Source organism: Pseudomonas fluvialis, assembly GCF_014207935.1.
GTDB classification, from domain to species: Bacteria; Pseudomonadota; Gammaproteobacteria; order Pseudomonadales; family Pseudomonadaceae; genus Aquipseudomonas; species Aquipseudomonas fluvialis_A.
Window position 1 is genome coordinate 305,865 of the sequence record NZ_JACHLL010000002.1, and the last position, 114,909, is coordinate 420,773.

Genomic DNA, 114,909 nt, shown 5'->3' on the forward strand with positions numbered 1-114,909 from the left:
GGCGCCCTGCGCCCCGCCCACACCCAGTGCGTACAGGCCGCTGGCGACGTTGGCGCCGGTCAGCGACAGGCTGTAGCTGGTCGAGCCCGGGCCATCGCTGCCGTAGTCGGTCACGGCGGCGAAGTTGTCGGCAAAGTTCGCCGACACCGAGGCCACACCGACCGGGTCGCTGTCGCCATCGGTTTCCGTGCCCAGCGGACGGGTTTCGTCCAGCACCAGGGCATCGGCCTGCGCATTGCTCACCGACGCAACCGGACCGTCGTCGTCAAAACTGAACACGCTGCTTTCGCTGACGTCCTCTTCTCCGGTCGTACTGCGATTGATCAAGTCCACCGTCGCCGAGCGGGTGATGCTGTCACCATCGGCATCTTCGACCGTGACGCTGTATTGCAACTGCACGGCGCCATCCTCGGCCAGGAGCAACTGCAATGCTTCGTCGTGCAGGCTGTCGTCGCCATGCTGCAACGGCTCATACAGGGTCGTCTGCAGCTGATAGTTAGGCGCGGCCAGCGTTCCCAGGTTGACGATCTCGATAGTGAAGACATCTTGACCGTCCTCATCCACGCCCCGCAGCAGTGTTTCGCCGTCTTTGACGAGGGTGATCGAGCCACCGTCAATGGCTTCAAGCGTTGTCGCCAGCTCGCCACTCTCCGGGAAGCCTACAAAGCTCAGGCTGCCGGTAGTCTGCCCGGCACCATCGGAACCGTAACTGGCCATGGCACTGAACAGGCTCAACAGACCGCCTTGCGTTGTATTCAGACTGGTGGTCACCTGCCCCAGGCCAGGCGCATCGCCATCCGTATTGCCGTCCGAATCAACCTCGCCGTCGGCCAGCCGCTCGTCGCCTTCGGTTTCGTCCACGTTGACCTGCAGGGCGGCCAGTTCTTCTGTCGAAGCCTCGGCCCTGACAGTCAGAGCCGGACCGTCGTCGTCGAAGCTGAAGACCGAGGTTTCGCTGTCAGCCAGGGTGATCTGAGCCGAATCGCTGACGCTGTCACCATCGGCATCCACACGAGTTACCGTGTACTGCAGTTGCAACACACCACCCTGGGTCAGCAGCAGATCGAGCGCTTCGTCGAAAGCCGCCTGATTACCATGTTCCAGGGCTTCAAACAGGGTGGTCTGCAGTTGCAGCACACCGTCGACCTCGACAATCTTGATGCTGAACACCACATCATTGTCGGCATCCACGCCCTGCAACTCGGTACCACTCACGGCCTTCAGGGTAATAGCACCGCCATCGGTGGCAGTCAGACTGGTGAGCACACCACTGCCGGACACACCGACAAAACTCATCACACCGCTAGTATTGCCAGGGCCGTCCGAGCCATAGCTACCACTGGCAGCAAACAGGGCCACCAAGCCGCCACTGATGCTGGTCGTCGTCTGAGCCAGAGCACTCGGCGGGCCGGCGATATCGTCGTTGCTATAGCTGTCCGGGCTTTCACCGTTCGCATAACGGTCAGCGTCACCGGTGGTTTCATCCAGGCTACTGGTCAGGCCACGCAGATCAGCCTCACCGGCCACGCTGACATCCAGGGTCGGCGCGTCGTCGCGCAGCACCAGCAGGCCTCCCAGATTCAGCGAGGCACTGGCCGTATCACCGTCACCATCCTGAACACTGGCCACCAGCTCAATCAGGCCTCCGCCAATAGCGATGGGCTCATCGCTATCCAGGGCATCGGGATGGCGCACAGAACGCAGCTGATCCCAGGCCACATCGCCGCTTTCATTGACAGTGAGACGGAATGCCACCAGCGCGGGATCACCACCCACCCAGCCCTCAAGCATGCCGCCATTGAGGTGCAACTCGATGCCAGAGCCGGTCGCGGAATCCACCAAACCGCTATCGAGGTTGTTGATCTTCAGCGCATAGCTCAGGGACCCGCCATCGGCGCCCAGAACGGAGGAAAATGCCGATGCGAAATTGGCAACATCGTCAAACGCGAAGTTGCTTTCATCAACGACCAACGCGCGCAGCTCGCGATCGGCCAGTTCGATGCTCGGCGCATCATCATTGATCAGCGCATCCAGCGAGACGGTTGGCGATACATCGCCATCGAGATCGAACATGCGCACCAGGAAGCTCTCGCCCACCTGATCGGCGCTGCCACTGCCACTACCGCTGTGATCGAGAGTATTGTCGCTGAGGCTATAAACCCAGTTGCCGGCCGCATCGACCGTCAAGATGCCGTACTGGCCCTGTACCACGCCGCCATTGGTGACATCCACCCAGTTGCCGTTGACGTCCTGGATCTGCACGGACGACACCCCGTCCGGGGAGTTGATGACCAGATTGCCGCTCGCCTGCTCGGCCTGGCTTGTCGGATTGGAGCCATCAGCCAGGGCCTCTTCGTCAACGACCGCAGGCCCGGTGACAATCGTACCGTTGGCATCTTCGTATTCGATCTCGATGTCCGGCGTGAAGTCCGGGACTATCACCGGCTCTGGATCAGGAATCGCCGCTGGCTCCGGATCTGGAAACTCGGGGCCGCTGCTGATGCCTTCGGTGGGATAACCGATTACCGGATCAAGCGCTCCGGCCGTTTCGGCGAGCAGGACAAACGAGTGTCCGCCACCCACACCACCTGCACCACCTGCACCACCGGCGCCACCAGCTCCGGGGCCGGCTGCAGTAGCCTCACCGACCTGGGTCGGGTCTACACCCGCCTCGATGGCAGCTTGCAATTGCTCGACATCGGTCAGCTCACTCTGGCTGGGCGGGGCCGGTGGGGCATCGTCGGCGCCGGCATCCGGCACAGCGCTACCACCACCCGCGAGCATCTGCTCATCGAGGGTCAGCGAGCTATCGCGCCCGACCGTCAGTTCACCGCCATTGGTCAGGCGGATGGCTATCGCACCGGCAGCACCGGTAACGATCTGCTCACCGGCAAAGACCCGGTCACCTTCAGCGAGGGGACGGCGAGTTCCATCGCCTGCTACCGCAAACACCTCGCCGACAACTGTTCTGACGACACCAATCAAAGTAGCCATGAATCCATCCTCCGCGCCGCAGTCGAATCTGACCGCAATAGCAATAAGTCAGGCAGCTCTGCGGATACCGGATATTCAGCAGGACGTGATCAAACTTGATGGGCGTAGGCACACACAAAAAGCACACAGTGACGAAAAAATGGCACCCTGTCTGCCATACAACTACCCGTCAATTCACTCCTGATTCGTTCCGCCAGAGTTCTGACTAACCATCGTTTAGAAGCCGACGAACGGTGCAAAACCCCTGATTCGTATGGACTTCTACGTTCAAGATTGGTCCTGATCCCCAGCTCTGCATAAGATTTTTTCTTCATAAAAGTTGCGTCTTTTTTTTCTAAGCTACGCTCAAGGATGTTCTTAGCTATTGAGTGTCTGTTAAGTCCCCCCGTTCGAATTGGCAGGAAATGCCAATTAATTGGCGGCACAATTCGAACACTCTTAATAAAGGAGATACCCTCATGCGCGTACTCACTCCGCTCTGGAGCGCCATGCTGGTTGCCATGGCAAGCACATCGCTTCACGCAATGACTCTCACCGAGGCCATTCAGAGCACTCTGGACAACCACCCCGAGATCGCTGCCAGCGCCAGCAGCCGACTGGTTGCCGATGAAGATGTGAAGGTTGCCAAGGGGGGATACCTGCCAACCGTGGACCTGCTCTCCGGCTATGGGCGTGAACACACTGACAGCCCTTCGACTCGTGTGCCCGTGGGCAGCCACAACACCGAGACCCTGACCTACAGCACGAATGAGCTACGTCTGCGGCAGATGCTGTTCGACGGTTTCAATACACCCAATGAAGTCGCACGCACCGAAGCAGTGGTGAACTCGCGTGCCTATTACCTGCTGGGTACCGCCGAGAGCCTGGCCCTGCGCACCGTCGAGGTTTACCTCGATGTTCTGAAGCGCCGCGAAATGGTTTCGCTGGCAGAAAACAACCTGCGAGCCCACCAGCGCGTACATGATCAGATAAGCATGCGCAGCGACCAGGGTGTTGGCAGTACCGCCGACCGTGACCAGTCCGCCGCCCGCCTGGCCCTCGCGCAGAACAACCTGTACACCGAGCAGGTCAACCTGCGCGACGCCGAAGCCAACTTCTTCAGCGCCACCGGACGCATGGCCGATGAACTGGAGTCGCCGGCCTCGATCAAGGGCGAGGTTCCCGAAGACGTCAACAGTGCCCGCCAGGTGGTGATCAGCAACAACCCCTACCTGAAATCGGCCCAAGCCGATGTGCAGGCCGCCGAGAAGCAGTACGAAGTGGCCAAGTCGCCCTTCTATCCGCGCTTTGACGCGGAATTGGCCACCTCGGCAGGTGAGAACAACGCCGGCGACGAAGGCCACGACAATGGCTGGCGAGCCGCCGTGGTGATGAACTACAACCTGTTCAATGGCATGCGTGACAAGGCCCGCCTGCAGGGAGCCGCCTACCAGATCAACGAAGCCATGGACATCCGCAACAACGCCCTGCGAGTCCTCAACGAAAACCTCAACCTGGCCTGGAACGCCCTGGAGAATGCCCGCCTGCAAACTCCCAAGGCGCGCGACTATGCTGAATACAGCGCCAGCACCCGTGAGGCCTATCAACAGCAATTCAGCCTCGGCCAGCGCACCCTGCTCGACCTACTCGACAGTGAGAACGAACTGTTCACCGCCAACCGACGCTACACCGAAGTGCGCTATATCGAAGAGTTCTCCATGTATCGCCTGATGGCGGCCATGGGTGAGCTGTTGCGCAAGCAGGGGGTCGTGGTGCCGGCGGAAGCAGTCGCCCTGACTGAGATCAAGAGCGAGGCGAGCCTGCCCAATCTGAAGTAGTTGTCACGCAGGAGCCGTACCCTTGACCAGCATGGCGCAAGCAGCCGGCACGGATCGCGACCCACGCCAGAGTCATGACGATCCATTACTAGATGGCCTGCTGATTCTCTGTCAGCAGCACAACCGCAGCGCCAGCCGGGCCAGCCTGACGGCTGGCCTGCCGCTGCCCAACCAGCGCCTCACCCCCGACCTACTGGCCCGTTCCGCCGCTCGGGCGGGCCTGCAGGCACGTCTGCTACGCCGTGAGCTCAAGCACATTTCCGCACTCAACCTGCCCGTGCTGCTGCTGCTCAACGACGGCACCAGTGCCGTGCTCAAGCGCTGGAAGGACGACCAGGCACTGATCCTGCCCTGCGAAGCAGAAGGCGGCGAACAATGGGTGGAGCGCAGCGCACTGGCCGAGGCCTACTCCGGACGGGCTCTATACGCACGGCCGCGCCACGAGCTGGAAGAGCTGCGCGAGCCGCTGCTGCCGCGCGTCAACGCCTGGTTCCGCGACACCCTCAAACTGTCACGCTGGCTGTACTCCGATGCCGTGCTGGCCAGCCTGATGATCAACCTGCTGGGCCTGATGATCCCGCTGTTCGTCATGCAGACCTACGACCGAGTGGTGCCCAACCAGGCCACCTCCACCCTCTGGGTGCTGACCATCGGCTTGCTGATCGGCACGCTATTCGAGCTGCTGCTGCGGGTATTGCGCGCCTACCTGCTGGACATGGCCGGCAAGAAGACCGACGTGGTGCTCTCGGCCACCCTATTCGAGCGCATCACCGGCATGTCCATGGCCGCCCGCCCGGCCACCATTGGTGGTTTCGCCCAGAGCATCCACGACTTCCAGGGCCTGCGCGAATTTCTCACGGCGGTCACCCTCACCAGCCTGATCGACCTGCCATTTGCCCTGCTGATGATGCTGGTGATCGGCCTGCTCGGTGGGCCGCTGGTGATCATCCCGCTGATCGCCTTCCCGATCACTGCCATGTTTGCCCTGGTCATCCAGGCGCGCCTACGCGACACCGTGAAAAAGAGCCTGAGCCTAGGCGCCGAACGCCAGGCCCTGCTAATCGAAACCCTGGCGGGGCTGGAAACTCTGAAGGCCTGTGGCGCCGAAAGTGAACGCCAGCATCGCTGGGAAACCACTCACGGAGCGCTGACCCGCCTCGACAGCCATGCCCGCAATCTTGCCTCGATCGCCACCAACGGCACCCTGTTCCTGCAACAAATGGCCGGCATGGCCACCATCATCGGCGGGGTCTACCTGATCATCGACGGACAGATGAGCGTCGGCGCCCTGGTCGCCTGCTACATGCTCGGCAGCCGGGTCATGGCACCACTGGGACAGATTGCCAGCCTGATCACCCGCTATCAGCAAGCGCGTCTGACCATGACCAGCACAGATGCGCTGATGGCGCTGCCCCAGGAGCGCAACGCCGAGCAAAGGCCGCTGGAACGCACACGCCTGCATGGCGCCATCGATGCCCGCCAGTTGAGCTTTCGCTACCCCGGGCAAAGCAGCAACGCCCTGAGCAATATCAGCCTGCATATCAAGCCTGGCGAGCGCATCGGCATCATCGGTCGCAGCGGCTCGGGCAAGAGCACCCTGGCGCGACTGCTGATGAACTACTACAACCCCGACGAAGGCCAGCTGCTGGTCGATGGCCTGGACCTGCGCCAACTGGACGTTGCCGACCTGCGCCACCAGATCGGTTATGTCGCCCACGATCTGCCGCTGCTGTCTGGCAGCCTGCGCGACAACCTGACCCTCGGCGCCCACTACGTCAGCGACGAGCACATGCTGGAAGTTGCCAATATCACGGGCGTGACCGAGCTGGCCCGCCAGCACCCACAAGGCTTCGACCGCCCCGTGGGTGAGCGTGGTCAGCTGCTCTCCGGAGGCCAGCGGCAGATGGTGCTGCTGGCCCGCGCCCTGCTCCTCGATCCACCGATCCTGCTGCTGGACGAACCCACCAGCTCGATGGACAACACCAGTGAAGACGCCCTGCGTCAGCGCCTGGTGGAATGGTCGAAAGGCAAAACCCTGCTGCTGATTACCCACCGCGCCTCGATGCTTGCCCTGGTCGAGCGCCTGGTGGTGCTGGACAACGGGCATGTGGTGGCCGACGGCCCGAAGGAAGCGGTGATCGATGCTCTGCGCAAAGGCCGGGTCGGCCCGGCGCTGGGTTAGGAACAGAACATGCCCAAGAAGCAAGACGAAATCGGCTATCGCGAGCGCATGCTGCAGGCCAGGAAGGACACCGAGTTCATGCCCGAAGTCGAGGGCACGATTCTCGAAGACAGCCCCTGGGCGGCGCGCTTCACCGTATGGGTAGTCTGCGCCCTGCTACTGGTCGCGCTGCTATGGGCCAAGTTTGCCGTACTCGATGAGGTCACCACCGGCGAGGGCAAGGCGATTCCATCGAGCAAGGTACAGACCATCCAGAACCTCGAAGGCGGCATCGTTTCCGAAATCTTCATCCGCGAAGGCCAGGTAGTGAACAAGGGCGATACCCTGCTGCGCCTGGACGACACCCGCTTTCTCTCCAACCAGGGCGAAACCGAAGCCGATCGCCTGGCCCTGATTACCCGCGTCGAACGCCTTTCGGCCGAAGCCGAAGGCCGTCCGGTGCAACTGCCCGACGAGATCGTCCAGCAGGCGCCACAACTGGTCGAGGACGAGTTGGCCCTCTACCGCTCGCGTCAACAGCGCCTCTCCAGCGACCTAAAGACCCTCGACGAACAGCTGCGCCAGAAGACCCAGGAGCTGGCCGAGTTCCGCTCCAAGGCGGCGCAATACCGCTCCAGCCTCGGTCTGATCCAGCAGGAACTGAACATGTCACAGCCGCTGGTGCAAACCGGCGCCATTTCTCCGGTGGAAATCCTTCGCCTGCGCCGCAGCGCCGTGGAAGTGCGCGGTTCGTTGGATGCCACGACCCTGGCCATCCCTCGCGCCGAAGCGGCCATCGACGAGATCAAGAGCAAGATGCAGAGCGTCGAGCTGGCCTTTCGCGAAGAAGCGCTCAAGGAACTCAACCAGGCCCGCACCGAACTGCAGAAGATCACCGCCACCAGCGTGGCCATCGAGGACAGGGTCAGCCGCACCACCGTGGTATCTCCCGTCCACGGCATCATCAAGCTGCTCAAGGTCAACACCATCGGCGGCGTGGTACAGCCCGGCAGTGACCTGGTGGAAATCGTGCCGCTGGAAGACAGCCTGCTGATCGAGGCCAAGGTACGTCCGCAGGATGTCGCCTTCCTCCACCCTGGGCAGAAGGCCATGGTCAAGTTCAGCGCCTACGACTACACCATCTACGGCGGACTCAAGGCCAAGCTGGAAGTGATCAGCGCCGACACCATCACCGACGACGAAGGCCACAGTTTCTACCTGATTCAGGTGCGTACCGATAAGAGCCATCTGGGTAGCGATGAGAAACCCCTGCTGATCATCCCCGGCATGATTGCGACCGTGGACATCATCACCGGACAGAAGAGCGTACTCGACTACCTGCTCAAACCGGTGCTTAAGGCCCGCTCCGAGGCCCTGCGCGAACGCTAAGCATCGTGATTGCGCCGGTAGGTCTCTTCACCCATCGCCGCAATCTGCCCCTCAATCAACGCCTCGAACGGTCGCAACAGTGCACTGAAATCGGCTGATGCTTCCCAGCAATTGAGCACTTCAACAATCGCCTCCAGAGTCGACAAAGCTCCCGGCATCGGCGCTTTGCGTAGCCGGTAGCGCGACTCCAAGCCCTCTGGCAGGCACACCCGCGGCAGACTGGCCAACTGCGGATTGAGATGCAGTAACTTGCGCGCCTTGCGCCAGGTTCCGTCGGGTACCACCAGCAGCGTCTGCCTGCCCTCCCCGGCACGCCACTCGCCAATCGGCCGGGCACCCTTCCCCGGAAACAGCAGCACCGGCTCGATATTGGGCTCTGCCAGCCAGCTATCCAACTCGGCAAAGCGTTCACCGATTTCCAGACGTGCCTGCTGCAACCCCAGAGCCGCCAGTCGCGCCGTGTTAAGGGCATGCCCTGCTTCGTCCTCATGCTGCAACAGCAACAAACGGGTGCGGCTGGACAGGCTGGGAATCAGCGGACACAGGCAATGACGCAGGGGACGGCAGCAGGCAACACAACGGGGACGCGACATCTGGACTCTCCGACAGACCCGCATTGTGCCACAGCCAATCTGCGGCAACTTGTCGCGCGCCCTTGTGTCGCGCGGCTATGGGTCATCTGCGACACAGGTGCCGCCGCACCTACAGTTCGCCACTTAATAAAAATCGATCCGTTTAACGTTTCGCCAAGGAAATTCCATGCCTTCCGTTCATTTCCGGCGCAGCCTGATCGCTGCCAGCCTCACCTGCGCATTCAGCGCCCACGCCAGCACCGTTGAGCTTGAGCAGATTCGCGTCAGTGATACGCCCAGCAATGACCCAACAGCACCTGCGCTGAGCGAACGCCGCACCGAACTAGAAAAAGTTCCCGGTGCTGTCAGCACGGTTGACAGCGAGATCTACAAGAATGGCCGCAGCAGCAACCTGAAGGACGTTCTGGGCATGGCGACCGGCGTCTATATCCAGCCCCGCTTCGGCGCAGAAGAGGCACGCCTGTCAATCCGTGGTTCAGGCCTGCAGCGCACCTTCCATGGCCGTGGTTTGCTGCTGTTGCAGGATGGCGCGCCGATCAACTACGCCGATGGCAGCTTTGACTTCCAGGACATCGAGCCGCTGGCAATGGACTACATCGAAGTACTGCGCGGCGCTAACGCCTGGCAGTACGGTGCCACCAACCTGGGTGGTGCGATCAACTTCCGCAGCCCCACTGGCAAGACGTCGCCTGGCGTGATCCTGCGCAGCGAGGCCGGGAGTGATGGCTATCAGCGACTGTTCGGCTCGGCGGCGGAAGACTTCGGTAACTGGGATGGCTATGTCGCCGCCTCCACCTATCAACAAGATGGTTTTCGCGACCATGCGGATCAGGACAATCAACGCTACTTTGCCAATATCGGCGGACGCATCAATGAACGCCTCAGCACACGCGTTTACGTCAGCCATGTGGAAACCGATTCGGAGCTACCGGGCAGCCTGACCAAGGCACAGCTGCGGGAAGATCCTGAGCAAGCCAGCGCCAGCAGCATCACGGGCGACCAGAAGCGTGACTACACCCTCAACCGCGTGGGCAATATCACAACACTGGAGCTGGAAAACGGCCATAGCCTGGAGCTGTCGACCTACTACCGCGAGAAGCATCTGTTTCACCCCATCTTCCAGGTGCTGGATATCGACAGCGAAGACTACGGCACCCGATTGGCTCACCATTGGCAGGATGCTTCTGGCTGGCGCTGGACAGGTGGTGTGGAGGCCAGCCAGGGCCGCAACTGGGACTCACGCTATCAGAATGTGTCGGGGCATTCCGGCCGCAAAGTCAACGAGCTACACCAGACTGCACGTAACCTGAATGCCTTCGGCGAACTGGAGATCCCGCTGGCCGAGCGCTGGGCGCTGGTCGCCGGCGCCGCCTGGCTGCATCAGGATCGTGATCAGGATGATCGCCTGCGCTGCAATGCCTTCGTATCAGGCTTCTGCCTGCCGCAGAATGAATCCTTCAACGAAACCTACCAGGGCCATATCGGCCGCATCGGCCTGCGTCATGATCTGGCCGAAGGCCTGCAGCTTTACACCAACCTCAGCCAGAGCATGGAGCCGCCAACCTTCTCCGAACTGTCCGGTGCTCAGATCACCAACGTCAATGAGGAGCAACGCGCCAACACCCTGGAAGCAGGCCTGCGCTGGAGTCAGCCAGACTATGCGCTGGATCTCGCCGTGTACCGCAGTGAAGTACGCGATGAACTGCTCTCGCTCAACGATGCCAGCGGACAGCCGTTGGGAACTATCAATGCCGACCGCACCCTGCACCAGGGTATTGAACTGGGTGGAGAACTGCACGCTGGTAGCTACGTCGCCCGCGGGCAGTATCTCTACAACGACTTCCGCTTCGACAACGACGATACCTATGGCGATAACGCGCTTGCCGGCATGCCGAGCCAGTTCCTCAAAGGCGAGGTTTTGTGGGAGAACGCTGGCTGGTATGCCGGCCCGACCGTCGAGTGGGTTCCGGTGCACTACGCCGTCGATCACGCCCAAACGCTGTACGCCGAAGGTTATGCCATCTGGGGTCTGAAAGGCGGCTACCGTCCGAATGAGGGCCTGGGCTTCTTCATCGAAGGCCGCAATCTGTCGGACAAGACCTACATTGCCACCACCGGCGTGATCGCCGATGCCAAGGGTCAGGACAGCGCCCAGTTCCTGCCAGGTGATGGCCGCAGCCTCTTCGCCGGAATCGAGTGGCGGATGTGAATATGAGTCAGACTCAGCCGTTACGAAAATCCAGCGGCTGGCGTCAGCGACTGCTGCGACTGCTTCCCTGGCACCGACGACTGGCCCTTGTGGCCAGCATCGGCGTACTCAGCTGGGCACTGTCCGGCCTGCTACATCCGCTGATGACCGCACTGCAGCCGCAGCCCGCGACGCCCTTGCCGCCGCAGCCCCCACTGTTCCTTGAGGGCCTGCAGGCTCCTCGTGATGTTCTGCAAGCCGCAGGGATTGCCCAGGTACAGGCGCTGCGTCTGATCGTTCTGGACGGTGAACCCTGGTATCAGGTTCGCCTACCCGGGCAACTAACACCCCGTTACTGGAACGCCCGCAGTGGCGCGGCTGCCGATTTGTCGGAGCGTCATGCTGAGAAACTGGCGGCTCACTTTCTGGGCAGCACGGAAGCACTCAAGGCCGGCATCACCCTCAACCAGTTCGGGGCTGAATACGCCTATATCAATCGACTGCTGCCTGTAGTACAGGTCAATACGGCGCGCGAAGATGGTCTGCGCGTCTATATCGACCTGTTTCAGGATCGTCTGGGTACGCTGGTTGATGACCGCAAGGCGCTGTTCAGCAGTGCGTTTCTCAACCTGCACAGTTTTGCCTGGCTGGACGGCACCGGGAGCTTCAGGCCGCTGCTGATGCTGCTCCTGCTCGGCACAGTCCTGATCACGGTACTGATGGGCATCAGCCTGTTCGTCGCGCGGCGCCAGGCACGCACACCACTGCGCCGACTCCATGGCATTGGCGGGATCGCTCTGGCGGCTCTGAGCCTGGGCTTTGCCAGCAGCGCCTGCTGGCATGTGCTGCACAAGCACAATGCTCAGCCTGCACCCGACGCTTTCACTCCGACGCTGGATGTCAGCGCACTGACCACCGCGCCAAATGGAAGCTGGCTGGAAGCCCATGAAACGCTGCAGCGCCTCAGCCTGCTGCAACTCGATGGCAAACCGATCTGGCGCCTGCAAGGTCAGCGGTTCGGCAAGCTGCCCACGCTGCGCTATGTCGATGCTCAGGGACAGCCGCTCGACGACATCGCCCCTCTGCGTTATGCCGAACAGCGCTTTGCTCACTACGCGGAGCAACTGGGGCTCGCAGCACCACAGACGATCACCCTGCAAACGCAGTTCGATCATGAATATGGCTTTGTCATGAAGCGCTTACCGGTGCTCAAGGCCCAGTATGCTGACGCCCAGCAGACCAGCCTGTACATCGACTCGCTGGATGGTGCACTCAGTGCCCGCATTACCCAGCCTGACCGACTGGAAGGTTTTACCTTCGCCTACCTGCACAAGTGGGCATTTCTGAATGACTGGAGCAAAACCGGCAAAGACGTGCTGCTGACACTGGCGGCGCTCGCCCATCTGATGCTGGTTGCGGGTGGTTTGTGGCTCTACGGCCGAAGGCGCCGCTGAACTACAGGCTGTTAACGCAAAAGCCCTTGGTTCTCACCAAGGGCTTTTTGTTTTAGCGCCGTTGACGCTGCTGCAGTTGTCGCCGTCGCAGCTCTTCGGCCGTCATGGCCCTGACAGGCTCCAGGCGAGGCGCATCGACCAGCCCCAACATCTGGAGCCATGCTTGAAACATGCTGTGCAACCTGGCTTTCATACTGCTACCTCCTGCCAAGAGCGCTACCGAAACCGCTTTTCCAGCGGACAAACCAAGCTTAGACGATTACGCCGGCCATAGCCTGACGCAAATCATTTCATTCCATTAACTCGGCGGGTGAGCGCTGCCGGCGATACGGGAATACGTCGATCACCTTGCCCTCGCGAATCTGCTCCTGCAGCCCCTGCCAATACGCCGCCTTGTACAGATCACCGTGCAACTGGTTGAACAGCTTGCGGTGCTTGATATCGGCAAACAGGAAGGTCGGAAACTCCTCGGGGAACACGTCATTGGGGCCTACCGAGTACCACGGCTCGCTGGACATCTCGTCCTCCGGGTAACGCGGTGGCGGAATGCGCCGGAAGTTCACCTCGGTCAGGTAGCTGATCTCGTCGTAGTCGTAGAACACCACGCGGCCATGGCGGGTCACGCCAAAGTTCTTCAGCAGCATGTCGCCGGGGAAGATATTGGCCGCCGCCAGTTGCTTGATGGCCAGGCCATAGTCATCCAGCGCATCACGCACCTGGGCCTCGTTGGCCTGCTCCAAGTAGATGTTCAGCGGAGTCATGCGCCGCTCGGTCCAGCAGTGCCGCACCAGCACCATATCGCCCTGCACCTGTACGGTCGAGGGCGCCACCTCCAGCAGTTCGGCCAGGCACTCGGGATCGAACTTCGACAGGGGGAAGCGGAAGTCGGAAAACTCCTGGGTATCGGCCATGCGCCCGACCCGATCGACGCTTTTCACCAGACGGTACTTTTCCACCACCGTGGCCCGATCAACGTTCTTCGACGGCGAGAAGCGGTCCTTGATGATCTTGAACACGGTATTGAAGCCCGGCAGGGTGAACACGCTCATGACCATGCCGCGTACACCGGGCGCCATGATGAAGCGGTCGTCGCAGTTGGCCAGGTGGCTGATCAGCGCCCGGTAGAACTCCGACTTGCCGTGTTTGTAGAAACCGATCGAGGTGTACAGCTCGGCAATGTGCTTGCCTGGCAGGATCTTGCGCAGGAAGCCGATGAATTCGGCCGGATAGCCGACCCGCACCATGAAGTAGGAACGGGTGAAGGAGAAGATGATCGACACTTCCGATTCATCGGTGATCAGGGCGTCGACGCTGATGCCCTGCCCTTCGCGATGAAGGAACGGCAGTACCAGTGGCCACTGTTCGTCGCGGGTGAAGATGCGCCCGACCAAATAGGCGCCCTTGTTGCGGTACAGGCGCGAGCTGAACAGCTCGATGCACAGCTCCGGGTCCTTGCACACCCAGTCCGGCAGATTCTGCCGCAGCTGCGTGAGCAGGTGCTTCTCGTCGCGCTCGCGGTTCTCGTAGGGCACCTCGAACTTGTAGTCGTCGAAGATTTCCGCCATGGCCCGTTCAAGATCGCCGCGCGGGTGATAGCTGCGCACCTGCGGCGCCCGCTCGTTGAGGCGCAACGCCGGGCGGGTGGTGTGGATGAACATGCAGCCATCGCTGATCTGGTCGTGATTGAACAGACCGCAGAAGATCGAGTTGTACCAGGTCTCGGCCAGTTCATCGTCGAAGCGGCTGTCGATCAGGCCGATATAGGCAAACTTGATCAGCGGCCAGCGCTCGATGTCCTGCAGGTCGCCGTTGATGAAACGCTGCTGCAGCGTCTCGATCACCTCACTGACCTTTTCCTCGTAAAGGTTGATCCGCTCAGCCGAGGCCTGCTGGATTTCCTGCCACTGAGCCTGCTCGAAGCGGCGCCGGCCACCATTGGTGATCTGACGGAAATGCTCACGGTAATCATCGAAACCATCGAGTATCGCCTGAGCGATAGCGGCCGCCGCCTGTTGCTGGACCATGAAACTGCCTCTGCGGTTAGAGCGAAAGCCCGAGCTTAGCCAGTGCGCCGCTTCAGGGAAAGCGCGACGAACGGATTGTTGCAGTCACCCATCACCACCAACGCGCCGCTCAAGCCAGCTGCTGTTCGCGCAAATACTGCTCCAGGTAATGGATAAACACCTGCACTTTGTGCGCATGGCGCCTGTGGCTGGGATACACGGCCAGGATATGCGCGCCAAAGGCGTCCGGGTCCACCATCCAATCCGGCAGCAACCGCACCAACCGGCCATCCGCCAGGTAAGGCGCCACACTCCACAGCGGAGCATGCAGGATACCCAGCCCGGCCAGAGCACTGCTCAGCAGCAGATCATAGTTGCCGCTGAGCAGCCGCCCGACCGGCAGTTCCAGACGCCGCACCTCCTCGCCACGACGCAGTTGCCAGATATGCCGGTTGAGCGCCGGATGCCAGTACAGCAGCCAGTCGTGCTCAAGCAGGTTGTCCAGCCGCACCTCCAGCGGCTGACGCGCCAGATAGGCCGGGCTGGCGGCCAGCACGATCTCGTTGCGGCCAATGGGCCTGGCAATCAAACCCGGCAGATCGCAGGCGCCCTCATGCAGGATCAGGTCGTGTCCGCTGCCGAGGATGACCTGATCGTCGTCGCTCAGATCCACTTGCAGGCGCAGCTGCGGATGATCCAGCGCGAAGCGCGCGCACACTTCGCCAAGGAAAGCCGCGCCGAAGCCCAGCGGCGCGGCGATGCGCAGCTCACCATGGAGTTCGCGCTGCAACTGGCCGATCGCCTCACTGGCCTGGCCCAGGCAGGCCAGCGCTTCGCGGGCGGCCTGGGCATACAAGCGCCCGGCCTCGGTCAACTGGATGCGTCGGGTGCTGCGTTCGAACAGGCGCGCCCCCAGCTCGGCTTCAAGCCCGGCGATGGTCTTGGCCACGGCCGAGGGGGTCTTGCCCAACTGCTCGGCGGCACGACTGAAACTGTTCTGCTCCACCACACATACCAGGGTGGTCAGCGCACTGTACTTGTCCACGATTTAATCCCATCAGGAATAAAAGTTATGCCGAGCGCCCGCTTTCGGTACGGCGAAGCATTTCCTTAGTCTGCGGCCAAGCCTAACAAAAACAAGGGATACATCATGCAGCGGGTTCTTCCTACACTTCTTGGCCTGACCATCGCTTGTGCCTCAACGGAAAGCATGGCCAGCGCCGACCTGATCATCACCCATGCCAAGGTCTACACCGCCGAGCCGGGCCAGACCCTGCAGCAGGCGGTCGCCATCGAGGATGGCAAGATTCTCAAGGTCGGCAGCAACAGCGAGATGGAGGCACTGGCTGACGCCAGTACCCAACGCATCAACCTCGCCGGCAAGGTGCTGATGCCGGGGATGATCGACACCCACAGCCACCCGGTCATGGCCGCACTCGACAGCCTGGGTGCCAACCTCTATGACGAGCTGCTGCCGCTGCAGCAGTTCGAACAATGGCTGATTGAGGAAGAAAAGGCCGGCCGTGCCAAACACCAGGGCGTGGTACTGGTCAGTGGCATGAACTCCTCCTACTGGGAGCAGGCAGATGCCCTGGGCAAGCGGTTCAACCAGGGCCGCTGGCAGGATGTACCGGTGGTGCTAAGCGGCATCGACGGCCACACCGGCTGGGCCAACAACGCCATGCTCAAGCGAGTTGGTATCGACGCCGCCATGGTCAAGGCGCAACCGGAGAAAGAGCGCAGCTACATCGGCCACGGTGCCGACTTCACCCCCAACGGCTACCTGGCCGAAACCGCCTGGGATCAGGTGCGCAGCCAGCTGCCGGCCCCGGACGACGAGCTGATGCTCAAGGCGGCGCGCAAGGCGGTGGCGGTCAACAACTCGGTGGGTGTCACCGCGTGGATGGATGCCGCCGCCAACGGCGGAGTCGGCGCCTCGCTGTTCGAGATGCGTCCCACCGAGCAGGATGTGGGCGTGCTGCCGCTGTATCGCAGCCTGTCCGAGAAAGGCGAACTGAGTGCCCACGTCGCCGCCCTGCTGCTGGCGCATCCACAAAGCCAGCCGGCCGACCTGGAGATACAGGCCAAGGTGATGCAGCAGTTCGCCGGTGTGCCGAACCTGACCTTCCCCGGCATCAAGATCTTCACCGACGGCATCATGGAATTCCCCGGCCAGACCGCCGCCGTGCTCGACCCGTTCAAGAACAGCCTCAAGCGCGGTCAACTGCTGATCGACCCTGCCAGTTTCCCCAAACTGGTGGTGGCCGCCGAGAAGCGCGGCTGGATCGTGCACATGCATGCCGTGGGCGACCGCGCGGTACGCGAGGGCCTCAACGCCGTGGCCTATGCCCGCCAGCTCGCACCGGCGCCGGTACCGCACAGCATCAGCCACCTGCAGATGGTCAATCCCAAGGAGTTCCCACGCTTCAAGGAGTTGGGCGTGATTGCCTCCATGCAGCTGCTCTGGGCCACCGCCGAGACCTATACCGAAGAGCTGGTCAAACCCTATGTCAGCGCCATGGCCTACCAGTATCAATACCCGGCCCGCTCACTGAACAAGGCCGGCGCGACCATTGCCGGGGCCAGCGACTGGCCGGTATCCAGCCCCAATCCGTGGAACGCCATCGCCCAGGCCAGCACCCGCAAGGGACCTTTGGGCGTGCTGAATGCCGCCGAGAGTCTCGACCGCCAGAGCATGTTTCAGGCCTACACCCTCAATGCCGCCAAAGCCCTGCGTCTGGAGCAGAGCATCGGTTCCATCGCCCCCGGCAAGCAGGCCGACCTGATCGTGCTCGACCGCGATGTATTCACGGTCAGCGATGCCGAACTGTTCGACACCCAGGTCGTGACAACCTACTTCGCCGGCAAAGCGGTGTACCAGGTCCCTGCCGATAACAGCGTCGCCCAGGCGCAATAACGCCGCCATTGCCGCACCGCCCTGCGCCCAAGCGCAGTGGCCGGCTGCGGCCCTGAATCTGCCGCCACACAACAACCACAACAAGGCTCAACCATGCACGCATGTAAACCACTCATCCTGGCGTTCGCCGCGATCACCTCTAGCCAGCTGGCTCAGGCCATCGAGCTGAGCGATTCACTCAACCTGGCCATCACCCCAGCCCTCGTCAGCGACTACCGCAACAGCGGCATATCGCAAACCCTCGGCGACCCCGCCGCGCAGCTCGACGTCATGCTCAGCCACGCCAGCGGCCTGTACGCCGGGGTGTGGACCAGCAACGTCGAATACGGCTACGACTGGGAAAAGGACGATGACTACGGCACCCGCCAGGAGGTCGACTACTACGCCGGCTACTACTGGCAGATCACCGATGAAATCAGCCTGGACACTTACTACAACAAGTACACCTACCCGGGCGAAGGCCAGTTCAACGGCGCCGATATCTACCTGACCCTGGAGGCCTACGGCTTCTTCATCGGTGGCAAGCACTCCCACGACACGGACGATACCGCCTTCAGTCAGTACCTGGGCTACCGCACCCAGCTGCCGCTGGAGATCGGCCTGGAGCTGCGCGTTGAACAGGTCGACTACAAGGACGAGGTGTTCTGGAATGCCGACTGGACTAAGGGTGAGGAGGACTACAACAACTGGGAGGTCAAACTCAGCCGCGACATGCTCGGCGCCACCTGGGCCCTGAGTTATGTCGACACCAACCTGTCCGACGCCCAGTGCGCCAGCTTTTCCGGCTACGACGACCTGTGCTCGGCCGGTGCGGTGGCCAGCGTCAGTAAATCCTTCTGAAACTGTAACGATCGATTGACGGCCAGTTGGTGATTGCGCCGCCGTTCCGGCGGCGTAAGCTGAGCGCCTCCTTTCAGGAAGCACCCCATGCAACCCGTCGACCTGCTGCGCCTCATCAGTCTTGCCGCCATCTGGGGCGCCAGCTTTCTCTTCATGCGCATCGCCGCCCCTGTGCTGGGTGCCATCCCCACCGCCTTCTTCCGGGTGTCTCTGGCGGCACTCGGCCTGTTTGCCCTGCTTTTGGTGCTGCGCGTGCCGCTGAACTTTCGCGGCAAGCTGCGTGCGACCCTGGCACTCGGTCTGATCAACTCAGGGATTCCGGCCACCTGCTACACCTTTGCTGCCCTGGTGCTGCCGGCCGGCTACTCGGCCATCTTCAACGCCACCACGCCGCTGATGGGCGTGCTGATCGGCGCCCTGTTCTTTCGCGAGGGCCTGACCCTGGGCAAGGGTATCGGGGTATTTCTCGGCCTGTTCGGCGTCGCCCTGCTGACCCGCACCGGGCCTCTGGCCTTCAACCTGGAACTGCTCTGGGGCGCCCTCGCCTGCCTTGGCGCCACCACCTGCTACGGATTTGCCGGTTACCTGGCCCGACGCTGGCTGGACCAGCAGGGCGGACTGGACAGCCGACTGGCATCGTTGGGCAGCATGCTCGGTGCCTGCCTGCTGCTGACACCAATCTTCCTCTGGTCGCTGTGGAGCCAGCCGCCGGCCAGCTGGGGCGGCAGCCGTGAATGGCTGGCCCTGCTGGGCCTGGGCCTGTTGTGCACGGCGTTCGCCTACGTCCTGTACTTCCAGCTGCTGAGCCGCATCGGCCCGCTGAAAGCCATGGCGGTGACCTTCCTGATCCCGCCATTCGGCGTGCTGTGGGGCGTGTTGCTGCTCGACGAGCCGCTGTCCTGGGCCTACCTGTACGGCGGCGCACTGATCGTGGTGGCGCTGTATCTGGTGCTGCGGCCGCAGGCAGCTAACGTCGAGACCTGATCACTCGCCGCAGGGCGGTTCGCCCGGCAATACCGGCGGATGCAAGGTGAGGTCGCGGGACAGCGCCTCGCCGGCATCGCGCTGGACCACCGTCAGCTGTTCGGCCAGCTTGTCGCGTAGGCCAATGACCTCAAGATCGCCCTCGCTGGCCGCCAGATTGAGCCAGGCATAGGCCTGCACCTGATCCTTGGGCAGCCCGTAACCGACCACCTGCAGGGCACCGAGTCGCGCCTGCGCCTCGCTGCTGCCCTGCTGCGACGCGTGCAGCCAGCACTGTGCCGCGCGGCGGTAACGGGCATTGTCGTAGTAGCGCTGGGCCAGGCTCACCGCCGCCGGGCGCGAACCCTGGCGCACCGCGGCCCGCAGCCAGCGCTCACCGTGCTGACCAGTAAGCAGCTCACCCAGGCGAAACTGCGCATCCACCTGCCCGGCAATCGCCGCCTGCTCCAGCAGGTACAGGCCCTGCTCGCGATCACCGCCCTCCAGCGCCTTTAGCCCGCCGAGGTAGTCATCCGTGGCCGAAGCCTGCAACTGGGTACCGAACAGCAGGCCCGCCAACAGCAGGCCAGTACGGGAAAACGCTGATGTCACTGCAGCAGTTCCTGCTCGCTGAACAGGCCGTCAAACAGCATGCTGGACAGGTAGCGTTCGCCCGAATCCGGCAGGATCACCACGATGGTCTTGCCCTGCATCGCAGGCTCAGCGGCCAGTTGCAGCGCCGCCGCCATGGCCGCGCCGCAGGAGATGCCGCAGAGAATGCCCTCTTCCTGCATCAGACGCAGGGCGGTGGCCTTGGACTCGTCGTCGGTCACCTGCACCACGCGATCGACGATCGACAGATCGAGGTTCTTCGGCACGAAGCCGGCGCCGATGCCCTGGATCTTGTGCGGGCTGGGCTTGACCTCATCGCCCGCGAGAGTCTGGCTGATCACCGGCGAGCCGACCGGTTCCACCGCCACCGCGGTGATGGCCTTGCCCATGGTCTTCTTGATGTAGCGGGAAATGCCGGTGATGGTGCCGCCGGTGCCGACCCCGGCCACCAGCACATCGATGGCGCCATCGGTGTCATTCCAGATTTCCGGGCCGGTGGTCTTCTCGTGGATCGCCGGGTTGGCCGGGTTCTCGAACTGCTGCGGCATGAAATACTGCGCCGGGTCGCTGGCAAGGATTTCCTCGGCCTTGGCAATCGCGCCCTTCATGCCCTTGGCCGGCTCGGTCAGCACCAGCTCGGCACCCAGCGCCTTGAGCACCTTGCGCCGCTCCAGGCTCATGGAGGCCGGCATGGTCAGCACCAGTTTGTAGCCCTTGGCGGCGGCGACGAAGGCCAGGCCGATGCCGGTGTTACCGGAGGTCGGCTCGACGATGGTCATGCCCGGCTTGAGCACGCCACGCTGCTCGGCATCCCAGATCAGGTTGGCGCCGATCCGGCATTTGACCGAGTAGCCCGGGTTGCGGCCTTCGATCTTGGCCAGGATGGTCACACCCTGCGGGCCCAGACGGTTGATGCGCACCAGCGGAGTGTTGCCGATGGACTCGGCGTTATTGGCAAAAATGCGGCTCATGGCGAGTTCCTTGCGAAAGGCCGGGAAAGACCACAAGCCTAAGTCGCGTGCCGATTCGAGTCCAGCCGGCAAACGCAAGTTGGGTGACCCGCCATTCAGTGACTGAATGGCCCGTCTGCGTTCACAGCCACCTTGCCCGCGCGTTATAGTCGGCTTTTCCAATACTGTACCGGCCGGTTTCGTTGCCGGCCTTACCGTTCGAGGTTTCCCATGAAGTTCGAAGGCACCCAGTCCTACGTCGCCACCGACGATCTGAAGCTCGCCGTCAACGCCGCCATCACCCTGCAGCGCCCGCTGCTGGTCAAGGGCGAGCCGGGCACCGGCAAGACCATGCTGGCCGAGCAACTGGCCGAGGCCTTCGGCGCCCGCCTGATCACCTGGCACATCAAGTCCACCACCAAGGCTCACCAGGGCCTGTACGAGTACGACGCGGTCAGCCGCCTGCGCGACTCGCAGCTGGACTCGGACAAGGTCCACGACGTCAAGAACTACATCAAGAAAGGCAAGCTGTGGGAGGCCTTCGAGTCCGAGGAGCGGGTCATCCTGCTGATCGACGAGATCGACAAGGCCGACATCGAGTTCCCCAACGACCTGCTGCAGGAACTCGACAAGATGGAGTTCTACGTTTACGAGACCAACGAGACGATCAAGGCCAAGCAGCGCCCGATCATCATCATCACCTCGAACAACGAGAAGGAACTGCCGGACGCCTTCCTGCGTCGCTGCTTCTTCCACTACATCGCCTTCCCCGACCGCGACACCCTGCAACGCATCGTTGACGTGCACTACCCGAAGATCAGCGCCAGCCTGGTTTCCGAGGCGCTGGACGTGTTCTTCGACGTGCGCAAGGTGCCAGGCCTGAAGAAGAAGCCCTCCACCAGCGAGCTGGTCGACTGGCTGAAGCTGCTGATGGCCGACAACATCGGTGAAGCCGTACTGCGCGAGCGCGATCCGACCAAGGCCATCCCGCCGCTGGCCGGTGCCCTGGTAAAGAACGAGCAGGACGTGATGCTGCTGGAGCGTCTGGCCTTCATGTCCCGCCGCGCCGGGCGCTAAGCCGAGCCGGCTGCGCGTCGGCCAGGCAATGCTGAGGAGCGGTTCGAAAGGCTCACTTACAATCGTAAGCTGCGCTTTCTCACCCCTCCTCGCCAGCCTGGCTCCAGCTCGCTCGCCCCTCCCGTGCGAGCAATCGAGTCACAGATTTAACCGAGGGCATGTTCATGCTGCTCAACCTGTTCAATGAAATGCGCGCAGCCAAGGTGCCGGTGTCGGTGCGCGAGCTGCTCGACCTGATCAACGCGTTGAAACACAACGTGGTGTTCGCCGATATGGACGAGTTCTACTACCTCGCCCGGGCGATCCTGGTGAAGGACGAGCGCCACTTCGACAAGTTCGACCGTGCCTTCGGCGCCTACTTCAAGGGCCTGGAGAACCTCAACGAGCACCTTGAAGCGCTGATTCCCGAGGAATGGCTGCGCAAGGAATTCGAGAAACACCTGACCGATGAGGAAAAGGCGCAGATCCAGTCCCTCGGTGGCCTGGACAAGCTGATCGAAGAGTTCAAGAAGCGCCTGGAAGAACAGAAGGAACGCCACGCCGGCGGCAACAAGTGGATCGGCACCGGCGGCACCAGCCCGTTCGGCTCCGGCGGCTACAACCCCGAAGGCATCCGCGTCGGCGACGCCGGCAAGCGCCAGGGCAAGGCCGCCAAGGTGTGGGACCAGCGCGAGTACAAGAACCTCGACGATCAGGTCGAGCTGGGCACGCGCAACATCAAGGTGGCCCTGCGCCGTCTGCGAAAGTTCGCCCGCGAAGGCGCCGCGGAAGAGTTCGACCTGGGCGGCACCATCGACCACACGGCCAAAGACGGCGGCCTGCTGAATATCCAGATGCGTCCGGAGCGGCGCAACACGGTGAAGCTGCTGATCCTCTTCGACATCGGCGGCTCAATGGACGCCCACGTCAAGGTCTGCGAGGAGCTGTTCTCGGCCTGCAAGACCGAGTTCAAGCACCTAGAGTACTTCTACTTCCACAACTTCATCTACGAAAGCGTGTGGAAGAACAACCTGCGCCGCACCAGTGAGCGCTACCCCACCCATGACCTGCTGCACAAGTACGGTCCGGACTGGAAGGTCGTGTTCGTCGGCGACGCCGCCATGGCGCCCTACGAGATCACCCAGGCCGGCGGCAGCGTGGAGCACTGGAACGAGGAAGCCGGCTACGTCTGGATGAAACGCTTCATGGAGAAATACAAGAAGCTCATCTGGATCAACCCCTACCCCAAGAGCAGCTGGGACTACACCGCCTCCACCGGACTGGTGCGCGAGCTGATCAACGACCAGATGCACCCGCTGACCCTGCAGGGCCTGGAAGAAGGCATGCGTTTTCTCTCCAAATAAGCCCTGGGCAGTAACAGCCGAGGCCGCCTTTTCAGGCGGCCTCTTCATTGGCGGGATACGCCCAACCAACCGAAACACAGCTTGTAAAAAATCCGCCGCCCGCCTGCGCGACAACCGCAGGTATGCTTTGGTTCCCTTGGTTTGCAACAGAATCCAATGTCAGCCCTATCGGAACCTCCCAGTTGCCGCTTTCCCTGCAAGGAAAGCCCGCGCAACTCACAACCTCTTCAGTCAGATTCCCCGCGGTCTCTTAGCGATCTGCTAGCGCAGCTTCTGATCCCGCTGGAGCATTTCCCGCGGATCGACCTCGACAGCAGCCGCGCCGCCATGCGCGCGGCGGTCATGCACAGCCCGCCCGGCTACCTGCTGGTGTTCGCCAGCGCCGAAGAAGACTTTCCGCTGGGCTATGTTCATAGAACACCACTGGCCATCGAGCTGCTGACCGGCAACCGCGCCGATGTACAGCGCCTCGTCACCCTGACGCCCTGCCTGCCCATTTCCATCAGCCTTGGCGAGGCCTTGCGCCTACTCGGCCGCAAGCAAGCCGAGCTGGGGATACTCTGTGATCTGCAGGGCGCAGCCCTGGGTTGCTGCACACGCGAATGCCTGCAGCAGCTGGCGCCGGTAAGCGCTGCTCAGCCGTCATCCTGCTGAGCGCACCGGGCAAGACATCGAATACCGAATTAATGAATAGGCAGTGCGCAGAAAACGCACTGGGAGAACAACAATGGAATTTTTTGCCCTGGCCTTGCTGATCATCCTCAATGGCCTGTTCGCCATGTCGGAGATCGCGCTGGTCGCCGCCAGAAAAGCCCGGCTGATGAAGCTCGCGGCCGATGGCGACTCATCGGCCGCCGTGGCTCTGAAACTTGGCGAAGACCCGACCAAGTTTCTTTCGACCATCCAGATCGGCATCACCTCCATCGGCATCCTCAACGGTATCGTCGGTGAGGCCGTGCTGGCTGCGCCCCTGGCTGAATGGCTGAAGTCGCTTGGCGTTGACAGCTCCACAGCCAGTATCGGTGCTACCGCCGGCGTGGTGATCGTGATCACCTATGTTTCCATCGTGATCGGCGAACTGGTGCCCAAGCGCATCGGCCAGCTCAACCCGGAAGCCATCGCCCGTCTGGTTGCCCGGCCGATGGTGACCCTGTCCTTCCTGACCCGCCCGTTCGTGCTGCTGCTGTCCTGGTCGACCCACACCATTCTGCGCATCATGGGCGTGCGTCTGGTCAACAACTCGGGCGTCACCGAAGAAGAAATCCACGCCATGCTCGAAGAAGGCTCGGAGTCCGGCGTCATCGAACAGCATCAGCACGAGATGGTGCGCAATGTGTTCCGTCTGGACGACCGCCAGCTCGGCTCGCTGATGATCCCGCGCTCGGATCTGGTCTATATCGATGTGCGCAAGCCGGCGCAAGAGAACATCCAGCTGATGATCGAATCGGAGCACTCGCGTTTCCCGGTGTGTGACGGCGGCCTGGACAACCTGCTGGGTGTAGTACACGCCAAACAGGCTTTCGCCTGCCTGGCCAAAGGTGAACAACCTGACTTCACCGCCCAGCTGCACCACTGCGTCTACGTGCCGGAAACCCTCACCGGCATGGAGCTACTGGAGCAGTTCCGCGCCAGCGGCATGCAGATGGCATTCGTCATCGACGAGTACGGCGAACTGGAGGGCATCGTCACCCTGCAGGATGTGCTGGAAGCCGTCACCGGCGAGTTCACCCCCAACAATGCCGAAGACGCCTGGGCCGTGCAGCGGCACGACGGCTCATGGCTGCTGGACGGCGCCATCCCCATTCCGGAGATGAAGGATCGCCTGACGCTCAAGAGCGTTCCCGAAGAAGACAAGGGACGCTTCCACACCGTGTCCGGCATGATCATGCTACTTCTGGGACGTGTGCCGGCCACCAGCGACCGGGTGCAATGGGATGGCTGGATGTTCGAAGTGGTCGACATGGACGGCAAACGCATCGACAAGGTCCTGGCCTCCCCGGTCGAAACCAGGGACGACAACCTCGATGACGCTACTCTGCCTTAAAACAGCCGATCGGCAACCGACGTAGGGCTGCCTCAAAAAGCTGAGAGACAACAGGCGCGCGAAATGCTGAGTGGCTTATCCTGTATGCCATGATGGCCTTTTGACAGGAGCACCCGGGTGACGCTGATCAGTACGCTTAAGCGCTCGCTGGATCCGCTGCACGGTTTGAGCGACTCCACGCAGCAGGAGTTTGCCACCTGGTACCAGCAGGCCAAGGTGCCACAGATCCGTTACGTCGCCTTCCTCACCGCCCTGCTGTATCTGGTGTATGCCGCCGTCGAACAGCAAGTGGCCAGTGACCAGCTCACGCTGCGCCTGCTGATCCACGGCTTCGTGGTGCCCGCCACGCTGCTGGCCGTCGGCATCATGAGCTTTTACGCCCAGCTGTACCGGCCGATGCTCGCCCTGCTGATCGCCTCGCCGATCAACGCGACCATCAATCACCTGTATCTCAATAGCCACCACAACGACTTCGCCTACTTCAGTCCCGAGCTCTACCTGATCCTTATCTGGATCTTCGCCATCTCCGGTATGACCCTGCGCCAGTCCGTCCTCACCGGTGGCGCGGCAGCCGTGCTGATTCTTGCGACCACGCTGGGCGACTCGCTGCAACCGGGGCTGCAGCACCTGCACCTGGTATGGACGCTGGCGGCCACATCCTTCGGCCTGCTCAGCGCCTTCATGCTGGAAAAGGTGCACAAGACCATGTTTCTGCAGCAGAGCCAGCTAGCCCTCAGTGCCAGTATTGATGGCCTGACCGGCCTGTGGAACCGCGCCCGCATCGACCAGCTCTTCGCCGAAGAGCTCGCCCGCGCGCAGCGCTACGGCACGGCGTTTTCCGTGATCCTGATCGACATCGACCATTTCAAAAACGTCAACGACACCCATGGCCATGCCGTGGGCGATACAGTCCTGCGGCAGTTCGCCACCCTGCTGCGGCGCAACGTCCGCATGGTCGACAAGGTCGGCCGGCTGGGCGGCGAAGAATTCCTCATCATCCTGCCCGAAGCCGACAGCGAGCAGGCCAGAGCCGCCGCACACACCCTTCAGCAGCGCCTGGAAGCCTTCGACTTCGATACGGTACAACGCAAAACGGCCAGCTTCGGCGTGGCACAGTTTCGTATGGGTGATGACCTGAGCAGCATGCTGGAGCGCGTTGACCGGGCGATGTACAAGGCCAAGGCCAGTGGCCGCAATCGCATAGAGGTGCTGTAACCCGCCGGGGCCGGCGGGTTGCTCTCAGCCGCGCTCGACCATCAGCGGCTGGGCATCGGCCGGGTGCTGGCCGCGGCGCTGATTACGGTCATCACGCGGCGTGACGCCGAAGAAGTTACGGTAGGCACTGGAGAAGTGCGGGCCGGAGGAGAAACCGCAGGACAGACCGATCTGGATGATCGACTTGCTGGTCTGCATCAGCATCTGCCGCGCGCGGTTCAGGCGCAGCTCCAGGTAATACTGGCTGGGCACGCGGTTGAGGTACTGCTTGAAGATGCGCTCCAGCTGGCGGCGCGACACGCAAACATGCTGGGAAATCTCGTCGGTGGTCAGCGGCTCTTCGATGTTGGCTTCCATCAGCAGCACGGCCTGGGTCAGCTTGGGATGGCTGGAACCCAGACGGTTCTGCAGCGGAATGCGCTGGCGCTCGCCGCCTTCGCGGATACGCTCGACCACCAGTTCCTCGCTGACCGCACCGGCCAGTTCAGCGCCGTGATCACGGCTGAGCACGGCCAGCAGCAGGTCGACCACGGTCATGCCGCCACAGGCCGTCAGGCGGTCACGGTCCCAGTCGAACAGATGGTTGGTGGCAATGGCCTTGGGGTAGCGCTCGGCGAACTCGTCCAGCCAGCGCCAGTGCACGGCAGCGCGGTAGCCATCAAGAAGACCCAACTGGGCCAGCGGAAACACCCCGGCGGCAAAGGCACCCAGCACGCAACCACTGCGGGCAGCCTGTTTCAGGGCACTCTGCAGCGCCGGCGGCATGTTCACCGGCGGTTCATCGGCAAACAGGAACAGCCGATCGGTGTGCTCCAGCGTACCGCTCCACGGTACGCCCGGCAGGCGCCAGCCAGTGCCCTCGGCAAAGGGCTCGGCATGCAACAGCTGCAGCTCGTAATGGGCATCGGCATGCACGCGGCGGGCAACCCGCAGCACCTCCTCCGCCAGCGCCAGAGTCATGGGGCGCACGGAGGGCCAAAGCAGAAAGGTGATGCGCTGCGGGGTTGTCATGGTGTGCAAGTCTAGACGCTTATTTCAGGCTGCCGGAAAGGAACTGTTTCAGACGTTCGGACTGCGGATTTGCCAGCACTTCCTTCGGACAGCCAGTTTCCTCCACCAACCCCTTGTGCAGGAATACCAACTGGTTGGACACCTCGCGGGCAAAACCCATTTCGTGGGTCACCACCACCATGGTGCGGCCTTCCTGGGCCAGGTCCTGCATGACCTTGAGTACCTCACCGACCAGTTCGGGATCGAGCGCCGAGGTCGGCTCGTCGAACAGCATCACCTCCGGCTCCATGGCCAGCGCGCGGGCGATGGCCACGCGCTGCTGCTCGCCACCGGACATGTGTCCCGGATAGGCATCCTTGCGGTGCGCCACACCGACCTTGGCCAGGTAGTGCTCAGCCTTGTCGCGGGCCTCGGCCTTGCTCACGCCGAGCACATGCACCGGCGCCTCCATGACGTTGTCCAAGGCGCTCATGTGCGACCACAGGTTGAAGTGCTGGAACACCATCGACAAGCGCGAGCGCATGCGCTGCAGCTGCTTGGCGTCCACCGCCTTGAGCGCACCATCCTTGCCGGGCTTGAGTTTGAGCTCCTCGCCATTGAGCAGGATCTTGCCCGAGTGCGGCTGCTCCAGCAGGTTGATGCAGCGCAGGAAGGTGCTCTTGCCCGAGCCGCTGGAGCCGATGATGCTGATCACGTCGCCCGCCTTGGCCGCCAGGGACACGCCCTTGAGCACTTCATTGCTGCCGTAGCGCTTGTGCAGATCCTGAACTTCGAGTTTGTACATGGTTTTGACTCTCTGGAAGCGAATCAGTCGCTGAGCAAGCGACCCTGACGAATGGGAGTAGCGCCGGCGACCTTGACCAGCCACAGGCCCGGCTGGGCATAACGCAGACGTTCGCGGGCATAGACCACCCCGCTGGTGGTGGCGCGCACGATGCTGTGGCGATCGGCCAGCGGATCGTGCACTTCAAACAGGGCATCACCGGCCGCCACGCGAGCACCAACCGGCTGCAGGTAGCTGACCACGCCGGCATGGGGCGCCAGGGCGTACTGCGCACCCTCGAAGGGCGTGGCGCTGCACACGTCGGCGGGCGCTTCTGGCCAGAGGCCAGCGATCAGGCCCTGCCCGGCGAGGAAGGCGAGAATGGCCTCGGCCTGCGTGGCACAGCGCTCGCCATCGGTATCGAGCATGCCGCCCAGCTCCACCGTGGTGGCAAGGCAGGCCAGCGGCAGGGGTTTGTCGGCAAAACGCCGGGCCAGACGCAGCCAGGGCGTCGAGCAGGACTCATCGAACGAACTGCCACCGGCATCCTCGCAGAGCAGGACAGCGCCAGCCTGCAGGCGTGCCGCCAGCGGCGCCAACTGTTGCCACTGCTGCGGCAGGCTGTACAGGTGCACGGCGGCATCAAAGTCACAGTGCAGGTCCAGCACCACATCGGCATCACAGGCATGCTGCAGGAGCAGGCGCTGCAGACCCTGCAACTCCGACGCCGCGGGCGGCAGGGCAGCCAGCGCCAGGCGCATCTGTTCGCGCACCAGGGCCACGTTGGCGACCGCATCACTGCCCAGCTGTCCGGCCAGTGCCGGGGCGATCAGAGGCTCCAGATCAACGAAGTCACGGTTGAAGTTCTTGCCGGTGGCCAGTTCGAAACGGCCCTGATGATTGGCCAGAAACAGTTGCGCCAGGCCGATGGAATTGGCCACCGGCACCAGTTCGACCACCCCGCGCAACTGTCCGGCCGTTTCCAGCTCGGCAAGACGGCGCTTGAGCTCTACAGCCACGCGCATGCCCGGCAGTTCGTCGGCGTGCAGGCTGGCCTGAATGTAGGCCTTGCGCGCCCCGCTGCCGAAGCGGAACACGCTCAGCCGGCGCTCGCTGCCCAGGCTCGCCCAGGGCAGCAGGTGGTCGATTCTCTGCATGGCCGCGCCCTCAGTGCTTGCGCGGGGCCAGGTAGGCCAGCCAGCGGTGCTCGGCCAGCCGGAACAGGCGCACCAGGATGAAGGTCAGCCCCAGGTAGAACAGGCCGGCGGTAACAAAGGCCTCGAACGGCATGTAGTACTGCGAGTTGACCGTGCGCGCCGCACCGGTGATGTCGACCAGCGTCACCATCGAGGCCAGGCTGGTGGTGTGCAGCATCATGATCACTTCGTTGCTGTACTGCGGCAGTGCCCGGCGCAGCGCCGAAGGCAGCAGGATGCGGCGGTAGAAGGTGAAGCGCGACATGCCCATGGCCTTGGCCGCCTCGATCTCGCCATGGGGCGTGGCCTTGAGGCTGCCGGCCAGAATCTCGGCGGTGTAGGCGCTGGTATTCAAGGCGAAGGCCAGGCAGGCGCACACGGTGGCGCTGCTCAGGTAAGGCCAGAGGAAGCTGGCGCGCACGGCCTCGAACTGGGCCAGGCCGTAATAGATGAGAAACAGCTGGACCATCATCGGCGTGCCGCGGATGACGTAGGTATAGAGCCAGGCCGGGAAATTCACCGCCGCCTGCTTGGAGATGCGCATCAGCGCCAGCGGCACCGCCAGCAGCAGACCGAACGCCAGGGAAATGGCCAGCAGCTTGAGGGTCACCAGCACGCCGCTAAAGTACAGCGGCAGGCTGTCGAGAACCACGTTGTAGTCGAAGATCATCATGCCGCTCCGCTTAGATTTCCACGGCCTTCACACCGGCCGAGTAGCGCTTTTCCAGATAGCGCAGGGCCAGCAGCGAGACGCTGGTGATCAACAGGTAGATGCCCGCCACCGCCAGATAAAAGGTGAACGGCTGGTGGGTGGCATCGGCGGCGTTCTTGGCCTTGAACATCATGTCCTGCAGGCCGACCACCGAGATCAGCGCGGTGGCCTTGGTCAGCACCAGCCAGTTGTTGGTGAAGCCGGGAATGGCCAGGCGGATCATCTGCGGCACCAGAATGCGGAAGAACACCTGCAGGCCGCTCATGCCATAGGCCTGGCCAGCCTCTCCCTGCCCCTTGGGGATGGCCATGAAGGCACCGCGGAAGGTCTCCGACAGGTAGGCGCCGTAGATGAAGCCGAGGGTACCGACACCGGCAATGAACGGGTCGATATCAATGTAATCGTCGTGACCGAGCATCGGTGCCAGGCGGTTCACCATGTCCTGGCCGCCATAGAAGATCAGCAGGATCAGCACCAGATCGGGAATGCCGCGGATTACCGTGGCATAGGCGTCGCCCAGGCCGGACAGCCAGCGCAACGGGGAAATGCGAAAGGCGGCGCCCAGCAGCCCCAGGGCGATGGCTACCGCCATCGAACTCAGCGCCAGCTGCAGGGTCAGCCAGGTGCCATCGATAATCGTGGCGCCGTAACCATTGAGCATGATCAGACTTCCTCATGCAGGGCGCGGGTCGCGCCACTGGAGACATCACGCCGGCACCGGGGATCGCCCGGGTGCCGGCCTGCGCGAGCACGCGGCCCCTCCCGTGGAGGGGCCGCTGCCATTACTCGCCGTAGACGTTGAACTGGAAGTACTTGTCCTGGATGGCCTTGTACTTGCCATTGGCGCGGATGGCGGCGATGGCGGTGTTGAATTTCTCCGCAGTGGCCTTGTCGCCCTTGCGCACGGCGATACCGGCACCGTTACCGAAGTACTTCACGTCGTTGTAGTCCGGGCCCACCAGGGCAAAGCCCTTGCCGGCGTCGGTCTTGAGGAAGCCATCGTCGATGTTGACTACATCGGCCAGGGTGGCATCGACACGACCGGCAGCCAGGTCGAGGAAGATCTCGTTCTGCGAGCTGTAACGGACCACTTCAATACCGGCCGGGGTGAACTGCTCGGTGGCAAAGCGATCGTAGATCGAGGAGCGCTGAACGCCGACTTTCTTGCCCTTGAGATCCACCAGCGGGTCGTTGATCACGGTGCCGGCCTTCATCGCCAGCTTGGCCGGGGTGTGGTAGTACTTGGCGGTGAAGTCCACCGACTTCAGGCGGTCTTCGGTGATGCTCAGCGAGGACAGCACGGCGTCGAACTTGCGCACCTTGAGTGCCGGGATCAGGCCATCGAATTCCTGCTCGATCCACTGGCACTTGACCTTCATTTCTTCGCACAGGGCGTTGCCGATGTCGTAGTCGAAACCGGTGATGGCGCCTTCCGGCGTTTTCATGGCGAAGGGTGGGTAGGCGGCTTCAATGCCAATGCGCAACGGCTTGTCTTCAGCCTGTGCCAGGGGGGCCAGCAGGGCCATGGTCAGTGCGCCGAGCAGTGCAATCTTTTTCATCTTGTGACTCCCGAAATAGGAATGAGCGATTGGCAGTTGAAGCGTGTTCGTCATCTGGCCAGTGTAGAAAGTATCGTCAGCCCTGCCTGCGCAACGCGCAGGCCTGAGCCGCCAGGACGGTGCTCGGCATTCTAGCGACGGTGCAAAGGGGGTTATTTCCTGGATGCGACAACAAATTACAGAAGGCAGGTACGGCGCGGGATAGACCCTTGACAGGGTAGGCGAAAAATGACCGAACGGACAGATTTCAAAACCTGTCAATCATTCAATTCCCAGGCCAACTTGATCCGACTGACGGTAAGCCCCGGCACAGAGCCATCGTGCTGGCAGCCCCCAGCCGCGCGGGCGGAAGATGATGGGTGCTCACGCCCCATCCGGGTGCCGAGCGTTACCCCTTGCACCGTTACCCTTCGCACACAATGAACAAGGCCCGCACGACGATTGCCGGGCGGGCCGAGTAGACGCCCCGGCTTGTGGCTGGGGCGCTGCGGTCAAGAGAGGCTTACGCCGCCTGCATGCCGCGATGGGTGTCGATCAGGTGTTGCACCACACTGGGGTCGGCCAGGGTGGAAATGTCGCCGAGCGAGTCGTATTCGGCGACGGCGATCTTGCGCAGGATGCGGCGCATGATCTTGCCCGAGCGGGTCTTCGGCAATCCCGGAGCCCACTGGATGACATCAGGCGAGGCGATCGGGCCGATCTCCTTGCGTACCCAATTGCGCAGTTCCTGACGCAGCGCCTCGTTGGGCTCTTCGCCGCTGTTCAGGGTGACGTAGACATAGATGCCCTGCCCCTTGATGTCGTGCGGCATGCCGACCACGGCGGCCTCGGCGACCTTCGGGTGGGCGACCATGGCGCTTTCGATCTCGGCAGTACCCATGCGGTGGCCGGAAACGTTGAGCACGTCATCCACGCGACCGGTGATCCAGTAGTAGCCGTCCTCGTCGCGACGGGCGCCGTCACCGGTGAAGTACATGCCCTTGAAGGTCTTGAAGTAAGTGTCGACATAGCGGTCGTGGTCGCCGTACAGGGTACGGGCCTGGCCCGGCCAGGAATCGATGATCACCAGGTTGCCCTCGGTGGCACCGTCCAGCAGGTTGCCCAGGTTGTCCACCAGTGCCGGCTGCACGCCGAAGAACGGACGGGTGGCCGAACCCGGCTTGAGCGCGGTGGCACCCGGCAGCGGGCTGATCAGGATGCCGCCGGTTTCGGTCTGCCACCAGGTGTCGACGATCGGGCAGCGGCCCTGCCCCACGGCATCGTGGTACCAGTGCCAGGCTTCCGGGTTGATCGGTTCACCCACCGAGCCGAGCAGGCGCAGGCTGGAGCCGTCGGCACCCTCCACCGCGGCACGGCCTTCGGCCATCATGGCGCGGATCGCGGTCGGCGCGGTGTAGAGGATATTGACCTTGTGCTTGTCGATGATCTTCTGCACGCGGGTCACGTCCGGGTAGTTCGGCACGCCCTCGAACAGCAGGGTGGTGGCACCGTTGGCCAGCGGGCCGTAAACGATGTAGCTGTGACCGGTGACCCAGCCCACGTCGGCTGTGCACCAGTAGACCTCACCCGGCTTGTAGTCGAACACGTACTCGTGGGTCATGGCCGCGTAGACCAAGTAGCCTCCAGTGGTGTGCAGCACGCCCTTGGGTTTGCCGGTGGAGCCGGAGGTATAGAGGATGAACAGCGCCTCCTCGGCGCCCATTTCCTTCGGCGCACAGGTGCTGGACGCGACCTTCATCAGGTCCTCGTACCAGACGTCGCGGTGGCCGTGCCACTTGATGTCGCCTCCGGTGCGCTTGACCACCACGATCTTCTGCACGCTGGCGGTTTCCGGGTTGGTCAGCGCCTCGTCGACGTTGGCCTTGAGCGGGGTCTTCTTACCGCCGCGAACGCCTTCATCGGCGGTGATCACGATCTTCGACTGGCAGTCGATGATGCGCCCAGCCAGGGCCTCCGGCGAGAAGCCGCCGAACACCACCGAGTGGATGGCGCCGATACGGGTACAGGCGAGCATGGCCACCACGGCTTCGGGGATCATCGGCATGTAGATGGTCACCACATCGCCGCGGTGCACGTCCTGGCCACGCAGGGCATTGGCGAACTTGCACACCTGCTCGTGCAGCTGGCGGTAGGTGATTTCCTGATGTTCGGACGGATCGTCGCCTTCCCAGAGAATGGCGATCTGGTCGCCGCGGGTTTCCAGGTGGCGATCCAGGCAGTTGGCCGAGACGTTCAGGGTGCCGTCGGCGAACCACTTGATATCGACATGGTGGTCGTCGAAGGAGGTCTGCTTGACCTTGGTGAAGGGGGTGATCCAGTCGAGACGCTTGGCCTGCTCGCGCCAGAAGCCATCCGGGTTGATGATCGACTGCTGATACATGGCCTTGTAGCGGGCATCATCCACCAGGGACTGGGCCGCCACTTCCGGGCGAACGGGATAGAGGTTGGCAGTGCTCATGGTGGTGTCCTCGGAATCGGTTGCTGGGTCTGTGTCGACTTTGTACCGCTGCCCTCACTCCCCAGCCATTCGACCATGGTCTTACCGCAACAGAACCATGGTCCAGGCAGCAATGGCTCGATCTTGAGCGGCCGCGCAAAAAAAATGGCGGCCACTTTGGCCGCCAACTCGGGTACTCCAGGGAAGCACCACAATCACACGCGTCTTGGGGTAACACATCACTCGGGAACCAGTATTAGCCGCATCGGTGAAGCTTGCCATTCGACCAAGGTCGCGTCCGACCAGAGGCCATCACCGACCGACCAGCGCGCGGTCAGAAATCCACCCTGCCCCGCCCGGCCTTGATCGCGCCGCGCTTCTGCTTGCCGTCCAGGCGCCGCTGCTGCGAGCCCCGGGTGGGTTTGGTCGGACGCCGCGGCTTGTCGCTATGGCCGGCCACCTGCAGCAGTTCGAGCAGGCGCTGCAGAGCATCGGCGCGATTCTGCAGCTGGGTTCGGTATTGCTGGGCCTTGATGATCACCACGCCCTCGGCCGTGATGCGCGCATCGCGCAGCTCCAGCAGACGCTGCTTGTAGAAGGGCGGCAACGACGAGGCCTGGCTGTCAAAACGCAGGTGCATGGCGCTGGACAGTTTATTGACGTTCTGTCCGCCGGCGCCCTGGGCACGAATGGCGGTCAGCTCGATTTCATCGAGCGGCAGGTGCACGGAACGGGTGACTTCAAGCATGACCAACGCTCACAACGAAAGGCCGCCAGCTTAGCCGCCAAAGGCCTACCGGGACAGCCTGAAGGATTCGACTAGTCTTGTTCAGACAGTCAACGCACAGGGAGTCCGCTTAATGACCCTGCAACAGAAAATGATCCTCAGTGGTGTCATCAGCGTGCTAGCAGCCGTCGGTCTGGGTGGCATCGGCTACTGGGGGCAAACGCAGATGGCCACGGCCCTGGCGCAGAATCAACTGAGCCTGCAGGCCATGCGCAACCATCTGGAAGGCGACATGATGCATGACGGCCTGCGCGCCGACGTACTCAATGCCTTCGTCGTCGACAGCAGCGACAGCGCGGCCGTCAGCCAGTTGCGCAGCGAGCTCCGCGAGCACAGTGAGTGGTTCCAGCGCAGCCTGGAGGAAAACGCCAAGCTGCCGCTGGGGCCTGAAGTCAGCGCCGCCATTGCCGCCTCGCGCCCTGCGCTGGACGCTTATATCCGCGACGCACAGCAGGTGGCTGAACTGGCGCTCAGGGATCGCCAGGCCGCTCTTCAGGCACTGCCCAGGTTTGCAGCCAGCTTCAGCGAACTGGAAGAGAAGAACGAGGCGCTCAGCGAGCTGATCGAGCAGATGGCCCAGAGTAACCACACACAAGCCGAAGCCAGCAGTTCCCGGGCCAACTGGCTGCTGGTGATCGGCATCTTCGCCATTGCCGGCCTGCTTGCCCTACTCACCCAGCAACTGTTGCGCGCCGTGCTGCGCCCGCTGCTCAAGGCGGTCAGCGTGGCCCAGGCCATTGCCGGGGGCAACCTGGGCAATCGGATCGAAGTGGAAAGCCAGGACGAGGCCGGGCAGCTGCAGCAGGCGCTGATCGACATGCAGAACAATCTGCGCCAGATGATCGACACCATTCGCCATGAAAGCAGTCAGTTGCACAACACTGCCGTGCACCTCAACCGGACCTCGCAGAACATCGTCGACGGCGCCAGCGAGCAGGCCGACAGTGCCACCAACGTGGCCGCAGCCATGGAGCAGATGATCCACAACATCCAACAGGTGGCCGAACATGCCCGCAATGCCCAGGGCATCTCGGCGCAATCGGAACAGCTGGCCAGCAGTGGCGGTCAGGTCATCCTCGATGTGGTCGACGGCATGAGCCGCATTGCCGAGGCCGTCAACCAGTCCTCCAGCACCATCAGCGTGCTCGGCCAATCCTCCGAGGAAATCCACTCGATCATCCAGGTGATCAACAGCATCGCCGAACAGACCAACCTGCTCGCACTCAATGCCGCCATTGAGGCGGCGCGCGCCGGTGAGGCCGGTCGCGGCTTTGCCGTGGTGGCCGATGAGGTACGCAACCTGGCGGCGCGCACCTCGCAATCGACCCAGGAAATCACCCAGATGATCGAGCGCATCCGCAGTAGCACCGAGCAGGCCGTGAGCAGCATGGCTACTGGCGTCGAGCGGGTCAGCAGCGGCGTCGACCTGGCGCAGCAGGCCGGTGCCTCGATCAACCAGATACGCCATGGCGCGCAACGTGCCGCTTCGATGGTCGAGGAGATTTCCAGCACCATCGCCGAGCAGAGCAAGGCCAGCAACGAAGTGGCCTTGCGCGTCGAGCAGATCAGTGTGGTCGCACAACGCAACCATGCCTCGATTCACCAGCTGGCAGCCGCCACCGAGCAGATGGAGTCGGTGGTCAGCGCCATGCAGAGTTCGGTCGCCCGTTTCCGCCTGTAACGCGCTGCTCCGAATAGATCTTGCGGAAACCGCAGCGACCTAGTCGGAGCAACGCCATTCATGCCTGCGACGTACTTCACGACCCAGACATTTTCATTCTTTCGATCCATACCCGGGGTTAATCCACCGCAGTAACGTGACAGCCGGCGTCCTCGTAACGCCCAAGCGCCACAACAACAATAAGGAGCGCCCCGATGCCCGGCATTCGTCTGTCCGTCCTGCCCCACCTGCTCGCCTGTGCCCTGCTGCTGTTCGGCAACCTCGCTCAAGCCGCCTCGATGAGCGCCGTCGACCAGGTCCAGCTGTACGCCAACCGCGCCACCGTCAGCCTGCTGCTGCTGCGCGGCGAAGGCTTTCAGCAGGCCCACCTCAATCGCCTGCAACAGGACATCGCCGACCTGCAGGCCGCGACCCGCGAAGCCGTGCAGAACGACCCCGCGCTGCAACCACTGAGCGAAGAACTGGTCAAGCAGCTGCAGGCCGGCGTGGCCTACGGCCCGGACGAAGACAAGATGCCCTGGCGCTACCCCGAGGACCTGGCGCAGTCGCTTCGCGACCTGCTGACCCATGCCAGCCAGCAGCCGAGCGCCGATCCCAATGCCGAGCTGCCGGCCAAGGTCGAATACCTGGCCGTGCAGTATCTGAGCCGCTCCTACATCGGCAACTTCGAAATTGCCCGCGAACAGCCCGAGCATTACCTGGGTCAGGACGAGCGCCGCCTGGTGCCGACCATCGACGAGGAACTGGCCAGGCTGGACAGCCAGGACCCTCAACTGAACAAGCTGAAAATGCGCTGGAAATACCTGCGCAGCGCCCTGCTCGACATGAATAGCCAGAGCAATGCGCTGACCAGCAACTCCGGCCGCGCCTTCGCCCCGACCACCGTCGACCGACATGCGCGCGCCCTGAGCAATCAGTGGATCAGCCTGAGCCAGAGCGCCCAGTGACTCTGGCCCACCCGGCAGGCTAGTCTGCTACACAGCCAACACGCTGGGAGTCGCCCCATGATCGAACTCCGCCAAGCCCGCTGCATCCCCTGCAGCGGCGCCACCCCGCCGCTGCCGAGCACAGAGCAGCAACAGTTACTCAGCCAGCTGCCCACCTGGCAGATCATCGAGATCGAGGGAATTGCCCGCCTGCAGCGGGTCTTTCACTTCGGCAACTTTGCCCAGGCACTGGCCTTTGCCAATGCCATCGGAGAGTTGGCCGAGGCCGCCGACCATCACCCGGCCCTGCTGACCGAGTGGGGCAGACTGACGGTCAGTTGGTGGACCCACAACTGCTCCGGCCTGCAGCTAAACGATTTCATTCTCGCCGCCCACTGCGACCTGCTGAGCGAGACCGCCGAGGGCCTGCGCGAGGGCTGAAAGTCAGTGTTGCAGATGGCCGTAAAGCTTGGCGTAGAGCCCGCCATCGGCGATCAGCTGCTGGTGCCCGCCCTGCTCCGCGATATGCCCGCCATCGAACACCAGTACACGGTCGGCCTGCTTAACCGCTGACAGACGATGGGCAATGATCAGCGTGGTGCGCCCCTGCAGAAAATCGCCGAGCGCCTGGTGCAGGGCATATTCGGTGGCGGCATCCAGCGCCGAGGTGGCCTCATCCAGAATCACCACCTTGGGCCTGGCCAGAATCATCCGGGCAATGGCCAGGCGTTGGCGCTGGCCGCCGGACAGGCGCACACCGGAACGGCCGACCACGCTGTCCAGCCCCAGCGGCAGGCCGCGCACCGTGTCCGCCAACTGGGCGATGCCGAGGGCGCGCCAGCACTCGTCATCAGTGACCGTACGGCCCATGCTGAGGTTGGCACGCACCGTGTCATTGAACAGCGCGGGATGCTGCAGGACCACCGCCACGTTGTCGCGAATGCCGGCCAGGCCGATCTCCTCCTGGCTCACCCCGCCAAAGCGAATCGTGCCGGCCTGAGGCGTGTAAAGGCCGAGCAACAGCTGCACCAGGGTGCTCTTGCCACCGCCAGAGGCCCCGACGATTGCCACTTTCTCGCCCGCCTCAATGCGCAGGTTGAGGCCATCCAGCACCGGCTCATCGCGGTAGGCGAAGCGCAGCCCCTCGATCTCGATGCCCAGTGTCTGCACGTCGGCAAAAGGATCGCGGCGCGCCGGATATTGCGGCTCATCGGCGCGCGCCAGCAGCTCGTTGAGACGCTGCAGCGCAGCGCCGGCAGCATAGTAGGCATATTGCAGGCCGAGCAGTTGCTCGACCGGTCCGATCATGAACCACAGGTAGCTGAACACCGCGAGCATCTGGCCGATCGACAGGTCAGAAAACAGCACGGTGAGCATCGCCGCAGCGCGGAAAACGTCGATACCGAACTGGAACAGCAGGCCACTGGCACGACCGGCCGCATCGCTCTTCCACAACGAGGCCACGGCAAAGTCGCGCACCTCCTCGGCTCGCTGGCCGAGTCGACCGAGGAAGAAACCCTGACGATTGCTGGCGCGCACCTCGCCAATGGCCTCCAGGGTCTCGCTCAGTGCCTGGGTAAAGCGCGCGGTACTGTCGTTCTCCAGCTTCTTCAGGTGTTTGACCCGTTTGCCCAGTTGCACCGTGGCGTAGATCACCAGCGGGTTGAACAGCAGGATCAGCAGCGCCAGCTGCCAGTGCATCCACAGCAGGATCGCCGCGGTGCCCGTGAGGGTGAGCACGGCCACCAGGAACTTGCTCAGGGTCTCGCCGACGAACTTGTCCAGGGTATCCAGGTCGGTCACCAGGTGAGCCGTCACCGTGCCGCTGCCCAGGCTTTCATATTCACCCAGGGATATCCGCTTGAGCCGCTCGATCAGACGCAGGCGCAACCGGTAGACGATGTCCTTGGACAGACGGGCAAACAGGCGCGCCTGCAGTACGTTGAACAGCAAGGCACTGCAGCGCAGGAGCAAGGTGCTGGCGAGAATCAGGCCGATATAGCCAGTGGCCTGCTGCCAGGCCGAAGGCAACAGCCGGTCCATCACCCGCAGGGCCGCATCACCCTGATTAAGCAGGACCTCATCGACCAGCAACGGCAGCAGCAGTGGGATCGGCACGCTGGCCAGCACGCCCAGCACCGCCAGCAGATTGGCCAGCAATAGCGCCTTGCGGTGACGCAGGGCGAGCTGGCGGATCTCCGCCCAGCTGAGCCGGTCAGGCGCGGCCTCAGGCATGCGCCACGCGCTCCAGCCAGCGACCGAGCAACGGCTGCAGTTGCGCCAGCGGCTGGTAGCCATTGGTCAGCAGGGCAAACTGGCCTTTGTGCTCGGCCAGCAGCGTGGGGAAACCGCTGATACCCAGGCCATCGACCCAGGCGAAATCCGCCGCCGTGGCCGCGTGCGCGGCATCGAAGGCTTCGGCAAAGGCCTGCCGTGGCAAGCCTGCGGCTTCAGCCAGGGCCAGCAGCTCGGCAGTGAGGGTCACATCGCGGCCCTCGGCATAGAAGGCCTGCTGGATGCCCTTGAGCAGCGCCGGCAGCGCTGTAGCGTCCAGAGCACGGGCAGCGACCAGCGCGCGGCAGGCCGGCTCGGTGTCGTAGACAAAGCCGGGCGGCATGGCACCCTCGAAGCGGAAGGCCTGCCCAGTGGTTTCAGCCACCGCCCGCCAGTGCTCGAGGATGGTCTGGCGCAACTGGCTGTCCAGCGCCATGCCGGTGGCGCGACGCAAACCACCGAGCCGCAGCTCCAGCGCCACACCGAACCGTGCCGCCTGCTCGGTCAGGGCCTCGACCACCGGGGCAAAGCCCCAGCACCAGGAGCACATAGGGTCCATCACATAGAGCAGGCGGGTGACAGCCATCTCAGTGCTCCTCGGCCTTGTAGTTGAAGCCGATCGGGTGTGGCAGGTTGCGCGCTGCCGCCAGTTCGATCTGCAGGTGGCGGGCGCGAGCCGAGGCACGGGTCTTCTCCGGCAGGTTGTCCCAGCAGTGCGGGCAACTGATGCCCGCTTGGTAATGCTCGGACAGGCGCTCTTCGGCGGACACCGGCTGGCGGCAGGCATGGCAATGCTCATAGTCGCCGCGCGAGAGGTCATGACGCACGGTGACCCGGTTGTCGAACACGTAGCAGTCGCCACGCCACTTCGACTGCGCCTCCGGCACCTCTTCCAAGTATTTAAGAATACCGCCTTTGAGGTGATAGACCTCGGCAAAACCCTCGCCGAGCATGTAGCTGGAAGCCTTCTCGCAACGGATGCCGCCGGTGCAAAACATCGCCACTTTCTTGTGCCGGCTGGGGTCGAAGTGCGTCTTGATGTAGTCGGGAAATTCGCGGAATGATGCCGTCTTGGGGTCGATGGCCCCCTCGAAGGTGCCGATGGCAACTTCATAGTCGTTGCGGGTGTCGATCAGAAGCACCTCTGGATCGCTGATCAGGGCATTCCAGTCGGCGGGCTCGACATAGGTGCCGACCGTTGCATTGGGGTCCACACCGGGTACGCCGAGGGTGACGATTTCCTTCTTCAGCTTGACCTTGGTTCGGTAGAACGGCTGCTGTTCGCAGTAGGACTCCTTGTGGTCGACATCGGCCAGGCGCGGATCCTGCCGGAGCCAGACGAGCAAGGCATCGATGGCGGCGCGACTGCCGGAGACGGTGCCATTGATGCCCTCCTCGGCCAGCAGCAGCGTGCCCTTGATTTCATGCTGCAGGAGGGTTTCCAGCAGCGGCTCGCGCAGGGCGAGGTAATCCGGCAGGGAGACGAACTTGTACAGCGCCGCGACGACGATGGGGGCGGTCATGGGAAATACCTCGGTGAGCGCCCACGTAAAGGGCGAACCTGAAACAAAGGCGCCGGCTCAAGGCCGGCGCGGGGTGTCACAGTCTAACAAAAGCCGGGGCGCCGGCCCAAGCCAGGTCGGCTCAGTGGTCGTGCTTGCTGCCGCCGCGGCAAGTCGGCGAATCGGGCACCGCCGCCTGTGCCGCCCATTCCTCGGGGGTAAAGGTGTGCAATGCCAAGGCATGCACCTGCCCCATCAGTTCACCGAGGGTGGCATACACCCGCTGATGGCGCTTGACCGCATTCAGCCCGGCAAACTGCCCGCTGACGATCACCGCCTTGTAATGGGTTTCCTGGCCACGGCTGTGCATGTGGCTTTCATCCAGCACATCCAGGTGCTCGGGCTGCAAAGCGGCCAGACTGGCCAGCAGACGTTCGCGCATGGACATGCTTATTTGACTCCCAGTTCCTTGTTCATCTCGACCACCAACTTGTTCACCTGAGGAACGGCATTCTGCAGTTTCGCCTGGGTCAGACGAGCCGATTCGGCCGTCAGCATCGGCATGTTCTCCAGCACTTTCTTGCCCAGTGGCGACTGGTAGAAGGCCAGCAGATCCTTGAGTTCCTGCTCGGAGAAGGCATTGGTGTACAACTTGACCAGCTCTGGCTTGAGCACCGGCCAGCCGACCGCCTTGTCCAGCTCGGCATTGGCCTTGGCCTGGTAACGCTCCAGCACGGACTTCTTGGCCTCCGGCGCCTTGGCCTGGGCAAAGCCCTGGGCGAACATCTGCTGCACCTGGGCATACACTGGCACGGTCAGCTTGTCGGCACGGGCCAGTTTGAGGAACTGCTCGGCGTTGGCGGCATGGCTGGCGGCATCGGCCAGAGCCTGGCCACTGAGGGCGGCCAGCAACAGGGCGGAACTGAGAAGACGCAGCGCTTTCATCGAAAATCCTGTTCGAGGGTGGAAAGTCCGGCATTCTGCGCCCAAGCGGCGAGCGGCTCAAGCAACCAAAGGTGTGCACTGGCGCACGGGATAAAGCGGCAGCAGCACACCGTTCATCCGATTGCCAAAATGCCAGCACTTGTCAGTGCCCGACAATGACGGCACGCTCGCAGACCACTTCACTCTTTCGTACAACCACGGCTTTGCGCACAAGGATGTGTCAATGAACAGTCTGGTTTCACCGTTGCCGGCCAGCGCCACTGTGCCACTCTGCCTGGGCGACGGCCGGCTGAATCCTGCGGCCGTCGGCTGGTCTGCCCGACCGCAGCTGGACTGCCATATCCCTGGGCATTTCGGCCGGCGCAAGCGCTGGAATCACTGGTGCATCACCACGCCGAACTGGATGCTCGCCATTACCCTGGCCGACCTCGACCTGATGGGGTTCGCTGCGGCCTACTTCCTTGATCTGCACTCCGGCAAGAGTGTCGCCTTCACCCGCCGCAGCCCGCTGGCGCGTGGCTGCGAACTGGCAGACACCCCTCAGGCCAGCCAGTCTTTCGAACATCCGCAACTGCACATGCGGGTCGACGAACAGGCCGGACGCACACGCTTGAGCGTCAACGCACCGGATATCGGCGGACAGCACCTGCAAGTCGAACTGGATATCCAGCGCCCCGCGCACCTGGAATCGATGAATCTGGTGGTGCCGTTCGCCAAGGGTGGCTTCCATGCCAGCTGCCGCCAGCTCGGCCTGCCGGTTACCGGCAGCCTCAAGCTGGGCTCGCATAGCTACCAGTGCATCCCTGGGCGCAGCTTTGCCGCCCTGGATTTCGGCCGCGGCCTGTGGCCGCACAACAGCGACTGGTCGCGCGTGGCCTTTGCCGCGCCCGGCGGCATCGCCGGCAACTTCGGCACTGGCTGGACCGACGGCAGCGGCCTGACCGACAACGCCCTGTGGTTTGGCGGCAAGCTGGCCAAGCTGGACAGTCAGGTCAGCTTTCGTCCCGACAACAGCAGCGAGCCCCTCAGTCCCTGGTCTATCCGCAGTGAATGCGGCCGGGTCGAACTCACCTTCAGTCCGCGCCAGCTGCATCGCACCTGCCCGCAATTTGGCCCGCTGTACCACGACAACCGCCAGTGGTTCGGCGAGTTCAGCGGTGTGCTGCTGGCCGAGGATGGCGACAAGGTGCCCGTGCACAGCGCTCTGGGCTGGATCGGCCTGAATCAGGCACGCTGGTAGACGACTGTACAAAAAACAACCACTGGTCGCCTACTTCAGCGCCCGCCGCCGCGCTGATTAGACTGAAGTGGGTGCCCCTTGCCATACAGGAGACCATGCCATGTTCGGTAAACGCAGCCTCGACCCCGCGCCCCGCAGCCACTATCGCAGCGAGCGGGTAAGCGCCATCAACGGCCAGTATTTCTTCTCCACCCGCGAAGGGACGCTGGAAGGCCCCTACTTCACCCGCGTGGATGCTGAACGCAATATCGACCAGTACATCCGCCGCATGCAGCAGGCCAGCGCCCTGACCGCCCGCTCCGGCAGCCTCAGTCACTGACCGGAACGCACCTAGAGATCTTGGGCGAAAGCCGCTTCCAGCGCCTCGTTCACGGTGCGCAGCACCTTGACCCGGGCAAAACGCTTGTCATTGGCCTCGACCAGTGTCCAGGGCGCGCGTGAATTGCTGGTGCGATCGACCATGTCGCAGACCGCGTCGACGTACTGATCCCACTTGTCACGGTTGCGCCAGTCCTCCTCGGTGATCTTGAAACGCTTGAAACCGACTTCCTCGCGCTCCTTGAAGCGCGCGTACTGGGTTTCCTTGTCGATCGCCAGCCAGAACTTCACCAGCACGATGCGACCACGCGCCAGCTGATCCTCGAAATCGTTGATCTCTCCGTAGGCACGCAGCCAGTCGGCCTGAGAACAGAAACCCTCAACCCGCTCGACCAGTACCCGGCCGTACCAGGAGCGGTCGAAGATCGCCATCTTGCCGCGCGGCGGGATATGCCGCCAGAACCGCCACAGGTAGGGCTGAGCACGCTCCTCTTCGGTCGGCGCGGCTATCGGCACCACGTGGTATTGGCGCGGGTCGAGTGCCGCCGCCAGACGACGGATCGCCCCGCCCTTGCCGGCCGCGTCGTTACCCTCGAACACCACGACCAGGCCATGCTGGCGCATGCGCTTGTCGCGCATCAGCCGGGCAAAGCGCGCCTGCTCGGTGGCCAGCTGGGTCTTGTAGTCATCCTTGGCCAGCGTCTGGCTCAGATCCAGGCTGTCGATCAGCCCCCGGTTGTCCAGGCTGGATACCAGGGGGGCCGAATGGGGATGGCGCTGCGGGCGCTGCTGTTCCTGCAGGGCTACCTGCAGGCCATCGAGCAGGGTGCGGGCAACGAACAGGCTGCGATAGTTTTCGTCGGCCCCCGGCACCACATACCAGGGGGCATAGTCACGGCTGGTGCGGCGTATCACCCGCTCCCCGTGGCGCACAAACTTGTCGTAGACCTTGGACTGCTGCCAGTCGAGCGGGCTCAGGCGCCAGCTGGACAAGGGATCGCCCTCCAGTTCCTTGAGGCGATTTTTCATCTGTTTCTTCGACAGGTGAAACCAGAACTTGAAAATCAGCGCACCCTCGTCACAGAGCATGCGCTCCAGGCGCTCGGCGGCATCGATGGCCTGGTCCAGCACGGCATCGTTGATGCGGTCATCGACACGAGCCTGGAGCATCTGGCTGTACCAGTTGCCGAAGAAAATGCCGATACGCCCCTTGGGCGGCAGCTTGCGCCAATAACGCCAGGCCGGCGGGCGCGCCAGCTCCTCGTCGGTCTGCAGGTCGAAGGTCTCGACGCTAATCAGACGCGGATCCATCCATTCATTGAGCAGCTTGACCGTCTCGCCCTTGCCGGCCCCCTCGATGCCGTTGATCAGGATGATCACCGGGAAACGCGACTGCTGCTGCAGCTCGAACTGTGCTTCCAGCAAGGCCTCACGCAAAGCCGGCAGCTGCTGCTCAAAGGATTTTTCATCGATGGCGTGCTTGATTTCCGCTGATTCGAACATCCCGATCTCCCTGTGCAATGCTGCTTACCCTAGCCGATCAGCGCAGGCTTGTCTGTGCGGTAAACTAGCGCCTTTGCCGGCAACAGAGCTCCCCCATGAATGATTTCCAGCATGCCCTGCTCGACTGGGACGAGCAGGGCCAACCGCTGTCCAGTCGTTACGATGACGTCTATTTCGCCAAGGCCAATGGACTGGAGGAAACCCGCTATGTATTCCTCGCCAACAGCCACCTGCCGGAGCGTTTTGCCGCCCTGGCCGAACACGCGCAGCTGTGCATCGGGGAAACCGGCTTCGGCACCGGCCTGAATTTTCTCTGCACCTGGCAGCTGTTCGAACAATGTGCACCGAGCAGTGCACGCCTGCACTTTGTCAGTGTGGAAAAGTACCCCTTGCAGCTGGCCGATCTGGCCCGTGCCTGGCAGCTGTGGCCGGAGCTGGAACCCTACAGCCGCGCCCTGCTGGCGCAATATCAGGGCATCCACCCGGGCTTCCAGCGCCTGAGCTTTGCCGCTGGCCGGATACAGCTGACCCTGTTGATCGGCGATGCCAGCACCAGCCTGGCCCAGCTGGATGCCCAGATCGACGCCTGGTTCCTCGATGGCTTTTCCCCAGCCAAGAACCCGGAAATGTGGTCGCCCGAACTGTTCGCCCAACTGGCGCGGCTCTCTGCTCCCGGCGCCAGCCTGGCCACGTTCGCCAGCACAGGTTTTGTCCGCCGGGGCCTCATCGAGGCCGGTTTCAGCCTGCGCAAGGTGCCGGGCTTCGGCAAGAAATGGGAAATGCTCCAGGGCCATTACAGTGGTCCGCCACAGCCTGCCGGCAAGCCCTGGTATGCGCGTCCGCCTGAGCCTGTCGAGCGCCGCGCCCTGGTCATCGGCGGCGGCCTGGCCGGCTGCAGCAGCGCCGCCAGCCTGGCCGCCCGGGGCTGGCAGGTCAGCCTGCTGGAGCGCCACAGCGCGCTGGCCCAGGAAGCTTCCGGCAACCCGCAGGGCGTGCTCTATCTCAAGCTGTCCGCCCACCATACGCCGCTGTCGCAATTGATTGTCGGCGGCTACGGACGCACCCGCCGGCTGCTGCAGGAGCTGCCCGAGGGTCAGGCCTGGCAGCCCTGTGGCGTGCTCCAGCTTGGCCTTGACGACAAGGAAAAGGCCCGCCAGAGCAGCCTCGCCTCCGCCTTTCCCGTCGACCTGCTGCGTCAGGTCGACCGCAATGAAGCTGAACAGCTGAGCGGCATCGACCTGCCCAGCGGCGGCTTGTTTTACCCCAATGCCGGCTGGGCTCATCCACCAGCGCTGTGCCGGCTACTGGCCGAACACCCGGGGATCAGCCTGTTGCTGCATCAGGAGGCGCTGGAACTGCGCCGTGTCGATGGCCAGTGGCAGGCCTGGAGCGGCGCGCAGCTGCTGGCAGAGGCGCCGGTGGTCATCCTCGCCAGCGCCGTGGAGATCCTGCGGTTTACCCAGACGGCAGGCATACCGCTCAAGGGCATCCGCGGACAAATCACCCACCTGCCGGCCACCCCAGCCAGTCAGGCCCTGAAAACCGTGGTATGCGCCGAAGGCTATGTGGCACCAGCCTGGAAGGGCGAACATACCCTCGGTGCCAGCTTCAACTTCCAGCGTCTGGATAGCCAGCCTTCGACCGAGGAGCATGCCAGCAACCTCGACCTGCTCGGCGAGATTTCCTGCGACCTGCACCAGCGCCTGCACGCCGACCAGCTCGATCCTGCCCGGCTCGAAGGGCGTGCCGCCCTGCGCTGCACCACCCCCGACTATCTGCCGCTGGTAGGTCCGCTGGCCGATGCCGAAGCCTTTGCCAGGGACTATGCCGTGCTGGCCAGGGATGCCCGGCAGACGCCGGACACGCCCTGCCCCTGGCAGGAAGGCCTTTATCTCAACAGCGGCCATGGCTCGCGCGGGCTGATCACTGCACCACTGTCCGGTGAACTGCTGGCCTCCTGGCTGAACAATGAACCACTGCCACTGCCGCGAGCAGTAGCCGAAGCCTGCCACCCCAACCGTTATCTGCTGCGCCAGCTGGTGCGCGGCGCCTTCACCCCCAGCCGCCCTGTGGAGCAATCGTGACCGACATGCCAAACCCGCAACAAGAAGCCATGCTCAAACGCCTGGCCCGTGTCGAAGGGCAGATCCGGGGACTGCAGGCAATGATTCGCCGCGGCGAGGACTGCGAAGCCATCGCCCAGCAGTTTGCCGCCTCGCGCAAGGCCCTGGAAAAAGCCTACCAGCAGATGCTCGCCTGCCTGCTGGAAGAGGCCCTGCTCACGCCGGAACAGTCTCCAGCCGAAGCACTGGCGCAGGTCCGCGCCATCTTTACCAAATACACCTGAATTCAGCCCTGCCTGTAGGGCAAGGCCTGCCGTGCCTGTTCGGCGTAAGCCTGCACAGCCGGACGCTCCTGCTGCAGGAAATCCGCCACGGCCGCGCGCAAGCCGGGATGACAGAGGTAGTGCCAGGACTCGGTCAGTTGCGGCTCGAAGCCACGAATCAGCTTGTGCTCGCCCTGAGCGCCGGCATCGAAACGTGCCAGGCCCTGGGCAATGGCCCAGTCGATGCCCTGATACAGGCAGGTTTCGAAATGCAGGAAGTTGAAGTCGGTGAGGCAACCCCAGTAGCGGCCATACAGGCAGCCCGTCCCCTGCAGACTGAATGCCATCGCCACCGGCCGGCCATGCTGGCGCGCCAGCACCACGCGTATTAACTGCGGCATACGCTCGGCCAGCAGGCTGAAGAACAGCCGCGTCAGATAGGGTTGCTGACCGCGCACCCAATAGGTATTGGCATAGCAGGCGTAGACGAAGTCCCACTCGGCCTCACTCAACTCGGCCCCGCGGCGCCAGTCGAACTCCAGGCCCTGCCCAGCCAGTTGCTCACGCTCCTTGCGCAGCTGTTTGCGCTTGCGCGAAGTAAAGCTGTCGAGAAAATCCTGAAAGTCGCGATAGCCGTGGTTGTACCAATGAAACTGGCAACCCAGGCGCTGCAGCCAGCCTTGCTGTCCCGCCAGCAAGGTGCCCTCTTCCGGCAGGGTGAAGTTGATATGCCAACTGGACAGCCCTTGCTCGACCAGCTGCGCCACGCCCTGTTCCAGCAGGGCAACTAGCGCTGACTGCTGCCCCAACAGCCGCTCACCCACCACCGGGGTAAAGGGCACGCCGCTGAGCAGCTTGGGGTAATAGGCAATCCCAGCCCGCTGGCAGGCATCGGCCCAGGCCCAGTCGAATACATACTCGCCACGCGAGTGGCTCTTGACCCAGGCCGGCAGCACAGCCTGCACATCCCCTCTTTCACCGCGCCACAGGCGATGACTGCACTGCCAGCCACTGCCAGGAGCGGCACTGCCACTGTCCTCCAGGCAGGAGAGAAAGGCATGTTGTTGAAAGGGCTGAGCGGTTGCCGGCAGCAACCCGTCCCACTCGCGGGCGCCGATCTGCTGCAGGCTGTTGAGGATATGCACGGTCATGGGCGTCAGTCTGGGCTTTCCTCCAGCCGAAAAAAAGCCCCGCCAATGGCGGGGCTCAAGGGGGAGCAGTCAGCTGATGAAGTCTGACTTAGAACACGTACTGGGCGCGCAGAGACAGGGCATTGCCATTGTCATCATCGGCATCGGCAGCGCGCTTCTGCACGGCAACGGTGTCTTCATCCGACTTGGTCATCAGGTAGTTCAAGGACACCTTGACCGCCTCGTTGGCATACCAGTTCACACCCAGGGTGTGGATATCGGCTGTGGTGGTATCGATACCGGCTACACCCAGATCCTCGTCGTCTTCAACTTCCAGATTGTCAAAGCGGTAGAACACTTCCCAGGCACCCAGCTGCTTGTCCATCGGTTTGATGGCGTCGAACTTGGCGCCGTCCAGCTTGTAGATGCGCGATTCGCCGGTCAGGGTGTAGGCCAGCTGCATGTTGTAGCCGGTTGCTTCGCGGTCACCATTCTCATCCTGGCCACTCAGGGTACGAGTCAGGTATTCACTCTGCACCGAGAACGGACCATTCATGTAGGCGAATTCAGCGCCCCAGACCTGGTCATCATCGAAGAAACCGGTCTTGTCACTGTTGCCGAAGACAAGCTTGCCGGAGTAATCGCTCGACTGTTCAGTAACGCCACGCACACCCAGGCGGGAATCGATCTTGCCGGCGAACTTGTCGTCATCGTAGCTACGCTGGGCATAATCCAGGCCAAAGTGCAGGACTTCGGTCTCGCTAACGATCGGCGCGAACACACCGCGAGCGTTGAAGGTATTGGTGTCCTGACCGTCTTCATCCTCGGTCAGATTATCCTTGGCATCCTGCTGGGTGATACCGGCCGAACCGTAGAACATGCCAGCAGTCATGCCGCTGACCTGAATCCCCATGCCGTCTTCCTTGTCATTGACCCAGGAAGCCAGATCGTACACGGCGGTACGCTCGATAGCCGTGGTCCACTTGGAACTGGTGGCCTTCTCCAGACCGTAGTCCTGATCGAACTTACCGAGTTTGATATTGATCGGGGAGAAACCGGTGTAGGTGATCGACGCTTCATCCCACTTGCTGCTCGAGCCGGCCAGGTCTGCGCCGTCATAGTTCATCTGGTAGCGCCAATCCTTGTAGTTGCCACCAAATTCCAGCTGAGCGCGACGCAGGTAACCTTCGTTGGAGCTGTTGTTGTTCTTGGTGTAGAAGCCATCGAACGAGTCGTAGTCGGCTTGCAGGCGACCACCAAACTTGAAGCTGTATTGCTTGTCGGTAGTCGAAACTTCCAGACCGCTCTTGGTCTTGATCACGATATCGGTGCCATCGGTGGTCACGGTACCGGCCATGGCCTGGGCCGAAACGGCCAGAGCCAGAGCGCTGGCGGCAAAACCGGCAAACTGCTTACGCATCATCGAGGATTCCCCTAATTAGTCTTTGCGTTCAAAAACACGCGGGCATCTGACCCAGCGGTGTTGGAGGGGAATCTTGGCGGGGGGTTATTTCAGCTCAGTTGCCGTTAGATGAAAGTTAGATGACAGCGGAACTTTTTACTCCTTTCCAACATAAGACGATCAATCGTCAGCCTTGGAGGCCGACCGCAGCGGATGCCTGCACTGGCGCGCCAGCCAGTAATCCAGGCTCAGCCAGCGCCCGGCACCGCTGAAGAACAGCGCCACCAGCATCACCAGGTAGGTGACAGCAAACTCGATGCCGTTGTTCAGCACCACCAGCTTGCCACTGCTGGTCAGCCAGTCGTAGTTGCCGTGTTCCTTGAGCAGCGCGCGCGCCCGCTCGATTTTCTCGGCCGAGGCCATTACTCGCTCATTGGCGAACGGCGCCGAGGGGTCAGCAATCGCCTGCCAGCCATAGGGCCAGTGCACGCTGACGATCGCCACCAGCATGGTGATGATCAACGGAATGCTGATCCAGCGCAGAGCCAGACCGAACAGCAGCAGGATCGCCCCGCCCGCCTCGGTCAGCGCCGCCAGCCAGGCCAGCAGTTCGGGAAATGGCAGGCCAAGACCCCAGTCCGGGTTGCCGAACCAGGCGATGGTGGCCTGCATGTCCGCCAGCTTGTGCGTACCGGCCATCCAGAAAATCGGCACCAGGTACAGGCGCAGCAGCAGCGGGCCAAGAAAGTCGAGGCGACGGCTAGCGTCCAGGGCATCCTGGAGGCGATTGAGCAGGGGCAGCATGAATGTCTCCGGTGGCTGGGCTGTGCGCCTGGCCGGTCAGATGGTCGGGGGGAACCAGATGTCCTGGCGTTGCCAGTCATCCAGCAACGCACGGGCATGGGTGAAGTAACTTTCGTCGGCGGCAAGACCGCTGGCCTCGGCCAGGGCCAGTAACGCCGCCGCGCTGGCCTCCCCCGCCTGCAGACGCACAGCCAGGTGATAGGCGAACGGCGAAAGCTGCTGGAAACGCACCTTGTCCGCACGATCACGCCAGGCCAGCAGGCAGGTTGGCTCGGCCGGAGCCTGCACTGGCCGGTACTCGGCGCTCAGGCGCTGCACCGGCCAGGCATAGGCCAACGGCCAGGCCAGTGGTGACCAGCCCTGCGCGGGCAATTCGACTGTGGCCACATCCAGTTCCAGCTCGACCCGCTCGTAATGCGCCAGTTCGAGGAGGAAAGGCGGATCATCCGCCTCGGCGACAAAGCCCTGCTGCAACCAGCCGACAAACTCCGCACCGATCTGCAGGAAATACGGCGTGACGCAGCGGTGCCCGGCGATAAAACTGCGCACCAGGCGCTGCCAGCGATCGTCAGCGAACAGCCGGCGCAGCGCCGGAAAACCGCTGCTGAGAAAGCTCTCGATATTGTTGAAAAACAGGCCCTCGTACACAGCCATGCGCTCGGCGGTGATCCCCGGTAACAAGGCCTCACCCTGGGGCTGGCGAATGCGCGCGGCGAAGGCCAGCTGGTCGCGCTCGCTCATCGTCCGGCCTCCTGTTGCAGGGCGCGGATCTGCGCCACCTCGGCATACAGCTCGCTCACCGGCGGGAAGTTGAAGTCGCGCTCGAGCAAAGTAGGACGCACGCCATGCAGCGCATAGGTCTGCTGGAGCAACGTCCACACCGGATCGCACACCGGCGCGCCGTGGGTGTCGATCTTCAGGCCGGCAGCCTCGTCGTAGTGCCCGGCCATGTGCAGGTAGGCGATGCGCTCGCCCGGCATGGCCTGGATATAGGCCAGCGGGTCGAAGCTGAAATTGGTCGCGTTGACGTAGACGTTGTTGATGTCCAGCAGCAGCTGGCAATCCGCTTCGTCCAGCACCCCGCGAATAAAGCTGGTCTCGTCCAGCTCGCCGGGCAGGCGCGCATAGGCCGAGACGTTTTCGATGATCAACGGTCGTTCCAGTACATCCTGCACGGTGCGAATGCGCTCGGCGACCCGTTGCACGGTTTGCGCCGTGAACGGCAACGGCATCAGGTCGTACAGCTGGCCCTCGTCGGCACAGGCCGACAGGTGTTCGCTGTAACCGCGGATGCCGTGCTCATCGAGAAACCCCTTGATAGCCTTGAGCAGCTCGATATCGAGCGGCGCCACGCCACCGAGGTTGAGGGACAGACCATGGCAGAGGAACGGCACGCGCTCGCTGAGGCCGCGCAGCTGGCGGGCAAACCGCCCGCCTACGCCAATCCAGTTCTCCGGGGCGATTTCGAGGAAATCCACCCGGCCAACGGCGCTGTCAGCCAGCGCCGTGAGCAGGCCGCGACGCAGGCCAAGGCCGGCGCCGCTTACGAAAGGCTGCATGGTCATGTCCGTGGCGACCTTACTCGGCCTTCTCGGCGCCGCACTTGCCTTCTTTGACGGCCTTGCCTTCCTCACCGCAACTGCCTTCCTTGGCCGCCTTGTCGCCGCCACACTTGCCCTCTTCGGCTTTCATCTGACCGCCGCACTTGCCCTCGCCACAGGAACCTTCGTGGCCCTTCTCATGGGCTGCCAGGCTGTAGCCGCTGCTCAGTTCCTGGGCAGCAAACGGATTCCCGGCAGCTTGCGCGGATACGGCCGCGGTGCTCAGCAGGGCGGCGCCAAGGGTGACAACAACGGTATTCAACTTGTTCATGGAAACGCTCCAGTGGTGGTTCACAGATGGGGGCCAGCATGGCCCCTTCGCAACACTAGACGCAGAAGAACACTGGGCGTTACAGACGAACGAAAAGTTTTTTGATCGGCTGTAAGCAGGTTTTGCAGGAGAGAACGACAGGACTGATAGCGAAAGCCGCACTGTATTCAGGATTTGCGGCGCTGTTGCGCCAGACGCTCGGCCAGGGCGTCGAGCTCTGGGATGGCCGCGTCGGGCAACTGACGCAAGACCTGCTGACTGACCTTCATCTGGCGGATAAAGCGACGGCAGTGGCGACACATGGCCAGATGGGCACGCACCCCCAGACGTTCACGCAGGCTCAACTGGCCATCGAGAAAGTCGCTGGATTGGGCAACCAGATCCTTGCAGCTCAGCATTGGCCGGTCTCCTCGAAATGCTCAAGGGTGGCGAACACCTTGAGTCGCGCACGATGCAGCAGCACCCGTACATTGGAGAGCGAAAGATCCAGAAGATTACAGATATCTTCCAGTTCCAGGCCCTGGCGCTCTCGCAGCAGCAACACGCTGGCCTGCATTTCGGAGAGGCTGGCCAGAGTCTTTTCCAGACACTGACGCAACTGTTCCTCGCTGAGCAACGCTTCAGGCGAGTCCGCATGCCAGGCATGCGGAGGCATCTGCCAGTGGCCGTCGGCGGCAAAGCGCTCAGCGCCGACGCTGCCGTGTGGCCCAGGCAGGTCATCCAGCAGCACTTCGCGGCGGTTGTGCTTGAGGCGGGTTTTGGCCGTGTTGGCCGTGATGGTCAGCAACCAGGTTTTCAGGCTGCTGCGCTGCTGAAATCCATCGAGGTTGCGCACCACGGCCAGCCAGGCGTCCTGCACCACCTCGTCGGCATGACGACTGCCGACGATGGCATAGGCCACTGCGCGCATGGCGCTCTGATAACGCGTCACCAGCTCTTTGTAGGCGCGCTGCTCACCAGCCAGCAGGCGGGTAAGCAGTTCATCCTCGGCCGGGTCCGCCATCGGCAGCTCAGGCTTTCTTGCGCAGAATTACGCTGCCAATCGAATAACCCGCGCCGAAAGAGCTGAGCACCCCCAGGGCCCCGGCCGGCAGGTCATCCTGATTCTTGTGCAGGGCAATCACCGAGCCGGCCGAACTGGTGTTGGCGTAGGTGTCCAGAATCACCGGCGCTTCATGCGCTTCGGCATCACGGCCAAGCAGCTTGCGTGCAATCAGCAGGTTCATGTTGAGGTTGGCCTGGTGCAGCCAGAAGCGCTTGACGTCGGCGACGTTCAACTGATTCTCCGCCAGGTGCGCGGCAATCAGCTCGGCCACCATCGGGCAGACGTCCTTGAACACCTTGCGCCCTTCCTGCACAAACAGCTTGTCGCGGGCACCGATGCCCTCTTCCGCACAGCGGTTGAGGAAGCCGAAGTTGTTGCGGATATTGTTGGAGAACTGGGTAACCAGCTTGGTACCGACCACATCCCACTGGTAGGCCGAGGTCGCCAGGTCGGCGCGCTCGATGACCACGGCGGTCGCCGCATCACCAAAGATGAAATGGCTGTCGCGGTCGCGGAAGTTAAGGTGACCCGTGCAGATTTCCGGGTTGACCATGAGAATCGCACGGGCCTGACCGGTTTGTACCGCGTTGGTTGCTGCCTGGATACCGAAGGTGGCCGAAGAGCAGGCCACGTTCATGTCATAGGCCCAGCCGTTAATTCCCAGTGCGGCCTGCACCTCCACCGCCACCGCCGGGTAGGCACGCTGCGGATTGGAACAGGCGAGGATCACGCCGTCGATATCGGCCGCCGTCTTGCCGGCACGCTGCAGGGCTTCCTTGGCGGCGCCGACAGCCATCTCGCAGAGAATCGACCACTCTTCGTTCGGACGCTCGGGGATGCGCGGGGTCATGCGCTGCGGGTCGAGGATCCCCTCCTTGTCCATTACATAGCGGCTCTTGATCCCCGAAGCCTTCTCGATGAAAGCCTCGCTGGACTCACTCAGAGCCTCGACCTCGCCACGCTCGATAGCGGCGGCATTGTCGGCATTGAACTGTTGCACATAAGCATTGAAAGCCGTCACCAGCTCCGCATTGGAGATGCTGTTGGCGGGGGTAAACAGACCGGTGCCACTGATTACGACGTTGTGCACGGACTTTCCTCTTTATTGTCATGGTCGCCCACGGCGGCCGGTTAAACATCACGCCTGCGGCCCGCAGCCCCAGGCAAAAAATTCAAGCAATGTAGCCGCGCCACAGCCCAGTGCGCTGTCAACATTTGGCAAAGCATGGAGTTTGCCACAGCCACGACATCGCCGCCTCCTTGTCAGACAGATGCCAGGCCGTTTAAGCCACACCCACCTGGCAGTACTGCGTCCTGCGCAATAGAGCGCGAACGGCCCTCAAGGCTGCAGCAGACTGTTCATCTGCTCGCGATAGGCCGTAGAGTCGCGCTGCCGCTGAACCTCTTCCCAGATTTGTCGGGCCAGTTGCGGCTGGCGCTGCTGCAGCTGATGCGACAGCATCAGGTAGTAGGCCTTGGTCTCCAGCGGCAGACTGGCCTTGTCGATCACCGCCGCCAGCTCGGCATTGCTCTGCAGGACATGATCGGCGCGCAGAACCTGCAAGGCCACTGCCTGTACCCGGCGGGTAGCCAGCATGTACAGCAGCGCTTCAGGGTCGCGACTGCTCTCCACCACCACAGCGCCATGCAGACGCAGGAAGTCGACGATGGAGAAACCGCTTAGCGTGCCTATCGAACCCTGCAACTGGCGGAACTCGCTGCCGTTCCAGCCCACGGCATCATCCTTGCGCGAATACAGGGCGTAGGCCTGGGTATGCAGACGCTTGCTCTCATCGACCCGGCCATCGTTGTCCAGCGGATAGGCACCCTGGGCAAGACGCTCGGCCATGTAGCTGGCAGCAAAGGCGCCCTCGTAGACGCCCTTCTCAAGGCCAGCGAGACACCGGCGCCAGGGTACCGCCACCCAGCGGACCTGCAGATCGAGTGCCGCAGCCACCTGCTTGAGCAACAGCAAATTGAGCCCGCGGCCCTCAGGCATCACCCAGGGAAAGGATTCCTTGTCCTCATAGCAAAAGGTCAGGTGGGTAGCCCGAGTCTCCTCGGCAGCCACAGCAGGCAATCCCCCATACAGCCACAGCAGCAACAGCAAAAACCGCATCCACCGCCCCCTTGCATCCATCCCCCAGTTCCCTTGGCACAGTATAGGCAGAGCCACTCAGCCGCCGGGACAGTAGTGACAACAGATTATCGTTCGACGTAAGCGTATCCGCCCAGATAACCCGGAACTTATCCATAAGGATGAGGGATTAATCCCGGCAACCGCTCTGGAACAGTACTTTTGACCACAGTCAGCGAATTGACACGCAAGGCGCACGACACGACAATCTCCCAGTCAAAGTCAACACCTTGACGCACCCCTCCATAAACTTAGGGAAGAGCCCCCATGAAAAAACTTCTGACCGCAGCTCTGCTCAGCGTCGCCGCGGCAAACGCCAACGCCAACCTGGTCACCAACGGCAGCTTTGAATCCGGCCTCAGCGGCTGGAGCTGCAGCGGTGCCGATCTCTGCACCGCCAGCAACCAGGCAGCCCACACCGGCAGCGCCGGCGCCTATGGTTATGACAACAGCGGCTTCGCCACCCTGTCGCAGACGCTGTCGACCATCGTTGGTGCAACCTACGGTTTCTCCTTCTTCTCCAACGCCTACCAGACCGCAGGTAATGAGCTGCGCTACAGCTTCAGCGACTTCAGCGGCTCGACTCTGGTTCCGACCACTACCCAGTGGCTGCAGAGCACCGGCACTTTCGTCGCCACCTCCAGCAGCACCCTGATGCAGTTCTTCTTTGCAACCGACCCGGGTACTGGCACCTGGCGCCTGGACGACGTATCCGTCGAGCAGATCGCCGCTCCTGTTCCGGAGCCGGAAACCTATGCCATGCTGCTGGCCGGCCTCGGCCTGATGGCTGGCGTTGTGCGCCGTCGCAAGGCCCAGCAAGACGCCTGAGCCCCTCCTTCGGGGAGTCTCTGGCCCCGAAAATGAAAAAGCCCCTGACCACAAAGGTCAGGGGCTTTTTCTTGCACGGCGCACGCGCATGACCGCGCCCCGCATCAGGCCAGATCGAAACGATCCAGGTTCATCACCTTGGTCCAGGCCGCCACGAAGTCTTTGACGAACTTCGCCTGCGCATCGCTGGCGGCATACACCTCGGCCAGAGCACGCAGCTGCGAGTTGGAGCCGAAGACCAGATCGGTCACGGTGGCCGTCCACTTCAGCTGGCCACTGGCGCGATCCCGCCCTTCCAGCACACCCGCACTGGCCGAACGTTTCCACTGAGTGCCCATGTCGAGCAGGTTGACGAAGAAGTCATTGCTCAGGGTCCCTGGCCGCTGGGTGAACACGCCATGGGCCGAGTGATCGAAGTTGGCGCCCAGTGCACGCATGCCACCAACCAGCACGGTCATTTCCGGCGCGGTCAGGGTCAGCAGCTGGGCCTTGTCGACCAGCAGCTCGGCCGCCTTCTCCTCCAGCCCCGGCCGTACGTAATTGCGGAAACCATCGGCAGCCGGCTCCAGCACGGCAAAGGACTCGACATCGGTCTGCGCCTGACTGGCATCGGTGCGCCCCGGAGCAAAGGGCACCTTGACCTCGACACCAGCCTGTTTGGCCGCTGCCTCAACCGCTGCGGCACCGGCCAGCACGATCAGATCAGCCAGCGAGATCTTCTTGCCGCCGGTCGCTGCTGCATTGAAGTCTTTCTGAATCGACTCCAGCGCCGCCAACACCTTGGCCAGCTCCGCCGGCTGGTTCACCGCCCAGTCCTTCTGCGGCGCCAGGCGGATACGCGCACCGTTGGCGCCGCCACGCTTGTCGCTGCCACGGAAGGTCGAGGCCGAGGCCCAGGCGGTAGTGACCAGTTGCGCGACCGAGAGGCCGGAAGCCAGCACCTTGGCCTTGAGCGCGGCGACATCCGGCTCATTGACCAGCGGGTGATCCACAGCCGGCACCGGGTCCTGCCAGATCAGCTCTTCCTTGGGCACCAGCTTGCCCAGATAACGGGCACGCGGGCCCATGTCACGGTGAGTCAGCTTGAACCAGGCGCGGGCAAAGGCGTCGGCAAACGCCTGCGGGTCCTGATGGAAGCGCCGTGAAATCTTCTCGTAAGCCGGGTCCATGCGCAGCGACAGGTCGGCCGTGGTCATCATCGGCGGGTGTTTCTTCGACGGATCGTGAGCATCGGGAATCAGGTGCTCAGGCTTGCAGTTCTTCGGGGTCCACTGATGAGCACCGGCCGGGCTCTTGGTCAGCTCCCACTCGTAGCCGAACAGCATGTCGAAGTAGCCGTTGTCCCAGGTGGTGGGATTGGGCTTCCAGGCCCCCTCGATGCCGCTGGTAGTGGTGTGCACGCCCTTGCCGCTGCCGAACTTGTTGATCCAGCCCAAGCCCTGTTCTTCGATACCTGCGGCTTCCGGTTCCGGACCGACCAGCGACGGATCGCCTGCGCCGTGGGCCTTGCCAAAGGTGTGACCACCGGCGACCAGGGCCACGGTTTCCTCGTCGTTCATCGCCATGCGCGCGAAGGTTTCCCGCACATCGCGGCCGGACGCCACCGGATCAGGGTTGCCGTCCGGGCCTTCGGGGTTCACATAGATCAGGCCCATCTGCACTGCCGCCAGCGGATTGTCGAGCTGGCGATCGCCCTGATAACGGCTGTTGGGCTTGTCACTGGTGGCCAGCCACTCGCGCTCGGCCCCCCAGTAGATGTCCTCTTCCGGCTCCCAGATATCGGCACGGCCACCGGCAAAACCGAAGGTCTTGAAGCCCATGGATTCCAGGGCAACGTTACCGGCCAGAATGAACAGGTCGGCCCAGGAGATCTGGCGGCCGTATTTCTGCTTGATCGGCCACAGCAGACGGCGGGCCTTGTCCAGGTTGCCATTGTCCGGCCAGCTGTTGAGCGGGGCAAAGCGCTGGTTGCCGGTGCCGGCACCGCCACGGCCATCCTGAATCCGGTAGGTGCCGGCGGCGTGCCAGGCCATGCGGATCATCAGACCACCGTAGTGACCCCAGTCGGCCGGCCACCAGTCCTGGGAGTCGGTCATCAGCGCGGTGAGGTCCTTGACCAGGGCATCAAGGTCCAGCTTCTTGAATTCTTCGGCGTAGTTGAACGCCTCTCCCATGGGGTCGGACTTGGCGGAATGCTGATGGAGGATGCTCAGCTTGAGCTGATTGGGCCACCAGTCGGCATTCGACGGGCCGCCGGCAATGGTGTGTTTGGCAGCACCGGCAGCGAACGGGCATTTGGCTTCGTTTGACATGGTCTTTCCTTCCTTTTGCTTGCGCCTAATTCGTGGACAGAGTGTTGACCCTGCACCCCAAACCTCGCCAATAGGTTTTAGGAATGGCACTGATAGTAGTCAGGAAGAAGACCGTGGGAGCCCCGTTAATCAGTCACTTTCCGGAAGAGTGTTGCAAGCGAATACGGCAGCACTGCTTGCGGCTGGACTCAACCAGTAGAGGGAGGCTCTAGGCCTCCACTGCACTCCATTGTTTACTCAACCGCTTGTCCGACACCGCCATCCTGGTGCCCAGTTGCTGGGCGAACAGCGACACGCGGTATTCCTCCAGCATCCAGCGGTACAGCACCAGCTCGGCATCGCGCTTGCCCTCCTGGGCATGCTTGGCCGCGCGGGCCTGGTATTGCTCCCAGGCGGCGTTGAATTCGGCGGTCCACACGCGGTCACGCTGCAGCTGCGCAGAGATTTTATCGAAGCGCTGCTCGATGGCCTTGAGGTAGCGCGGCACCTCCCTGAGCCACTCGGCCGGGGTTTCGCGCACAAAGCCCGGATAGACCAGATGGCTCAGTTGCAGCTTGATGTCATTCAGGGCCATGGCCTGGGCCAGGTCGATCTTGCCTTTGAAACGCTTTTGCAGGCCGTGGGCCAGCTGCAGGATGCTCAGGGTCAGCCGGGCGATGCGCTCGGCATGCGCCGCCCAGTCACCGCGCTTGCGCTCGGCCAGAGCGGCCAGCGCCGCACCATCGCGCGGCAACTGCGGCTCACCCTCGAGGATGCAGGCATCCAGGCTGGCCAGCAGGATGTCTTCGACCAGCGCTTCGGGTCGGCCCAGCTCGCGGTACAGCAGCCCCAGCTCGGTCAGCCCCGGCAACTTGCCACGCAGGAACTTGGCCGGCTCGGCCAGTTGCTGCAGGAGCAGTCGCTGCAGGGCACGACGATGCTGGTAATCGGCTTCGGCCTGGGTGGCAAAGCGTCCTTCCTTGACCTCGCCCGCCTCCTCGACCAGAGCCGGAAACACCGTCATCGAGAGGCCGGCGATCTTCTGCTGGGTCTTCTCGGCGACCTGAGCAAATGCTTTGGCCTCGACGGGTTTCTGTTCCTGCTTCTGCTGCGGAATGGCCAACGCCGCCTGGCTGGCCTCGGCGAAGCGCGCGCACAGTTCGGCCAGATCACGGCCTTCGCCGAGGAACTTGCCGCGCGCATCGACCACTTCCAGGTTCATGCGCAGATGCGCTTCCAGGCCCGCCGCCGATTCGGCCCAGGCTTCCTCGGACACACGGGCACCGGTCATGCGACTCAGCTCGCGGCCGAGCGATTCGGGCAGAGAACCCTCGCCAAAGGCGATCTTCGACAGGGCCGCGCCGACGAAATCCGGCACCGGCACGAAGTTCTTGCGGATGGCCTTGGGCAGACCGCGCACCAACGCGATGGCCTTGGCCTCCAGCAGACCGGGCACCAGCCACTCCAGGCGCTCGGGCGGCAGCTGCGGCAGCAGCGGCGCCGGCACGCGCAGGGTCACGCCATCGCGGGCATGGCCGGGCTCGAAGTGATAGGTGAGCGGCAGACGCAACTCGCCCAGACGCAACTGGTCCGGGTACTGTGCGGCGGTGACTTCGCTGGCTTCACGGGCCAGCACGTCCTCCTCGCGCATCAGCAGCAGCTGCGAGTCCTTGGCGCTGCCCTGCTTGTACCAGCTGTCGAAACTGGCTGCCTGATAGATATCGGCCGGCAGCCGGGTATCGTAGTAGGCGAACAGGGTTTCCTCGTCGGCGAGAATGTCGCGCCGGCGGGCCTTGGCCTCCAGCTCATCGAGCAGCTCCAGCAGCTCGCGGTTGGCCGTGAGGCATTTGGCGCGGCTGTTGATTTCACCCCCGACCAGACCTTCGCGGATAAACAGCTCGCGCGCGGCCACCGGATCGACCGGCCCATAGTGCACCGGGCGGCGGCCGACCACGATCAGGCCATAGAGGGTCACCTGCTCGAAGGCCACCACCTGGCCACGCTTCTTCTCCCAGTGCGGCTCGAAGTGGTTTTTCTTGATCAGATGACCGGCCAGCGGCTCGATCCAGTCCGGCTCGATCTTGGCGACCATACGGGCGAACAGTTTGGTGGTTTCCACCAGTTCGGCGGCCATGACCCAGGTGGACTTCTTGCGACCAATCACCGACGAGGGATGAATCCAGAAACGCCGCTGACGCGCGCCGAGGTAATCCCCGTCCTCGGTCTTCTGGCCAATCTGGCTGAGCAGGCCGCTGAGAATGGCCTTGTGCACGGCGGCGTAGCCCTTGGCGCGCTGCGCCGCTTCGCTGGCCTCGGCCTGCTCGCGGGCGATCACATTGACCTTGGTGTCGGTGGTCGGTTTGACCGGTTTGGATGCCGACTCGGGCTCACGCTTATCCGTAGCTTTCGCTGCCGACAGCTGCAGATCGCGGGCGATCAGTACCAGCTGGCGGTGCGCGTCGCGCCACTCGCGCAGGCGCATGTAGTTGAGGAAGTTCTTCTTGCACCAATTGCGCAGCGGATTGCTGCCCAGCTCCTGGCGTTTTTCCTCGAAGCCGCGCCACAGGTTGATCAGCGCGGCGAAATCGGAATCCACGTCCTTCCACTGGGCATGAGCCTGGTCGGCGGCCTGCTGGCGGTCCATCGGCCGCTCGCGCGGGTCCTGCACCGACAGCGCCGAGGCGACGATCAGAATCTCGTCCAGGCTGCCGAGCTGGGCGGCTTCAAGCACCATGCGTCCCAGGCGCGGGTCGATGGGCAGGCGTGCCAGCTGGCGGCCCAGCGGGGTGAGCTGGCCCTCGCGGTTGACCGCCGAAAGCTCCTGCAACAGGTTGAAGCCGTCGCTGATGGCCTTGCCATCCGGCGGCTCGATAAAGGGGAACGCCTCGATGCTGCCCAGACGCAGATGGAGCATCTGCAGGATCACCGCCGCCAGGTTGGTACGCAGGATTTCCGGATCGGTGAAGGCCGGCCGGCCGAGGAAATCCTCCTCGCTGTACAGGCGCACGCAGATGCCCGGCTCAACACGCCCACAACGGCCCTTGCGCTGGTTGGCGCTGGCCTGGGAGATCGCCTCGATGGGCAGGCGCTGGACCTTGGCGCGGTAGCTGTAGCGGCTGATCCGTGCGGTGCCGCTGTCGATCACGTAGCGGATGCCCGGTACGGTCAGCGAGGTCTCGGCGACGTTGGTGGCCAGTACGATCTTGCGCCCGGCCATGGGCGCGAAAATCTTCTGCTGCTCGGCCGGCGTCAGCCGCGCATACAGCGGCAGTACCTCGGTCAGGCGCAGATTGGCCTTGCGCAGCACCTCGGCGGCCTCGCGGATTTCGCGCTCGCCGGGGAGGAAGATCAGCACATCGCCCGGGCGCTTGCCCTCGGCCTTCTCATGGGCGGCGATTTCGTCCAGCGCGGCGAGGATGCCCTGATCGACGGTCAGGTCATCCAGTAGGCTCTCGCCCTCCTCGTCCACCTCAGCCGCCAGCGGGCGGTACCAGGTTTCCACGGGATAGGTGCGGCCAGACACCTCCACAATCGGCGCGTCATTGAAGTGCTTACTGAAGCGTTCCAGATCGATGGTCGCCGAGGTAATGATCACTTTGAGATCGGGGCGGCGCGGCAGCAGCGTTTTCAGGTAGCCGAGGAGGAAGTCGATGTTGAGGCTGCGCTCATGGGCCTCGTCGACAATGATGGTGTCGTACTTTTCCAGGTAGCGGTCGTGCTGGGTCTCGGCCAGCAGGATGCCGTCGGTCATCAGCTTGATCAGGCTGCTGTCCTTGCTCTGATCCTCGAAGCGCACCTGATAGCCAACCAGCTCACCCAGCGGCGTGCCGATTTCCTCGGCCACGCGGGTCGCCACGCTGCGTGCCGCCAGACGGCGCGGCTGGGTGTGGCCAATCAGGCCGTGCACGCCGCGACCGATCTCCAGACAGATCTTCGGCAACTGGGTGGTCTTGCCCGAGCCGGTCTCGCCGGCGATCACCAAGACCTGATGTTTCTCCAGCGCGGCCTTGATCTCGTCGCGCTTGGCGGCGATCGGCAGAGCGTCGTCGTAACGCATGACCGGCACGCTGCGCTTGCGCGCGTCAACCTTGGCCACGGAGGCCTGGAAACGCTCCAGCCACTGCGTCAGCTTGCCTTCATCCCAGCCCGGCGTGCCGGCCGTCTTGCGCAGGTCGTGGAGCTGACGGCGCAGACGGTGGCGATCGACCAGCAAGGCCTGGTCGAGGTTGTGGTGCAGTTGATCGAAGGCAGGCGTGGCGTTGGTCATCGGTGACAGCAGCAGTCTCGGGAAAGGCGGCGATTGTCGCAGATTTCCCTTCCCGCGACTGTTCCGCGGCTAGCTGTAGCGTTGCAGAAAAGCAAAAGCCCCGCCGAGGCGGGGCTTTTGTCGAAGCTGACAGGCTTACTTCTTGCCCATCTTCTTCAGTTCTTCGTCACGCAGCTCGCGACGCAGAATCTTGCCGACGTTGGTGGTCGGCAGGCTCTCGCGGAACTCCACGGCGCGCGGCATCTTGTAGCCGGTGACGTTGGCACGCATGTGCTCCATCACCTGCTCCTTGCTCAGGCTCTCGCCCGGCTTGACCACCACGAACAGCTTGATCGCCTCGCCGGACTTCTCGTCCGGGATGCCGATGGCCGCGCACTGCAGCACGCCCGGCAGGGTCGCCAGCACGTCTTCCAGTTCGTTCGGGTAGACGTTGAAACCGGAGACCAGAATCATGTCCTTCTTGCGATCGACGATGCGCATGAAGCCGTCTTCCTGAATCACCGCGATGTCTCCGGTCTTCAGCCAGCCCTCGGCGTCGAGGATCTCGTCGGTAGCTTCCTGGCGCTGCCAGTAGCCCTTCATCACCTGCGGGCCCTGCACGCACAGCTCGCCGATGGCGCCGATACCCAGGTCCTTGCCTTCGTCGTCGACCACTTTGCAGGAGGTCGACGGAACCGGAATACCGATGGTGCCGATCTGGATGTTCTGGAACGGGTTCACCGATACCACCGGGCTGGTTTCGGTCATGCCGAAGCCTTCGCAGATGGCGCAGCCGGTGACTTCCTTCCAGCGCTCAGCAGTGGCCATTTGCAGGGCCATGCCGCCGGAGAACGTGGCTTTGAGCGAGGAGAAGTCCAGATTGCGGAATTCCTCGTTGTTGCACAGCGCCACGAACAGGGTGTTCAGACCGACGAAACCGGTGAAGCGGTACTTCGCCAGGTCCTTGATCATGGCCGGCAGGTCACGCGGGTTGCTGATCAGAACGTTGTGGCCGCCGATCAGCATCATGGCCATGCAATGGAAGGTGAACGCATAGATGTGGTAGAGCGGCAGCGGTGCGATCAGCACCTCTTCGCCCTCGCTCATCTCGGAGCCCATCAGCGACTTGACCTGCAGCATGTTGGCGATCAGGTTGCGGTGGGTCAGCATCGCGCCCTTGGCCACACCGGTGGTGCCGCCGGTGTACTGCAGCACGGCGATGTCGCCGGATGCCGGGTTGGCTTCCTTGACCGCCTGGCCCTTGCCCTTGGCCAGCGCCGTGTTGAGTTTGACGGCCTGCGGCAGATTGAACGCCGGCACCATCTTCTTCACGTGCTTGACCACGGTATTGACCAGCAGACGCTTGAGCGCCGGCAGCATGTCGCCCACTTCGGTGACGACGACGTGCTTGATGCCTGTCTTGGGCAGCACTTCCTCGGCCAGGTGGGCCATGTTGGCCAGGCACACCAGCGCCTTGGCGCCGGAGTCATTGAACTGGTGTTCCATCTCCCGCGCGGTGTACAGCGGGTTGGTGTTGACCACGATCAGGCCGGCGCGCATGGCACCGAAAACCACCACCGGGTATTGCAGGATGTTCGGCATCTGCACGGCGATGCGGTCACCCGGCTGCAGGCTGGTGTGCTGCTGCAGATACGCGGCAAAGGCACCGGACAGCTCGTACACCTCAGCGTAGCTAAGGGTTTTGCCCAGGCTGCTGAACGCCGGCTTGGCGGCGAAGCGTTGGCAGGACTCCTTCAGGACCGCGAGGATGTTCGGGTACTGATCGGGATTGATTTCGGCAGGAATGCCCGCAGGGTATTTGTCCTTCCAGAAATTAGCAGTCATGGAGGCCCACTCTCCTAAAGCAACAGCTGATCTTCACCCCCCCCGAAGGGGTGGTTGTTTATTGTGTTTTGTGCGTTTTTCTGCCTGGCAGTTGGCAAAAAACCGGCCGAGGGTAGCAGCTTTGCCAAAGGCTAACCAGAGCCAAGCCAGCCCCCAGCAGTCTCAAAAGTGACCAAAAATGCCGCCACCAGTCATCTTTCAGACAACAAGCGTTCACTCAGCACTGGAAAGATCGCCATAAAAAACCCCGCGCACAAGAGCAGCGGGGTTTTAGGGCTCATCACCGGTCAGGCGATATCGCGCAGTTCGCGACGCAGGATCTTGCCGACCGGCGTCATCGGCAGGGCATCCTTGAGCACGATGTGCTTGGGCACCTTGTAGCCGGTGAAGTTCTCCTTGCAGTAGGCCTTGAGCTCGTCGACCGTCACCCCGCCTCCCGTGCGCGGCACCACGAACAGTTTCACTGCCTCGCCGGAACGCTCGTCCGGCACGCCGATGGCGGCGCAGCTGGCCACCTGCGGATGAGCCATGACCACATCTTCGATTTCGTTGGGGTAGACGTTGAAGCCGGAGACGATGATCAGGTCTTTTTTGCGATCGACGATGTGCACAAAGCCTCCGGCATCGATGATCGCCACGTCGCCGGTCTTCAACCAGCCTTCGGCATCGAGCACCTCGGCGGTGGCTTCCGGACGCTGCCAGTAGCCTTTCATCACCTGCGGCCCCTGGATGCACAGCTCACCACGCTCGCCGATCGGCAGCTCGTGGCCATCGTCATCGATCACCTTGAAGGCCGTGCCCGGCACCGGAATACCCACCGAGCCCAGCCGGGCCAGCTTGCCGTAGCCGTTGGTACTGGCCACCGGCGAGGTTTCGGTCAGGCCGTAACCTTCCACCACCGAGCAGCCGGTCATGGCCTGCCAGCGCTCGGCGGTGGCCTTGACCAGCGCCGTGCCGCCGGAGTTGGTGACCTTCAGGTTGGAGAAATCCAGCTCCTTGAACTCGGGGTGGTCCATCAGGGCCACGAACAGGGTGTTGAGGCCGAGCAGCGCGGAGAAGCGCCACTTCTTCAACTCCTTGATGAAGCCACCGATGTCGCGCGGATTGGTAATCAGGATGTTGTGGTTGCCGTTGACCATCATGCACATGCAGTTCGCGGTGAAGGCATAGATATGGTAGAGCGGCAGCGGCGCGATCATGATCTCCTGCCCCTGCTTCATCAGCGGCACGCCGCTGTCATCCAGCTGCGACAGGCAGGCATCGACCTGCTGCATGTTGGCCACCAGGTTGCCGTGGGTCAGCATGGCGCCCTTGGCCACGCCGGTGGTGCCACCGGTGTACTGCAGCACGGCAATGTCGTCCAGGCTCAGCGGCACCGGCTTGAGCGCATGGCCCTTGCCCTGGGCCAGCACGCTCTTGAACGACAGCGCCTGCGGCAGGTGATAGGCCGGCACCATCTTCTTGACCTTTTTCACCACGGTGTTGACCAGCCACCCTTTGAGGCTTGGCAGCATGTCGCCCATGCGCGCCTCGATCAGGTAGTCGATGCTGGTATCCGGCAGCACCTCCTGCACCAGGTGACCGAACAGGTTGACGTAGACCAGCGCACGCACGCCGGCATCCTTGAACTGGTGCTTCATTTCCCGCGCGGTGTACAGCGGGTTGGTGTTGACCACGATGAGGCCGGCGCGCAGGGCGCCGAACACGGCAATCGGGTACTGCAGGATATTGGGCATCTGCACGGCGATGCGCTCGCCGGGCTTGAGGTCGGTGTGACGTTGCAGGTAGGCGGCAAAGGCCGCCGACAGGCGATCCAGCTCGGCATAGGTCAGGGTCACGCCCATATTGCTGAACGCCGGACGATCGGCGAACTTCTTGCAGGAGCGTTCGAACACTTCGACGATCGACCCATAGGCACTCGGGTCAATGTCATTGGGCACGCCTGGCGGGCGCTTGTCGTTCCAGAAATCAGCCTGCATTTATTTTTATCCTCCGGCCTGAGTGTGTCTGGCCCGCCTATCGCGGGATGCGCCGACGTTAGCAGCTCTGCCCCCGGGGGCAAATAGCATGCGCGTCGATATTCGCCGGCTGAATCGTTGACAACAATGCGTCACCGAACGCGAGTCTTCGCTATAGTCGGAAAAACCCCTCAGTGCCTTTCCTATGCGCCTATTCAGCCTGCTTGCCAGCCTGCTCATCTGCTTCAACGTGCAAGCCCGCGAGATTCGCATTGCCAGCCTCGAGTACCCACCTTTCAGCAGCCCGAAGCTGCAGGACGGTGGCAAGCTGGTGGCACTCAGCCGCGCCGCCCTGCAACTGCAGGGCCACAGCCTGAAAGTCGATTTCATGCCCTGGGCACGTGTCGTCCTGGCTATCAAACGCGGCGACTATGACGGGGCCTTGCCGCTCTGGCCCACGGACCTGGTCGAGCTGCACCTGCGCCCCTCCCGCCCACTCGCCTACAGCGAGATGGGCTTCTTCGTGCGCCGCGACAGCTCGCTGCAAGGACTTTCCCTGGAGGCTCTCAAAGGCCTGCGCGTTGGTATTGTCCGGGGCTATGCCTATCCCAAGCACCTGCTCTCCGGCGGCTTGATAGCCGAGGAAGCCGCCAACGACATCAGCAACCTACGCAAACTGGCCGCCAGACGCTTCGATCTGGTGCTGCTGGAGCGCGAGGTCGGCCTGCACCTGCTGCAGGAAGAGCCATTACTCGGCCAGCAACTGACCTGGCAGGGCCGCCTGCATGAACGCATCCCGCTGCTGATCGGTTTCCGTCCGGCCAGGGGTGACGAGGCCGAACTGGCCGAGCAGTTCGATGATGGTCTCAAACACCTACTGGCCAGCGGCGAGTACCTGCGCATTCTGCAAACCCCGGCTCGCTGAGGCTTTGCGCGACTGCGCCGCTTGTGCACAATGCCCGCACACTCCGGGCAAAAGGACCCGATATGCTGCACGATGCCTTCTGGCTCAACGCCACTGATGCCACTCCGCTGTTCGTCAATCACTGGGCTCCCGAACAGCCTCCGCGGGCAGCGGTGATGCTGGCCCACGGCATGGCCGAACACAGCGGTCGCTATGCCCGCCTGGGCGCTGCCCTGGCTGCCATCGGGATCAGCCTGTATGCGCTCGACCAGCGCGGCCATGGGCGCAGTGCAGAACACGGCACCCTCGGTCATTACGCCGATGCCAATGGCTGGAACAAGGTGGTCGGCGATCTGGCCACGCTCAACCACCACATCCGCCAGCAACTGCCGCAGACACCGATCATCCTGTTTGCCCACAGCATGGGCACCTACATTGGCCAGGCCTATCTGATGCAGCACAGCTGCAGCCTTCAGGCAGCGGTACTTTCCGGCTCCAACTACCAGCCACTGGCGCTGTACCGCGCGGCCGAGCTGGTCGCCCGCTTCGAGCGCTGGCGCCTGGGCCCGACCGGCCGCAGCAAACTGCTCAACTTCCTCACCTTCGGTTCGTTCAACCAGGCCTTCAAGCCCAACCGCAGCGAGTTCGACTGGCTAAGCCGCGACGCCGCCGAAGTCGACAAGTACATCAACGACCCCCTGTGCGGCTTCATCTGTACCACCCAGCTGTGGATCGATCTGTTCGGCGGCCTGCAGCAGATCACCCCGACCGATAACCTGGCGCAGATCGACAACGAACTGCCTGTCCTGGTGATCGGCGGCGAACGTGACCCGGTCAGCCAGGGCAAGCGTCTGCGTGATCTGGCCGAAGCGCTGCGCCGGGCCGGGCTCAAGGATGTCGAACTGAAGATCTACCCGGACGGCCGCCATGAGCTGCTCAACGAAAGCAACCGCGACGAAGTCACCGCTTATCTGATCCACTGGCTGGAGCAGGCGCTCACGCGCCGCCGCCAGTGCCCACCCCCTCAGCAGGAGCCCGCATGACCCAGGTCAGCAACGTCCCCTACGACGCCCTCGAAATCGGCCAGAAGGCCAGCCTCAACAAGACCGTTGAAGAACGCGACGTGCAGTTGTTTGCTGCCGTTTCCGGCGACAACAACCCGGTACACCTGGACGCCGCCTTCGCCGCCGAAACCCTGTTCAAGGAGCGAATCGCCCACGGCATGTTCAGCGGTGCGCTGATCAGCGCGGCGATCGCCTGCGAACTGCCAGGACCTGGCACCATCTACCTCGGCCAGCAACTCAGGTTCACCCGCCCGGTAAAGCTCGGCGATACCCTCACCGTGGAACTCGAAGTGCTGGAAAAACTGCCCAAGGGCCGCGTGCGCCTGGCCACCCGCGTGTTCAATCAGAACGCCGAGCAGGTGGTAGACGGCGAAGCCGAAGTGCTGGCCCCGCGCGCTGCGCAGACCGTCAGCATGCCGGCGATGCCGCAGGTCACCATCGCCTGACAGCACCGGCTCCATGAAAAAGGCCGGCCCCTGGGGGCCGGCCTTTTTCATATGTCCCAGGCAAAAAAATGGGCGACTCAAGTCGCCCAAAATGCCTTGCGTGCCTGTCAACCGGAAGAACTAGCCCTGCTTGCGCTTGTGCGCGTCCTTCCAGACGAAATAGCCAAAACCTGCGCAGAACACCACACACAGACCAACGATCAGAATTCCGGAAAGTACGACTTCATCGAGAAACATGGGAGCCTCCTGCAACTGTGGCGCCTTGAAGAGATGGCTCCACGTTACCAGCGCAGGAGTGAGGAAAATTGATCTGCATCAATGGCCGCAAACAGCGACAGCCCGGCGTGGATCAGGACTGACGCAGATCAAAAGAGCACGCTGTCAGCGCTTCTTCGGCTTGTTCTTGGCCTTCTTTTTGACGACCGGCAACGGCATGGCCTGTTCGAAGGCCTGGCGCATCTCCTGCAGGCGCTTCTCGTGAACGTCATGAATGCGCTTGCCACGCTCGGCAGAGAAGTCGATCAGCTTGTCATCACTCATGGCGCGGCCCTACCAGGCGAAAGGTGAGATTGAGCCGTGGCGCGCAGGGCTTGCGCGTCTTGGCCACCTGATGCTGCCAATGATGCTGGGTTTGCCCGGCCATGACCAGCAGCGAGCCATGCCCCAACATCAGGGAATGCTCGATGCGCGTCCCGCCCTTACGCCGCAGATCGAAACGCCGCTCGCCTCCCAGGCTGAGCGAGGCAATCAGCGGGTTGCGCCCCAGTTCCACCTCGTCGTCGCTGTGCCAGCCCATGGAATCCTGGCCATCGCGGTACAGGTTGAGCAGCACCGCATTCAACGGCTGCCCCACCTCCGCCTCGACCTGGCGGCGAATCTCGGCAAGCAGCGGCGTCCACGGCAAGGGGCAATGTTCGACGCCAGAATAGCGGTAACGCGCCTGCGCATCGCCATACCACGCCACCTGGCGCGGCGTCGCCAGCCAGCGACCATGGATGAACAGTTGCGGCTGACTCCAGGGTGTTTCACGCAACAACTGCGCCAGCCAGGCATCAGCAATCTCGGGCGACAACCACTGCGGCAACCAGTGCAGCTCGGCATCTGCCAGCTGCAGCGGCTCATCGGCAAACAGCATCACACCTCCACATCCACCCACAGACCCTGGCGCGGCAGATCGTCCAGACCGGGCGCTTCTTCCTCGGTCGGAGTCTCGGCCATTTCCTGCGGAGTATGCCCCTGGCGCTGACGCCGGCGCTGCTCCTCGCGCAAGCGCTCGGCAACCTCCTGGGGATGACGGCGGTCGAGGGTCACCGCCGACTCGGCGGCTGCGCCCTGAGCCGGCGTCACCAGCGGAATTTCCGGGCGAGGCTTGACCGGGTCCTGCTGGGCCGTGACCGGGGCCAGGCTGTGAGGGATGGGCGGCAACATGCTGAGGCTCCTTTTATCAGGCTGTCGGCCTAAGCGCAGGCGACTTGATGCGTGCTCGCTACACTGCATTGGAAAGGTGCTTCGCGGAATGGTTTCCTGCCAGCCCCGCCGGTTTTTCCGTCGCCCTGTGCACACTGTTCCGCTACCATAGCCGGCTTTTTTTGGCAGGCGTAACAATCACATGGCGGGAAGTCGCATGGCACAGCAGTATGAACCAGGGCAACGTTGGATCAGTGACAGCGAGGCGGAACTCGGACTGGGCACCATCCTAACCGCTGACGGTCGCCTGCTCACCGTGCTCTACCCGGCCACCGGCGAAACCCGCCAGTACGCCCAGCGCAACGCCCCACTGACCCGCGTGCGCTTCGCCCCGGGTGACGAGATCACCCACTTCGACAACTGGAAGCTGACCGTGCAGAGCGTTGACGATGTCGACGGCCTGCTGATCTACCACGGCCTCAATGCGCAGAACGAGCTGTGCACCCTGCCGGAAACCCAGCTGTCCAACTTCATCCAGTTCCGCCTGGCCAGTGATCGACTGTTCGCCGGGCAGATCGACCCGCTGAACTGGTTCGCCCTGCGTTATCACACCCTGGAACACCGCTCGCGCCTGCTCCAGTCGAACCTCTGGGGCCTGGGTGGCAGCCGCGCCCAACCGATTGCCCACCAGCTGCACATCGCCCGCGAAGTGGCCGACCGCATCGCCCCGCGCGTCCTGCTGGCCGACGAAGTGGGCCTGGGCAAGACCATCGAGGCCGGCCTGGTGATCCATCGCCAGCTGCTCTCGGGCCGTGCCAGCCGCGTGCTGATCCTGGTGCCGGAAAACCTCCAGCACCAGTGGCTGGTGGAAATGCGCCGGCGCTTCAACCTGCAGGTGGCGCTGTTCGATGAAGAGCGCTTCATCGAGAGCGATGCCGACAACCCGTTCGAGGATACCCAGCTGGCGCTGGTCGCCCTGGAATGGCTGAAGGACGACAGCAAGGCCGCCGAGGCGGTACTGGCCGCCGGCTGGGACCTGCTGGTGGTCGACGAGGCCCACCACCTGGTCTGGCACCCGGAAAGCGCCAGCGCCGAATACCTGCTGGTCGAGCAACTGGCCCGGCGCAGTGCCGGCGTACTGCTGCTGACCGCCACACCAGAACAGCTGGGGCTGGACAGCCACTTCGCGCGCCTGCGTCTGCTCGACCCGGACCGTTTCCATGATCTGGAAGCCTTCCGTGCCGAGAGCGCGCAGTACAAGCCGGTGGCCGAAGCCGTGCAGGAACTGCTCGACCACGGCCAACTCAGCAAAGAAGCGCGCGAGGCCATTCAGGGTTTCCTCGGCGCCGAGGGCGAGAGCCTGCTGGCCGAAATCGCCAGCGGCGATGAAGAAGCCCGCGCCCGTCTGGTGCGCGAACTGCTCGACCGCCACGGCACCGGCCGCGTGCTGTTTCGCAATACCCGCGCCGCGGTGCAAGGGTTCCCCGAGCGCAACCTGCACCCCTACCCGCTGGCCAATCCGGCCGAATACATGGAGCTGCCGCTGGGCGAGCACCCCGACCTCTACCCGGAAGTCAGCTTCCAGGCCCAGCAGGATGGCGAAGAAGAGCGCTGGTGGCGCTTCGACCCGCGCGTCGAGTGGCTGATCGATACCCTGAAGATGCTGAAGAAGGTCAAGGTCCTGGTGATCTGTGCCCACGCCGAAACCGCGCTGGACCTGGAAGACGCCCTGCGCGTGCGCTCCGGCATCCCGGCCACGGTGTTCCACGAAGGCATGAGCATCCTCGAACGCGACCGCGCGGCGGCCTACTTTGCCGACGAGGAGTTCGGTGCCCAGGTGCTGATCTGCTCCGAGATCGGCAGCGAAGGTCGCAACTTCCAGTTCAGCCACCATCTGGTGCTGTTCGATCTGCCGGCTCACCCGGACCTGCTTGAGCAGCGCATCGGCCGTCTCGACCGCATCGGCCAGAAGCACACCATTCAGCTGCACGTGCCCTATCTGGAGGACAGCGCCCAGGCACGCCTGTTCCAGTGGTACCACGAGGCGCTGAACGCCTTCCTCAACACCTGCCCGACCGGTAACGCCCTGCAGCATCAGTTCGGCCCACGCCTGCTGCCCTTGCTGGAAGGCGGCGACGATGCCGCCTGGCAGACGCTGGTCAACGACGCCAGAAACCAGCGCCTGCGCCTGGAAGGCGAGCTGCACAGCGGCCGCGACCGCCTGCTGGAACTCAACTCCGGCGGTGCCGGCGAGGGCGAAGCGCTGGTCGAGGCCATCCTCGAACAGGATGACCAGTTCAGCCTGCCGATCTACATGGAAGAGCTGCTCGACGCCTTCGGTATCGACAGCGAAGACCATTCCGACAACGCCCTGATCCTCAAACCCGGCGAGAAGATGCTGGATGCCGGCTTCCCCCTGGGGGACGACGAAGGCGTGACCATCAGCTACGACCGCGACCTGGCACTGGCCCGCGAGGACATGCAGTTCATCACCTGGGAGCACCCCATGGTGCAGGGCGGCATGGACCTGGTGCTGTCCGGTTCAATGGGCAACACCGCCGTGGCGCTGATCAAGAACAAGGCGCTGAAACCCGGCACCGTGCTCCTCGAACTGCTGTTCGTCAGCGAGGCCGTGGCACCCAAGGCGCTACAGCTGGGACGTTTCTTCCCGCCGGTGGCACTGCGCTGCCTGCTCGACGGCAATGGCAATGATTTGGCCAGCAAGGTCGCCTTCGACACCCTCAACGAACAGCTGGAAAGCGTGCCGCGCGGCAGCGCCAACAAGTTCGTGCAGGCCCAGCGCGACGCCCTGAGCAAGCAGATCGGCGCTGCCGAGGCCAAGATTGCGCCGCAGCATGCCGCCCGCGTTGCCGAAGCCCAGCGCCGACTGGCCGCCGAACTGGATGAAGAGCTGGCGCGCCTGACTGCCCTGAAAGCCGTCAATCCGACGGTGCGCGACAGCGAGATCGAGGCGACCCGGCGCCAGCGTGACGAAAGCCTGGCCTTCCTCGACAAAGCGGCCCTGCGCCTGGAAGCGATTCGCGTCCTGGTAGCGGGCTGATCCTGAACACGGCGCCTGACTTCAGGCGCCGTAGCGACTCACGCAACCAAAACCCGCCAGGCATCCAGCCAGGCCAGACCTGCGGCCGTTGAAGCCTGCGGCCTATATTCGGCTGCCAGCCAGCGGTGGTACCCGGCTGCACGCAGAGCGTCGATGGCTGCGGAAAAATCCAGCGTGCCAGTACCGGGCTCATGTCGTCCCGGGCAGTCGGCAAACTGCACATGGCCGATGCGCCCGGCCAGCAGGGCGATGCCGGCCGGAATATCCAGCCCCTGCCGGGCCATGTGGTAGAGGTCGAGCTGCGCGTGCAAATTGGGGTGATTCACCGAGCGCAGCAGTTCGTCCAGTTGTTCTGGGGTGCTGATCAAAAAGCCCGGCATATCCAGCGGGTTGATTGCCTCGCACAGCACACCGATGCCCAATACGGCAAAGGCCTCGGCAGCACGGCGCAGGTTGGCCGTGAGACAGGCCAGTGCCTGATCGCGCTCGACGCCTTCAGCCAACCGCCCCGGCAGCACATTGACCCACTGCGGCCGGACCATGGCGGCATAGCTCAGGGCCTCCTGCAGGGCAGCATCGAACTCGACCTGGCGTGCCGGCACGCCAGCCAGCCCGGGGCCACCAGTCATCAGATCGCCCGCCGGCAGGTTGATCAGCACCAGCGGCAGGCCGGCGCGCTCCAGCGCTTCCTTGAGCGCAATGGCCGGCACTTCATAGGGAAACTGGATTTCCACGCCAGCAAAACCGGCCACGGCAGCAGCCCGCACCCGCTCCAGCAGCGGCAGCTCGTTGAACAGCAGCGACAGGTTGGCGGCGAGTTTCATGGTTTTTCCTCGAACAGTTCGATCAGGGTCGCCGGATCCTTGTGCAAGGCACCCTGCTGTCCGTGCAGGCGCATCAGCTGCGCCGCCAGCCCGCTCATCGGTGTGGCCGATGCACTGGCCTGCGACAGCCGCACTGCGGTATCCAGATCCTTGAGCAGGGTACGCACATGCCACTTGATCGGTTCGAAACGACGCTCGGCCATCTGCGGAGCCAGGATCTGCAACGGCTTCGAATCGGCAAAGCCACCAGCCAGTGCCGGCGCCAGCAGAGTGGCATCTACCCCGCTACGCTCGGCCAGCGCCACTACCTCGGCAATCACCAGCGCATTGCTGGCGACAATCATCTGGTTGCACACCTTGGTCACCTGCCCCGCACCCACTGCCCCCATATGGGTCAGACGCTGCCCCAGATGTTCGGCAATCGGACGCAGCCGCTGGATATCGTCGTGATCACCGCCAACCATGATGGCCAGCGTGCCGGTTTCGGCTCCAGCCGTGCCGCCGGAAACCGGGGCATCGACCCAGCGCATGCCGGTTCGCGCCAGCAGTTCGGCTGCCATCTCGCGGGTCATGGCAGGATCGGAACTGGAGAAATCCACCAGCAACTGCCCGGGGCGCGCCGTTTCGACCAAGCCGCCAACCCCAAAGACCACGTCGCGCACCGCCGCGCTATCAGCCAGACACAGCAGAATAACTTCGGCCCGGTCACACAGTTCGGCCGGCTGATCAACGCGCTGAGCACCCAGCTCCAGCAGCGGCAGGCATTTGTCCGCCGAGCGGTTCCAAAGGGTCAGGGGAAAGCCGGCCGCCAGCAGGCGGCGGCACATCGGCTGGCCCATCAGGCCGATGCCGGCAAAGGCAAGAGAAGGAAGGGACTGGATCATGCAGGCACCCGTCAGACTGGACGGCCGCCAGTGTATCAGCGCCGCTGGCGCGGCGCGTCGGGCTTACAAGCCGTCTTTTTCCAGGTGTTCGAAGTTCACCGGCTCGCCTGGCTTGGCACCAAGCTTGTGGCGGATATCTTCGAACATGGCGTCGTACTCGCTATGACCACGCATGATCGGGCTGGCATTGCTCGGAAGGCCATGCTTGATCACCGCCTTGGAAATTAGGCTGGCGAAGTTGAAAGCCGTATCGCTGTGCATGTCGAACTCTTCGACAAAAGCCTTGCCGGCAATTTCACCCGTGACCTTGAAGTGCATCAGCGTGCCTTCAGTAGCGTCATGCCGAACCTCATAGTTCACATCGATACTGAAGTCGGGAACACCCGGCATCCCTGGCAGATTCTTGCGATGTAGATGACCTGGCTCAAACATGGACTGGCACTCCTTTGTGGGTCTTTGTCTGCCGCTGAGCTTCGCGGAAAAAACCATCTACGTCCAGCCCGGCACCACCCAATACTCTGCGCTAGATCAATGCAGCAGCGGCTTTGTCTCACGCTCCTGAATCACCACCCAGGGCGCCACCACCACCGCCCACAGGTCCGGATCACGCGCCAGCAGGTCTTCGGCCAGGGCGGCTTCGACCTTGGCCAACTGACCGCTGGTCAGCCAGACCGTCACACTGGCCTTGTCATCCGTAGCCAGAGCCTCGGCCACCGCCACCAGATCGGCCTGCGGATCAACCCAAAGCAGGGCTCCACGGGCAAAGAAGGGCTGCAGCTCCTGCCAGGAGATTTTCGCGGTTTCGCCCAGCAGCTTGGCATAGAGGGTGCTAGTTTGTTCGGTCATGGGTTGTTCCTGTGCCAATCCTGATCAAAGAATGGCCGGCATGATACTCGGCAACTCTCGGTGAATGAACTATTCAAGGACTTGGCCGAACGATCAGAAAACTCCAAGACAACGCCGTTTTTCTGTATGTTTGTTACGCTCATGCGACACCCGCAAAACCGCCCTGAATGCTTGGCTTTTCAAGGCGCAAAGCACCGCTCTACACTGTGCCGGTACAGTTGCCCGGCCAGTGTCCGCGGCAGCCATCCTCGCCTGTCACCACGGCAGCGCGGATAACAACAACTTATAAAGACCAACGAGTGGAGCACTATGAACAAGGCTACTAAGCAGATGACCAAGCTGTTTGCCGCCATGGCCATGGCCGGCGTTGCCAGCTACTCCGTAGCGGCTGACACCATCAAGATCGCCCTGGCCGGTCCGGTTACCGGTGCGGTTGCGCAATACGGCGAAATGCAGTTCATCGGTGCCAAGATGGCCATCGAGCAGATCAACAAGGCCGGCGGCGTCAATGGCGCCATGCTCGAAGGCGTGGTCTACGACGACGCCTGTGATCCCAAGCAGGCCGTTGCTGTCGCCAACAAGATCGTCAACGACGAAGTGCAATACGTGGTTGGCCACCTGTGCTCCAGCTCCACTCAGCCGGCGTCCGACATCTACGAAGATGAAGGCATCCTGATGATCACCGCGGCCTCCACCAGTCCGGAGATTACCGCTCGTGGCTACCAGCTGGTGTTCCGCACCATTGGCCTGGACAGCCTGCAGGGCCCGACCGCCGGCAAGTTCATTGCCGAGCACGTCAAGCCCAAGACTGTCGCCGTGATCCACGACAAGCAGCAGTACGGTGAAGGTATTGCCACTGCCGTGAAGCAGACCCTGGAAGCCGCCGGCACCAAGGTCGCCCTGTTCGAAGGCATCAATGCCGGCGACAAGGACTTCTCGGCCATGATCGCCAAGCTCAAGCAGGCCAACGTCGACTTCGTCTACTACGGCGGCTACCACCCGGAACTGGGCCTGCTGCTGCGTCAGTCGGCCGAGAAGGGCCTCAAAGCCAAGTACATGGGTCCGGAAGGTGTCGGCAACAAGGAAATCTCGGCCATCGCCGGCCCGGCCTCCGAAGGCCTGCTGGTGACCCTGCCGAAGTCCTTCGACCAGGATCCGAAGAACCAGGCACTGGTTGAAGCCTTCAAGGCCAAGAACCAGGACCCGACCGGCCCGTTCGTATTCCCGGCCTACGCCGCGGTACAGGTCATGGCCGAAGGCATGAAGAAGGCCGGCAGCACCGACACCGCCAAGGTGGCCGAAGCTCTGCGCGCCAACAGCTTCGAAACTCCCACCGGCACCCTCGCCTTCGACGAGAAGGGTGACCTGAAGGACTTCAGCTTCGTGGTCTACGAATGGCACCAGAACGGCACCAAGTCCGAAGCCAAGTAAGCCCATGCGTTAACCCAAAGCCCACTGCACCTGCAGTGGGCTTTGTTTATTCGAGCAATCCGGATATTCGCCGCGCTACCCGCGCCGCCCCCGCCGGGATATCCGAGGAGTCAGGTAATGCCCGATCTCTATCACTATCTGCAGCAGCTGGTTAACGGCCTGACTGTTGGCAGTACCTACGCCCTGATCGCCATTGGCTACACCATGGTCTACGGCATCATCGGCATGATCAATTTCGCCCATGGCGAGGTGTACATGATTGGCTCGTACGTGGCCTTCATCGTCATCGCCGGGCTGTCCCTGATGGGACTCGACAGCCTGCCGCTGGTCATCACCGCCGCCTTCGCCGCGAGCGTGATCGTCACCAGTGCCTATGGCTACAGCATCGAACGGGTGGCCTACCGCCCCCTGCGTGGCAGTAACCGCCTGATCCCGCTGATTTCGGCGATCGGCATGTCGATCTTCCTGCAGAACGAAGTGCTGCTGGCCCAGGACTCCAAGGACAAGGCCATCCCCAACCTGCTGCCCGGCAACTTCGTCATCGGTGCCGACAGCATGAGCGGCGTGACCATCTCCTACATGCAGGTGCTGATCTTCGTCATTACCTTCGTGGTGATGCTCGGCCTGACCGCCTTCATCTCTCGCTCACGACTGGGCCGCGCCTGTCGCGCCTGCGCCGAAGACATCAAGATGGCCAATCTGCTGGGCATCAACACCAACAACATCATCGCCCTGACCTTCGTCATCGGCGCCGCGCTGGCTGCCGTGGCCGCTGTGCTGCTGGGCCTGCAATACGGCGTGATCAACCCGCATCTGGGCTTCCTCGCCGGGATCAAGGCCTTCACCGCCGCGGTGCTCGGCGGCATCGGCAGCATCCCCGGCGCCATGCTCGGTGGCCTGCTGCTGGGCGTGGCCGAAGCCTTCGGCGCCGATATCTTTGGTGATCAGTACAAGGATGTGGTGGCCTTCGGCCTGCTGGTTCTTGTGTTGCTGTTCCGTCCGACCGGCATCCTCGGTCGCCCGGAGGTGGAAAAAGTATGATGGCCCGCTCACTCAATAATCGTATCAAGACCGCCTTCTTTAGCGCTCTGCTGGTACTGGCCGTGGCCTACCCGGTACTGGGCCTGAAGCTGACCACCGTGGGCATCAAGCTGGAAGTGCATGGCGCCAGCCCGGCTATGCTCTGGACCATCGCCGCAGCCGCCATTGGCATGTTCCTCTGGCAACTGCTGCGCGACCGCCTGGACGGACCGCTGAGCAGCCTGCCCAGCCTGCCCGGTCTGCCCGCCTCGGCCAGCAGCTTCCTGACTCTGCCCTCGACCCAGCGCTGGATCATCCTCGGTCTGATCGTGGTCGGTCTGGCCTGGCCGTTCTTCGGCAGTCGCGGTGCGGTGGACATCGCCACGCTGATCCTGATCTACGTGATGCTCGGCCTCGGCCTGAACATCGTGGTCGGCCTGGCGGGCCTGCTGGATCTGGGTTACGTCGGTTTCTACGCCGTCGGCGCCTACAGCTACGCCCTGCTCTCGCATTACTACGGCCTGGGTTTCTGGACCTGTCTGCCGATCGCCGGAGCACTGGCGGCACTGTTCGGCTTCCTCCTGGGTTTCCCCGTGCTGCGTTTGCGCGGCGACTACCTGGCCATCGTGACGCTGGGCTTTGGCGAGATCATCCGCATCCTGCTGCGCAACATGACCGAGCTGACTGGTGGCCCCAACGGCATCAGCAACATCGACAAGCCGACCCTGTTCGGCCTGTCGTTCGAGCGCCGCGCCGCCGAAGGCATGCAGACCTTTCACGAATATTTCGGCATTGCCTACAACGGCATCAACAAGGTGATCTTCCTCTACCTGGTCGCCCTGCTGCTGGTTCTACTGACCCTGTTCGTGATCAACCGCCTGCTACGCATGCCGATCGGCCGCGCCTGGGAAGCCCTGCGCGAAGACGAGATCGCCTGCCGCGCACTGGGCATGAACCCGACCATCATCAAGCTCTCGGCCTTCACCCTGGGCGCCACCTTCGCCGGTTTCGCCGGCAGTTTCTTCGCCGCGCGCCAGGGCCTGGTCACGCCGGAGTCCTTCACCTTCATCGAGTCGGCGATCATTCTCGCCATCGTCGTGCTCGGCGGCATGGGCTCGCAGCTGGGCATCATCCTCGCGGCCGTGGTGATGATCCTGCTGCCTGAGCTGATGCGTGAATTCAGCGAGTACCGCATGCTGATGTTCGGTGCGCTGATGGTACTGATGATGATCTGGCGTCCGCAGGGCCTGCTGCCCATGCAACGCCCGCACCTGGAGTTGAAACCATGAGCCGCCCGATTCTTGAAGTCAGCGGGCTGACCATGCGCTTCGGCGGCCTGCTGGCCGTCAACAATGTCGCCCTCACCGTGCAACCCAAGCAGGTGGTTTCGATGATCGGCCCCAACGGCGCCGGCAAGACCACCGTATTCAACTGCCTGACCGGCTTCTACCAGCCCACGGGTGGTGTGATCCTGCTGGACGACGAGCCGATCCATAACCTGCCGGGGCACAAGATCGCTCGCAAAGGCGTGGTACGCACATTCCAGAACGTTCGTCTGTTCAAGGAAATGACCGCGGTGGAGAACCTGCTGGTCGCTCAGCACCGTCACCTCAACACCAACTTCCTCTCCGGTCTGTTGAAGACCCCGGACTTCCGCCGTAGCGAGAAGGCCGCGATGGAATACGCCGCGCACTGGCTGGAACAGGTCAACCTCACCGAAGTGGCCAACCGCCCGGCTGGCACCCTGGCCTACGGCCAGCAGCGCCGCCTGGAAATTGCCCGCTGCATGATGACCCGCCCGCGCGTGCTGATGCTCGACGAGCCCGCCGCTGGCCTCAATCCCAGGGAAACCGAGGACCTCAAGGCGCTGATCGGCATGCTGCGCGACAAGCACGACGTCACCGTGCTGCTGATCGAGCACGACATGCATCTGGTCATGAGCATTTCCGACCACATCTACGTGATCAACCAGGGCACGCCCCTGGCCGACGGTACGCCGGAGCAGATCCGCAACAACCCGGACGTGATCAAAGCCTATCTGGGGGAAGCGTGAGCATGCTGACTTTCAACAACGTCTCCACCTTCTATGGCAAGATCCAGGCGCTGCACGACATCAATGTCGAAGTGCGCAAGGGCGAGATCGTCACCCTGATCGGCGCCAATGGCGCCGGCAAGTCGACCCTGCTGATGACCCTGTGCGGCTCGCCCCGCGCCGCCAGCGGCAGCATCCGTTATCAGGGTGAAGAACTGGTCGGGCTGGACACCCCGGAGATCATGCGCAAGAGCATCGCGGTAGTGCCCGAAGGGCGCCGCGTGTTCGCTCGCCTGACCGTGGAAGAGAACCTGGCCATGGGTGGCTTCTTCGGCACCAAGGCCGACAATCAGGAGCAACTGGACAAGGTCCTGCACCTGTTCCCGCGCCTGAAGGAACGTTTCGAGCAACGCGCGGGCACCATGAGCGGTGGTGAACAGCAGATGCTCGCCATTGGCCGGGCGCTGATGAGCAAGCCGCAGTTACTGCTGCTCGACGAGCCGTCACTGGGTCTGGCACCGATCATCATCCAGCAGATCTTCGACATCATTGAGCAGCTGCGCAAAGATGGCGTGACCGTGTTTCTGGTCGAGCAAAACGCCAACCAAGCGCTCAAGCTAGCTGATCGCGGCTATGTGCTGGAAAACGGTCGCATCGTCATGCAGGGCAGCGGTGCCGACCTGCTGGTCGACCCGAAAGTGCGCGACGCCTACCTCGGCGGCTGACGCACCCACCTCCTTGCCGCCCTGCGGCAAGGAGGCCTTCTCCGACTATCAGGCCAGCAGCACGACTGCAGCCACAATCACACCCAGCACCAGCGCCCCGGCCACCAGCAGCAAGCGGCCATTACCGCTTGCCGGCGCCTGAACCGGTGCCTGAGGAGCAGCGGCCTGTGCCCGCGCAGGGTTGAGCGCCGCCGCCTGGCTCACCTGCGGCTTGCCCGCCGGCTTGGGCACCTTGACCGCCTGCATGAATACCGTGGCATCCTCATCGGCCTGAGGCTGATCGATCTCGACCTTGGGCCCGATCACCAGAAGACTGACTGACCCCATGCGCAGTTCATCGCCAGGGCGCAGCGGGCCTGCCGCCAGCTTTTCCTGATTGACGAACACGCCGTTGGCCGATCCCAGATCCTTGAAATACAGCACGTCATCCTGCAGATAAAACTCGCAGTGGCGGCGCGACAGTTCCTGGTCGCTGGCAAAACACAGTTCGCATTGCGCGGAGCGGCCGAAGGTCTGCGACGAACTGATTGGGTATTTGTGGCCCTGATGCTCGCCTTTGAGAACCTGCAGGAACCAGCGCGCGCTCAAGCCATCCTGACGCACACTGCTCCTGGCCGGATCGCTCAGCTCCATCTCGACAGCACCCAGGCGCAGCAGATCGCCAGCTCGCAACTGGTAGCGACTGCCTATGCGTTCGTCATTGACGAAGGTGCCAGTCTGGCTGCCGCAGTCGCTGAGGTAGTAGTGACCCTGCTCCTGACGGATTTCGGCATGGAACGCACTGACGCCGGCGTCTTCCATGACCAGCTGGTTACGCTCGTCCTGGCCGATGGTGAAACGCTCTTCGGTAAGCCAGAGCGGCGCCTGGCGACTGTCTTTGAAATGCAGCTTGAGCATTTTTCGTGTTAACCCTGTTGCTGATGGCGACCCGCTCGGCAAGAGCCGCGCTTATTGGCCAAAAAGATTGTTCCAGACCCGTTTCAGAGTATTCGGCTCTTCCTTGCTCGCCTCAGGCTCGGCCTTGCTCTGCTGAGCCTGCTCCTGCTGGCGCTGGGTCCGTGCCGCACGCGCCGAGGCCTGCAAACGCTGGTGCTCTCGCTGCATCTGCAGCAGTTCGGCATGCTCCGGCTGCACCTCCAGGCCACGCTCGATCATGCTCAGCGCCAGCGGGAAGTTGAAACGGGCATAGGCGTCCTTGGCCAGATCACGGTACAACTCGGCAACCTGCAGCAGTCCCGCCAAAGCCGCGGCATTATCCGCCTGCAGAGCAAGAATCTGCCGGTAATAGAACACCGCACTGTCATCTTCCGGGGTCAGCAGCCGCTTGTCGGCAATGCTCTGCTCGGCACGCGCCAGGTAGCCGGCGATACGCGCCTCCAGCAGCCGCTGAAGGCCGTCCAGTGCACCGGCGGCAGTGGCATCCAGCGCCAAGGCCTGACGGTAGTAATAGTCAGCGCTGTCATCGACGGGCTCGAGCAGCCTTCCTTCACTCAGCCGCTGGTCGCCCAGTACGACAAAGGAGGCGACACGCGCCTGCAGGACGCGCTGAAGACCCTCCAGCGCCGCGCGGTTGTCGTCATCGATCAGCAGCACCTGCTGAAAATAGTGATCGGCGCTGTCCTGCTCAGGCGCCACCAGTTGACCTTCAGCCAGGCGCTGTTCGGCTTGCGCCAACAGAGCATTGATCTGACTCTGCTGCTGCCAGTACAACCAGCCCGCCACGCCGGTACCCGCGGCGACCAGCAGTGTCAGCACCAGCAACAGCGGCATCATTGATCGCCGCGGGACGACTGACACCGACCCAGGACTGCGCGCGCCCGTCACAGGCGGAACACTGGCGGCCGTGACGGCCACCTTGTGCGCCGGACGCACCTGTGTGGCATCGGGGTCACCCAGGTCGATACCTTCCAGCGCCTTGAGCAAGGCCCGGCAATCGGCAAAACGCTTGTTAGGATCCTTGGCCAGCATGCGATTGAGCACACCCTGGAACACGGCCAGGTACTCCGGCAGCGTCGGTACGCCCATCTGCACGTGGTTCATCACGGTCTGGGTGAAGTTGGCCCCCCGGTAGGGATTAGTGCCGGTGAGCATCTCCAGAAAGATCACCCCCAGGCTGTAGATGTCGCTGCGCGCATCCAGGCGCAGACACTGGGTCTGCTCGGGGCTGCTGTAGGCCGGACTCCCCACCGCCACGCCAAAGTGGGTCAGCTCGCTGTCGATCTGGGTGTCCTTGGCGATACCAAAGTCGGTGATGACCGCGGTGCCATCACTACGAAACAGGATGTTGGCCGGTTTGATATCGCGGTGAATCAGGCCCTTCTCATGCACCACGGACAGACCTGTGGCGATCTGCTTGACGATCTCCAGCGCCCGTGCCGGGGCAAAAATCTCACCCTTGTGCTGGGCCAGATCGCCGCCTGGCACGAACTCCATCGCCAGGTAATAGCGACCATCGGCCAGACGATTGATGTCGTAGATGGTGATGACCGAGGGCGTATGCAGGGAAGCGACGATATGCCCTTCCTGTATGAAGCGGGTATTGAACTCTTCGTCATCGGCGCTCAGCAGCACCTTGACCGCCACCTTGCGCTGCAAGGACTGCTGGGTAGCCAGGTACACCTCAGCCATGCCGCCCTTGCCGAGGCGACCGTGCACGGTGTAACCGGGAATATCGATCAATGTGTCATTCATAGGTCATTCAGACTTCAGGCGCGTTTGCGCAAGGCAAACAGATGACCGAACAGGCCACGTTTGCGCGGTTCACTGACAGGCTCTGCCGGCAATGCCGGAGCCAGTACGATGCAAGATATATTGTCCTTGCCGCCGTGTTGCTTGGCCGCATTGACCAGCGAGGACACCAGGCCATCGAGCGTCGCTGCCTGGGTGCACAGATCGAGAATCTCTGCATCTTCCAGTTCGGTACTCAGACCATCACTGCACAACAGGAGGATTTCCCCGGCCTGCAGCTGCCCCTGCACGAAGCCGGGTTCGAACGCCTCGACCGGTAAGCCCAGGCACTGGGTGATCACATTACGCCGGGGATGCTGACGCGCCTGCTGCGCGGTCATTTCCCCGGCATCGACCATCGCCTGCACCCAGCTGTGGTCGCAACTAAGCTGCTCGACCTGCTGCGCGCTGATGCGGTAGGCACGGCTGTCCCCCACCCAAACCAGCTTGAAATCGATGCCATGCAGCTGCACCGCCACCAGTGTGGTGCCCATGCCACGGCTGGCGCTGTCCTCGGCGGCCGCCGCAATGATCGCCGCATGGGCAGAGCGTGCCGCCATGAGCAGATCAACCCCCTGCCCCACCTCCTCCTGCAACACCTTGACGGCCAGGGCACTGGCCACCTCGCCACGCTGGTGCCCACCCATGCCGTCGGCGACGGCCCACAGGCCAAGCTCGTGGTTACACAGCAAGGCATCTTCATTGTGCTCACGCACCTGCCCAGGATCGCTCAGGGCGGCAAAATGCGCATGGCTGGCTGACGGGGAACTGGACATAGGCAAGGCAGGGACCTGTATACGGCGGGTCATAGTCTAAGAGCGAGCCGACTGCGGGTACAGCGAACGGCGCGCAGCGGCCATGATGCTTGGCCGTCCAGGGACTGACCAGCCACCAAGCATGACAACACCGGCGAACTGTTAACCAGTCGAGGGTTGCCGCCAGTTCAGCGGGCTGACTCACCAGCTCGCGGAAGTCGCTATAATGCCTGCCGTTTCCTTATCCGCGCAGTCCAGTCCATGACACAGAACACGCCTGAAACAGAAACACCGACCATGTCGACAACCGATCCCGCACCCGAGGAGAAATCTGCCGGAGGTTTCACCTTCTCAGCCGCCAAACTGGCTGAGCTGGCCAAGCAGAAAAAAAACCAGCCCTGGTACCAGCAGGGTAACAACTGCAACCATGACCAGCGCCCCGGCCCTGCTCCACGCGGCACGCGCCGTGCGATGGGCAAACGCTGACCCCAGCCTTGGTTGGGCGCTGACCATCCGGCGGAATCCCCGCCCCAAAAGGCAGCATTCCCCTTGTCAGAGCAGGCTTAATCTCTGCATGCTAACCGCATAACAAAAAGGCCTTGAGCCAAGGAATGCGTTGGCATGCTGAACCGCCTGAAGAACGACTTTCAACTGTCGATCATTTCTCTCATGGGCCTGTTCGGGGTACTGGGTATTACACCCTATGCCATCTACCGCCTGAGCGAACACAACTGGGTGGTCGGCATCGCCGATTGCATCATCGTGCTGTCCACCCTGCTCGCCGTCGGCCACGCCTGGCGCACCGGCGACACGGTCAAACCCGGCCTGTGGGTGTCAATCATCTTCTCCATCGCCGCCACCGTGATCACCATCAAGCTGGGGGTCAACGGCCTGTTCTGGATCTATCCGCTGATTCTCTTCAACTTCTTCATGGTCACCCCCGGCAAGGCCCTGCTGACCATGATCGGCGTACTCAGCGCACTGGTTGGCTATGCCAGCAGTCATTCCGGCACGGTCTTTGAGAGCCATTACCAGATGGTTTCCTTCCTCGTCACCACGGGCATGGCCAGCATCCTTGCTTTCATCTTCGCCTACCGCACACGCAATCAGCGCGACCAACTGCAACGCCTGGCGAGCAAGGACCCTCTGACCGGCGCGCGCAATCGCCGCGCCATGAGCGAAGAGTTGCAGATGGCCGTCGCCGCCAAGCAGCGCAGCAGCGCCGACTTCGGCGTACTGGCGATGGACCTCGATCACTTCAAACAGATCAATGATCGCTTTGGCCACCACATCGGCGACCGCGTACTCACCGACTTTGTCAGCCTGGTCAAAAGCCACTCGCGCAAACAGGATCGGCTCTACCGCCTGGGCGGCGAGGAGTTTCTCCTGCTCCTGCCAGATACCGACTGCGCCGGGCTACGAGCCGCCGCCGAGCATCTGCTGCAACAGGTCAATCAGGGCCTGAGCAGCCCAGGCGGAGCGGTAACCGTATCGATCGGCGGCGCCAACCTGCAACACGAGGAAAGCTGGGAAAGCTGGCTGCACCGCGCCGACCAGCAGCTCTATGCCGCCAAACATGGTGGTCGCAACCGCAGCTGCATTGCCACCCCAGCCTGAAGCCATTAATCACTTTCGCACGCACAAAAAAGGCAGCCAAGGCTGCCTTTTTTGCGTGATGACTGAGCGAGGCATCAGCCCTCGAACAAGCCCTTGACTGGGAACAGGTTGTCGAACTGTGCCTGACTTTTGGTCGCCTTGGCCTGGAAGGTTTTCATCATGTCGTGCGGGCGGAACATGCCGGACTGCCAGGTTGCCATGTACTTGAGACTGTCGGCCACACTGTGGTCGCGACTGTAATTGAGCATCTCCTTGCAGCCGGTAACGGCAAGCGGCGAGTGCTTGGCAATCTGTGCAGCAATGGCCATCACGCCGTCGAGCATCGCCTCCTGGCTCTCGAACACCTGATTGACCAGGCCCAGCGCCAGCGCCTCCTGAGCCGAGAAATTGCGCCCGGTAAAGGCCAGTTCGCGCACGACGCCCTGCGGAATAAGCTTCGGCAAACGCTGCAGCGTACCGACGTCGGCAGTCATGCCCAGCTCAGTTTCCTTGATGGTGAAGTAGGCATCCGAAGTGGCGTAACGGCAGTCAGCCGCACAGACCATGTCCAGTGCTCCGCCGATACAGCCGCCATGAATCGCCGCCAGCACGGGCAAACGCACCTCTTCCAGCGAACTGAGCGTGGCCTGCAGCTGCAATACGACACGACGCAGGTTTTCCGCCATGCGCCCCGGATCGCCACCCATCGGTACACTTTTCGGATTGCTGAAAACGCCCAGATCCATGCCGGCGGAGAAATGCTTGCCGGTGGAGGAAATCACGATGACCCTCGCCTCGCCGCTGGCTTCGATGTCGCGCATGCACTGCGGCAACTCCACCCAGAAATCGGCATTCATCGAATTGAGCGCCTCAGGGCGACTCAACTGCACATGGGCAATGTGCTCGGCCAGGGTGACAGTGAAGCTTTTATAGGTCATCGCGAATACCCATCAGGAGGCCGGGCGGAATGCCCAAGCCGGCAGTGCGCCACGATAGGAGGGCAATCCTGACACTGTCAAGTTTACCTAGGTCATCCGCCTCGCCCTGCTTATACTCGGCTCCATGAGCACGCAAGAATCGCTTTATCACCACGGCAACCTGCGCCAGGCACTGCTCGACAGCAGCCTGGCGATTCTGCGCAGCGAAGGCATCGAAGCCCTGTCGCTGCGCCGCTTGGCCGAGCACACAGGGGTCTCGCGCGGCGCCCCCTACCATCACTTCCGCGACAAGCAGGCCCTACTCGCGTCAATTGGCGAACTGGGCTTTGCCGAGCTCGATAAACTCCTGCAAGCCGTCGTCGAGGATGAACAACAGCCACTTCACGAGCGCTTGCACCAGGCCGTGCTCGGCTACCTGGACTTCGCCACCCGCCAACCAGCGCTGTACGCGCTGATGTTCGGCCGGACGTTGTGGCAGGACAGCAACGATGAAGGCACCGCTGCGTTCCAGCGTTTTGCCAAGGATTGCTTTCGTCAGTACGTCAAACTGTTCGAGCGCTTAGTAGAGGAATGCTCGACAACTAGGCAAGCCCAGGCCCATCCACTGCGCCGGGCCCAGTCGCTATGGGCAACCCTTCACGGATTGGCCAGCCTCACCAATAACGGAGGCCTTTTCAAGGCAGAGGATTTGGCTGAGATAGCCTGCACAGGGCTAATCATGCCCACCAAAAAAAGTAACAACCCTGACTAGATCACAAATCCAATGTCACTTTCCCCATGCGGTCTGCCGGCACTTGCCAATACATAATCAGGCCTTCGAAAATCTCAACTTGCCAGCCACTTACAAGGATGCGTGATGCCCTCACCAAATGGATCCACAGCAGCTTCCTACATCAGCCTGTCGGGGAACACTCATATCGACAGCCTGCTTGGCGGAAGCAAATGGGGCGGAAACCTTGGTCAGGGTTTCAGCCTCAGTTACAGCTTCTTCAGCGAAGGACTGTCGTATTACGCCACCGACTATTCCAGCGACAACGAATACCTTGCTGCCTATCGTTTGACCAGCGGCCAGATGACCTCCATCCGCAATGCGCTGCAGAGCTGGGGCACCGTAACCAATTTAAGCTTCCAAGAGGTACAGGACAGTGCAACTTGGACTGGCGACCTGCGTTTTGCTGGTTATAGCGACATGGGCTCACAAGCCGCGGCCTGGGCCTACTATCCAACCACGGCTCCCGTTGGAGGAGATGTCTGGATTGGCCCTGCCACCAATGACACCGCCCCTCTGGCCGGAACTTATGATTTCCACACTTTCGTCCACGAGATAGGCCATGCCCTGGGCCTGAAACACACCTTTGAAACTGAAAGCGATAACAACAATATTCTGAGCGGCATCTATGATGATGCCCGCTATAGTGTCATGAGTTATAACGCCGACTATGACTTTCTGCCAAGCGGCCCCATGCTATTCGACGTTGCCGCCATTCAATATTTGTATGGCAAGAACATGGGCTGGCAGACAGGCAATAACACCTACAACTGGGATGCTAGCGCACGGATATTCCAGACAATTTGGGACGCTGGCGGAGTTGACACCATCGACGCCAGCAACCAGCTGCGTGGCGTCAGCATTAATCTCAACAGCGGTCAATTCAGCAGCATAGGCCAAGATATCTACAACTATGCTACCCGCCAGTACACCAACAACTGCCTGACCATTGCCTATGGCTGCACCATTGAAAACGCCACCGGCAGCGGCTACGCCGACCAACTCACAGGAAATGCTGCAAACAACACCCTCAACGGCGGTGCTGGTGCCGATCAAATGATCGGTGGCGACGGCTCGGACACCTATCATGTCGACAATATCGGAGACTCCGTTGTAGAGAGCAGCAATTCAGCCTCAGGTACTGACATTGTGCTCAGCAGCCTGGCGAACTACACATTGCCTGACAATGTAGAAAACTTGTTGCTATACGCCTCCGGAGCCATCCAAGGAAAAGGCAATGCGCTGAACAACATCATCTATGCAAGCCAAGGTGACAATGTCATTGATGGTGCGACTGGAGTAGACACAGCCTCTTACCAATTCTCAACCAGTGCAGTATCAGTCAGCCTGGCCAGTAGCGGAGCTCAAGCAACAGGAGGGTCCGGCGCAGACACCCTACTGAACATTGAGAACCTGTTTGGCAGTAACCATGCAGACAAACTATTCGGGAATACCAAGAACAACACACTCAACGGTGTCGGCGGTGCCGACCAGATGAGCGGAGGGGATGGCTCGGACACTTACTTCATAGACAATATTGGGGATACTGTCACAGAAACCAATAGCAGCTCAGCCACCGGCGGAGTCGACCAAGTACTAAGCAATCTTTCCTCCTATACACTCAGCAATAACGTTGAAAACTTACGAATTCTAAGTTCTGCCGCCGCCAATGGAACCGGCAACATACTAAATAACGTCATTCACGCTGGCAGTGGAAATAACACTCTGGATGGCAAAGAAGGATTTGATATCGCCTCGTACCAATTTTCAAGCGCAGGTATCACCTTTAATCTTTCCACAACTTCCAGCCAGGCAACCTCAGGCTCAGGAAATGACATGCTACTTAACTTCGAGGGCCTGCTCGGTAGCAACTTCAATGACATCCTGACTGGCGATAGCGCTGGCAACATTATCAATGGCGGGGCGGGAAATGACACAGTGAGTGGCGGTGCAGGCAATGACCTATTGCTTGGCGGCGCGGGCACAGACCAGCTTACCGGCGGCTCCGGCTCTGATCGCTTCATTTTTAATCTGCTTAGCGACATTGGCCTGAACGCACAGCGCGATGTCATACGCGACTTCCAGACGGGACAAGCTGCAGATCTAATTGACCTATCTGCGATTGATGCCAATATCACCAGCACAACCAACGATGCCTTCGCCTTCATTGGCAACGCTGCATTCAGCGCCAATGCCACAGGCCAATTGCGCTTTGCTAACGGCATACTCTTTGGCAGCGTAGATACTGATAACGCTGCAGAGTTCGAAATCCAGCTTTTAGGAGTCAACTCTCTCAGCGCCAACAGCCTCATCACCTGACAAGGCCAAGGGCTAGCCGCGAGCTCTCCGGCTGCCCAGAACCACCTAGCAGAAAATCCAGAAATGATTAGGTGAATACCCGATTGTCGAGTATGGTGTGTGCACTGGCTGCATGTGTCACCGTAAATCGACTTGTTTAGATCTCGATCCATTCACACCATCGGTTTCTTTACTCTTTGCACTCAGTCATGGCCCGGGCTGTTCCGGCGCTGTGCAAACTTTGTTCAAGGAGACTCTCATGTCCGAACGTCAAACTGGCACCGTCAAGTGGTTCAACGATGAAAAAGGCTTCGGCTTCATCACCCCGGAAAACGGTCCTGACCTGTTTGTGCACTACCGCTCGATCCAGAGCACTGGTTTCAAAAGCCTGCAGGAAGGCCAAAAGGTCTCCTTCGTGGCAGTGAAAGGCCAGAAAGGTATGCAAGCTGACGAGGTACAGGTGGTCTAATCACCTGCCCTGTCAAAGAGAACCGGCCCACGGGCCGGTTTTTTTATCTCCGCTGTCTGCCCATGGCAGCAGCAACTGCAGAGGATCAGCAAATGCGCGTGAAGGGCTCGAATAAAGTTGCCAAACCGGCTCCGGCCGTGGAAACCCGCGAATCCATCGAGGCTCAGGTTGCGGCCTTTCTGCAAAGCGGCGGCGAGATCCAACAGGTAGAGCGCGGCGTCAGTGGCCAGGTATGGACCCCGAGCCGACAGATCTCCCTGGGCAAGAAGTAAGCCGCTGCAATCGTGGCAGCAGGCTAACTCGTAGCCTGCGCCGCCACCCTGCTGTACCGGCCAATACCTCGGCCACCCTCCAGAAATATCCTGCCAGCGTCTAGTTTCTCGCGTGCGAGATATGAAAGCTTTGCACTCCCGGATGCATCTCCAGAGCCTTGGCCAAACCGATCATCGGCGTGCCACAGTTTCGGCAATTGGCAATAGCCACAAAGCGCCATTCCGGAGCTCCCTGGGAAAAGCTGATGCTGATCGAACCCATGGCCATATCGAAGCCGTGCGTCATCAGAAACGCACGCAACGCACCCTCCTCCGGACAGAACTCACTGTCAAAACGCAACGTCAGTCCAATCGCCGGGCGCTGCGGCAGCCAGGACTCGATTCGTGACAGTCCGAGCATGCACATGGCTGACAACAACGCCAGCAGAATACCCGCCGCATAAAAGCCCACCCCCACCAGCACACCAATGGCCGACGAAGCCCAGATTGACGCTGCCGTGGTCAGGCCACTGATATTCAACCCCTCACGCATGATCACCCCTGCGCCGAGAAAGCCGATGCCTGTGACAATGCCCTGAATGATCCGCGTTGGGTCAGTGCCCATGGCGCTTGGCGTGGCATGCCCGCCATACCAGCCGACCGAATAGCCAGCGATCACCGTCAATGCACAGGAAGCCATGCACACCAGACCATAGGTGCGCATACCGGCGGCGCGGCCATGGTAAGCACGCTCGTAACCCACCAGGCATCCCAACAGCAGGGCTCCCAGTAGATTGAGGAAAATCACCAGATTGATCTGCAGCGACTGGACGGACCAATAATCAAGCAGGCTGGGTAACGACAGAGGTTGCATGAACATTGCTCCACAGGGACTTATCTCTAAGCGTAGATAAGCTCCAGTGGAGCAGCACAAAGGCGACAGAAAATATAGGCTGACTCAAGGCAGGCGAATGCGATCCGCCTCAATGATAATCAGCCCCTGCTTGTAGAGACCGCCAATAGCTTTCTTGAAATTGCCCTTGCTCACGCCGAACAGACTACTGATCTGCTCCGGCGAACTCTTATCACTGAGCGGCAGCTGGCCGCCCGTCTCACGCAATTTGGCCAGGATCTGCTCACTGAGGCTGCTGGCCGCCTCGCGCCCAACCGGCTGCAGGCTAAGACTGATCTTGCCATCGGCGCGCACTTCACGAATGAAGCCACGCTCGCGCATGCCGCTACGCAGAAACTTGAACACTTCATTGTTGTGGATAAGGCCCCAGTGTTCATTGTTGATGATGGCCTTGAAGCCCATGTCGGTCTGCTCCACCACCAGCAGATCAACTTCCTGCCCGGACGCATAGCGCACCGGCGTCTTGTCCAGGTAACGGTCCAGACGCGCCGTGGCAGTAATCCGCCGCGTACGCTGATCGAGATAGACATACACCACACAGTAGTCGCCGACCTGCAGCGGACGCTTCTCTTCCGAATGCGGCAGCAACAGATCCTTGGGCAGGCCCCAATCGAGAAATAGGCCAACGCGATTGATCTCGGCAACCTTGAGGCTGGCAAAGCCGCCGACCTGCACCTTGGGTTTCTGTGTCGTGGCAATCAGACGATCTTCACTATCCAGATAAACAAAGACATTCAGCCAATCGCCCACCTCCAATTCCTCACCCTTGGGGATATAACGCTTGGGCAAAAGAATCTCGCCGTCGGCGCCGCCATCCAGATAGAGGCCAAAATCGGTGTATTTGGTGACTTGCAGAGAGTTGTATCGGCCAATGGCTGCCATGGGAAATACCAGAACTGATCAGCCTGCATTCTAACCCAGCACAAAAGACCTGATGCCGCTTTCGTTGCACGGCCAACCCATGCCGCGCCAGCCAGTAAAGCAGCACCTCCTGGCCGGAAAAGACGCACATCACAAACTTAGCGCAGGCAAAAATCCAAGTGGCGCTAATTATTCTGCAACCGAGCTAATCTTTCAGTGTGCCACCGGATATATTTCGAAATAGTGTCACACCCGGCTCACTGCAACTCTTGCCCGACCCGGCCTGTCCCACTTAAGTCCTTATTGCTTTACGGAGCGTCCGTGCATCCTCCCAGCAGCCGACTGTTGTCTTCTGTGTCCCTCTGGCTGGCGCCGGCCAGCCTGTTTCTGCTGATCCCGCTGCTCAGCCGCTGGTACCTGAATTGGCAACACCCCTACGGCTATCTATCGGACCTGGCCTTCGGCCTGCTACTGCTCATGCTCTGCAGGGGCCGGCCGCGCTGGTTTGCTTTGCCATTGATGCTGCTGTGGCTGCTCTGCCAGATAGGCAGCCTGGAGATGATCGAAGCCGTCGGGCGCATGCCCGAACTGAACGACCTGCGCTATCTGACCGACCCGCAATTCATTGGTAACTCGACTGCCGGCAGCAGCGGCGGCCTTAGCCATCCCCTGACGGCAGCTGCCCTGCTGCTGGCACTGCTGCTCAGCCTGCTGCATCGCCCGCGGCGCCGGGAGCGTGCCGCGCCCTGGTTGCTTGCCCTACCCGTCGCCCTGCTGCTGGGCCACGCAGGCAGTCAATGGTACCAACCCAGTGAAGTCAGCCAGTGGCAACAATTCAATCTGCCGCACAAGTGGCTGGCCGAAGGCCTCAGTCGAGTTCAGTTGAAACTGGAAGAGCATCTGGATGACACGCCGGAAACCGAACCGGACATCGGCAGCCTGACCCAACTGGACCTCAACGGCCGCAAGCTGGTGGCGGATCGCGGCCAGGCGCGCAATGTACTGATCATTACCCTGGAAGGCATCCCCGGCGCCTATATCAGCGCCAACCGTACCGCCCTGAACGTTCCCAGCGGCCCGCCCTTGATGCCCAAACTGAGCAGTTGGGCCGAACGCGGCATGAGCACGCCGGACTATGTACTGCACAGCCACCAGACCATTCGCGGCCTCTACGCGATGCTCTGCGGCGATTACAGCAAACTCGACTCGGGCACGCCCAAAGGCGTGGAGCTGCTCAACAACAGCAGCCGCAGCCGCCAATGCCTGCCGTCTCAACTGCGTCAGCGTGGTTTTTCCACGCACTTTCTGCAGGGGGCCGGACTGCGATTCATGGCCAAGGACAAGATCATGCCGCAAATGGGTTTCCAAAAGACCCTGGGGCGTGACTGGTTCCGCAACAAACCCAATCTGGAGTTCCCCTGGGGCATGGATGACAAAGCCTACTTCGAGGGAGCCCTGGGTTACGTCAAGCAGCTACGTCGGCAGCGCCAGCCGTGGATGCTGACCCTGCTGACCGTAGGCACTCACCAACCCTACTCGGCGCCAGAGGAGTACCTGCAGCGCTACCCGGACGGCAAGCAGGCCGCAGTGGCCTACCTCGACGATGCGATCGACGGTTTCCTCGGCCAGCTGGAGCAGATGGGCGTATTGAAGAACACTCTGGTCATCGTTACCTCCGACGAATCCCACGGCATCGACAATGTGCGCCTGGCTTCGGCCTGGGGCCTCAACCTGATCCTCGCTCCTGAGCAGGACCGCCTGCCGGCCCTCAAGGGCGGTGTCTATGGCCATGTCGACATGACGGCCTCGGTGCTCGACTACTTTGGCCTGCCGGTACCAGGCAACTTGATCGGCCGCTCGCTGTTCCGCGACTACGACAGCGGACGCCCCATGATTTCCTACACCAATGGCCTGCTACGCCTGCATGACGGTCAGGAAACCTTCAGCGAGTGCGACTTCCAGCAGGTCTGTCGACGCTACCGCAGCGAGGGCTTCATCGCCGCAAACGCCGAATTCCTTGGCCGTTTTCGTGGTCGCGAGGCGCGCCTAATCAGCCGCAGCGCCGCCCTGCTCGATCAGTCACTGCAGGGCGGACAGGCTGGCCAGCAGTACCAGTTCGCCACCCGCGAACGCATCCGCCTCAAGGACAGCATTCATGACGACTGGACCGACAACCTGATCGGCGCCCAGTACCTGGAAATGCCCAGCCACAGCCGTACCACGGTGACCCTGAAAATTCGCCCCCTGAAGCTCGACCGTGCCGGTGCGCGCCTGCTGCTGAAAACCAAGGAATACGATCGCGACATCAACCTGGCCATTCCGCCGCTGCCGCCGCTCAAGCCAGGGCAGCCACTGGAGTTGAGCTTCGACTTCGCCAACGAAAAGGCGCGCAAAGCCTTTTCCTTTCACCTGCTCGCGGAAGGCCATGGCGCCATCGAGATCACCGATTTCAGCGTGACCACGCTGCCCATCGAAGTGCCGACACTGGCAGAGCCAAGCCCCCCTGCCAGCGCCCTGCGCTAGAGCGCCCCAGCACGCCACCCGCTGTCTCGCTCGGGATATGCCGGTGGCGCGCAACTGTGTCATGATCTTTCCGCACTTTTCTTGAGGGCATGCCTGTATCCAAGGGCTGCTGGAGGGCCAAGAAAGCTGCAGCGAAAGGTCGAGTGATCGATCGTTTAGCCAAACTGACACAGCCAAGGAAGTGCCATGACACCAGCCCCTGCGGACAAACTCATCTCCCGTGACCTGCTCGATGTGCTGATCCGCGCCGGCCTGATCGGCGTACTGGTGATGTTCTGCTACCAGGTCTTCCAGCCATTCCTCAACCTGATGCTGTGGTCGATGATCCTCGCGATCACCCTCTATCCGCTGCACGGCAAGCTGAAGGCTCGCCTGGGCAACAACGATGGACGCGCCGCCACCGCGCTTGTGGTGCTCAGCATCGCCATCCTGCTGGTGCCGGTGTATCTGCTCGGTGCCTCCATGGCCGAGTCGATTGAGGGAAGCATCGCTCTGGTCAAGAGTGGCGAGATGCATATCCCCCGCCCAGCCGAATCCGTGGCCAGTTGGCCATTGATCGGCCAGCAGCTGCACGATCTCTGGCTGCAGGCCTCCACCGACCTGACCAGTCTGCTGAAGAAGATCGCTCCACAACTCAAGGATGTCAGCCTGAGTCTGCTCGGCAAACTGGCCGGCATCGGCATGGGCTTTCTGGTGTTCATCTTCGCCCTGATCATCGCCGGTATCTTCATGGCCTTCGGCGACAGCGGCAGCCGCAGCGCCGTACAGATTTTCTCGCGCATTTCCGGGGTCGACAAAGGCCCGAAAATTGCCGAACTGTGCACCGCCACCATTCGCGCCGTCGCCCAGGGCGTGGTCGGTATTGCCTTTATTCAGATGCTGCTGATAGGCGCCGGCTTTGTCGTCATGGGCATCCCGGGTGCCGGCCTGCTCGCCCTGGCGATCCTGCTGCTTGGCATCATGCAATTGCCCGCCACGCTGATCACCATTCCAGTCATCGCCTATGTATTTGCCACCGAAGGCGCCAGCGTGGCCTCGATCATCTTTGCCATCTACACCTTCGTGGCTGGCCTCGCCGACAACGTGCTCAAACCTCTGCTGCTTGGCCGTGGCGTTGATGTGCCGATGCCGGTGGTACTGATCGGCGCCCTCGGCGGCATGGTAACCAGCGGCATCATCGGCCTGTTCATCGGCCCGGTGATCCTCGGGGTTGGCTACCAGTTGTTCTGGCAGTGGGTCGAGGACCAAAACGAACAGACTGCTACGGACGATAACAACGCGTCCCGGCAATGACCGCCCACATGCATCGGCGCGCTCTGCTCCCGCTCGCTCTCGGCGCCCTGGCGCTGAGCGGCTGCGTGCGTCTGGGGCCTGATTTTCAGTCCCCGCCCGTCACCTGGCTGGATGGCTGGAACAGCGAAGCCATCAGTCAGGTCAGCCAGCAGCGCGCCCAACCAGACAACCGCCAGTGGTGGCGGACCTTCAACGACCCGATCCTCGACCGCCTGATTGCCGAAGCGGATGCACACAACAGCAACCTGAAGATCGCCGGCCTGCGCGTGATCGAGGCCCGCGCCCAGCTGGGTATCGCCGAGAGCGGGCGCTATCCGCAGGTGCAGCAGGCCAGCGCCGAACGTCAGTACCTGGACCGCAACCAGTCCGGCGGCAGAAACCCGCAAGACAGCAATCTGTGGCAATACAGCGCCGGCTTCGATGTTGGCTGGGAACTGGACTTCTGGGGCCGCTTCAGCCGCGCCATCGAATCGGCCGACGCCACCTTCTTCGCCGCCCAGGCCAACTACGAGGACCTGCTGGTGCTCTTGCGCGCCCAGGTCGCCGAGACCTATTTCGCCCTGCGCACCGCCGAAGCGCGCCTGCGCATTGCCCGCGAGAACGCCAAGCGGCAGAAGCGCAGTTTCGAGATTACCGAACGGCTGTTCGCCAGCGGCAACAGTGATGAGCTCGACCTGCAACAGGCCAAGACCCAGTACCTGGGCACCCTCAGCAGCGTGCCGGAATTCGAGGCGCAGGTGCGCCAGACCCGTAATGCTCTGGCTGTACTGATCGGCCAGGCGCCGGGACCACTGAGCCGGCTGGAAGAAAAAACCGGGCTGATCCCCTTGCTCGACCAGGCCATCCTCGATGATGTGCCAGCCAACCTGCTGTTGCGCCGCCCTGATATCCGCGCCGCCGAACTGCAGGTGGCTGCCCAATCGGCGCGGGTCGGCATCGCCGAAACCGACCTGTATCCGGCCATCACCCTGCTCGGCAGCATCGGCTGGTCGGCCTCTTCGCTGAGCGGCAGCTCCAGCAGCCTGGACACAGGGGGTGGCCCCAGCCTGCGCTGGAACCTGTTCGACCACGGTGCCATCAAGAACAACATCCGCGTGCAGGACGCCCGCCTGCAGCAACTGATCGAGAGCTACCGCGACAGCGTGCGCCAGGCCGCGCGCGAGGCCGACGATGCGGCCACCGGGCTGAGCAAGGCTCTGGAGCGCGAACGCATCCTGCGCGAAGCCGCATTCTCGGCCACCCGCTCGCTGACCCTGGCCACCGCCCAGTACCGCGAAGGCTATTCGGACTTCCAGCGCGTGCTGGATGCCCAGCGCGCGCTGTTCGTGCAGCAGGACAGCTACCTGCTCAGTCGCAGCAGCGCGGTCAGCAACCTGATCGCCCTGTACAAGGCGCTCGGTGGCGGCTGGTACAGCAACCAGCCACTACTCGATGATGCCACCCGCCAGCAGATGCAACAGCGTACCGACTGGGACGATCTGCTGGACGACACCCAAACCCCCGCTTCCGCACAAGACCCACAACCATGAACGACGCACGCTCCGCCAAACAGGCCCCCCCCGCCAAGACAGACCCGGCAAAGCGCGGCGCCACGGGTGTGGCCATCGTCATCGGCCTTAGCCTGTGCTGGTATCTGCTGGCCGATCGCTACACGCCCTATACCCAGCAGGCGCGGGTGCAGGCCTTCGTCGTGCCGGTAGCGGCCGAAGTCGCAGGTCGCGTGACCGCTGTGCACGTGCATGACAACCAGCGCGTTGAGGCCGGCCAGCTGCTGTTCGAGATAGACCGCAGTAATTACCAGATCGCCGCCGACCGCGCCCGCGCCGACCTAGAATCGATGCGCCGGCAGATCGGCGCCAATACCGCCGGCATCGACTCGGCCATCGGTAACCTGAAGGCCGCCGAAGCCAACGAACTCAAGTCCCGTCAGGATCGCGACCGCCTCGAACGCCTGTATCGCGAGGACAGCGGCACCATTTCCCTACGCCGCCTGGAAGTCTCTCGCGCCACCTTCAGCGAAGCCGTGAGCAAGGTTGCCGCCGCCCGCGCCGAGGTGCAGCGCGCGCGCGAACAAGAAGGTGGTAGCGGCGAAGACAACGCCCGCCTGCAAAGCGCCGCCGCCGCGCTGGTCAAGGCCGAACTGGACTTGAGCAACAGCCAGGTGCGCGCCCGCTCCAGCGGCCTGATTACCGATCTACGCACGGAAGTGGGCCAGTTCGCCGGCGCCGGCAGCCCGGTGATGACCCTGATTGGCCTGAACGATGTGTGGATCAGCGCCGAGATGACGGAAAACAACCTGGGGCATCTGCAAACCGGCTCGCCGGTACGCATCATCCTCGACGCTCTGCCCGGCCAGGTGTTCAGCGGGCGCATCCGCAGCATCGGTTACGGCGTAAGTGTCGGCCAGGCTACCGCCCCCGGCAGTCTGCCCACCGTGGAAAACAGCCGCGACTGGCTGCGGGCCGCCCAGCGTTTTCCGGTGATCATCGAATTCGCACCCGGCGAGCTGCCACCCCTGACTGGGCTGCGCGTCGGCGGACAGGCCGAGGTGATGGCATTCCCGATCGAAGGCAACCCACTCAACCCGCTCGGTCGCCTGTTCCTCCGGCTGATGAGCTGGCTGTCGGTCGCCTACTAAGCTGGCGATGAGCAACACTGCCGATCCCCGCCCCTTGCGCCTGCTGCGCCTGGCCACCGGCACCAGCCTGGCGCTGGTGGCCAGTTTCGGTCTGGCCCTGCCTCTGCCCTTTATCGCCCCGATGTTAGCCCTGTTCCTGCTGGCCATGCGCAATCAGGCGCTGCCTACCGTGGCAGCGCTGGCCCTGCCGGCACTGATCATGCTGACCACCGGCGCCAGCCTGTTGCTGATTCCGCTGTTGCAGCATGCAGCGCTGGCCGGCGTGCTGCTGGTGGGCCTGGGACTGAGCGCTTGCTTCGCCTTTCAGCTGCGCGGTGGTAATGCCCTGCTCAGCACCTTTCTGGTGATCGGACTGACCATGATCACAGCGGCTGGCACCACCTCCTTCAGCCTGGCCATGATCGTTATCGAAGCACTGACCAAGGGCCTGTTGCTGGCAACCTTGGCCAGCCTGCTCAGTCACTGGCTGTTCCCGGAGCCTGCTGGTCTGCATCAGGCTACTCCAGCGGCACAAACGCCGGAGGGCGAGCATGGCTGGATTGCCCTGCGCGCCACACTGGTGGTCATGCCGGCCTATCTGCTCGCCCTGATCGACCCCAGCCGTTTCATGCCGCTGATCATGCAGTCGGTCAACCTAGGCCAGCAGACCTGCGCCAGCAATGCTCGCCAGGCCGGCTGGGAACTGCTCGGTTCTACCCTGCTGGCCGGCCTGCTGGCCATGCTGTTCTGGAGTCTGTTGAGCATTTTCCCGCACCTGTGGATGTTTGCCCTGTGGATGCTGCTGTTCATCCTGCTGGTCGGGCGCAAACTCTATGCCCTGAGCCGCACCCGGCTGAGTCAGAAGTTCTGGCTCAACAGCCTGTCCACCCTGATCCTGCTGCTCGGCCAGTCGGTGCAGGACAGCGCCAGCGGCAAGGATGTCTACGGCGCCTTCGCCATCCGCATGGGCCTGTTCATGGCCGTGGCACTGTATGCCACGCTGATGGTCCAGCTTTTCGATAACCAGCGGCGCAAAAGGCGCCTGAACGCCTGAGAGAACCCAATGCTGAGCGAACTACTGGTCGGACTGCCCGTCATGCTGATCTGCCTGGCCCTGCAGGCGGGCTTTGCCACCCTGTGCATGAGTTTCTACCTTCGCTACAACCGTCGACACAATGGCGCCAGCGGTTTTCTACGCAGCAGCCTGCTGCTGTCGATGGTGATGCTGACCATGCTGCTGAGCAACTTTCTGCAGATGGCGTTGTGGGCCGTTCTCTTTCGCCTGCTCGGCGAATTCGACAGCGCCAGCGCGGCGCTGTATTTCTCCGGCGTGACCTTCGCCACCCTGGGCTATGGCGACGTTGTGCTCTCGCCCGAATGGCGCCTGCTCGGCCCGCTGGAGGCCGCCAACGGCATCCTCATGTTCGGTGTTTCCACCGCTGTGATGACAGCCGCCGTGATGGATGTGCTCAAGCGCAATCTCGCCGCCCAGCGCCTGGAGCAGCGGCAGGCTGAATGAAGCCGCCCATAAACAGCGGGCATGAAAAAGCCGGGCATTGCCCGGCTTTTCTTTGCGCCTTTATATCAGGTCTTCGGCAGGGTAACGCCGGTCTGGCCCTGGTACTTGCCGCCACGATCGGCATAGGACGTCTCGCAGGCTTCGTCCGACTGCAGGAACAGCATCTGCGCCACACCCTCGTTGGCGTAGATCTTCGCCGGCAGGGTGGTGGTGTTGGAGAACTCCAGCGTCACGTGACCTTCCCACTCCGGCTCCAGCGGGGTGACGTTGACGATGATGCCGCAGCGCGCGTAGGTGCTCTTGCCCAGGCAGATGGTCAGTACATCGCGCGGGATGCGGAAGTACTCGACGGTACGGGCAAGGGCAAAGGAGTTCGGCGGAATGATGCACACCGGGCCTTTGACATCGACAAAGCTCTTCTCATCGAAGTTCTTCGGGTCGACAGTGGCCGAGTGGATGTTGGTGAACACCTTGAACTCGTCGGCGCAGCGCACGTCGTAGCCGTAGCTGGATACCCCGTAGGAGATCAGGCGCTCGCTGCCCTCGGTGCGCACCTGGCGCTCGACGAAGGGCTCGATCATCCCGTGTTCCTGGGCCATGCGGCGAATCCACTTGTCCGATTTGATGCTCATGGCGGGCGTCCTGACTCAAGGTGTGGTGAAAAACTGAGCGCGCATCTTACCGGCTGCCGCTATCCGCAGCCAAGCACCCAGCCCCACTCAGACTGAAGGCGGCAGGTGTCCAGCGCCTGCCTGCAGCAACGCGCTGAGCGCCGGCGCCGCCAGCGGCCGGCTGAACCAGTAGCCCTGCCCCTCGTCACACTGGTTGGCCAGCAGGAAATCACGGGCCTGGGCATCCTCAACGCCCTCGGCAATCGAGCGAATACCCAGGCTGCGCGCCATCTGCACCACCATACGCACGATGGTGGCGTTGGCCGGCACCTGGCGCAGGCTGCGCACGAAGGACTGGTCGATCTTCAGCTTGTCCACCGGCAGGCGGCTGAGGTAGGCCAGGCTGGAATAACCGGTGCCGAAGTCATCGATCGACAGCTGCACGCCCAGCGCCTTGAGGCGCTGCAGGTTGTCCAGCACATGCTCGGTGCCTTCGATGAGGATGGTCTCGGTCAGTTCCAGCTCCAGCAGCGCCGGGTCAAGCTCGTGTTCGAGCAGGGCGGCGGCCACGCTGTCGACCAGATCGCCGCGCTTGAACTGCACGCCGGACAGGTTCACCGCCACCACCAGCGGCTGACCGGCACGCTGCCAGGCGGCTGCCTGGGCACAGGCCTGCTGCAGCACCCACTCGCCCAGCGGCACGATCAGGCCACTTTGCTCGGCCACACCAATGAAGTCGGCAGGCGCAATGCGGCCAAGCTGCGGATGCTGCCAGCGCACCAGCGCCTCGGCACCGATCACCCGCCCGCTGACCAACTCGACCTGCGGCTGGTATTCGAGGAACAGCTCGCCCTGCGCCAGCGCCCGGCGCAAGCCGGTACGCAGCTGCAGATGCGCCGCCGCGTCTCGGTTCATCGACTCGCTGTAGAAACGGAAAGTATTGCGCCCGTCCTGCTTGGCGTGACTCATGGCGCTGTCAGCCTTCTTCAGCAGGCTGTCGCCGTCCTCGCCATCCTCGGGATACAGGGCAATGCCGATGGACAGGGTGCAGATCAGCTCATGCCCGGCGATGACGAAGGGTTTGAGAAAGGCCTGGATGATCTGCTCGGCCAGCTCCGCCGGCTGATCGAGTTCTTCCACGCCCGCCAGAACAATGGCGAACTCATCGGAATCCAGACGCCCCAGCGGGTACTGCTCACCCAGCAACTGACGCAGCCGATCGGCCACCGCGCGCAGCAACTGGTCGCCCACCGCCTGGCCAAGGGAGGCATTGATGGTGCGAAATTCATCCAGATCCAGATAGAGCAAGGCTGCCTGCAGCTGGCGCCGCGCCGAACTGACCATGGCCTGACTGAGCTGCTCCTGAACGATCAGGCGGTTGGGCAGCTCGGTCAGCGGGTCATGGCAGGTGAGGAATTCCAGCCGCGCCTGGGTGGCCTTCTGTTCGGAAATATCGAAGAAGAAACTCACATAATTGGTGATCTGCCCCGCCTCGCGAATCGCCGTGATGCTCAGCCATTCGGGGTACACCTCGCCATTCTTGCGTCGGTTCCACACCTCGCCCTGCCAGTAGCCACGCTCCTGTAGGCTGCGCCACATGTTCTGGTAGAAGGCTCGGTCATGGCGGCCGGATGACAGCAGGCTCGGCCGTTGCCCCTTGACCTCGGCGGCGCTGTAGCCAGTCATGTCGCTGAAGGCGCGGTTGACCTCAAGGATGCCGGCCTGGCTGTCGGTCAGCATGATCGCCTGATTGCTGCTCTCGAATACCTTGCCCAGCAGGCTCAGGGTCTGCTCCTGGCGCTGACGCTCCAGCACGATGCCGATGATCGAGGCACCGATCTCCAGAATCTTGCGGTGGAAGGCATTAGGTTCCCGCCCAACAAAACTGGACAGCGCAAAGGTACCCAGAATCTGCTGACCAGCACCGCGGATCGGCATCGACCAGCAGGCCATCAGGCCGAAATCCAGCGCCAGTGGACGCAGCTCCTGCCAGCGCGGGTCGCTGCGCGTATTGCTGACGAACACCGCCTCGCCACGGTACACCGCATTGCCACAGGAACCGGCATGCGGCCCCGGACGCAGATTGCTCAGGCGCGCCGCCCCCTCAGCCGGGATGCTCGGTGCTACATACAGCTGCAGCAGCTTCTGCTCGTCCAGCAGCATCACGCTGGCCACGGCATCGGGCAGCAACTGCTCCTCCAACAGACAGACCTGACGGATGACCGCCAGGTGATCAAGGTTCTGCGCCACGGCAGCCAGGATTTCCTGCTGCAGGTGCAGGATTTCCTGCTGCTCGGACTCGGACAAGTCTTCGTCGTACAGGGACGGGGTCAACGCCTGGGGAATAAGGTTCATGCGGAAAAGGCCAACTACACGCCGGGTACTGCTGCGGGGGTACAGCGGAAAGACGCGAGAGATTATCAACAACGATCTCGCGAAAAACTGACCCAGAGCAATATCCGGCCAGCTTGCCGCACACAAGCTGACCTGTCGGACAGACGGTGATTAGTCGTCGCTGATCACGATCGACGGCATTGCCGCGGCACCCAGACCGCTCTGGCTGATGCGCGCACCGACGCAGCGCGCCATTTCCTGATAGATCATGGCGATCTGGCTTTCAGGGTCGGCCACTGTGGTCGGCTTACCATCATCGGCCTGCAGGCGGATGGCCATCGACAGCGGCAGTGAGGCCAGCAGATCGACGCCGTACTGCGCCGCCAGCTTCTCGCCACCGCCCTCGCCAAACAGGTGCTCGGCATGGCCGCAGTTGCTGCAGATGTGCACGGCCATGTTCTCCACCACGCCCAGCACCGGAATATTGACCTTGCGGAACATCTCCACGCCCTTGCGCGCATCGAGCAGGGCCAGATCCTGCGGCGTGGTGACGATCACGCTGCCGGCCACCGGCACCTTCTGCGCCAGGGTCAGGTGGATATCGCCGGTGCCCGGCGGCATATCGATCACCAGGTAGTCGAGGTTGTCCCAGGCGGTCTGAGTGATCAGCTGGATCAGCGCACCGGAGACCATCGGCCCGCGCCAGACCACCGGCGTGTTGTCGTCGGTGAGAAAAGCCATCGACATCACCTGCACGCCATGCGCGGTGATGGGCACGAACCACTTCTGGTCCTTGATCGCCGGCCGGGTGCCCTCGGCAATACCGAACATGATGCCCTGGCTGGGACCATAGATATCGGCGTCGAGAATGCCCACCCGGGCGCCTTCGCGGGCCAGTGCCAGGGCCAGGTTGGCGGCGGTGGTGGACTTGCCCACACCACCCTTGCCCGAAGCCACGGCAATGATGTTCTTCACGTTGGCCAGCGCCGGCACCTGCTCCTGCGCCTTGTGCGACTCGATGCGCACATCCACCTGCACACTGGCCGAGTCGACACCCTCAAGACTTTCCAGGGCCATCTGCAGCATCTGCGCCCAACCGCTCTTGAACAGGCCGCAGGCATAGCCCAGCTCCAGGCGCACGCCGACCTTGCCACCCTGAATATCGATCTCGCGTACACAGCCGGCACTGACCGGATCAAGGTTCAGGTGCGGATCGGTGAACTGACGCAGGACGGTTTCAACCAGCTGGCGGTTAACAGCGCTCATGGCAACTCCAGAAAAGACCGAGCAAAACAGGCGGGCATCTTACCCGAGCAGCGCCCAGCCTGCATGCCCGTCCCCGGGCAAGACCGCGTGGCAAACCGCCGCTGCGGATGAAAAAAATGCGCCGCGCCTATATAGTTGCCGACCTTCCCGTGTCACCAGTGCAGCCGATCATCATGTCCGAAGCCCGCAAGATTCTCGTCACCAGCGCCCTGCCCTACGCCAATGGCTCCATTCACCTAGGCCACATGCTCGAGTACATCCAGACCGACATGTGGGTGCGTTTCCAGAAACTGCGCGGCAACCAGTGCACCTACGTCTGCGCCGACGACGCCCACGGCTCGGCCATCATGCTGCGCGCCGAGAAGGAAGGCATCACCCCGGAACAGCTGATCGCGAACGTGCAGGCCGAGCACAGCGCCGACTTCGCCAACTTCCTGGTCGACTTCGACAACTACCACTCGACTCACGCCGAAGAAAACCGCGAACTGGCCTGCGGCATCTACCTGGCACTGCGCGACAAGGGCCACATTGCCACCCGTTCGGTGACCCAGTACTTCGACCCTGAAAAGGGCATGTTCCTCGCCGACCGTTTCATCAAGGGCACCTGCCCCAAGTGCGCGGCCGAGGACCAGTACGGCGACAACTGCGAGAAGTGTGGCGCCACCTATGCGCCGACCGACCTGAAGAACCCACGCTCGGCCATTTCCGGCGCCGTGCCAGTACTCAAGGAATCCAAGCACTTCTTCTTCAAGCTGCCCGACTTCGAAGCCATGCTGAAAAGCTGGACGCGCAGCGGCACCTTGCAGGATGCCGTGGCCAACAAGATTGCCGAATGGCTGGATGGCGGCCTGCAGGAATGGGACATCTCCCGCGATGCGCCCTACTTCGGCTTCGAGATCCCCGATGAGCCGGGCAAGTACTTCTACGTCTGGCTGGACGCTCCGGTCGGCTATATGGCCAGCTTCAAGAACCTCTGCGCCAAGCGCCCGGAGCTGGATTTCGACGCCTACTGGGGCAAGGACTCCACCGCCGAGCTGTACCACTTCATCGGCAAGGACATCGTCAACTTCCACGCCCTGTTCTGGCCGGCCATGCTCGAAGGCGCCGGCTACCGCAAGCCGACGGCGGTCAACGTGCACGGCTACCTGACCGTCAACGGCCAGAAGATGTCCAAGTCGCGCGGCACCTTCATCAAGGCGCGCACCTACCTGGATCACCTGAACCCGGAATACCTGCGTTACTACTACGCCAGCAAACTGGGCCGCAGCGTCGACGACCTCGACCTCAACCTCGAGGACTTCGTGCAGAAGGTCAATGCCGACCTGGTCGGCAAGGTGGTCAACATCGCCAGCCGCTGCGCCGGCTTTATCCACAAGGGCAATAACGGCATACTGGTCAGCGCCAATCCCGAGCCGGAACTGTGGGACGCCTTCCAGGCTGCCGCACCGAGCATTGCCGACGCCTACGAGGCCCGCGACTTTGCCCGCGCCATGCGCGAGATCATGGCCCTGGCCGACCGCGCCAATGCCTGGATCGCCGACAAGGCTCCGTGGTCGCTGAACAAGGTGGAAGGCAAGCAGGCCGAAGTGCAGGAAATCTGCGCCCTGGGCGTCAACCTGTTCCGCCAGCTGGTGATCATGCTCAAACCCGTGCTGCCCAAGCTGGCCGCCGATGCCGAGGCCTTCCTGAACGTTGCGCCGCTGCGCTGGGCCGACCTGACCACGCCGCTGGCCAACCACCAGCTGAATCCGTTCAACCCGCTGCTGACCCGCATCGAGCCGGCCAAGATCGACGCCATGATCGAAGCCTCCAAGGAAGACCTCGCCGCCGAGAACGCCGCACCGGCCCAGGCCGGCAATGGAGAACTGGCCAAAGACCCGCTGGCCGCCGAGATCAACTTCGACGCCTTTGCTGCCGTCGACCTACGCATCGCGCTGATCGAGAAATGCGAGTTCGTTGAAGGTGCCGACAAGCTGCTGCGCCTGACCCTGGATATTGGCGACGCCAAGCGCAACGTGTTCAGTGGCATCAAGAGCGCCTACCCGAACCCAAGCGAACTGGAAGGCCGCCTGACCCTGTACGTGGCCAACCTGGCCCCACGCAAGATGAAGTTCGGCATCAGCGAAGGCATGGTCCTGGCCGCCGGTCCCGGCGGCAGCGAAATCTACCTGCTCAGCCCGGACAACGGCGCCAAGCCGGGGCAGCGGGTCAAATAACACATCACTTAGGAACAAAAACGGGGACCTTGATGGTCCCCGTTTTCTTTACGCCGACTGTCAGCGATCGATATCCGATTTCCAGTAGACACGACGCCGCGTCATATCCAGATCCGGCTCGATCGGCGTCGGTTCCAGTCCCTTGCAACCGATGCAGATGGTGACGGTTTCGTCGCATGCAGGCCCCTCGCAATTGGGCCTGGTCACGGTGACAGTACTTAGGCCTGGCGGGATCGGCATACCACCATTATCGATCTGTTCAGAGCGCACACGCCCGCAAGCCGAGCCATTGAACAGGCTCATGTTGTAAGCAGTACCCAAGCCCAGAGGCCGGGTGCAGGCTTCGATCTGTGCACCACCTGGCTTGTAGGTGTTGAACAGTACATTGCCTCCCGCAATAACAGCCGGGTTAACCACCTGCTCACCCTGCCCCGGGAAACTCATGAACCAGCCGCGCTGCTCGGTTCCTGGGAAAATACGATTCGCATCGCAGTTGGGAGCAGTGGTGCTGTTATTCATCAGGCTGCCATCCAGATCCAGCGCTGTGGTCTCTGCTGGATAGTCCAGATAGGCATAGAAGCGATCATCGATATCGTCGACGTAGGGATAATTGCTCTCCAGTGGACGCTCGCGATTGCCCGAACCCAACGCCAGATAGACCTTGCCCTGATAGGGCAGCACGGAAGGCGCATTCATGAACTTGCGGCTCGATCCGGTGGTAAAGGCCGACTTGGTAATATCCCAGTCACCCTCCTCCAACGGCTCGAACAAATCATCAACCACCTCGACAAAGTTGATGCGCCAGATATTGCCACCGGTATCGGCGGCGTAGAGGTAGTCGACCTTGCCGTCGAAATCGATATCAACCGGGCTGACATCACCCACCACGGCTCGATCGGTAACAAAGGTTCTGACAATTTCACCAGTCTCGGCATTCAGTACGAATACCGCATTGCCCTTGTCACCAGCAGTACAGCTACTGGTAGCCGAGTCGTCATCCTCACAGGAATCATAACCCCCGCCGAAAGCCAGCAACGGGGTATCGCCGTACCCTGCAACATACATGCTCTTCGGCGTCGACCAGGTTTGGCCAATATCCTCAAAACCGTCATCACACTCCGAATCCGAAGCGGTAAACGGGCAACCCCGGCGCCAGAGCAGCTCAGGCTGCTCCGGATCGGTGACATCGAGCGCATAGACCATACGGCCACCGCGACGCATTACGGGGTAGATGTAGGCTCTTTCCACCTGATCATCGCTGTTGTACTCAACCAACTGGCCGATGGAGCCATCGAAGAAATAGTCCTTCGGCTCGGGTACCGGATCCTCATCAGCATCCTGATTCGGGAAAGCTACCTTCGGTAAATTCTCATACAGACGGTTGAGCTTGCCGAAATGCTCCGGCGCGATCAGCCCCCACAGCTCCTCAGCCTGCTGCTCACCAGTGCCCGCATCGGTCGTTACCTGAACTGCACGCAACATCCCATCGTTGGCACCGTAGTAGATGACAGTCTGATCGGCTGTCCCGTAGTTGACCGGCAGCGGTCTCGAGTGGATGACATCGCCATGGATGCTCGGCCGACCGTTGGAATCACCCGCTGTCTCATCGACACCGACCTGGTCACCACGGATGTACTCATAGATGCCACCCAGGCCCTGGGCACCCGCGAAAGTGCTGTTAAAGGCAACCAGAGCATCGCCCGATACCGACTTCAGATTACGGTCGCCGATCACACTATTACGCAGGACCTGTGCGACACCGCCCTTTTCTACAAAAGGACCATCAGGCAAATCAGACCAGGGACTGGTCACACTGGTCTGACACTGCCCCATCGGTGAGGGGGAAATCCCCAGACCTTCCCAGTAGGTGCTGGAGTCGGCGCTCCAGAAACTCGCCGCGCACTCTGCCGCGAAACCGGTCAACGGGCTTACAGCGGCATCGCCATTCACATCCACCAGCTCAATCGCATTGTTGACGAAGCCCAGCTGATATTCCTTGAGGTTACCGAACCAGCGAGGTTTGGCCTGCTGGTCCGGGCGGAACATACCGATAAACACCTGGTTTTCGTTCTGCGCCCGGTTGGTGGTATTCAGTGGCAGGGCCACTGCCGCAAAGGTCGAACTGACAGAGAGAATATTGGACAAGGCGTCACCAATACCCAGCTCCAGTTCTTCCTCATTGGTGGCGGCATAATAGTTGCCGCCGCCAACCCGCTCAGAAGCGCTCATCATCAAACCTGAATGGGCAGCATCCTGCTGGGCATTGAACACGTCCAAGGTATGCACATTGACATTGACCCTGGCCACCAGCGTCTCGCCCCCCTCGGACTCATAACTGACCGGCACACCATACTCATGGAGAAACTTGGCCCAGTCATCGAAGTTCCAGTTACCGCCAGAAACCGAATCGAACTCACCCGTTTCGGTTACCACAGTCGAGTTTGTGGTGGACTGCACGATCAGCTTCTTTTTGCCACCCGAACAACCAGTGGTCGTGCTCTGCGACGTAGAGCAGGCACAACCGGAAATGCCATCACAGAGTTTGCCTGCTTGTGATTCATTGGTGGTGCACTGGTTGACTTCATTATTCTTGTAGCATTGGCTGGAAAAACCGATATCGGTTACCGAACTCTCAGTGGTGGTCGACAGCAAAGGAATATCCAGTGGGGTGCCACTGGAGGTTCCCGCCAACTTATTGTTCAGGACACCGCCTGCATCGGCATAAAGCTGAGTAAGAAAGTTGCTGTTGACTACATCATCCGTCGTCGGGCCACTCTGATTGGGGTTACTGATGAAGATCACGTTCACATCGTTACAGATGGTCTCGGCCACCAACGGTGACTTGAACGTCGAGAACTGGGTGGTATAGCCATCGGGATCGGCAAGAGCAGACAATGTGCCGCCACCGGCAAAGGACTGCTCGCCGCCGGAAAGGTAGCTATAAACATCGCGCATCAGGTTGCCATAAGGGGTATTGGCACTGCGCTTTTCTTCAGGATCGTTTACATCGGTGAAGATCTTGTCCAGCGCAACGCCGAGCTCCGCATAACTATCCGCAGTCAACTCCTGCAAGGCAAAGCGAACATAGGCGCCATTCTGGTTAGCATTACCGTCAGTGGTGTATTCCAGAATACCCACATTGAGTTTGCCAACCTGATTGGCCAGAGCGCTCTTGATCGCTCGGACCTCTGACTGTCCCTGAGCAAGCCCACCGGGCCACTGCTGGCTCTGCCGGGCCCAGTTGGCCGTGTTATCGAGCACAATCAGCGCGCTGGGCAGACTGGAATTGGTCGTGTCGTTCCCGATATAGATATCGATGTCTTCCGCGCTGGCTAAACCCGATAGCGTCAATGCCAGCAATCCGAAGAAGCACCTGTTGATCCAGGTTAATGCCTTGTTCACTTCACACCTCCTCGGATTAATCCGGACACGCCGTGGCCACATCATTGAGCGCCACTTTGACGGAAATGCCCTGAGTAACAGCGGCTTGTGCCTGAGTTACATTATCGACAGCTACTGCACGCAACTCCCAAACCGAGTTGGCGCACAGGGATATGTCATTCCCCTCTGAACCTTCAGCTGTCTGCACAACGCATGCAGCTTGTTGCGGATCACTGAGATCAAGTTCAGAAATCTTGATCGGCTGAACCACAACACAACGTGGTACGTCCAGGGTCACAGTCACGTCATTGCCACCATCGCCATTAGTGTCATAGCAACGGGTATTGGCACCCGTACAGTTAGTAGCGAACATGTTGGTGGGTGAGGACACAAAGAGAGTGGCGCTGACCGCCTCCTCAATCGCCGCATTGGCGGCATTCATAGCCTGCTCACGGCTTTCCATGTTGCCGACCACCTTGAGATTACTCTGGGTCAGGTTGAAACCACTGACCGCCATCAGAGTCACCATCAGCAGTACCATCAGGCCAACGACCAGAACAACGCCTTGCTGGGATCGATGCAGGTGGGGGATATTCATGATGCATCTCTCCTACCGGCAATATTGTTCAGACGGACCGTGCTGCTATAAACCTGCCGCTTGAAACCGGGCGGAAGATCCTGGGCAGATATTTCCATATCTCCCAATCTGTAAGTGTTGCCATCTTCGTAGCCGGATGTGGCTTGTGCATTACGGCTCAACACCCAGATGCGTACGGAAACTACGTCCTCCCAATCGGCCTGAGCCGGTGCGGCTGAATAAGCCTCTGGTACGCCATCACCGGAACTGTCGATGCCGTACTGGAAATGAATCTGCTCGACCCCATCAACCAGCGGTGTAACCACATAGCCGTTGCTGCCAGAGAGGTCAGCCCTGGCCAGTTGATCAGCCTGATTCACGTAATAGATTCGACTGAGGAAGCGATAAACCGGAGCCGTCTCAGCGACATCGCACTTGCGAGTTCGGCGGTCCAAAGCAGCGGCGTTGTCAGCCAGCAGAATGCTACCCGGGGATTCTTCTGCGCAGGCAGCAACCTGCAGGTGATATTGCCCTGCAGCAAAGCCATCACATCCAGCTGTACCTACTGCGCAAGTGCTGGCTCGACGCAAGGCGAGGAAACTGTTGCCACCCTTGAAGTTACTCAAGCAACTAGGGGCCGCTGCCTCGGCAACCTGGCTTTGGCCATACACAGGCACGCCTAGAGAAGCGGTAATGTCAGCTGCATCGGCAAAGCACGCTGGTGGAAAATCTGCCGGAGCAGGAAAAGTCTGGGAACCTGACTCGCCAAAGAAACCCGCGTTATTCAGTTCATCAACTAGCAGCTGCACTGCATAACGCCCGTTCTCGATCTGCCTAGATCCCTGCTCCAACTCATTTCGCACCCGAGTGTTGTTGACGAACAGCTCAGACACCGCAAAAAGAATGATCAGGCCGAGAGTCATCGCTACCATCAACTCGATCAGGGAAAACCCATACTGCCCCTCAGGCTTATGGTGTCTCATCTGTATAAGCATGATTCAGACTCCCAAGTAGGCTAGGGCAACAACAACTGACACCGCCCGGCGCTGACTGTCGTCATCACCATAATCACCTTCACCGCATGAAAGCTCGGGGGCAACAGTTGGACTCAACCCCTGCCACGCCACGGTCACCCGCAACAGCACCTGAGTATTGGCACCACCACTGAGGTGCTCCACACACCCCCGAGCACCGATCATCGCGCCAATGTTGTCACCGTCAGAGTTCTCTACCGCAGCACCATCCAGGGCTCTATCCCAAGCACACTTGTCGGCATTAACGGGGGAGCCACAGTCAGCCAAGTTAGTACCTACCCCAAACTCGCCAAGGTATGCATTGGCGCGAGCCTGAGCAGGATTACTGCGCAGCCGATTGGCCATATCTTCCAGCAATAGAGTGGCCTGGGTCCGCTGCAACGCTTCCAGTTCGGTTCGCAACATCGTGGTGTGCAAACCGGCCAGGCCGAGCAAACCGATGGCCAGAATCAACAAGGTGACCAACACCTCGATCAGGGTAAAGCCTCCATTTTTTAGGGAGATTGCAAACATGTCAGCAGCCCCCTTTCACAGTAGTAGGACGACCGTCCAGTCCAATACTTACACAGCGTTTCTTTTCCGGATCACTCACTGCCTCTAGTTCGAATGCAGCACCACCTGCTGTCGCCAACCGCCCAGCGGCACGAAAAGCAACCGAGTCGACAGCACTGCTAATGATGACGGTGCTATTCAGGCGATCACGATGCAAAGCGCGCGAATCATCATTTGGGCTGACCGGGTCGGCGATCAGCCAACCCTCTGACCACTCTTCGCCATCGCCCGGACGCAAGATGACAGTGCGGTTGAGCTTGATCGCCTCTGATCTGGCTAGCAGCAATGCGCTGTGTAGCGATGCAGCCACAGTACGTACTTTCTGCTCAGCAACCATCGAGCGATAAGCTGGAACGCCGATTGCTGCCAGTACGGCTAGAATTGAAATTACGATCATCAGCTCAGCAAGACTAAATCCCTGCTGACAAGCAGCACTTCTCTTCACCTGAGCTGCGCTTGGCCTTACCACGACTGGCCGTTCCATTGCTTGGCTCCCGACTGATCAAGGGTCAAGACGCCATCTGCGCTTTGCCCGCTGGTAGCGATTGGCGTTGCAGTCAGCAAAAACGTAGGAGGAGGGCCGGCCTCAATATCGATAGTGACCGTATAGTTTCGGGCCACTTTTTCGGGGGCCACCATACCAAGCTCTGCCAGCGTACCGGCAAAGGCACGCGCATCCAGAAGGTACTGCTGCTGGCGCTGGGCTACATCCATCAAGAAGGCTTGGGCATCGGCACGATTAGCCTTGACCCGGTACTGCTGATAGTTAGGGATAGCGATAGCTGCTAATACAGCAATAATCGCTACCACAATCATCATTTCTATAAGGGTAAATCCCCTCATGGCAGATCTGTTCACTCGCGCCTCCACTGCTCTCGATGGGCGAATTAAAATAGAAGCCAACTTAAGACTAGGCTTAACCCTAGCATGTCACACATTAGCCAAGCCTCGAACGGTCAAAAGCACCGACCAGCGCGTCACGATGTCGACAGGCGCACATTTATGACCGACAAGCGGTTCTCACAGCCCTTGCCGGATGAGACTCATCCGCACTAATGAGTGCTTGACGGTCTATTTACCCATGCGACGCTGACAGTTGCCGCAGTGGACTTTGCACTGCGTGACACTCTTCCCGATAATAACGGCCTTTTTCCAAACAACCCGCTAAGCCAGTGCAGGCCGTCCGCATGAGAAACCGCCCATGACCGAACTCGCCCTGATCATGGTTAGCGCCATCCTGGTCAACAACTTCGTGCTGGTGCAGTTCCTCGGTCTGTGCCCGTTCATGGGCGTATCGAAGAAGATCGAGACGGCCATCGGCCTCGCGCTGGCAACCACGTTCGTCCTCACCCTGGCCGCCATGTGCAGCTATCTGGTGCAGGAGTACATCCTCGAACCGCTGAACATCGAGTACCTGCGCACCATCAGCTTCATTCTGGTGATTGCCGTGGTGGTGCAGTTCACCGA

Annotated in this window: 101 protein-coding genes and 1 pseudogene (1 of these 102 cut by a window edge); 45 read left to right on the top strand and 57 right to left on the bottom strand. The window is 62.1% G+C overall.

Features of this window, described 5'->3' with window-relative positions; all coding sequences use genetic code 11:
* A partial coding sequence (locus HNP49_RS06495) for a retention module-containing protein (protein WP_184681667.1) occupies positions 1–2,994 on the bottom strand: 2,994 nt, incomplete at its 3' end.
* 458 nt (positions 2,995–3,452) lie between these two features.
* Between HNP49_RS06495 and HNP49_RS06500 the strand changes: the two genes are divergently transcribed.
* From HNP49_RS06500 to HNP49_RS06510, 3 genes are read left to right on the top strand one after another with little or no spacing between them, the layout of a single operon-like run.
* Complete coding sequence (locus HNP49_RS06500) at positions 3,453–4,811, top strand: TolC family outer membrane protein (RefSeq protein WP_184681669.1); 1,359 nt, start codon at positions 3,453–3,455, stop codon at positions 4,809–4,811.
* Positions 4,812–4,842: 31 nt separating this feature from the next.
* Positions 4,843–6,993 carry a type I secretion system permease/ATPase gene (locus HNP49_RS06505; protein ID WP_409372533.1) on the top strand — a complete coding sequence of 717 codons (2,151 nt, stop codon included), beginning with the start codon at positions 4,843–4,845 and terminating at the stop codon, positions 6,991–6,993.
* Between the two features lie 9 nt (positions 6,994–7,002).
* Positions 7,003–8,361, top strand: coding sequence for an HlyD family type I secretion periplasmic adaptor subunit (locus HNP49_RS06510; RefSeq protein WP_184681673.1), 1,359 nt, complete (start codon positions 7,003–7,005; stop codon positions 8,359–8,361).
* Here the strand turns inward: HNP49_RS06510 and HNP49_RS06515 are convergent.
* The gene (locus HNP49_RS06515) at positions 8,358–8,954 is read right to left on the bottom strand and encodes a tRNA-uridine aminocarboxypropyltransferase (RefSeq protein ID WP_184681674.1); all 597 of its coding nucleotides are present in this window, start codon (positions 8,952–8,954) and stop codon (positions 8,358–8,360) included. The two genes, HNP49_RS06510 and HNP49_RS06515, sit on opposite strands and share 4 nt — an antisense overlap.
* A gap of 166 nt (positions 8,955–9,120) precedes the next feature.
* Between HNP49_RS06515 and HNP49_RS06520 the strand changes: the two genes are divergently transcribed.
* Both HNP49_RS06520 and HNP49_RS06525 read left to right on the top strand, forming a co-directional pair.
* On the top strand, positions 9,121–11,163 hold the full coding sequence (locus HNP49_RS06520) for a TonB-dependent receptor (RefSeq protein WP_184681677.1): 2,043 nt from the start codon (positions 9,121–9,123) through the stop codon (positions 11,161–11,163).
* Positions 11,164–11,165: 2 nt separating this feature from the next.
* The gene (locus HNP49_RS06525; RefSeq protein WP_184681679.1) at positions 11,166–12,596 is read left to right on the top strand and encodes a hypothetical protein; all 1,431 of its coding nucleotides are present in this window, start codon (positions 11,166–11,168) and stop codon (positions 12,594–12,596) included.
* Positions 12,597–12,886: 290 nt separating this feature from the next.
* Here the strand turns inward: HNP49_RS06525 and aceK are convergent, their stop codons facing one another.
* Both aceK and HNP49_RS06535 read right to left on the bottom strand, forming a co-directional pair.
* The gene (aceK, locus tag HNP49_RS06530) at positions 12,887–14,620 is read right to left on the bottom strand and encodes a bifunctional isocitrate dehydrogenase kinase/phosphatase (RefSeq protein WP_184681681.1); all 1,734 of its coding nucleotides are present in this window, start codon (positions 14,618–14,620) and stop codon (positions 12,887–12,889) included.
* Between the two features lie 109 nt (positions 14,621–14,729).
* Positions 14,730–15,644 (bottom strand): LysR family transcriptional regulator, encoded by a 915-nt coding sequence (locus tag HNP49_RS06535; RefSeq protein WP_184681683.1) that lies wholly within the window; start codon positions 15,642–15,644, stop codon positions 14,730–14,732.
* A gap of 105 nt (positions 15,645–15,749) precedes the next feature.
* Here HNP49_RS06535 and HNP49_RS06540 point away from each other — a divergent pair, with 105 nt between their 5' ends.
* From HNP49_RS06540 to HNP49_RS06550, 3 genes are all read left to right on the top strand, one after another.
* Positions 15,750–17,516, top strand: coding sequence for an amidohydrolase (locus tag HNP49_RS06540; protein WP_184681684.1), 1,767 nt, complete (start codon positions 15,750–15,752; stop codon positions 17,514–17,516).
* 93 nt (positions 17,517–17,609) lie between these two features.
* On the top strand, positions 17,610–18,356 hold the full coding sequence (locus HNP49_RS06545; RefSeq protein WP_184681686.1) for a TorF family putative porin: 747 nt from the start codon (positions 17,610–17,612) through the stop codon (positions 18,354–18,356).
* Positions 18,357–18,443: 87 nt separating this feature from the next.
* Complete coding sequence (locus HNP49_RS06550) at positions 18,444–19,340, top strand: DMT family transporter (RefSeq protein ID WP_184681688.1); 897 nt, start codon at positions 18,444–18,446, stop codon at positions 19,338–19,340.
* Here HNP49_RS06550 and HNP49_RS06555 read toward each other — a convergent pair whose 3' ends face one another.
* Both HNP49_RS06555 and cysK read right to left on the bottom strand, forming a co-directional pair.
* A complete protein-coding gene (locus tag HNP49_RS06555; RefSeq protein ID WP_184681690.1) occupies positions 19,341–19,931 on the bottom strand; it encodes a tetratricopeptide repeat protein in 591 nt (196 codons plus the stop codon). It lies immediately after the preceding gene.
* Complete coding sequence (gene cysK / locus HNP49_RS06560) at positions 19,928–20,902, bottom strand: cysteine synthase A (RefSeq protein ID WP_184681692.1); 975 nt, start codon at positions 20,900–20,902, stop codon at positions 19,928–19,930. Before cysK ends, HNP49_RS06555 begins: the two co-directional genes overlap by 4 nt.
* A gap of 210 nt (positions 20,903–21,112) precedes the next feature.
* On the opposite strand from cysK, the gene HNP49_RS06565 reads away from it, so the two are divergent.
* The 5 genes from HNP49_RS06565 to HNP49_RS06585 all read left to right on the top strand — a co-directional run bounded on the left by HNP49_RS06565 (position 21,113) and on the right by HNP49_RS06585 (position 26,560).
* Positions 21,113–21,958 (top strand): MoxR family ATPase, encoded by an 846-nt coding sequence (locus tag HNP49_RS06565; RefSeq protein ID WP_184681694.1) that lies wholly within the window; start codon positions 21,113–21,115, stop codon positions 21,956–21,958.
* A 164-nt stretch (positions 21,959–22,122) separates the two neighbouring features.
* Complete coding sequence (locus HNP49_RS06570; RefSeq protein ID WP_184681695.1) at positions 22,123–23,301, top strand: VWA domain-containing protein; 1,179 nt, start codon at positions 22,123–22,125, stop codon at positions 23,299–23,301.
* A 327-nt stretch (positions 23,302–23,628) separates the two neighbouring features.
* Positions 23,629–23,955: a hypothetical protein gene (locus tag HNP49_RS06575; protein ID WP_184681697.1), complete on the top strand. Its 327-nt coding sequence runs from the start codon at positions 23,629–23,631 to the stop codon at positions 23,953–23,955.
* A gap of 73 nt (positions 23,956–24,028) precedes the next feature.
* Positions 24,029–25,345: a hemolysin family protein gene (locus HNP49_RS06580; protein ID WP_184681699.1), complete on the top strand. Its 1,317-nt coding sequence runs from the start codon at positions 24,029–24,031 to the stop codon at positions 25,343–25,345.
* 117 nt (positions 25,346–25,462) lie between these two features.
* Positions 25,463–26,560 (top strand): GGDEF domain-containing protein, encoded by a 1,098-nt coding sequence (locus tag HNP49_RS06585; protein ID WP_311772076.1) that lies wholly within the window; start codon positions 25,463–25,465, stop codon positions 26,558–26,560.
* A 24-nt stretch (positions 26,561–26,584) separates the two neighbouring features.
* On the opposite strand, the gene HNP49_RS06590 is transcribed toward HNP49_RS06585, so the two are convergent.
* The 8 genes from HNP49_RS06590 to arfB all read right to left on the bottom strand — a co-directional run bounded on the left by HNP49_RS06590 (position 26,585) and on the right by arfB (position 34,986).
* On the bottom strand, positions 26,585–27,571 hold the full coding sequence (locus HNP49_RS06590; protein ID WP_184681701.1) for a GlxA family transcriptional regulator: 987 nt from the start codon (positions 27,569–27,571) through the stop codon (positions 26,585–26,587).
* Between the two features lie 19 nt (positions 27,572–27,590).
* A complete protein-coding gene (locus HNP49_RS06595; RefSeq protein WP_184681702.1) occupies positions 27,591–28,355 on the bottom strand; it encodes an ABC transporter ATP-binding protein in 765 nt (254 codons plus the stop codon).
* Between the two features lie 23 nt (positions 28,356–28,378).
* On the bottom strand, positions 28,379–29,491 hold the full coding sequence (locus HNP49_RS06600; RefSeq protein ID WP_184681704.1) for a succinylglutamate desuccinylase/aspartoacylase family protein: 1,113 nt from the start codon (positions 29,489–29,491) through the stop codon (positions 28,379–28,381).
* Between the two features lie 10 nt (positions 29,492–29,501).
* The gene (locus HNP49_RS06605; protein ID WP_184682516.1) at positions 29,502–30,200 is read right to left on the bottom strand and encodes an ABC transporter permease; all 699 of its coding nucleotides are present in this window, start codon (positions 30,198–30,200) and stop codon (positions 29,502–29,504) included.
* A gap of 13 nt (positions 30,201–30,213) precedes the next feature.
* Positions 30,214–30,903 carry an ABC transporter permease gene (locus tag HNP49_RS06610; RefSeq protein ID WP_184681706.1) on the bottom strand — a complete coding sequence of 230 codons (690 nt, stop codon included), beginning with the start codon at positions 30,901–30,903 and terminating at the stop codon, positions 30,214–30,216.
* Positions 30,904–31,024: 121 nt separating this feature from the next.
* Positions 31,025–31,801 (bottom strand): ABC transporter substrate-binding protein, encoded by a 777-nt coding sequence (locus tag HNP49_RS06615; RefSeq protein WP_184681707.1) that lies wholly within the window; start codon positions 31,799–31,801, stop codon positions 31,025–31,027.
* 502 nt (positions 31,802–32,303) lie between these two features.
* Positions 32,304–34,259, bottom strand: a complete 1,956-nt coding sequence (gene acs, locus HNP49_RS06620; RefSeq protein ID WP_184681709.1) for an acetate--CoA ligase — start codon at positions 34,257–34,259, stop codon at positions 32,304–32,306.
* A gap of 313 nt (positions 34,260–34,572) precedes the next feature.
* Positions 34,573–34,986 carry an alternative ribosome rescue aminoacyl-tRNA hydrolase ArfB gene (gene arfB / locus HNP49_RS06625; protein WP_184681711.1) on the bottom strand — a complete coding sequence of 138 codons (414 nt, stop codon included), beginning with the start codon at positions 34,984–34,986 and terminating at the stop codon, positions 34,573–34,575.
* Positions 34,987–35,098: 112 nt separating this feature from the next.
* Between arfB and HNP49_RS18960 the strand changes: the two are divergent.
* The 4 genes and pseudogenes from HNP49_RS18960 to HNP49_RS06640 all read left to right on the top strand — a co-directional run.
* Positions 35,099–35,851 (top strand): annotated as a pseudogene (locus tag HNP49_RS18960) (HAMP domain-containing protein); the annotation flags it as partial.
* A gap of 141 nt (positions 35,852–35,992) precedes the next feature.
* Positions 35,993–36,706: a methyl-accepting chemotaxis protein gene (locus tag HNP49_RS18965; RefSeq protein ID WP_409372534.1), complete on the top strand. Its 714-nt coding sequence runs from the start codon at positions 35,993–35,995 to the stop codon at positions 36,704–36,706.
* A 194-nt stretch (positions 36,707–36,900) separates the two neighbouring features.
* Positions 36,901–37,653: a hypothetical protein gene (locus HNP49_RS06635; protein ID WP_184681714.1), complete on the top strand. Its 753-nt coding sequence runs from the start codon at positions 36,901–36,903 to the stop codon at positions 37,651–37,653.
* Between the two features lie 57 nt (positions 37,654–37,710).
* Positions 37,711–38,073 carry a 4a-hydroxytetrahydrobiopterin dehydratase gene (locus HNP49_RS06640; protein ID WP_184681715.1) on the top strand — a complete coding sequence of 121 codons (363 nt, stop codon included), beginning with the start codon at positions 37,711–37,713 and terminating at the stop codon, positions 38,071–38,073.
* 3 nt (positions 38,074–38,076) lie between these two features.
* Here HNP49_RS06640 and HNP49_RS06645 read toward each other — a convergent pair whose 3' ends face one another.
* The 5 genes from HNP49_RS06645 to HNP49_RS06665 form a co-directional block, all read right to left on the bottom strand.
* A complete protein-coding gene (locus HNP49_RS06645) occupies positions 38,077–39,867 on the bottom strand; it encodes an ABC transporter ATP-binding protein (protein WP_184681717.1) in 1,791 nt (596 codons plus the stop codon).
* Positions 39,860–40,492 (bottom strand): DsbA family protein, encoded by a 633-nt coding sequence (locus HNP49_RS06650; protein ID WP_184681725.1) that lies wholly within the window; start codon positions 40,490–40,492, stop codon positions 39,860–39,862. Before HNP49_RS06650 ends, HNP49_RS06645 begins: the two co-directional genes overlap by 8 nt.
* A gap of 1 nt (position 40,493) precedes the next feature.
* On the bottom strand, positions 40,494–41,429 hold the full coding sequence (locus HNP49_RS06655) for a rhodanese-related sulfurtransferase (protein WP_184681727.1): 936 nt from the start codon (positions 41,427–41,429) through the stop codon (positions 40,494–40,496).
* Positions 41,430–41,550: 121 nt separating this feature from the next.
* Positions 41,551–41,856 (bottom strand): BolA family transcriptional regulator, encoded by a 306-nt coding sequence (locus tag HNP49_RS06660; protein WP_184681729.1) that lies wholly within the window; start codon positions 41,854–41,856, stop codon positions 41,551–41,553.
* A 2-nt stretch (positions 41,857–41,858) separates the two neighbouring features.
* A complete protein-coding gene (locus tag HNP49_RS06665) occupies positions 41,859–42,353 on the bottom strand; it encodes a DUF2059 domain-containing protein (protein WP_184681731.1) in 495 nt (164 codons plus the stop codon).
* Positions 42,354–42,576: 223 nt separating this feature from the next.
* On the opposite strand from HNP49_RS06665, the gene HNP49_RS06670 reads away from it, so the two are divergent.
* Positions 42,577–43,593, top strand: coding sequence for a DUF2804 domain-containing protein (locus HNP49_RS06670; protein WP_184681733.1), 1,017 nt, complete (start codon positions 42,577–42,579; stop codon positions 43,591–43,593).
* Between the two features lie 100 nt (positions 43,594–43,693).
* Entirely contained in the window at positions 43,694–43,912 is a 219-nt protein-coding gene (locus HNP49_RS06675; protein ID WP_184681735.1) for a DUF6316 family protein, read from the top strand.
* An 11-nt stretch (positions 43,913–43,923) separates the two neighbouring features.
* Here the strand turns inward: HNP49_RS06675 and pap are convergent, their stop codons facing one another.
* A complete protein-coding gene (gene pap / locus HNP49_RS06680; RefSeq protein ID WP_184681737.1) occupies positions 43,924–45,414 on the bottom strand; it encodes a polyphosphate:AMP phosphotransferase in 1,491 nt (496 codons plus the stop codon).
* A 95-nt stretch (positions 45,415–45,509) separates the two neighbouring features.
* Between pap and mnmC the strand changes: the two genes are divergently transcribed.
* Both mnmC and HNP49_RS06690 read left to right on the top strand, forming a co-directional pair.
* Complete coding sequence (gene mnmC, locus HNP49_RS06685; RefSeq protein ID WP_184681739.1) at positions 45,510–47,498, top strand: bifunctional tRNA (5-methylaminomethyl-2-thiouridine)(34)-methyltransferase MnmD/FAD-dependent 5-carboxymethylaminomethyl-2-thiouridine(34) oxidoreductase MnmC; 1,989 nt, start codon at positions 45,510–45,512, stop codon at positions 47,496–47,498.
* A 5-nt stretch (positions 47,499–47,503) separates the two neighbouring features.
* Positions 47,504–47,761: a metal-sensing transcriptional repressor gene (locus HNP49_RS06690; RefSeq protein ID WP_260407105.1), complete on the top strand. Its 258-nt coding sequence runs from the start codon at positions 47,504–47,506 to the stop codon at positions 47,759–47,761.
* Between the two features lie 2 nt (positions 47,762–47,763).
* Here HNP49_RS06690 and HNP49_RS06695 read toward each other — a convergent pair whose 3' ends face one another.
* The 10 genes from HNP49_RS06695 to HNP49_RS06740 all read right to left on the bottom strand — a co-directional run bounded on the left by HNP49_RS06695 (position 47,764) and on the right by HNP49_RS06740 (position 56,112).
* Positions 47,764–48,891, bottom strand: coding sequence for a GNAT family N-acetyltransferase (locus HNP49_RS06695; RefSeq protein WP_184681741.1), 1,128 nt, complete (start codon positions 48,889–48,891; stop codon positions 47,764–47,766).
* Positions 48,892–48,979: 88 nt separating this feature from the next.
* Positions 48,980–50,293 (bottom strand): OprO/OprP family phosphate-selective porin, encoded by a 1,314-nt coding sequence (locus HNP49_RS06700; protein ID WP_184681743.1) that lies wholly within the window; start codon positions 50,291–50,293, stop codon positions 48,980–48,982.
* 159 nt (positions 50,294–50,452) lie between these two features.
* On the bottom strand, positions 50,453–51,076 hold the full coding sequence (locus HNP49_RS06705) for a DoxX family protein (RefSeq protein ID WP_184681744.1): 624 nt from the start codon (positions 51,074–51,076) through the stop codon (positions 50,453–50,455).
* Positions 51,077–51,112: 36 nt separating this feature from the next.
* The gene (locus HNP49_RS06710) at positions 51,113–51,817 is read right to left on the bottom strand and encodes a DUF2063 domain-containing protein (RefSeq protein ID WP_184681746.1); all 705 of its coding nucleotides are present in this window, start codon (positions 51,815–51,817) and stop codon (positions 51,113–51,115) included.
* Positions 51,814–52,641 (bottom strand): DUF692 domain-containing protein, encoded by an 828-nt coding sequence (locus HNP49_RS06715; RefSeq protein ID WP_184681748.1) that lies wholly within the window; start codon positions 52,639–52,641, stop codon positions 51,814–51,816. The genes HNP49_RS06710 and HNP49_RS06715 overlap by 4 nt, the downstream gene beginning before the upstream one ends.
* A 13-nt stretch (positions 52,642–52,654) precedes the next feature.
* Positions 52,655–52,948: a hypothetical protein gene (locus HNP49_RS06720; protein WP_184681750.1), complete on the bottom strand. Its 294-nt coding sequence runs from the start codon at positions 52,946–52,948 to the stop codon at positions 52,655–52,657.
* Positions 52,949–53,115: 167 nt separating this feature from the next.
* On the bottom strand, positions 53,116–53,346 hold the full coding sequence (locus HNP49_RS06725) for an anti-sigma factor (protein ID WP_184681752.1): 231 nt from the start codon (positions 53,344–53,346) through the stop codon (positions 53,116–53,118).
* Positions 53,340–53,951, bottom strand: coding sequence for an RNA polymerase sigma factor (locus HNP49_RS06730; RefSeq protein WP_184681754.1), 612 nt, complete (start codon positions 53,949–53,951; stop codon positions 53,340–53,342). Before HNP49_RS06730 ends, HNP49_RS06725 begins: the two co-directional genes overlap by 7 nt.
* Before the next feature lie 7 nt (positions 53,952–53,958).
* On the bottom strand, positions 53,959–55,083 hold the full coding sequence (locus HNP49_RS06735) for a beta-ketoacyl-ACP synthase III (protein WP_184681756.1): 1,125 nt from the start codon (positions 55,081–55,083) through the stop codon (positions 53,959–53,961).
* A 249-nt stretch (positions 55,084–55,332) separates the two neighbouring features.
* Positions 55,333–56,112, bottom strand: coding sequence for an ABC transporter substrate-binding protein (locus HNP49_RS06740; RefSeq protein ID WP_184681758.1), 780 nt, complete (start codon positions 56,110–56,112; stop codon positions 55,333–55,335).
* A 285-nt stretch (positions 56,113–56,397) separates the two neighbouring features.
* Here HNP49_RS06740 and HNP49_RS06745 point away from each other — a divergent pair, with 285 nt between their 5' ends.
* Complete coding sequence (locus HNP49_RS06745) at positions 56,398–56,958, top strand: PEP-CTERM sorting domain-containing protein (RefSeq protein WP_184681760.1); 561 nt, start codon at positions 56,398–56,400, stop codon at positions 56,956–56,958.
* A 104-nt stretch (positions 56,959–57,062) separates the two neighbouring features.
* Here the strand turns inward: HNP49_RS06745 and katG are convergent, their stop codons facing one another.
* The 4 genes from katG to fadD2 all read right to left on the bottom strand — a co-directional run bounded on the left by katG (position 57,063) and on the right by fadD2 (position 67,319).
* Complete coding sequence (gene katG, locus HNP49_RS06750) at positions 57,063–59,270, bottom strand: catalase/peroxidase HPI (RefSeq protein ID WP_184681762.1); 2,208 nt, start codon at positions 59,268–59,270, stop codon at positions 57,063–57,065.
* A 208-nt stretch (positions 59,271–59,478) separates the two neighbouring features.
* Entirely contained in the window at positions 59,479–63,516 is a 4,038-nt protein-coding gene (gene hrpA, locus HNP49_RS06755) for an ATP-dependent RNA helicase HrpA (protein WP_184681764.1), read from the bottom strand.
* 135 nt (positions 63,517–63,651) lie between these two features.
* Entirely contained in the window at positions 63,652–65,340 is a 1,689-nt protein-coding gene (gene fadD1 / locus HNP49_RS06760) for a long-chain-fatty-acid--CoA ligase FadD1 (protein WP_184681766.1), read from the bottom strand.
* A gap of 287 nt (positions 65,341–65,627) precedes the next feature.
* Entirely contained in the window at positions 65,628–67,319 is a 1,692-nt protein-coding gene (gene fadD2 / locus HNP49_RS06765; protein ID WP_184681768.1) for a long-chain-fatty-acid--CoA ligase FadD2, read from the bottom strand.
* A gap of 184 nt (positions 67,320–67,503) precedes the next feature.
* On the opposite strand from fadD2, the gene HNP49_RS06770 reads away from it, so the two are divergent.
* The 3 genes from HNP49_RS06770 (at position 67,504) to HNP49_RS06780 (ending at position 69,712) form a co-directional block, all read left to right on the top strand.
* On the top strand, positions 67,504–68,223 hold the full coding sequence (locus HNP49_RS06770) for an ABC transporter substrate-binding protein (RefSeq protein ID WP_184681770.1): 720 nt from the start codon (positions 67,504–67,506) through the stop codon (positions 68,221–68,223).
* A 62-nt stretch (positions 68,224–68,285) separates the two neighbouring features.
* A complete protein-coding gene (locus HNP49_RS06775; RefSeq protein WP_184681772.1) occupies positions 68,286–69,245 on the top strand; it encodes an alpha/beta hydrolase in 960 nt (319 codons plus the stop codon).
* Positions 69,242–69,712, top strand: a complete 471-nt coding sequence (locus HNP49_RS06780; RefSeq protein ID WP_184681774.1) for a MaoC family dehydratase — start codon at positions 69,242–69,244, stop codon at positions 69,710–69,712. Before HNP49_RS06775 ends, HNP49_RS06780 begins: the two co-directional genes overlap by 4 nt.
* A gap of 120 nt (positions 69,713–69,832) precedes the next feature.
* On the opposite strand, the gene ccoM is transcribed toward HNP49_RS06780, so the two are convergent.
* The 4 genes from ccoM to HNP49_RS06795 all read right to left on the bottom strand — a co-directional run bounded on the left by ccoM (position 69,833) and on the right by HNP49_RS06795 (position 71,140).
* Positions 69,833–69,949, bottom strand: a complete 117-nt coding sequence (ccoM, locus tag HNP49_RS18810; protein WP_311772078.1) for a cytochrome c oxidase subunit CcoM — start codon at positions 69,947–69,949, stop codon at positions 69,833–69,835.
* A 144-nt stretch (positions 69,950–70,093) separates the two neighbouring features.
* On the bottom strand, positions 70,094–70,252 hold the full coding sequence (locus HNP49_RS06785) for a hypothetical protein (RefSeq protein ID WP_184681776.1): 159 nt from the start codon (positions 70,250–70,252) through the stop codon (positions 70,094–70,096).
* On the bottom strand, positions 70,245–70,847 hold the full coding sequence (locus tag HNP49_RS06790; protein ID WP_184681778.1) for an alpha-ketoglutarate-dependent dioxygenase AlkB: 603 nt from the start codon (positions 70,845–70,847) through the stop codon (positions 70,245–70,247). The genes HNP49_RS06785 and HNP49_RS06790 overlap by 8 nt, the downstream gene beginning before the upstream one ends.
* Positions 70,847–71,140 (bottom strand): aspartate-semialdehyde dehydrogenase, encoded by a 294-nt coding sequence (locus HNP49_RS06795; RefSeq protein WP_184681780.1) that lies wholly within the window; start codon positions 71,138–71,140, stop codon positions 70,847–70,849. Before HNP49_RS06795 ends, HNP49_RS06790 begins: the two co-directional genes overlap by 1 nt.
* A 196-nt stretch (positions 71,141–71,336) precedes the next feature.
* Between HNP49_RS06795 and rapA the strand changes: the two genes are divergently transcribed.
* Positions 71,337–74,180 carry an RNA polymerase-associated protein RapA gene (gene rapA, locus HNP49_RS06800; protein ID WP_184681781.1) on the top strand — a complete coding sequence of 948 codons (2,844 nt, stop codon included), beginning with the start codon at positions 71,337–71,339 and terminating at the stop codon, positions 74,178–74,180.
* Between the two features lie 38 nt (positions 74,181–74,218).
* On the opposite strand, the gene HNP49_RS06805 is transcribed toward rapA, so the two are convergent.
* The 4 genes from HNP49_RS06805 to HNP49_RS06820 form a co-directional block, all read right to left on the bottom strand.
* Entirely contained in the window at positions 74,219–75,004 is a 786-nt protein-coding gene (locus HNP49_RS06805; RefSeq protein ID WP_184681782.1) for a hydroxypyruvate isomerase family protein, read from the bottom strand.
* A complete protein-coding gene (locus tag HNP49_RS06810; RefSeq protein WP_184681783.1) occupies positions 75,001–75,888 on the bottom strand; it encodes an NAD(P)-dependent oxidoreductase in 888 nt (295 codons plus the stop codon). The genes HNP49_RS06805 and HNP49_RS06810 overlap by 4 nt, the downstream gene beginning before the upstream one ends.
* 63 nt (positions 75,889–75,951) lie before the next feature.
* Positions 75,952–76,320 carry a DUF5064 family protein gene (locus HNP49_RS06815; protein WP_184681784.1) on the bottom strand — a complete coding sequence of 123 codons (369 nt, stop codon included), beginning with the start codon at positions 76,318–76,320 and terminating at the stop codon, positions 75,952–75,954.
* Between the two features lie 96 nt (positions 76,321–76,416).
* Positions 76,417–76,734 carry a DUF2288 domain-containing protein gene (locus HNP49_RS06820; protein ID WP_184681785.1) on the bottom strand — a complete coding sequence of 106 codons (318 nt, stop codon included), beginning with the start codon at positions 76,732–76,734 and terminating at the stop codon, positions 76,417–76,419.
* 309 nt (positions 76,735–77,043) lie between these two features.
* Between HNP49_RS06820 and HNP49_RS06825 the strand changes: the two genes are divergently transcribed.
* The 5 genes from HNP49_RS06825 (at position 77,044) to HNP49_RS06845 (ending at position 81,942) form a co-directional block, all read left to right on the top strand.
* Complete coding sequence (locus HNP49_RS06825) at positions 77,044–78,165, top strand: branched-chain amino acid ABC transporter substrate-binding protein (RefSeq protein ID WP_184681786.1); 1,122 nt, start codon at positions 77,044–77,046, stop codon at positions 78,163–78,165.
* Positions 78,166–78,282: 117 nt separating this feature from the next.
* Positions 78,283–79,206, top strand: a complete 924-nt coding sequence (gene livH, locus HNP49_RS06830) for a high-affinity branched-chain amino acid ABC transporter permease LivH (RefSeq protein WP_184681787.1) — start codon at positions 78,283–78,285, stop codon at positions 79,204–79,206.
* Positions 79,206–80,474 (top strand): high-affinity branched-chain amino acid ABC transporter permease LivM, encoded by a 1,269-nt coding sequence (locus HNP49_RS06835; protein ID WP_184681788.1) that lies wholly within the window; start codon positions 79,206–79,208, stop codon positions 80,472–80,474. Before livH ends, HNP49_RS06835 begins: the two co-directional genes overlap by 1 nt.
* Entirely contained in the window at positions 80,471–81,238 is a 768-nt protein-coding gene (gene livG, locus HNP49_RS06840) for a high-affinity branched-chain amino acid ABC transporter ATP-binding protein LivG (protein ID WP_184681790.1), read from the top strand. The genes HNP49_RS06835 and livG overlap by 4 nt, the downstream gene beginning before the upstream one ends.
* A 2-nt stretch (positions 81,239–81,240) precedes the next feature.
* Positions 81,241–81,942: an ABC transporter ATP-binding protein gene (locus HNP49_RS06845; RefSeq protein ID WP_184681791.1), complete on the top strand. Its 702-nt coding sequence runs from the start codon at positions 81,241–81,243 to the stop codon at positions 81,940–81,942.
* A 48-nt stretch (positions 81,943–81,990) separates the two neighbouring features.
* Here the strand turns inward: HNP49_RS06845 and HNP49_RS06850 are convergent, their stop codons facing one another.
* From HNP49_RS06850 to HNP49_RS06860, 3 genes are read right to left on the bottom strand one after another with little or no spacing between them, the layout of a single operon-like run.
* Entirely contained in the window at positions 81,991–82,839 is an 849-nt protein-coding gene (locus HNP49_RS06850) for an FHA domain-containing protein (RefSeq protein ID WP_184681793.1), read from the bottom strand.
* 51 nt (positions 82,840–82,890) lie between these two features.
* Positions 82,891–84,633 (bottom strand): serine/threonine-protein kinase, encoded by a 1,743-nt coding sequence (locus tag HNP49_RS06855; protein WP_184681794.1) that lies wholly within the window; start codon positions 84,631–84,633, stop codon positions 82,891–82,893.
* Positions 84,634–84,647: 14 nt separating this feature from the next.
* Complete coding sequence (locus HNP49_RS06860) at positions 84,648–85,445, bottom strand: PP2C family serine/threonine-protein phosphatase (protein WP_184681796.1); 798 nt, start codon at positions 85,443–85,445, stop codon at positions 84,648–84,650.
* A 240-nt stretch (positions 85,446–85,685) separates the two neighbouring features.
* Here HNP49_RS06860 and HNP49_RS06865 point away from each other — a divergent pair, with 240 nt between their 5' ends.
* Together HNP49_RS06865 and HNP49_RS06870 are read left to right on the top strand one after the other, a co-directional pair.
* A complete protein-coding gene (locus HNP49_RS06865; RefSeq protein ID WP_184681798.1) occupies positions 85,686–85,910 on the top strand; it encodes a hypothetical protein in 225 nt (74 codons plus the stop codon).
* Between the two features lie 135 nt (positions 85,911–86,045).
* Positions 86,046–87,041, top strand: coding sequence for a GGDEF domain-containing protein (locus HNP49_RS06870; protein WP_184681799.1), 996 nt, complete (start codon positions 86,046–86,048; stop codon positions 87,039–87,041).
* A 74-nt stretch (positions 87,042–87,115) separates the two neighbouring features.
* On the opposite strand, the gene HNP49_RS06875 is transcribed toward HNP49_RS06870, so the two are convergent.
* Positions 87,116–87,958 (bottom strand): crotonase/enoyl-CoA hydratase family protein, encoded by an 843-nt coding sequence (locus tag HNP49_RS06875; RefSeq protein WP_184681800.1) that lies wholly within the window; start codon positions 87,956–87,958, stop codon positions 87,116–87,118.
* Positions 87,959–88,082: 124 nt separating this feature from the next.
* On the opposite strand from HNP49_RS06875, the gene HNP49_RS06880 reads away from it, so the two are divergent.
* The 4 genes from HNP49_RS06880 (at position 88,083) to HNP49_RS06895 (ending at position 91,766) form a co-directional block, all read left to right on the top strand.
* On the top strand, positions 88,083–88,709 hold the full coding sequence (locus tag HNP49_RS06880) for a TetR/AcrR family transcriptional regulator (RefSeq protein ID WP_184681801.1): 627 nt from the start codon (positions 88,083–88,085) through the stop codon (positions 88,707–88,709).
* Between the two features lie 105 nt (positions 88,710–88,814).
* Entirely contained in the window at positions 88,815–91,046 is a 2,232-nt protein-coding gene (locus HNP49_RS06885; protein ID WP_184681802.1) for a M10 family metallopeptidase C-terminal domain-containing protein, read from the top strand.
* 238 nt (positions 91,047–91,284) lie between these two features.
* Positions 91,285–91,494, top strand: coding sequence for a cold-shock protein (locus HNP49_RS06890; RefSeq protein ID WP_095939308.1), 210 nt, complete (start codon positions 91,285–91,287; stop codon positions 91,492–91,494).
* Positions 91,495–91,586: 92 nt separating this feature from the next.
* Positions 91,587–91,766 carry a hypothetical protein gene (locus HNP49_RS06895; RefSeq protein ID WP_095939309.1) on the top strand — a complete coding sequence of 60 codons (180 nt, stop codon included), beginning with the start codon at positions 91,587–91,589 and terminating at the stop codon, positions 91,764–91,766.
* Between the two features lie 100 nt (positions 91,767–91,866).
* On the opposite strand, the gene HNP49_RS06900 is transcribed toward HNP49_RS06895, so the two are convergent.
* Positions 91,867–92,619 (bottom strand): MgtC/SapB family protein, encoded by a 753-nt coding sequence (locus HNP49_RS06900; RefSeq protein ID WP_184681803.1) that lies wholly within the window; start codon positions 92,617–92,619, stop codon positions 91,867–91,869.
* Positions 92,620–92,703: 84 nt separating this feature from the next.
* Positions 92,704–93,540: a S1 RNA-binding domain-containing protein gene (locus HNP49_RS06905; RefSeq protein WP_184681804.1), complete on the bottom strand. Its 837-nt coding sequence runs from the start codon at positions 93,538–93,540 to the stop codon at positions 92,704–92,706.
* 300 nt (positions 93,541–93,840) lie between these two features.
* Between HNP49_RS06905 and HNP49_RS06910 the strand changes: the two genes are divergently transcribed.
* The 6 genes from HNP49_RS06910 (at position 93,841) to HNP49_RS06935 (ending at position 101,471) form a co-directional block, all read left to right on the top strand.
* The gene (locus HNP49_RS06910) at positions 93,841–96,042 is read left to right on the top strand and encodes an LTA synthase family protein (RefSeq protein ID WP_184681805.1); all 2,202 of its coding nucleotides are present in this window, start codon (positions 93,841–93,843) and stop codon (positions 96,040–96,042) included.
* A 186-nt stretch (positions 96,043–96,228) separates the two neighbouring features.
* The gene (locus HNP49_RS06915) at positions 96,229–97,335 is read left to right on the top strand and encodes an AI-2E family transporter (protein WP_184681807.1); all 1,107 of its coding nucleotides are present in this window, start codon (positions 96,229–96,231) and stop codon (positions 97,333–97,335) included.
* An 8-nt stretch (positions 97,336–97,343) separates the two neighbouring features.
* Complete coding sequence (locus HNP49_RS06920) at positions 97,344–98,864, top strand: efflux transporter outer membrane subunit (RefSeq protein WP_184681808.1); 1,521 nt, start codon at positions 97,344–97,346, stop codon at positions 98,862–98,864.
* The gene (locus HNP49_RS06925; RefSeq protein WP_184681810.1) at positions 98,861–99,973 is read left to right on the top strand and encodes an HlyD family secretion protein; all 1,113 of its coding nucleotides are present in this window, start codon (positions 98,861–98,863) and stop codon (positions 99,971–99,973) included. The genes HNP49_RS06920 and HNP49_RS06925 overlap by 4 nt, the downstream gene beginning before the upstream one ends.
* A gap of 7 nt (positions 99,974–99,980) precedes the next feature.
* A complete protein-coding gene (locus HNP49_RS06930; RefSeq protein ID WP_184681812.1) occupies positions 99,981–101,006 on the top strand; it encodes a DUF2955 domain-containing protein in 1,026 nt (341 codons plus the stop codon).
* 9 nt (positions 101,007–101,015) lie between these two features.
* On the top strand, positions 101,016–101,471 hold the full coding sequence (locus HNP49_RS06935; protein ID WP_184681814.1) for a potassium channel family protein: 456 nt from the start codon (positions 101,016–101,018) through the stop codon (positions 101,469–101,471).
* 65 nt (positions 101,472–101,536) lie between these two features.
* Here HNP49_RS06935 and dcd read toward each other — a convergent pair whose 3' ends face one another.
* The 3 genes from dcd to apbC form a co-directional block, all read right to left on the bottom strand.
* A complete protein-coding gene (gene dcd / locus HNP49_RS06940; RefSeq protein ID WP_095939318.1) occupies positions 101,537–102,103 on the bottom strand; it encodes a dCTP deaminase in 567 nt (188 codons plus the stop codon).
* An 87-nt stretch (positions 102,104–102,190) separates the two neighbouring features.
* Positions 102,191–104,437: an EAL domain-containing protein gene (locus HNP49_RS06945; protein WP_184681816.1), complete on the bottom strand. Its 2,247-nt coding sequence runs from the start codon at positions 104,435–104,437 to the stop codon at positions 102,191–102,193.
* A 150-nt stretch (positions 104,438–104,587) separates the two neighbouring features.
* Positions 104,588–105,682 (bottom strand): iron-sulfur cluster carrier protein ApbC, encoded by a 1,095-nt coding sequence (apbC, locus tag HNP49_RS06950; protein WP_184681817.1) that lies wholly within the window; start codon positions 105,680–105,682, stop codon positions 104,588–104,590.
* Positions 105,683–105,855: 173 nt separating this feature from the next.
* On the opposite strand from apbC, the gene metG reads away from it, so the two are divergent.
* The gene (metG, locus tag HNP49_RS06955) at positions 105,856–107,898 is read left to right on the top strand and encodes a methionine--tRNA ligase (protein WP_184682519.1); all 2,043 of its coding nucleotides are present in this window, start codon (positions 105,856–105,858) and stop codon (positions 107,896–107,898) included.
* Between the two features lie 60 nt (positions 107,899–107,958).
* Here metG and HNP49_RS18815 read toward each other — a convergent pair whose 3' ends face one another.
* The 6 genes from HNP49_RS18815 to HNP49_RS06985 are packed head-to-tail and all read right to left on the bottom strand — an operon-like array spanning position 107,959 to position 114,300.
* On the bottom strand, positions 107,959–111,300 hold the full coding sequence (locus HNP49_RS18815) for a pilus assembly protein (protein ID WP_184681818.1): 3,342 nt from the start codon (positions 111,298–111,300) through the stop codon (positions 107,959–107,961).
* A 16-nt stretch (positions 111,301–111,316) separates the two neighbouring features.
* Positions 111,317–111,877, bottom strand: a complete 561-nt coding sequence (locus HNP49_RS06965) for a PilX N-terminal domain-containing pilus assembly protein (protein ID WP_184681819.1) — start codon at positions 111,875–111,877, stop codon at positions 111,317–111,319.
* Complete coding sequence (locus tag HNP49_RS06970) at positions 111,874–112,851, bottom strand: PilW family protein (protein WP_184682520.1); 978 nt, start codon at positions 112,849–112,851, stop codon at positions 111,874–111,876. The genes HNP49_RS06965 and HNP49_RS06970 overlap by 4 nt, the downstream gene beginning before the upstream one ends.
* Positions 112,852–112,854: 3 nt before the next feature.
* Entirely contained in the window at positions 112,855–113,403 is a 549-nt protein-coding gene (gene pilV, locus HNP49_RS06975; RefSeq protein WP_184681821.1) for a type IV pilus modification protein PilV, read from the bottom strand.
* Between the two features lies 1 nt (position 113,404).
* Entirely contained in the window at positions 113,405–113,926 is a 522-nt protein-coding gene (locus HNP49_RS06980) for a GspH/FimT family pseudopilin (RefSeq protein WP_184681822.1), read from the bottom strand.
* Positions 113,905–114,300: a type IV pilin protein gene (locus HNP49_RS06985; protein ID WP_311772081.1), complete on the bottom strand. Its 396-nt coding sequence runs from the start codon at positions 114,298–114,300 to the stop codon at positions 113,905–113,907. The genes HNP49_RS06980 and HNP49_RS06985 overlap by 22 nt, the downstream gene beginning before the upstream one ends.
* 343 nt (positions 114,301–114,643) lie before the next feature.
* On the opposite strand from HNP49_RS06985, the gene rsxA reads away from it, so the two are divergent.
* Positions 114,644–114,909, top strand: the beginning of a protein-coding gene (gene rsxA / locus HNP49_RS06990; protein WP_095939322.1) for an electron transport complex subunit RsxA. It continues 319 nt past the right edge of the window; 266 of the gene's 585 nt are visible here — the first part of the coding sequence; it begins with the start codon at positions 114,644–114,646; the stop codon falls past the right edge of the window.

Excerpts from the sequence above, each read along its gene's own strand:
- HNP49_RS06835 (WP_184681788.1), top strand. The coding sequence starts at position 79,206 with ATGGCCCGCTCACTCAATAATCGTATCAAGACCGCCTTCTTTAGCGCT.
- HNP49_RS06970 (WP_184682520.1), bottom strand. The coding sequence starts at position 112,851 with ATGCTTATACAGATGAGACACCATAAGCCTGAGGGGCAGTATGGGTTT.
- HNP49_RS06845 (WP_184681791.1), top strand. The coding sequence starts at position 81,241 with ATGCTGACTTTCAACAACGTCTCCACCTTCTATGGCAAGATCCAGGCG.
- HNP49_RS06665 (WP_184681731.1), bottom strand. The coding sequence starts at position 42,353 with ATGAAAGCGCTGCGTCTTCTCAGTTCCGCCCTGTTGCTGGCCGCCCTC.
- HNP49_RS06980 (WP_184681822.1), bottom strand. The coding sequence starts at position 113,926 with ATGGAACGGCCAGTCGTGGTAAGGCCAAGCGCAGCTCAGGTGAAGAGA.
- HNP49_RS18965 (WP_409372534.1), top strand. The coding sequence starts at position 35,993 with ATGGAGCAGATGATCCACAACATCCAACAGGTGGCCGAACATGCCCGC.
- fadD2 (WP_184681768.1), bottom strand. The coding sequence starts at position 67,319 with ATGCAGGCTGATTTCTGGAACGACAAGCGCCCGCCAGGCGTGCCCAAT.
- HNP49_RS06580 (WP_184681699.1), top strand. The coding sequence starts at position 24,029 with ATGGAATTTTTTGCCCTGGCCTTGCTGATCATCCTCAATGGCCTGTTC.
- pilV (WP_184681821.1), bottom strand. The coding sequence starts at position 113,403 with ATGTTTGCAATCTCCCTAAAAAATGGAGGCTTTACCCTGATCGAGGTG.
- HNP49_RS06740 (WP_184681758.1), bottom strand. The coding sequence starts at position 56,112 with ATGCGGTTTTTGCTGTTGCTGCTGTGGCTGTATGGGGGATTGCCTGCT.
- ccoM (WP_311772078.1), bottom strand. The coding sequence starts at position 69,949 with ATGTTTCTCGATGAAGTCGTACTTTCCGGAATTCTGATCGTTGGTCTG.
- metG (WP_184682519.1), top strand. The coding sequence starts at position 105,856 with ATGTCCGAAGCCCGCAAGATTCTCGTCACCAGCGCCCTGCCCTACGCC.
- HNP49_RS06645 (WP_184681717.1), bottom strand. The coding sequence starts at position 39,867 with ATGCCTGAGGCCGCGCCTGACCGGCTCAGCTGGGCGGAGATCCGCCAG.
- HNP49_RS06855 (WP_184681794.1), bottom strand. The coding sequence starts at position 84,633 with ATGAATGACACATTGATCGATATTCCCGGTTACACCGTGCACGGTCGC.
- HNP49_RS06890 (WP_095939308.1), top strand. The coding sequence starts at position 91,285 with ATGTCCGAACGTCAAACTGGCACCGTCAAGTGGTTCAACGATGAAAAA.
- HNP49_RS06515 (WP_184681674.1), bottom strand. The coding sequence starts at position 8,954 with ATGTCGCGTCCCCGTTGTGTTGCCTGCTGCCGTCCCCTGCGTCATTGC.
- HNP49_RS06650 (WP_184681725.1), bottom strand. The coding sequence starts at position 40,492 with ATGGCTGTCACCCGCCTGCTCTATGTGATGGACCCTATGTGCTCCTGG.
- HNP49_RS06595 (WP_184681702.1), bottom strand. The coding sequence starts at position 28,355 with ATGTACAAACTCGAAGTTCAGGATCTGCACAAGCGCTACGGCAGCAAT.
- HNP49_RS06500 (WP_184681669.1), top strand. The coding sequence starts at position 3,453 with ATGCGCGTACTCACTCCGCTCTGGAGCGCCATGCTGGTTGCCATGGCA.
- HNP49_RS06785 (WP_184681776.1), bottom strand. The coding sequence starts at position 70,252 with ATGAGTGATGACAAGCTGATCGACTTCTCTGCCGAGCGTGGCAAGCGC.
- aceK (WP_184681681.1), bottom strand. The coding sequence starts at position 14,620 with ATGGTCCAGCAACAGGCGGCGGCCGCTATCGCTCAGGCGATACTCGAT.
- HNP49_RS06815 (WP_184681784.1), bottom strand. The coding sequence starts at position 76,320 with ATGTTTGAGCCAGGTCATCTACATCGCAAGAATCTGCCAGGGATGCCG.
- HNP49_RS06590 (WP_184681701.1), bottom strand. The coding sequence starts at position 27,571 with ATGACAACCCCGCAGCGCATCACCTTTCTGCTTTGGCCCTCCGTGCGC.
- HNP49_RS06695 (WP_184681741.1), bottom strand. The coding sequence starts at position 48,891 with ATGACCGTGCATATCCTCAACAGCCTGCAGCAGATCGGCGCCCGCGAG.
- HNP49_RS06885 (WP_184681802.1), top strand. The coding sequence starts at position 88,815 with ATGCCCTCACCAAATGGATCCACAGCAGCTTCCTACATCAGCCTGTCG.
- HNP49_RS06730 (WP_184681754.1), bottom strand. The coding sequence starts at position 53,951 with ATGGCGGACCCGGCCGAGGATGAACTGCTTACCCGCCTGCTGGCTGGT.
- katG (WP_184681762.1), bottom strand. The coding sequence starts at position 59,270 with ATGTCAAACGAAGCCAAATGCCCGTTCGCTGCCGGTGCTGCCAAACAC.
- HNP49_RS06670 (WP_184681733.1), top strand. The coding sequence starts at position 42,577 with ATGAACAGTCTGGTTTCACCGTTGCCGGCCAGCGCCACTGTGCCACTC.
- dcd (WP_095939318.1), bottom strand. The coding sequence starts at position 102,103 with ATGAGCATCAAATCGGACAAGTGGATTCGCCGCATGGCCCAGGAACAC.
- HNP49_RS06700 (WP_184681743.1), bottom strand. The coding sequence starts at position 50,293 with ATGATGCGTAAGCAGTTTGCCGGTTTTGCCGCCAGCGCTCTGGCTCTG.
- HNP49_RS06900 (WP_184681803.1), bottom strand. The coding sequence starts at position 92,619 with ATGCAACCTCTGTCGTTACCCAGCCTGCTTGATTATTGGTCCGTCCAG.
- HNP49_RS06935 (WP_184681814.1), top strand. The coding sequence starts at position 101,016 with ATGCTGAGCGAACTACTGGTCGGACTGCCCGTCATGCTGATCTGCCTG.
- HNP49_RS06570 (WP_184681695.1), top strand. The coding sequence starts at position 22,123 with ATGCTGCTCAACCTGTTCAATGAAATGCGCGCAGCCAAGGTGCCGGTG.
- HNP49_RS06915 (WP_184681807.1), top strand. The coding sequence starts at position 96,229 with ATGACACCAGCCCCTGCGGACAAACTCATCTCCCGTGACCTGCTCGAT.
- HNP49_RS06690 (WP_260407105.1), top strand. The coding sequence starts at position 47,504 with ATGCCAAACCCGCAACAAGAAGCCATGCTCAAACGCCTGGCCCGTGTC.
- HNP49_RS06575 (WP_184681697.1), top strand. The coding sequence starts at position 23,629 with ATGCGCGCGGCGGTCATGCACAGCCCGCCCGGCTACCTGCTGGTGTTC.
- HNP49_RS06860 (WP_184681796.1), bottom strand. The coding sequence starts at position 85,445 with ATGTCCAGTTCCCCGTCAGCCAGCCATGCGCATTTTGCCGCCCTGAGC.
- HNP49_RS06745 (WP_184681760.1), top strand. The coding sequence starts at position 56,398 with ATGAAAAAACTTCTGACCGCAGCTCTGCTCAGCGTCGCCGCGGCAAAC.
- rapA (WP_184681781.1), top strand. The coding sequence starts at position 71,337 with ATGGCACAGCAGTATGAACCAGGGCAACGTTGGATCAGTGACAGCGAG.
- HNP49_RS06525 (WP_184681679.1), top strand. The coding sequence starts at position 11,166 with ATGAGTCAGACTCAGCCGTTACGAAAATCCAGCGGCTGGCGTCAGCGA.
- HNP49_RS06615 (WP_184681707.1), bottom strand. The coding sequence starts at position 31,801 with ATGAAAAAGATTGCACTGCTCGGCGCACTGACCATGGCCCTGCTGGCC.
- HNP49_RS06870 (WP_184681799.1), top strand. The coding sequence starts at position 86,046 with ATGCTGAACCGCCTGAAGAACGACTTTCAACTGTCGATCATTTCTCTC.
- HNP49_RS06780 (WP_184681774.1), top strand. The coding sequence starts at position 69,242 with ATGACCCAGGTCAGCAACGTCCCCTACGACGCCCTCGAAATCGGCCAG.
- HNP49_RS06850 (WP_184681793.1), bottom strand. The coding sequence starts at position 82,839 with ATGCTCAAGCTGCATTTCAAAGACAGTCGCCAGGCGCCGCTCTGGCTT.
- HNP49_RS06600 (WP_184681704.1), bottom strand. The coding sequence starts at position 29,491 with ATGCAGAGAATCGACCACCTGCTGCCCTGGGCGAGCCTGGGCAGCGAG.
- HNP49_RS06550 (WP_184681688.1), top strand. The coding sequence starts at position 18,444 with ATGCAACCCGTCGACCTGCTGCGCCTCATCAGTCTTGCCGCCATCTGG.
- HNP49_RS06965 (WP_184681819.1), bottom strand. The coding sequence starts at position 111,877 with ATGAATATCCCCCACCTGCATCGATCCCAGCAAGGCGTTGTTCTGGTC.
- HNP49_RS06945 (WP_184681816.1), bottom strand. The coding sequence starts at position 104,437 with ATGAACCTTATTCCCCAGGCGTTGACCCCGTCCCTGTACGACGAAGAC.
- fadD1 (WP_184681766.1), bottom strand. The coding sequence starts at position 65,340 with ATGACTGCTAATTTCTGGAAGGACAAATACCCTGCGGGCATTCCTGCC.
- HNP49_RS06775 (WP_184681772.1), top strand. The coding sequence starts at position 68,286 with ATGCTGCACGATGCCTTCTGGCTCAACGCCACTGATGCCACTCCGCTG.
- HNP49_RS06880 (WP_184681801.1), top strand. The coding sequence starts at position 88,083 with ATGAGCACGCAAGAATCGCTTTATCACCACGGCAACCTGCGCCAGGCA.
- HNP49_RS06520 (WP_184681677.1), top strand. The coding sequence starts at position 9,121 with ATGCCTTCCGTTCATTTCCGGCGCAGCCTGATCGCTGCCAGCCTCACC.
- livH (WP_184681787.1), top strand. The coding sequence starts at position 78,283 with ATGCCCGATCTCTATCACTATCTGCAGCAGCTGGTTAACGGCCTGACT.
- HNP49_RS06820 (WP_184681785.1), bottom strand. The coding sequence starts at position 76,734 with ATGACCGAACAAACTAGCACCCTCTATGCCAAGCTGCTGGGCGAAACC.
- HNP49_RS06810 (WP_184681783.1), bottom strand. The coding sequence starts at position 75,888 with ATGATCCAGTCCCTTCCTTCTCTTGCCTTTGCCGGCATCGGCCTGATG.
- HNP49_RS06610 (WP_184681706.1), bottom strand. The coding sequence starts at position 30,903 with ATGCTCAATGGTTACGGCGCCACGATTATCGATGGCACCTGGCTGACC.
- HNP49_RS06875 (WP_184681800.1), bottom strand. The coding sequence starts at position 87,958 with ATGACCTATAAAAGCTTCACTGTCACCCTGGCCGAGCACATTGCCCAT.
- HNP49_RS06545 (WP_184681686.1), top strand. The coding sequence starts at position 17,610 with ATGCACGCATGTAAACCACTCATCCTGGCGTTCGCCGCGATCACCTCT.
- HNP49_RS06725 (WP_184681752.1), bottom strand. The coding sequence starts at position 53,346 with ATGCTGAGCTGCAAGGATCTGGTTGCCCAATCCAGCGACTTTCTCGAT.
- HNP49_RS06640 (WP_184681715.1), top strand. The coding sequence starts at position 37,711 with ATGATCGAACTCCGCCAAGCCCGCTGCATCCCCTGCAGCGGCGCCACC.
- HNP49_RS06895 (WP_095939309.1), top strand. The coding sequence starts at position 91,587 with ATGCGCGTGAAGGGCTCGAATAAAGTTGCCAAACCGGCTCCGGCCGTG.
- HNP49_RS06795 (WP_184681780.1), bottom strand. The coding sequence starts at position 71,140 with ATGTTGCCGCCCATCCCTCACAGCCTGGCCCCGGTCACGGCCCAGCAG.
- HNP49_RS06920 (WP_184681808.1), top strand. The coding sequence starts at position 97,344 with ATGCATCGGCGCGCTCTGCTCCCGCTCGCTCTCGGCGCCCTGGCGCTG.
- HNP49_RS06505 (WP_409372533.1), top strand. The coding sequence starts at position 4,843 with ATGGCGCAAGCAGCCGGCACGGATCGCGACCCACGCCAGAGTCATGAC.
- hrpA (WP_184681764.1), bottom strand. The coding sequence starts at position 63,516 with ATGACCAACGCCACGCCTGCCTTCGATCAACTGCACCACAACCTCGAC.
- HNP49_RS06510 (WP_184681673.1), top strand. The coding sequence starts at position 7,003 with ATGCCCAAGAAGCAAGACGAAATCGGCTATCGCGAGCGCATGCTGCAG.
- HNP49_RS06925 (WP_184681810.1), top strand. The coding sequence starts at position 98,861 with ATGAACGACGCACGCTCCGCCAAACAGGCCCCCCCCGCCAAGACAGAC.
- HNP49_RS06805 (WP_184681782.1), bottom strand. The coding sequence starts at position 75,004 with ATGAAACTCGCCGCCAACCTGTCGCTGCTGTTCAACGAGCTGCCGCTG.
- HNP49_RS06705 (WP_184681744.1), bottom strand. The coding sequence starts at position 51,076 with ATGCTGCCCCTGCTCAATCGCCTCCAGGATGCCCTGGACGCTAGCCGT.
- HNP49_RS06715 (WP_184681748.1), bottom strand. The coding sequence starts at position 52,641 with ATGACCATGCAGCCTTTCGTAAGCGGCGCCGGCCTTGGCCTGCGTCGC.
- acs (WP_184681709.1), bottom strand. The coding sequence starts at position 34,259 with ATGAGCACTGCCAACCTCTATCCCGTTCGCCCGGAAGTGGCGGCCCAG.
- HNP49_RS06540 (WP_184681684.1), top strand. The coding sequence starts at position 15,750 with ATGCAGCGGGTTCTTCCTACACTTCTTGGCCTGACCATCGCTTGTGCC.
- cysK (WP_184681692.1), bottom strand. The coding sequence starts at position 20,902 with ATGAGCCGCATTTTTGCCAATAACGCCGAGTCCATCGGCAACACTCCG.
- livG (WP_184681790.1), top strand. The coding sequence starts at position 80,471 with ATGAGCCGCCCGATTCTTGAAGTCAGCGGGCTGACCATGCGCTTCGGC.
- HNP49_RS06655 (WP_184681727.1), bottom strand. The coding sequence starts at position 41,429 with ATGACCGCCCCCATCGTCGTCGCGGCGCTGTACAAGTTCGTCTCCCTG.
- arfB (WP_184681711.1), bottom strand. The coding sequence starts at position 34,986 with ATGCTTGAAGTCACCCGTTCCGTGCACCTGCCGCTCGATGAAATCGAG.
- HNP49_RS06720 (WP_184681750.1), bottom strand. The coding sequence starts at position 52,948 with ATGAACAAGTTGAATACCGTTGTTGTCACCCTTGGCGCCGCCCTGCTG.
- HNP49_RS06905 (WP_184681804.1), bottom strand. The coding sequence starts at position 93,540 with ATGGCAGCCATTGGCCGATACAACTCTCTGCAAGTCACCAAATACACC.
- HNP49_RS06565 (WP_184681694.1), top strand. The coding sequence starts at position 21,113 with ATGAAGTTCGAAGGCACCCAGTCCTACGTCGCCACCGACGATCTGAAG.
- mnmC (WP_184681739.1), top strand. The coding sequence starts at position 45,510 with ATGAATGATTTCCAGCATGCCCTGCTCGACTGGGACGAGCAGGGCCAA.
- HNP49_RS06635 (WP_184681714.1), top strand. The coding sequence starts at position 36,901 with ATGCCCGGCATTCGTCTGTCCGTCCTGCCCCACCTGCTCGCCTGTGCC.
- HNP49_RS06675 (WP_184681735.1), top strand. The coding sequence starts at position 43,694 with ATGTTCGGTAAACGCAGCCTCGACCCCGCGCCCCGCAGCCACTATCGC.
- HNP49_RS06825 (WP_184681786.1), top strand. The coding sequence starts at position 77,044 with ATGAACAAGGCTACTAAGCAGATGACCAAGCTGTTTGCCGCCATGGCC.
- apbC (WP_184681817.1), bottom strand. The coding sequence starts at position 105,682 with ATGAGCGCTGTTAACCGCCAGCTGGTTGAAACCGTCCTGCGTCAGTTC.
- HNP49_RS06930 (WP_184681812.1), top strand. The coding sequence starts at position 99,981 with ATGAGCAACACTGCCGATCCCCGCCCCTTGCGCCTGCTGCGCCTGGCC.
- HNP49_RS06865 (WP_184681798.1), top strand. The coding sequence starts at position 85,686 with ATGACACAGAACACGCCTGAAACAGAAACACCGACCATGTCGACAACC.
- HNP49_RS06770 (WP_184681770.1), top strand. The coding sequence starts at position 67,504 with ATGCGCCTATTCAGCCTGCTTGCCAGCCTGCTCATCTGCTTCAACGTG.
- HNP49_RS06790 (WP_184681778.1), bottom strand. The coding sequence starts at position 70,847 with ATGCTGTTTGCCGATGAGCCGCTGCAGCTGGCAGATGCCGAGCTGCAC.
- HNP49_RS06660 (WP_184681729.1), bottom strand. The coding sequence starts at position 41,856 with ATGTCCATGCGCGAACGTCTGCTGGCCAGTCTGGCCGCTTTGCAGCCC.
- HNP49_RS06710 (WP_184681746.1), bottom strand. The coding sequence starts at position 51,817 with ATGAGCGAGCGCGACCAGCTGGCCTTCGCCGCGCGCATTCGCCAGCCC.
- HNP49_RS06605 (WP_184682516.1), bottom strand. The coding sequence starts at position 30,200 with ATGATCTTCGACTACAACGTGGTTCTCGACAGCCTGCCGCTGTACTTT.
- pap (WP_184681737.1), bottom strand. The coding sequence starts at position 45,414 with ATGTTCGAATCAGCGGAAATCAAGCACGCCATCGATGAAAAATCCTTT.